Raw genomic sequence first — 115,343 nt, 5'->3', positions numbered from 1 at the left:
GAAGACTGAATTCACTGGCGTACCCCCGCGGCCGTTGGCGGTCGGCAGCAGCGAGCGGCTGTGCATGCAGCTCACACTCCGGACCGACACGCCGGCGCAGTACGCGGGCCTCAACCTCGGGTCTGCAGGCAGCGTCGTCTTCTTCTTCGATGCGACGGGATAGCCACGTGAACGACGACGCCCCCACTCAACCGATCACCGCCACGCCGACCAGGCCGGCCGGGCCTCGGCGCCTCGCCGATCGCGCGCTCACCGTGGGCGCGGTTCTCGGTGCACTCTGCCTCCTCGCCACGGTCGTGGCCCTGATCTTCGGTATCCGGCCGCTGATCTTCGAGACCGGATCGATGGCGCCGACCATTCCCGTGGGATCCCTCGGCATCTCGAAGACCATCGACGCGAACCGCCTCGAGCCCGGAGACGTCGCCACGGTCGTGCGCGACGACGGCACACGCGTCACCCATCGCGTAGTATCCGTCGACGCGAAGTCCTCGGCGTCCGCTGAACTGACGATGCAGGGCGATGCGAACTCTGCGCCCGACCCGAACCGGTACATCGTCGCCGACGCACGGCGCGTTCTCTTCACTGTGCCGATCCTCGGGTACGTCGCATCGTGGCTCGCCAACCCGCTCACCCTCACCCTCCAGGCCCTCGCGGTAGCCGCCCTGCTGGCTATCGCATTCGCACCCGCGCGGGGGTGGCGGAACACGAAGATCGCTCATCGGCTGCTCGCCGGCACCGCGGCGGTGACCGTCATCGCCGTCGCAGCCTCCGGCATACACGGTTCCGGGCCGGCTCGAGCCGCGCAGTCAGACCAGGCGACCGCAACCGGCGCGCTGGCCACCGGGTGGGAGGCCGACCCCATCTCTCTGGCCTGTACCGCCTCGAATCCTGGATTCGGACTCTCGAAATCGGTGCAATTCAGCTGGCCCAACGTGGCACAGCCGGACCCGAACCGGAAATTCGTCCTGTCGGTGACGAAAGGCTCGTCCACCGAGGCTGACACTTTCCTGACCAGTGCTTACCCCGCAAACTCGACCATCACCAAGGACATCACAGGGGGCAGCTTCTGGACTTGGCTCTGGGACCTGCTCTTCGGCGGCGGCGACACCGTTCTAACCATTTCCCTGCGGGCCTACGATTACCTTTTCCCGTCGCAGCGGACACTGACCGTCCAAGTCCAGTTCCACGCCGCGCGACTTCTCCCACCGGCACTGCCCTACTTCGAGTGTCTCTCGCCGTCATCCGTCTCGCGGGCCGCACCCAAGGCGAGCCCGAGCGGTTCCGCGACCGCTTCGACCTCCGCAGCCCCGTCGAGCTCCGCGGCCCCCTCCACGTCTGAGTCCCCGTCGACCGCTCCAGGGTCGTCGGAGTCGAAGCCGGCGCAGCCGTCCACCACCGACAGTCCGAGCGCCACCCCCGAACTTCCGCCGGGCGGAACGCTCACCTCGTCCGGACAGTTCGCGTTCTACGACGACGGCGGCGCGGTGACGATCCGGGACGCGACCTCGACCGAGGTCGTCTACCGGGGCAGCTTCCCGTCGTCGAGTTCGGTGCGCTGGTTGCCGCAGAGTGAGCGGCTGGAGATCACCGAACCCGACGGCACCGTCGTCGTGGTGAGCCGCTCGGGCGGGGTCTGGAGTGAGGCGCGCACGCCGCCGACCACCGCTGCGCCCGACGCTCCGTCCCCGGAGGCCCCGGCCGCCCAGCCGGAGACCTCCGTCGAACCGGTTCCGGTGGCTCCGGCCGGCTGACCTCCGGCGGCTGATCGGCAGCCGCGGTGAGCCGATCCTGGATCGGCCGAGGCGCTACTCTGCGCTGGTGTCCTCGCCCCGGGCGGCGGCCTTCTTGCGCTCGATGTCGGCCAAGGCGCGTTCGAGTTCGGCGCGCTGCTCGGCGCCGGCCTCCCACGCCTCCTTGCGGTTCTTCACCATGCGGGCGGGCGCGCCGACGGCTATCGCGTAGTCGTCGATCACTCCGCGCACCACCGCATGGGCACCGAGCACACAGCCACGCCCCACGGTGGTGTTGCGCAGCACCGTCACCTTGGCGGCGATCCAGGTGTCCGGGCCGATTCGCACCGGCCCTTTGACGATGCCCTGGTCTTTGATCGGCAGGTCGAGATTGTCGGTGACATGGTCGAAGTCGCAGATGTAGCACCAGTCCGCGATCAGCGTCGATCCGCCGATCTCGAGATCGAGATATGAGTTGACGACGTTGTTGCAACCGAAGACGGTCTTGTCCCCGATGCGCATGCTGCCCTCGTGGCAGCGGATGGAGTTGCCGTCGCCGATGTGCACCCAGCGCCCGATCTCCATCCGCGACAGTTCCGGCGTCGCGTGGATCTCCACGTTCTTGCCGAGGAAGACCATGCCGCGCAGCACGATGTGCGGGTTCGCCATCCGGAACCTGGCCAGACGGTAGTAGCGCACGAGATACCACGGTGTCCACGCGCGATTGCGCTTCACCCAGCGCAGCGAGTCCATCGTCAGGAAACGAACCTGCTGCGGGTCGCGGCGGCGTCCGGCACGCCAGCGTGAACGATAGGAGGCGTTCCACATCGTGGTCATGAAGACACACAGTAAACGACGGTCTCCGACAGACCTCCGCCAGCGGACGATTGGCCTGGTGACACGACACGATAGAGTCGTGCGCGGGCGCGACGGCAGTCGCGCATCTCGACCAGATCGGAGCACGATGACCCAGGCCGCACGCCGACGTATGCGCGCGATCCTCCGCACCGCCGTTCTCGGGGCGCTGACCGCGCTGATCGTCGCCTCCTGCTCCGACGGTCACCTGGACGTGCGGTCGGTGCCCGCGGCGGGCTGGTCGTCGTACGGCGGCAACAATGCGAACTCGAACTACAGCTTCGCACGACCGCCGGCCGACCTCGAACTGTCGTGGACCCGGCCCACCGGAGGCCCGGTGACCAGTCCGGTGACCCTCAACGGCGGCGGAGACGTCGTCGTCAGCGCACGGACGCCGGTCGGTTGCAACTTCCTGGTGCTCGACTCGCGAGCGGGACGGAAGAACTTCTGCAAGCGCATGGCCGACGGCTTCTGGGGCAACGCGGCCGTCGTGGATCAGTTCTCGCAGCCGTACATCGGAGAGCCGGGCCGGTTCCTGGCGCTCACCGGCGGCGGAGCGATCCGCTGGCGCAAGGACGTGGCCGGAGTACCGACGTCGGCCAAGTTCGTCGGCCCCGGCCACGTGCTGGTGACCACGTCGCTCGGCCAGGTGACGATCCTCAATTCACAGAACGGCGATCTCGCGATGCCGCAGGCCGAGCTCTGGTCGGCGCCCGCCGCCGACCCGTTGACCGGGCTGGGCGACTGCGTGAGCGGCGGGCCGGGATGCGCGATCTCCGCGCCCCCGGCCGTCGACTGGGCGCACCAGCGCCTCTTCCTCAACTTCTTCCCGCAGGGCGCGAAATCGTCGCAGGTGAAGGCGCTCTCGTACGCCCGCCAGGGCGACCACCAGGCGATCACCGACCAGTGGGCCACCGATCTTCCCGGCGGTGTGGTCGGCCCTCCCACCGTGTCGGCCGACGGCAAGACCGTCTACGCCTTCAGCAGGGACGGCCGGATCAACGCACTCGACGCGTCCAACGGCGCGGTGAAGTGGACCCACGACAACGGCGGATACGGGTTCGGCACCATGTCCGTCTCTCCCGACGGACTGATCATCCCGGCGGGCACCATCGGCGCCCCGCTGGTGATCTTGCGCGACGCCGGCGACAGGGCCGAAGAAGTCGTTCGCCGCGACGACCTCCAGACGACGGGACTGTCGAGCATGACCGCGGCGGGCACCGCGTGGACGGTGGTCCGCACCGGCGCCGACCAGAACCTCGAATTGATGGAGATCGACACACGCTCGGGCGCTACCGAACGCACACTGCCGATGCCGGACGCCAAGGGATTCGCGACGGGCGTCGCGGTCTCGCCGACCGGCCGCCTGGCGGTCGCCACCAATATCGGCGCCGTGTACTACTACAGCCCGAAGTCGACGTCTTAGCGCCGGACACCCGGCTCGCACAGGAACGCGGTCCCCGACCGACCGATGCGCGTCATGATCAGCGCAAGAGGTCGGGAGCCCTTGAGCTTCAGCCGCTTTCGCAGACGGTCGGGGTCCACGTCGAGCCCCCGGACCAGGATCTCCAGACTCCCGCAGTCGTGCGCCGCCAGTGCGCCCCGAAGGTTCTTCTCCGAGACCCCCAGCTGGTCGAGCACCCGGAAGCCGCGCTCCCCCGCGGGCACACGGCCACCGGTCAGGTACGCGATCTGCGGGTCCAACTGCCGCAGCCCGTGTCGGTGGGCGTAGTTCCGCACCAAACCGGCGCGAACCACCGCGCCGTCCGGATCGATGATCCACTCGTCGACTCCCGGCGGATCGATGTCGTCGGGATCGGCACTGGTGATCTCGTAGTCTCGGCCGGCTGAGCGCAGGACGGTCGCTCGGCGGCGCGGCTGCGTCACTTCGCTCCACAGACATGCCTCGCGGACGCCGCCGTCGAGCGAGACGATCTGGACCTGGCCCTCGAAACCGAACCGATCGCGCAGCAGTCGGTAGTCGAGCCCCGGGGCGCATTTGACGACCAGCTCGCGTCCGGCGTACACCGCGAGCAACTCCAACAGCGGCGGATCGAGTTCGTCGAGCTTGAAGGTTCGGCCACGCGCATTCCTGCGCGCCGGGTCGGCGATCACCACGTCAGCGTTCGACACCGGCGCGAGGGCGTCGGCGCGCGCCAGCAGCCACGGCGAGCGCCGCTCGTCGCCCAGGGACATGTTGTGGTCGGCCATCGCCAACCGGACCGGATCGACGTCACTGCCGATCACACCGGCGATGCCGCTCGTCACCGACAGCGCCATCATCTCCGATCCGATGGAACAGGTCACGTCGTGCACGATGGCTCCGAGATAGCGCGCCGCGATGTCGGCCGCCCGGTGCTCGGCCACGGCCGCCGCCGTGGCCTGCTGGACCGCGGTGTCGCTCGCCAGCAGCTGATCGGCGTGAGCCAACCGTCCGGCGGCCCTACGGCGATTGAGGACGGTCTCGACGAGCGCCGGCGCGAGGTCGCCGTACCGGGAGCGCAGATCGGGCATCTCACGCAGCAGCGAATCAGGAGTCAGGGCCATCGCGGACGCGTTCTGGAGGGCCTTGTCGCCGTACCGGGAACGCAGGTAGTCGACGTCGTCGATGCTGAACTCGTAACCCACAGCGCAACCCTAGTCGGTGCGATAACCGGTATAACCGGCACCATGACATGGAGCGAGGAGTTCGTGACACGGTCCCGTATCCGGGAGCAGAATCCGGACCCCGACTGGCGAGCCGGCAGCCGACTCCCGTCACCGGTGATCCGGAGTCTGCAACGGTTCCAGGTGGGCGAGAGCGGCGACGGCGCTGCGCTGATCCGGCTTGCGGAAGCAACCGGCGATCCCGACTACGCCGCGGCGGTTCGGATGTTCGTCGCCGAGGAACAGAACCACGCGCGCATGCTGGCCGAATTGCTTCGGGCAGCCGGGGCGCCGACGATCGCCGGGCACTGGTCCGACCGCGTGTTCGTCGCGACGCGGCGCGCCCTCGGACTGCGGAGCGAACTGCTGGTACTGGCGACCGCCGAGCTCATCGCACTGGAATACTACGGCGCGCTCGCCGCATCGTCCGACCCTCTGCTGCGCGAGGTCTCGTCGCGGATCCTGGACGACGAACGCCACCACGTCCGCTTCCAGGAACGCCGGTTGCGCGAGGCGTTCGCGCCCGCACCGCGATGGGCGCGCAGGCCGGCGGGCGGCGCGTGGCAGACCTTCGCGACCGTCGTGATCGCGGTGGTGGCATTGGACCACGGGCCGGCGCTGCGCGCGATAGGCACCACGAGGCGGGATTTCTACACGCGCTGCCGTCGGCTGATGACCGACTTCCAGGTGGCGGTGTTCGACGGCGCCGGGCCGCCATAGCGATCACCGCCCGGCTCCGGCCCCTCGCGGAGGAGGTCGCCGATGCCGAGCGGTGCGTCGATCGTTTGCGGAGGGTGCCCTACTTCTCCGGCTTCACTCCGGTGATCAGAACGTTGTAGAAGAACTTCGGCGGAACCAACTTGCGGAGGACGTTCTCATCGAGCCAGGTCATGCGCTTCCAGCCGCCGAACGCGAAGCCCGCCCAGCCCCAGCCGAGCTTCTCGGGCGGCACCGCGGCCTCGAAAGTCCGGACCGGCCAGCCGAGCATGGCAGCGGCGAGTTCCTCCGCGGCCGACTCGACCTGGACCGCACCCGCGCTGGTCGCCAGTCGCTCCAGATCCTCGGGCGAGAAGGTGTGGATGTCGACGACGGCCTCCAGTGCCGCCGCGCGCGAGCTCTCGTCGAGTTCCTCCTGCGGCCGGCGCCACGACTTGAGCGGCCCGAACTTCGTGATATTGGTGGTGGCCCACCAGGTGGCGCGGCTCATCCACCGGGCGTAGAAGTCACCGTACGTCGAGGGCTCGCCGGCGAAGACGAAGCGGCCGCCGGGCTTGAGCACGCGCAGCACCTCCCGCAACGACTTCTCGACGTCGGGGATGTGATGCAGCACCGCGTGGCCCACGACCAGATCGAAGGTGTCGTCCTCGTACGGGATGCTCTCGGCGTCGGCGACCCGGCCGTCGACGTCCAGGCCGAGGTTCTCCGCGTTGCGCAGCGCCACCTTCACCATGCCCGGCGACAGATCGGTGACCGAGCCCTTCTCCGCCACACCCGACTGCATCAGGTTCAGCAGGAAGAAGCCGGTGCCGCAACCGAGTTCCATGGCCCGGCCGTACGGCAGCGGCGCATCGGGAAGGATCTTGTCGAGACGACCGCGGGCGTAGTCGATGCAGCGCTCGTCGAAGGAGATCGACCACTTCTCGTCGTACGTCTCGGCTTCCCAGTCGTGGTAGAGGACCTGCGCGAGCTTGGTGTCCTTCAGCGCGGCCTCCACCTGCTCGGCGGTGGCATGCGGATTGGGTGCCGGGTCCACTTGATCGGCGGCGTCGACGCCCGTGGGGGACGGATCGGCGGGGTTCTGGTCGTCGATGGCGGTCATTGTCGGGTCTTTCCCTACTTTCCGGTGAATTCGGCTTTGCCCGGGCCGTTGGCTACGAACGACTCCATGCCGATGGTGCGGTCCTGCGTCGCGAACAGGGCCGCGAAAGCCTGTTCTTCGATCTTGAGTCCGGTGGCCAGGTCCACTTCGAGACCCGAGTCGACGGCGGTCTTCGCGGCGGCGAGGGCGGCCGAAGCCGCTCCGGAGAACTGGCCCGCCCACTTCAGCGCTTCGTCGTACACGTCGTCGGGTGCCACCACCTGGTCGACGAGACCGATCCGCAGAGCTTCCTCGGCACCGACGAACCGACCGGTGAAGATCATGTCCTTGGCCCGCGAGGGACCGATCAGCCGCGCGAGCCGCTGCGTGCCGCCGCCTCCGGGGATCACTCCGAGCAGCACCTCGGGCACGCCGAGCTTGGCGTTGTCGCCGACGATGCGCCGATCGGCGCCCAGCGCCACCTCGAGTCCGCCGCCCAGCGCGTAACCGGTGATCGCCGCGACCGTCGGCTTCGGGATCTCGGCGATCGCCCCCAGCGCCCGCTGCAGACGTCCGGCGACCTTCTGCATGTCCGAGAACGACATATCGTTCATCTCTTTGATGTCGGCGCCCGCCGCCAGCACCTTGGGCCCGCCGTAGATGACGACGGCCTTGACGTCGTCGCGCACGCTCGCCTCGTCGGCGGCCGCCGCGAGCTCATTCTGGACCTGACGGTTCAGCGCGTTCATCGGCGGACGGTTCAGCAGGATCGTCCCGACGCCCGGATGTTCCTCGGACGTCTCCAGCGTCACAAACTCAGCCATGAGGGCAGGCTACCGGTAAGTCAGGTCGTCGACCCAACCGGGCGGTAAGCATGTGACACCTGAACCCTCCCGAGAGGGATTAGTGTTGCCGCATGGGTGACGAAGCCGTCGTACTGCAGGTTCCCGGGCCCGACGGGTCGGTTCGCGACGTGCGGGTGAGCAGCCCCGACCGTGTCTATTTCGCCGATGCCGGACTCACGAAGCTCGACCTCGCGAGGTACTACCTGGCCGTCGCGGACGGCATCACCCGCGCTCTGTACGAACGGCCGTGCATGCTTCACCGCTTCCCTCGCGGGACGGCGGAGAAGAAGGTCCACCAGAAGAAGCTCCCAGCCGGTGCGCCCGACTGGGTGCAGACCGTCGACATCTTCTTCCCCCGGTACTCGCGCACCGTCCACGAACTGTGCGTGACCGAGCCCGCGGCGGTGCTCTGGGCCGTACAGATGGCGACTGTCGAGTTCCACCCCTGGAACTCGCGGCGCTCGCACGTCGAACAGCCCGACGAGTGGCGGATCGACCTCGATCCGATGCCCGGCGCGGACTTCGCCCGCGTCCGCCGGGTGGCGCACGTGGTCCACGAGATACTCGACGAACTCGGCATCCGCGGATTCCCGAAGACGTCCGGCGGGCACGGACTGCACGTCTACGTTCGCATCGAACCCGAGTGGGGATTCGGCGACGTGCGCCGCGCCGCACACGCCTTCGGTGCCGAAGTGGTGCGACGGCTGCCCGGCGACGCCACGGTGACGTGGTGGCGCAAGGACCGCGATCCCGACGCCGTCTTCATCGACTTCAACCAGAACGCCAGGGATCACACGATGGCCGCCGCGTACTCGATCCGCGCGAACGCCCGCGCCACGGTCTCGGCGCCGCTGCGCTGGGACGAGATCGACGACGCCGAGCCGGACGACTTCACCGTCGCGACGATGCCCGCCCGCTACGCCGAACTCGGCGACCTTCACCGCGCGATCGACGACCGCGCATTCCGGCTCGACCCCCTGCTGGAGTGGGCCGACCGAGACGGACTCGCCGGCGAGTAGCACCCGCGCCGGATGCCGCGCCCCTCTCCGGCTACGACGCGGTGTCCCCGAGCCGTTCCATCCGGCCGTCGGCGAGCGAGGCGAGGTACTCGTCGGAGTCGGCGAAGCGGAGCCCCTGGAGTCCTGCCGGGTCGGCGATGGCCGGTTCCACCGGCGCGATGACGTGCTCGGCGGCCATCAGTTCGGCGACCGTCGCGTACCGGGCGACCTCTCGGAGCTGCGACCACGTGGGCGGGAGCAGAAAGTGCCGCCCCGCCTCCCAGTCGGCCAGCGCTCGCTCCGCGGTCTGCCACTCGGTGGCGGCCGCCTCCGAGGTCTCGCCGTCGGCGTTCTGCCCGGCGGGGAGTTCCGCGAGGAAGAAGCGGGTGTCGTAGCGGCGAACCTCGTTCTTGGGGGTGATCCAGTGCGACAGCGGCGCGAGCAGATCGGTGCGCAGCACCAGTGCGTGCTCGTTCAAGAACTGCGCGAACGAGATCTCCTTGTTCACCAGGCGGGCGCGTTCACCCGCCAGGCTCGCCGGGTCCGGATGGACGGCGTCGGCCGACCCGGCGAGGAGCACCCCGCATTCCTCGAAGGTCTCGCGGACCGCGGCGCACACCAGCGCCCGCACGGTCTCGACGTCGGTGCCGAACTTCTCGCCCCACCAGTCCACGTCCGGGCCCGCCCACGCGATCTCCGCATCGCGGTCGCGATCGTCGACACCGCCGCCGGGGAACACCGTCATCCCGCCGGCGAACGCCATCTGCTTGACCCTGCGCTGGAGGAAGATCTCGATGCCGTCGGCGGAGTCTCGGACGAGGACGACCGTGGAGGCGTCCCGCAGCGGCACCTGGGCCGAACCTTCTTCAGCAAACATGCACGTTCCTTCGACTGAGCGATCGTCTGCGACCGAACTTACGCTCGGTCGGCCGGATTCAATACTCGCATACCCAAGAAACGCCGCATCGATATTCGGTGGGCCGGTCGGGTCATTCCCCGCGACGGTGACCGCCCGCTCGGCGTGCGCGACGAGCGAAGTAACGGCCGTCGTCCCGGGTGAGCGCGATGTTCTGGCGGAAGGTCGCCGTGAGGTTCTCGGCCGTGAGCGCCTCGTCGAGCGGACCCTGTGCGGTCACGGCGCCCTCGGACAGCATCATGATGTTCGTGAAGCCCGGCGGAATCTCTTCGACGTGATGCGTGATCAGCACCAGCGCCGGGGAATCCGGATCGGATGCGAGCACACTCAGCCGGTCGACGAGTTCCTCGCGCCCGCCGAGATCGAGTCCCGCGGCCGGCTCGTCCAGAAGCAGCAGTTCCGGGTCGGTCATCAGACCTCGGGCGATCAGCACTCGCTTGCGTTCGCCCTCCGACAACGTGCCGAACGTGCGATCGGCGAGGTGTTCGGCGCCCATCGACTCCAGGATGTCCGCCGCCTGCGCCCGGTCCATCTCGTCGTACTGTTCGCGCCAGCGGCCCAGCACCGAATAGCCTGCCGAGATCACCAGGTCGGAGACGAGTTCGTCGCCCGGCACACGGGCCGCCATCGCCGAACTCACCATGCCGATCCGGGTCGACAGCTCACGCACGTCGGTGCGGCCAAGCCGCTCGCCCACCACGAACGCCTCACCGCGGGTGGGGAAGTCCATGGCCGCGGCCATCCGGAGCAGCGACGTCTTCCCAGCGCCGTTGGGCCCGATGATCACCCATCGCTCGTCGAGCTCCACCTGCCAGTTCACCGGGCCGACGAGCGTCTTGCCGTCACGCACCAGGGAGACGTCGCGAAAATCGATGAGCAGGTCGGGGTCAGCAATCAGTTCGGTCACGTCTCCATGGTGCCGGATGCCTCACATCGCCGGTGCGGCGGAATACAAAGACGCCCCGCACCGCTGAACCATCAGTGACCGATTCCGTCGTTTCCGATCCCTCAGACTCGCCGGCCGATTCCCGCGCCGCGCGGTCCCGCGTCCCGTTCTCCCTCCTCGACCTCGCTCAGGTGGGCCCCGGCGAGACCGTCGCCCAGTCCCTCGCGCACTCGCTCCGGATGGCGCAGTTCGCGGACCGGACCGGTTACCGGCGGATCTGGTACGCCGAGCACCACAACATGCCGGCCATCGCGTCCGCAGCGCCCGCGGTCCTCGTCGCGCACATGGCGGCCCACACCTCCCGTATCCGTCTCGGCGCCGGCGGCGTGATGCTGCCCAACCACTCGCCGCTGGCGATCGCCGAGCAGTTCGGCACCCTCGCCGAGCTCCACCCCGGCCGCATCGATCTCGGCCTCGGGCGCGCGCCGGGCGGCGATCAGGCCACGTTCACCGCGCTCCGACGCACTCCCGCGGCCGCAGAGAACTTCCCGGGCGACGTCGTGGAGCTCCAGCGCTACTTCGCGGGTTCCTCGGTCCACGGTGTGGTCGCGACCCCGGGCGCGGGCACCGGTGTCCCGCTCTACATCCTCGGATCATCACTGTTCGGCGCTCAGCTCGCCGCGGCCCTCGGTCTCCCCTACGCCTTCGCCTCGCATTTCGCGCCGCAGGCCCTGGAACGGGCGGTGGAACTCTACGTGCGCGACTTCCGGCCCGCACCGCTGCCCGACGGCGGACAGACCGAGCCGTACGTGATGGCGGCCGCGACCGTCATCGCCGACGACGACGCCGACCGCGCCTACGAGCAGCTCCGATCGGCGAAACTGCAGCGGATCAAGTTCCTCTTCAACCGCGGACGTCACCTGAGTGACGCGGACGCCGCCGCTCTGCTCGACGGACCGCAGGGCGCTCAGGTCGACGAGATGCTTCGGCTCGCCGCGGTCGGCACACCCGACGACGTCCTGGGCCGACTCGATCGGTTCGCCGAGCGTATCGGCGCCGACGAATTGATCCTCGCCCCGCTGGCGGGCGATCGCGAGGTGTGGTTCGGCACCGTGGAGAAGTTGGCCCCGAGCGTCTGAGCTGTCCGGCTACGACCGCCGTGCGGCGGAGCCGAACAGCTCACGGCCGGGCGAGTTCAGCGATCACGGTCATCGACCCGGGCGCGATCTCGGTGAAACCGGCATCCTGCACGGGGACGGCGTCGCCGGCCGCGGCGGCGTCGACGAGACGGGCCCAGTGCTGCGGTCCCGGCAGGCGGACCTCCAGGGGACAGCCCTCCGCATACCAGTCCGCGGTCTGCGTCTCCGACATCAGGCGGACTCCCAGCATCGACGCGTGACCGACCTGTGCCGCCGTCTTCCCCACCGTCATCTCGAGGCCCGGATTGACCCAGAGGATCAGGACGGCGGAACCGTCCACCGGCGCATCGTCGCCCGGTAGCGGGCCGTCGACCTCGGTGCCGCCGATCTGCAATTTCGCGATCCGCTTGTCGACGTCGCCGATGCGGCTCGGCACATACGCCCGAGCCTGCACGCCGCTCACGGTCGCGGTGACTCCCGGTACGCCTTGAGCCGCCTCCCATTGGGCGCCCCGTGCGCGTCGGGCGATCTTGCGGATCCGGGCATCGCACCAGGCGTCCATCGGTGCGGCCCACTCCCCGCCCGCCGCGACACGAGGGTCCAGACAGAGCAGGACGACGGCTCGGGCCGCCGCCACCAGCAGCGAATGGCGCTCGGGTGGGTCCTTCTTCTCGATGTGCAGGACCATCTGCATGGCCTGTACGTTCTGCGGGTCCTCGGGATCGTCGTAGGCACCCTGGTACGACACCAGGCGCCGGTACTGATCGGTGACGGAGACGCTCATCCGATCAGTCGATCGGCACGCGTCGCACCACGCCGTCGCGACTGTCGGCCGCCTCCACCTCGTCGCGGGTGACGCCGAGCATGAACAGCACGGCGTCGAGGTACGGATGGTCGAGGGTGGTGTCGGCGACCTCGCGGAGCGCGGGTTTGGCGTTGAATGCGATGCCCAGGCCGGCGGCGGTCAGCATGTCGATGTCGTTGGCACCGTCGCCGACCGCGACGGTCTGCTCCATCGGGACGCCCATCTGTTCGGCGAAGGCGGCCAGCGCGCGAGCCTTGCCCTCTCGGTCGACCACCTCTCCGATCACCCGACCGGTCAGCTTGCCGTCGACGATCTCCAGAGTGTTCGCGCGCACGAAATCGAGTTCCAGCTCTCCGGCCAACGGCTCGATCACCTGGCGGAAGCCACCGGAGACCACACCGCAGTGGTACCCGAGGCGGTTCAGGGTGCGAATGGTGGTGCGCGCGCCGGGAGTCAGTTCCAGGGACGACGCGACCCGGTCGATGACCTCCGCGTCGAGGCCCTCGAGTGCCTTGACCCGCTCGTGCAGCGACTCGGCGAAGTCCAGTTCCCCGCGCATGGCGGCCTCGGTGACCGCCGCGACCTCGGCTTCGCGGCCGGCCTTGGCCGCGAGCATCTCGATGACCTCGCCCTGGATGAGCGTCGAGTCGACGTCGAAGACGATGACGCGCTTGGCACGCCGCGCCAGCCCGCCGCGTTCGACCGCGACGTCGATCGGGTACTTCGCCGACACCGCGCCGAGCCCCTCGCGGATGGCCGCGTCGGAGTCCTCGGTGTCGACGGCCTTGATCATCAGCTCCAGGCCGGTGAGCGGGTAGTCGGCCACTCCGCGGATGGAGTCGATGTTCGCGCCCTGACGATGCAGTTCGGCGGCCACGGCCTGGAAGGCCTCCGCGGAGATCGGGCGGCCGAGGACCACGACGGCGTGAGTGGAGGCGGCCTGTTCTCTGCCGTGCGGATCGAGGTCGATGTCGACGTGCATGCCGCGGTCGGCCATCTGCGCGGACACCGCGTCCTGCAGGTCCTCCACATCGCCGTCGGCGGTCACCAGTACACCGAGGGTCAGATGGTTGTGAATCACGACCTGCTCCACGTCGAGCAGATCGACGCCCACCGACGACAACGCCCCCATCAGGGAGGAGGTGACGCCGGGATGGTCGGGTCCGCTGACGGTGATCAGAATGGTGCGCTTCGCATCGCTCGTTTCCACACCGCAATTATGGCCGCCACCGACGACGCGCTCCCAGGCAGGTCCACCAACGACGATCAGGCCCGTCCGAGCGAACTCGGACGGGCCTGATCTGGTCGCTGTCGCGACGTCAGTGCTGGTTGCTGCTGCCCCAGCCGACATGGGCTTCGGCGCGCATGCGCTCGACCATGTGCGGGTAGTGCAGCTCGAACGCCGGGCGCTCCGAACGGATGCGCGGCAGCTCGGTGAAGTTGTGCCGCGGCGGCGGGCAGCTGGTGGCCCACTCGAGGCTGTTGCCGAAGCCCCACGGGTCGTCGACGGTCACGACCTCGCCGTAGCGGTAGCTCTTGAAGACGTTCCACACGAACGGCAGGGTCGACAGGCCGAGGATGAACGCGCCGACTGTCGAGACGATGTTCAGCGTGGTGAAACCGTCCGACGGCAGGTAGTCGGCGTAACGACGCGGCATGCCCTCGTTGCCCAGCCAGTGCTGGACCAGGAAGGTGACGTGGAAGCCGATGAAGGTCAGCCAGAAGTGCCACTTGCCCAGGGTCTCGTCGAGCATGCGACCGGTCATCTTCGGGAACCAGAAGTAGATGCCCGAGAAGGTCGCGAACACGATCGTGCCGAAGAGCACGTAGTGGAAGTGCGCCACCACGAAGTAGGTGTCGGAGATGTGGAAGTCCAGCGGCGGGCTGGCGAGCAGAACACCGGTCAGACCACCGAAGAGGAAGGTGACGATGAAGCCGATGGCGAACAGCATCGGTGTCTCGAAGGTGATTCGGCCCTTCCACATGGTGCCGATCCAGTTGAAGAACTTCACACCGGTCGGAACCGCGATCAGGAACGTCATGAACGAGAAGAACGGCAGCAGGACCGATCCGGTCACGTACATGTGGTGCGCCCAGACGGCGACGGACAGCGCCGCGATGGCCAGCGTCGCGTACACCAGGCCCGAGTAGCCGAACAGCGGCTTACGGGAGAACACCGGGAACACCTCGGACACGATGCCGAAGAACGGCAGGGCGATGACGTAGACCTCGGGGTGACCGAAGAACCAGAACAGGTGCTGCCACAGGATCACGCCACCGTTGGCCGGGTCGTACAGATGCGCACCGAACTGCCGGTCCACCTCCAGACCCATCAGCGCCGCGGTGAGCAGCGGGAAGATCAGCAGGATCAGAACGCTCGTCACCAGGATGTTCCAGGTGAAGATCGGCATGCGGAACATGGTCATGCCGGGTGCGCGCAGACACACGACGGTGGTGATCATGTTGACCGCACCCAGGATGGTGCCCAGACCGGCGACACCCAGGCCCATGATCCACAGGTCGGCACCGACGCCCGGAGCGTGAACGGCGTCAGTCAGCGGGGTGTAAGCGGTCCAGCCGAAGTCGGCGGCGCCGCCCGGAGTGAGGAAGCCGCCCAGCGCGACCAGGTTGCCGAACAGGAACAGCCAGTAGCCGAGCGCGTTCAGGCGGGGGAAGGCGACGTCCGGCGAGCCGATCTGCAGAGGCAGGACGAAGTTCGCGAAACCGATCACGATCGGGGTCGCGTACATCAGAAGCATCACCGTGCCATGCATGGTGAACAGCTGGTTGAACTGCTCGTTCGACAGGAACTGCAGCCCCGGATGCGCCAACTCGGCACGCATCAACAACGCCATGAGACCGCCGACCAGGAAGAACCCGATGCAGGTGGCGATGTACATCTGACCGATCAGCTTGTGGTCGGTCGTCGTGATGAGCTTGTAGAAGAACGAGCCCTTGGGCTGGACGCGGGCCGGATACGGCCGCTCCGCCTCCACCCGGGTCGTCGGTTGGTCTACCGCGGTCACAGATTCCTCCTCCTCGGCGCCGATTGCGGGCACCGGGCCTGACGGCCCAAAACTCTGCTGTCGTGCCAACTCTGGCGCTAGCGCTACGTACTGATCGTAAACCAGACCGGCGCACCGTTCCGACCGGGTCCTACGATCTGTCGTATTACCAAGATAGACCGCGTTCGTCGCCGCAGGTAGCCCCATTTCACGGCGAGCCGCCGATGCTAGCGTAGGCGGGTGTTCTCCATGCTTGCCCGCTCCCAGCGGCGCTGCGCCGGTGCCCTGGCGACGGCGGTCGCGCTGACCGTCGGCCTCGGCGCCTGTGCCGCCGACGACGACGTCCTGCGCACGCCCGACGGCTCGGTCATCTCCACGACGGTGACCCGGATCGCCGAGGTGAACATCGTGAATCCGGGCCGCGACTACGCCAAGACCTGTCTGGCTCCCACCGCACCCGACCCGGGCCGCGCAGACGTGGCCAGGATCGTCGTCACCGATCCCGCTCTCCTCGACGCACTGTGCGCGCTCGGCATGGGCGCTCAAGTCACGGGTGTGACCGCGCCGGCCGGGTCGGTCCCGGCCTATCTGGGCCCGCAGCTGGCGTCGGTTCCGGCGCTCGGCGACGCACCGGCGAGTGCGGCCGTGCGCACCGCCGCCCCCCAGGTGGTCCTGACCTCGCCGGAGACGCGGCAGCGCCTCGACGCGTTGCGCGGTACCGGCGCGCTCGGCACGGCCCGAATCGTCACCGTCGATCCCGCCTCCGACTGGCAGGCGGCCTTCCGCGCGGTCGCGGCGGGCGTCAACCGGACCGGGGCGGCGAATGCTCGTCTCGACGAATTCACCACCGAGGCGCACCGCGTGGGACGCGTGATGGACGCACCCCACAGCGAGGTCTCGCTGGTCCGTTTCACTCCCGACGCGGAGATGATCGAGGGCACCGGTTCCTTCGGTGCGCAGATCATGGCGACCATCGGGGTCGCCCGGCCCGCCGCCCAGCGCACGCCCGAGGCGGTGCCCGCCACCGACGCCGACTTCACCGACGCCGACGCCGACCTCATCTATGTGAGCTACGAGGGGCCCGAGGGTCTGGAGCGCGGCAAGCGCGTCCTCCTCAGCGATCGTTGGCTCGACATGGGCGCGCCCACCTGGAACCGAGTCCTCTCCGTCGACGACACCGTCTGGTACGGCACGTCCGGACTGGCAGCGGCGTGGCTGGTGCTCAACGACGTGAAGGTCTCCCTCAACAGCAGTTCCGCGGGCTGATTCCGCCGGTCCGGGCCTCGCGGCGCTCCCGACATCGCCGATGTCGTACCGCTGAGCTACAACTGGTGCCATGACAGCGATCGCCGTGGCCGAGCAGCACAGCCGGGCACCGCTGCGCATCCGCTGGGTTCCCGGGCTCGGGATGGCCGTGTGGCCCGATGCGCCGACCGAGCCGGGCACCGTCTTCGGCGACGCGGTCGAGGTCCCCGCGGCGCTCACCGATCTCGTGTCACGCAAGCGGCTGCGGCACACAGTGGAGATCGCCGGCCCCGACGGCACGCGCCGGTTCCTTCCGGCATGCGGACTCGGCATGGCGTCGGCTGTCGAGTTCCTCGATCGCTGCGCACATCTCCGCGTCGGCGGCGACATCGCGTACTACCGTCACCTCCTCGCCTGCGTACGCCGCTACATCGCGTCAGGCGCCGTCGCGCCGAGCACCTGTCTGGTCGGCGGGGTGTACGAGGTGCGCTGGATCCCGGTACCCGGGGCCGCGTGGCACAGCTGGCTGTCGATCGCACAGGACTCGGCGCCGCCCGCGCTGGCCACCCGGGGAGCTGTCACCGACTTCGTCGCCGAGGCCGTCGACCACGAGTGCCGCCGGCTCCTCGCGGCAGCGGAGGTGACGTCGCCGATACCGCTCATCGCCGGTCTGGCGCAACGAGCGCCCACCGATCTCGGTGCCGAGATCGGACCGCGCAGCGCACAGGCCTGGCACGACTGGGTCGGCACCGCCGGTCCGGGACGCCCCGCACTGGTGATGCGCCTTCACGTGCCTCCGGACGAGCCCGACGAGCCGCCGATGGCGCCGGAGCAGGTGCGCTGGCGCCTCGAGGTCTGCGTCCGCAGTCCGAGCGGTGAACTCGTCCCGGTGGTCCCGCACCGCCTCGATGCGCACGAACTCGATGCCGTCACCACCGAGCTCGCGACAGCGGTCGGCGCGTTCGGCGAGCTGAGCCGCGCCGAAGCCGATCCGCACAGCCTCGACTATCTGCTCACGACCGCGGTGGTCGACGAACTCCTCGCCCGCGGTGCCGCGGACCTCCAGGCGGCGGGCGTGAACGTCCTTCTGCCGTCGTCGATCGCGGCCGTCACCCCCTCGCTGTCGATCCGTTCACAACAGACTCCCGGCGGCGGAGCCCGGCCCGGATTCGTCGGCCTCGACGAGATCTCGGATTTCGAGTGGCGGCTCGCTCTCGGCGACGCCCCGGGCTCCCGAGAGCTGTCATCGTCCGACATCGAGGAACTCGCTCAGCAGAGCGGCGATCTCGTCCGGCTCCGCGGCACGTGGCTCCGCGCCGAAGGCGCCGCACTGGGCCGCGCCGCGGCCTTCGTCGCGGCCCAACGTGCGCTGGCGCCCGGCGACCAGGCGCCCACGATGGCCGATCTCCTCGCTCTGGTGACCGAGCGCGACGACACCCTTCCGGTTCCGGTCAGGACGGTCTCCGGCCTCGGTTGGCTCGACGACATCGCCGCGGGCGGGACCATCGTGCCGCCGTCGATGCCCCCGCCGTCGCGCCTACGCGCCGAGCTTCGTCCCTACCAGCAGCGCGGACTGGAGTGGCTGACCGCGTTGGGCGCCATCGGGGCAGGCGGCGTCCTCGCTGACGACATGGGTCTGGGCAAGACCGTGCAGGTGATCGCGCTGCTCACCGCCGGCCGCGAGCGCGACCCGGAATCGGATCCGGCTCTGGTGGTGTGCCCGATGTCGGTCATCGGCAATTGGCAACGGGAGTTGTCGTCGTTCGCGCCGCATCTGCGGGTGGTGGTCCATCACGGCACCGGCCGATCGACGGAGCGGATCGCCGAGAACCGCGCCGACGTGGTGCTCACCACGTTCGCGACTCTCGCGCGCGACCGTGATTCACTGGCGGCGTTGACATGGAAGGAACTCGTCGTCGACGAGGCTCAGCACGTCAAGAACGTGCACACCGCGGCAGCGAAGGCGCTGCGCGCCGTCTCGGCCGCCCAGCGAGTCGCGTTGACCGGGACCCCGGTCGAGAATCGGCTGGAGGACCTGCGGGCCGTGATCGATCTGGTGAATCCCGGCATGCTCGGCACCGCCTCGAAGTTCCGGGCCCGGTTCGCCGAACCCATCGAGCGCGACCGGGACGCGCGAGCCGTCGCCCGGCTGTCGGCCGTGACCAAGCCGTTCATTCTGCGCAGGGAGAAGACCGATCCGACCATCGCTCCCGATCTCCCGGAGAAGACCGAACTGATGGTCCGCACCAACCTGTCCAGTGAGCAGGCAGGCCTGTATCAAGCCGTTCTGAACGAATTGCATGAGGCACTCGCCGATACCCAGCAGAGCGGCCCGCGCCGTCGGACGGTCCTCGCTGCCCTGACCCGGCTCAAGCAGATCTGCAATCACCCGGCGCACTACCTCGACGACGGCTCGGCCATGCTGCGGCGGGGCCGCCATCGATCCGGCAAGGTCGAACTCCTCGTCGACGTCCTGACCACGCTGATCGCCGAGGGCGACCGCGCGCTGGTCTTCACCCAGTTCGCTGCGTTCGCCGACTTGCTCTCGACCTGGCTCGAACCGGTCCTCGGCGCCGCAGTGCCGGTCCTGCACGGTGGTGTCACCCGCAACGGGCGTGACGAGATGGTCGAGCGGTTCGCCGCCGAGGACGGTCCGCCGGTGCTTCTCGCCACACTGAAGGCCGGCGGAACGGGCCTGAACATGGTGGCGGCGAATCATGTCATCCACGCCGATCGATGGTGGAATCCGGCGGTGGAGGATCAAGCCACCGACCGTGCCTACCGGATCGGGCAGACGCGCAATGTGCAGGTCCGCAAGTTCGTGTGCGTCGGAACGCTGGAGGAACGGATCGATGAGATGGTCGCGGCGAAGCGGGAACTGTCGCGCCTGACGGTCAGCACCGGCGAGTCGTGGCTCACCGAGCTCGACGACGACACCCTGATGGATCTGCTGGCTCTGCGCGAGGAGGCTGTCGCCGAATGAGATCGGAGCGTCCATGAGTCCCGGCAGACGGCGGACGAAGGCCGCAGTCCGCGGCTACGGCATCACCGGCTGGTCGCGCGCCTTCGTCGGCGTGGTGGAGTCGGGTGCCGATCACCGCCGCATCACCGGCGCCCGTCGATACTTCCGAGAGCGGCACGTCGAAGGTCTTCGGATCGGGCACGGTGTGGTGACGGCTTCGGTGCGCGGCAGCCAACTCGACCCCTTCGACGTCCGGCTCGAGATGCGCACCGTCGACCCGGACACCGTCGTGGAACTGCTGCGCCGAACGGGCAGCACCGACGACCTGCTCGACCTCGCCCGCGGTGAGCAACCGACCGGACTCGGCGAATTGATCGCACCCACCGAGCCGGCCGACGTGACGTCCGACTGCAGTTGTCCCGACGACGCTCCCCGATGCACCCATGTCCTGGCGGTGTCGTTCGAGGTGGCGGCGGAGATCGACCGGCGTCCCACCACGCTGCTGACAGTGATGGGCACCGACCTGCCCGAACTGCTGGCGGTGGTGCAGGACGGCGACCGCGACCGACACGCGGCGGTGGGCGACGACGATCCGCTCGTCGCCGACGACCCCTACGGGGACCACCGTCTGCCGCCCGCTCCCCCGTCGTTTCCCGCCGTCGACCCGCTCTCCGACCTCGACCCGACGGCCCTGCGGCAGGCGCTGCGCGCCACCGGGGTGCCGCTGACCGAGGTCGGCGAGGCCCTCGACGACCTCACGACGTACTACGACGTGCTGACCGGCCGGCGCTGACGGGCGCCGGACCGGCCGCAAGAGGTCAGAAGTCCCAATCCTCGTCTTCGGTGTTGACAGCCTTGCCGATCACGTACGAGCTGCCCGATCCCGAGAAGAAGTCGTGGTTCTCGTCGGCGTTCGGCGACAGCGCCGACAGAATCGCCGGGTTCACGTCCGTCTCGTCCTTCGGGAACATCGCCTCGTAGCCGAGATTCATGAGGGCCTTGTTGGCGTTGTACCGAAGGAACTTCTTGACGTCCTCACTCAGCCCGACCTCGTCGTAGAGCGCCTCGGTGTAGTCGGTCTCGTTGTCGTAGAGCTCGAACAGCAGCTCGAAGGTGTAGTCCTTGAGCTCCTGACGACGCTCCGGCGTCTCCACTTCCAGCGAGCGCTGGTACTTGTAGCCGATGTAGTAGCCGTGGACGGCCTCGTCGCGGATGATCAGCCGGATCATGTCGGCGGTGTTCGTGAGCTTGGCGCGCGAAGACCAGTACATCGGCAGGTAGAAGCCGGAGTAGAACAGGAACGACTCGAGCAGAGTCGAAGCCACCTTGCGCTTGAGGGGATCGTCGCCACGGTAGTAATCCATGACGATCTGCGCCTTGCGCTGGAGATACTCGTTCTCCTCCGACCAGCGGAAGGCCTCGTCGATCTCCTTGGTGGAGCACAGCGTCGAGAAGATCGCGCTGTAGCTCTTGGCGTGCACCGACTCCATGAAGGCGATATTGGTCATCACCGCTTCCTCATGCGGGGTCAGCGCATCGGGGATGAGCGCGATGGCGCCGACGGTTCCCTGGATGGTGTCGAGCAGGGTGAGCCCGGTGAAGACGCGCATGGTGAGCGTCTTCTCGTAGTCGGTCAGCGTTCCCCACGACTGGATGTCGTTGGACACCGGCACCTTCTCCGGCAGCCAGAAGTTGCCGGTCAGTCGGTCCCAGACCTCGGCGTCCTTGTCGTCCTGGACTCGGTTCCAGTTGATGGCCGAGACCCGGTTCACCAGCTTGACCGGTGCGCCCTCGGCAGGACTAGTCGATGTCATCGTCATTCCTCATTCGGTGTAGTCGGCGACTGGATCTCGTTGTGCGACAACAGCTCACAACATGCAGCTGACGCAGCCATCCACTTCGGTCCCCTCGAGCGCCATCTGACGGAGCCTGATGTAGTACAGCGTCTTGATGCCCTTGCGCCACGCGTAGATCTGCGCCTTGTTGACGTCCCGCGTGGTCGCGGTGTCCTTGAAGAACAGCGTCAGGCTCAAACCCTGATCGACGTGCTGGGTCGCGGCTGCATACGTGTCGATGATCTTCTCGTAACCGATCTCGTACGCGTCCTGGTAGTACTCCAGATTGTCGTTCGTCAGGTACGGAGCCGGGTAGTAGACGCGGCCGATCTTGCCTTCCTTGCGGATCTCGATCTTCGACGCGACCGGGTGAATCGAGCTGGTCGAATGATTGATGTAGCTGATCGAACCGGTCGGCGGCACCGCCTGCAGATTCTGGTTGTAGATGCCGTACTGCTGCACCGACGCCTTGAGCTCACGCCAGTCGTCCTGGGTCGGAATGTGGATGCCCGACTCGAACAGCTGCGCGCTCTCGCCGTCACGGCCCGCGCGTGCGAACAGGTCGCGCACCTTCTGAGTCTTCGGTTCCCACACCTGGTCGATGTATTTGTCGAAGAACTCACCGGTCGCATACGTGCTCTTCTCGAAGCCGGCGAACGCCGTCCCGCGCTCCTTGGCGATCTTGTTCGACGCGCGGATGGCGTGGAACAGGACCGTGTAGAAGTACATGTTCGTGAAGTCGATGCCCTCTTCACTGCCGTAGAAGATCCGCTCACGAGCCAGGTAACCGTGCAGGTTCATCTGGCCGAGGCCGATGGCGTGACCCTCGTCGTTCGCCCGCTTGATCGACGGCACCGACTCGATCGACGTCTGATCGGCGACGGCGGTGAGTCCGCGGATCGCGGTCTCGATGCTCTGGCCGAAGTCCGGCGAGTCCATCGTCTTGGCGATGTTCATCGACCCGAGATTGCACGAGATGTCCTTGCCGACATGCGAGTACGTGAGGTCCTCGTTGAACTCCGACGGGGTCGAGACCTGCAGGATCTCCGAGCAGAGGTTGGAGTGCGTGACCTTGCCCTCGATCGGGTTCGACCTGTTCACCGTGTCCTCGAACATGATGTACGGGTAGCCGGACTCGAACTGCAGCTCAGCGAGCGTCTGGAAGAACTCCCGCGCCCTGATCTTCGACTTGCGGATCCGCCGGTCCTCGACCATGGCGTGGTACTCGTCGGTGACGTTCACGTCCGCGAACGGCTTGCCGTAGACGCGCTCCACGTCGTACGGGCTGAACAGGTACATGTCGTCGTTGTTCTTGGCGAGCTCGAAGGTGATGTCCGGGATCACCACGCCCAGCGACAGCGTCTTGATCCGGATCTTCTCATCGGCGTTCTCACGCTTGGTGTCCAAGAAGCGGTAGATGTCGGGGTGGTGCGCGTGCAGGTACACGGCACCGGCGCCCTGACGCGCGCCGAGCTGGTTGGCATAGCTGAACGAGTCCTCCAGCAGCTTCATGATCGGGATGACACCGGAGCTCTGGTTCTCGATGCGCTTGATCGGCGCGCCGTGCTCGCGGACGTTGCTGAGGAGCAGCGCCACGCCCCCGCCGCGCTTGCTCAACTGCAGCGCGGAGTTGATCGATCGGCCGATCGACTCCATGTTGTCCTCGATGCGCAGCAGGAAGCACGAGACCGGCTCGCCGCGCTGCTTCTTGCCCGAGTTCAGGAAGGTCGGCGTGGCCGGCTGGAACCGGCCGTCCATGATCTCGTCGACCAGATTGCGCGCGAGCGCGGTGTCGCCGTCGGCCAGCGTCAGCGCCACCATGCAGACGCGGTCCTCGAAACGCTCCAGGTAGCGCTTTCCGTCGAACGTCTTGAGCGTGTAGCTGGTGTAGTACTTGAACGCGCCCAGGAAGGTCGGGAACCGGAACTTCTTGGCGAAGGCGTGCCCGAACAGCAACTTCACGAACTCGCGGTCGTACTTCGCGAGGACCTCGGGCTCGTAGTAGTTCTCCTTGAGGAGATAGTCGAGCTTCTCGTCGAGATCGTGGAAGAACACCGTGTTCTGGTTGACGTGCTGCAAGAAGTACTGGCGGGCGGCCTCACGATCCTTGTCGAACTGGATCCGACCGTCCGCGTCGTACAGGTTGAGCATCGCGTTGAGCGCGTGGTAGTCGAGGTCGCCCGGCTCGTGGCCGGCCGGACCCGTGTGCACCCCCGACTTGCTCGCCGAGACGGTGGATTCGCTGACAGAAACTGCGGTGGGCGACACTGCTTCTCCCTGGTGAAACTGAAGTTTGCGTACTTGACGGAAACTGGTGGTCCGGAAACTGGTGAGCGCGGGCCGTCAGGCGGCCCGGCCGGTGAACGCGGAACTCGCGGCGAACTGAGCCAGGCCCGCGCGCACCCGTTCGACGTCGTCGGTGGTTCCCATCAACTCGAAGCGATAGAGGAACGGCACCTGGCACTTGTGCGAGACGATGTCGCCCGCCAGGGCGAACTCCTCGCCGAAGTTGGTGTTGCCCCCGGCGAGGACGCCGCGGATCAATGACCGATTCTGTTCGATGTTCAGGAACTTGATGACCTGCTTGGGCACGTAGCCTCCGCCCGCATGAGCGGTGACGCTGCCCGCATCGCTGATCTTCCCGCCCCCGTATGTGGGCGTGATCAAGATGTAGGGCTCGTCCACCCGGAACGACGACGTGCGGTCGATGAGGGGGATCCGGACCGCGCGGAGCCCCAGCTTCTGAACGAAGCGGTGGGTGTACTCCGACACCGACGAGAAGTAGACGATGAGCGGATTTCGGGTTTCAGTGTCGGCGGCCATGTGGCTCGCCTCCGTCAGGCCGCGTTGGTGGCGAGCGACTTGATGCGGTCGGGACGGAAACCCGACCAGTGCTCGTCGCCGACCACGACGACCGGCGCCTGAAGGTAGCCGAGCGCCATCACGTAATCGCGAGCCTCGTCGTCCTGGCTGATGTCCACGACGTCGTACTCCAGGCCCATCTTGTCGAGAGCCTTGTAGGTCGCGTTGCACTGGACGCAGGCGGGCTTGGTGTAGACGGTGATGGCCATCGATGAACTCCCTTGAGATGAATGATCTGCTGCGAGTGACTTGCTTGACTTCTCTGACCGGATCTCCTGCTTTCGCAGTGAACGACACCGCCGTAATTCGGTCGATTGCCGTCCGCCCCCCGGACACCCCAAACACTACACCTAGTGTCTGATGTTTTCCTAGACCACAAGAACTTGTGAATAACATTCTTGAAACTCCCAGGTCGCGTGACAGTTGTCCACAGGCGGACCGGCGTGTCTCGGCGCGTCCGGCGTGTCTCGAATCCGCGTGCCCGAGACGGGCCGGCGGACGCCGATTCGGCGCCTTCGGCCGGGACCGTGCGGCCCCTTGCACACACAGTTCACCACCGGGGTCTGACACCGTCGGCAGCCCGGCCGCAGACGGCTCGACACAGACGGCGGGGCCGGCCGCGGACATCCGCGGCCGGCCCCGCCGGAGGAGCGTCGATCAGGCGGCGACGGCGACCTCGTCGGCCAGTACCCGGACCACCTCGCCCAATTGCTCGGCGGTCTCAGCGGTCGCCACGCCCTCGTCGCCCAGCGCGCCGGTGCCGATGCCGATCTCGACGGCCTCGACCACATTCGCTCCCGCGACGCCGATCGACTTGCGCGTGTCCTGACGGGACCAGGTGCCCGCGTACCGGCCGAGTGCGGCGCCGATGACGCCGGCCGGACGCCCGGCGAGCGCGCCGGCGCTGTAGGGACGCGACAGCCAGTCGATGGCGTTCTTCAGGACGGCCGACATCGTGCCGTTGTACTCGGGGGTGACGAAGAGGAAGGCGTCGGCCGACGCCACCTGATCGCGCAGCGAGGCCGCGGCGGCCGGGATCGCATCCGGGGTGTCGATGTCCTCATTGTAGAACGGCACCTCGCCCAGACCTTCGACGATCTTCAACGAGATCCCCTCGGGAGCATTGGCCGCGGCCAGTTCGGCGAGCGCACGGTTGTGCGAGCCGGAGCGGAGGCTGCCGACGAGAACTGCGATGGTGATGTTGCCTTCAGACATGGAGCGACACTCTTCCTGACGTACGTACGGATACCTCCAATGAAACGGACCACGGTCCGCCGTGATTCCCGGTGCCGTCCGTGACACCGGACACAGCATGGAAGTGCTGGTCGCGCGCGGATCGGCCTCCGGTGTCCGCAATCGCGACAACGCCGACATGCTTTACAGTCGACTCATGCTCCCCGACGGCCCCGGCCCCCTTGAACTGCACGTGGCGAACGCGCCCGCTGCGTCGCCGGAGCGGGCCGACGCCGCACGGAATCGTCGGCTGCTGCTGGCGGCCGCCAAATCGCTGATCGACAGTCAGGGCGCGTCCGCGGTGACGATGGAAGCGGTGGCCCGTGCCGCCGGCGTCGGCAAGGGCACGGTATTCCGCCGTTTCGGCAACCGGACGGGACTGATGCTCGCCCTCCTCGACCACTCGGAGTCGGACCTCCAGCAGGCCTTCCTCTCCGGACCGGAACCTCTCGGGCCCGGCGCTCCCCCGCTCGACCGGCTGATCGCCTACGGCCGCGCGCGACTCAAGATGACCGTCGACCACCTCGATATCCTGCTGGAGGCGGGTGCCGACCAGCCCGACCATCTATCGCATCCGGTCTGGGCGATGTCGACGCTCCACGTGCGGATGCTCCTGGCCGAACTGGGCATCGACGGCAGGCTGGAGGTCACCGCCCACGCCGTCCAGGCACCGCTCATGGCCTTGACCGTGCGCCATCTTCTCGACGTCGTCGGCATGACATGCGAGGAGATCGCCGACGACTGGGAGGCGATGGTGCGCCGCTTCGTCAACGGGAGCTGACGCCGTCGGAGGTGACCGCCGCGGCCTCCCGGCTCAGCTCCGGCCCCGACGGCAGCAGCGCGATCATCGGCCACGGCGCCCGCACCGGTTCCGGCAACCCGAGGATCTCGCCGATCCCCGCGCCCGCCAACCGGTAACGCACGCCCGCATCGCTCACATAGAACGGCGTCGACGCGCGCGGCGACCGCGGGTCCACGCCGGTCAACACCACGTGCTCACCCGTCCCCGGCCGCAGATAGACCCGGTCGAGCGCCGGTCCCCGACCGTCCGACGAAGCCAGAACCACCGGTCTGGCGCCGTCGGGCACCGGCAGTCGGCGCGCTCCGAGAAGCGCCGCCGTCGCGGCCCCCTCGGTGTCGTGGCTCCAGCGATGGCACAGCACCGACGGAGGGTCGCCGAACCGAGGCACCGCGTGCGGAAAATGCGCGACGGGCACCACTTCGCGGACAGTGAGCGCCGCCACCGCGGCCGGCGCCACTCGCCGTACTCCGTCCGCGGCCGACGGGTCGGTCAGTCGCATCATCTCGGCCGCAGGCTCGGACAGCGGCTGCACTCCGTCGGCGAGAACCAGCTGATAGCGCAGGGTTCCGTCGACGCCGGCGGTCGCGACCACCGAACCGACCGGCAGACCGAGAACGCCCGGTGACCCGCGATCCGGGACCTCCGGCACGCGCAGATCGGGCCGCGCGGTGAAGGTGTTCAACAGTCCCGCCCCCACCGTCCTGGGCTCGCGCCCCTCCAGTCCCAGCGCACGGACCAACTCCACCCGCGACCGGTCGACGCGGGCCCGGACCGGAACGGAGGTCCCGCTGCCGGTCGGGTCCCGGTACAGCAGCCATTCGACTCCCGCGTGCTGCACGAGATCGGCGTCGATCGTCTCGGCGGCGGACGCGAGGTCGCCGACCACGACTGCGCTGCCCTCGGCGTCCTCGCAGACGGTCCACGTCGACCGTCCGGCCACCGCCGGTCGATCGAGCGCACCCGGTGCGTCCGGAATGCCGACGGCCGCACCGCGCGGGAAGCGACTCAACGACCGCTCGCTCACCCGCCGCACCGGCAGCGGCCTGCCGAGGATCAGACGGGCCGACGCGACGTTCGGCACCGGATGCATCACGCCGTCGATCAGCACGTACATCCCACCGCCGTCGACGGCCACGATCTGGGCATCGCGCACGTCGGGTTGCGGTCGGACGAATCCGTAGATCGCCGCGCCGGCGAGCACCAGGACCGCCAGCACCGTCCCGGCGACGAGCGCCCGCGACTGCGCGCGCATCGGATCGTGCGTCATCCGTACGTCGCGGCGCACGAGCGCGTGTTCGGCCCGAGCCACCCCGAAGCGGTACCCGCTGATCTGCGCACGCGTCGTGATGTGACGTGACATCAATCCCCCCGATCGATTCCCCCGCAAGGAGGTTAGACGCGGGTTAGCCTCGTCCCACGGCGATTTCGCGAAGTCCGTGTTCGGGGGGAGCACTCAGTGCAAGCGAGGATGCTGGTGCGTCGCACCGCGCCATGGGAGGTCCGGGCACCGTTCGACGTGCCCGCCGACGACGGTTTCATCGGACTGCGGCGCTGCGGCGACAGTCTGATCGGGGTGCTTGCGATCGCCCCCGACGAACCGGCGCCGGTGGTGGTCGGAACACCCCGGGCCACACCGCCGCGTCTGTTGCCCGCAGTGCTCTCGGCGATGTCGGCCCACGACGCCGCGCCCTGGGCGATCGACGTCGTCAGTCACACCATGCGCAGCTGGGACGACGGCATCGCGGCCGGCGCGTATCGGACGCTGCTCGGCGGACTGCGGATTCCCACCCACCGCAGCGTGCACCTGGTGGTCCGAATCCGGCCCGCTGACTGTCCGCAGGCGGTCCTGATGCGCGGTGACGGGCCCGCCGGGATGCTGCGTACGGCGCTGTGGTGCCTGCGCCGACTGCGCGCTCGCCTCGCCGACTCCGGCATCCCCACCCGTCCGCTGACGGCTGCCGAGATCACCGACCTGACGATGCGGCTCACCGAGGGGGCTCCCGTCGAGCGCGCGACGTCCGATGTGCTCGGCGCACACGTCGACGGATTCCGGTTCGCCGCCCACCGATGGGCCGGGACCTCTCCGGAATCGCTGTCCGCGCTGCTGGCCGCTCCGGGTTCGAGCGAGGCGGTGTCGACGACCGTCACGCTGAGCCTCACGGCCGACCGGTCCGGTCCGCGGCTGACCGCGACGGTGCGCGACAACGGCGCACACGCCTCCGATCGCGACGGCTGTCACGATCTGGTCCCGGTCGACGCCTCCGACCGCGGCGCGCTCGCCGCGGGTCTGCCGATCGCTGCGCCACCGGAGGATCGTCGAGACGACCGTTCTCGTGGCAGCGGTTCTCGTGGCAGCGGGGCCGCGTCGGTGCCGCCGGCCGCCACCGAACAGATCTGCCGCTCGGTGGCCGTTCCCTGCGCCGGTGACGGTCAGCTCGTCGGCGCCGCGGCATCCGGCGCGCCCGTGGCGCTTCGCCTGGCCGGTCCCGGCGTCGCCGCGAGCACGATCTGCGGCGACCACCGGCTCGCACGACAAGTGGCGGCGCGACTGGCTGCGATCGGGATGTCGGTGGCCGTCGTGTCCGACACTCCCCAGCGCTGGCGGCGATTGGCGGATGCAGTCGGCGAGCGGTGGATCACCGTCAACGATCGCGGACCCACCGCTCCGCACGTGCTGTTCGACGACACCCGCGCCGGCGGGCACGAGGTTCCGCCCGGCGCGACCCTGCTGCGCAGGCACGACTGCATGGACGACGGTCGCGGCGGACGCGAGCCCACCCTGCGTCACGATCCCGGCAGCGGACTCCTCCTCGCATCCGGACTCGGCTGCACCGTCCCGGTGCGCCCGGTCTCCACCGCCGCCGAACGAAGCCTCACCGAACTCGACTGACTCCGTTGCGGTCGAGCCGCGGACGGTCAGTGCTGCAGGGCCGGAACCATCGCACGGAAGAAGACGGCACCGGACGAGATCGCGCGCACCACCACGTCCGGATCGGCCGCCGACAGCCAGACCGCATCGCCCGGACCGGCTTTCAGCAGTTCGCCGCCGCTCCCCTCCACGGCCACCCGGCCGGAGATCACCGCCAGGATCTGCGGACCCGCCATCTCGAAGCTGATCGACTGCGCGGCGTGTAGCCCGGTGCCGTCCAATTCCACCCGCGACAGCCGGAACTCGGGCGCCGGGGTCAGATAGACGCGCTCGGTCCCGAGGCTCCGCACCTGAGGCATCAGGGCGTCGATCGACACCGGATGGAAGTCGAGGACGCGCAGCAGTTCCGGGACGTCGATGTGCTTGGGAGTGAGCCCGCCGCGCAGCACGTTGTCGGAGTTCGCCATCAGCTCCACCGCCATCCCGTGCAGGTAGGCGTGGAGATTGCCCGCGGACAGATAGATTCCCTCACCGGGCTGCAACCGGATCCGGTTCAACAGCAGCGACGCGAGCACGCCCGGATCGCCGGGGTACGCCTCTCCGAGCTCGAGCAGGGACCGCAGTTCGAGGGTGAAGCGGTCGTCGTCCCCGCCCAGGACGCGCACCGCGCCGTTGAGCACCTCGGGGACCAGCGCACCGATGACCGCCTCGGGCAGGGTCAGCCACGTGGTGAAGACCGCTCGCAGACCGGTCTCGTCCGGTTGCTCCACCAGCATGCCCAGATAGGGATCCAGGGCGGGTACGGCGAGAGCCTTGAGGATCTCCACCGTGACGTGCGGATCGCGGAACCCCGCGAGCGCGTCGAACTCCGTCAGCGCCACCACCAGTTCGGGTTTGTGCGACGGATCGCGGTAGTTGCGGTCGGGCGCGTCCAGCGCCAGGCCCGCGGCGTTCTCGCGTTCGAAGCCGGCGACTGCCTGCTCGAGACTCGGGTGCGCCTGCAGCGACAGCGGCTCCTGGGCCGCGAGGATCTTCAGCAGGTACGGCAGGCGGGAACCGAACTGGTCGGCGGTCTCGGCGCCGAGCTCGCGCACCGGATCGGCCTCGATCACGCCGAGCAGGTCCTGCGGACCCTCCACCTCGCCGCAGATCCGCGCGGGCGAAGCCGGATGCGCACCGAACCAGAGTTCGGCCTCGGGGTGCGGCGAAGGACTCGGCGTGCCGCGCAACTCGGCGAGTGCGGTACGCGATCCCCACGCATACGGCCGCACCACTCCAGCCAGCAGCTTCATCAGGCCGCTTCTCCCATCAATCGAACGAACACCGCCGCGAGTTCCACGCGCAGCGCCAGCACCAGGTACTCCCCCAGATCCGCGGGCGCGTCGGCGAACAGATCGCTCGTCGCGGCCACCGATCCCTGATCCGGTTCCCCGGCGCCCGAGTCGGACCCCGCAGGATGCTCCGCCAGCACGTCGATCTCGGCGCGCCCGGCATTGCGCTGCTGCGCGTACCAGCGCCGCGAAGCAGTGGTGAACAGTATCCCGCGGATCGCGGCCGACCGCGGCGGGTCGATCTCCGGGTCGTAGAAGATGTCGTCGACCGGTGCCGGACGGTTCGAGCCGTCGAGCAGCCCGGTTGCCAGAACGGTCTCCGACGCGGCGCTCGACACCGTGCCCGCGACGCTGAAGGCGACCGCCGACGCATGAGCGGCGACGGCGTTCGCCCCGGGCGTGTCACCGGCCCACACCACCGACCGGTCCGCGACACGCATGGCCAGGAGCTTGGCCTGATTGTGAAAGCTCTCCTGGCCCGGATGGTCAGCTGCGGCCTCCCCGTCCAACCGGTCGGCGAGATCGGCGAGATCGGGGGGAGCAGGCGCGAACCGGACGGCGGACAAGGCGACGCACACCGCGGTCAGCGCCGCGACGAAATGGCAGAAGCCGAAGCGCGGATCGACGACGAGCCGAGGCGACAGGTCGACGATCGGCTGGGCACCGATCGCCTCGCGGAGCGGCCCTTCCACCGGTACGACGGTGACGAGTTCGGCGCGTCGGCGCAGCGCACGCACCGCGGCGTCGGCGAGTGCGGGATCGCCCGCGTCGTGCCCGGCGATCACGACCACGTCGAGCGGACCGATCCAGCCGGGCAGAGTCGGCACGCTGACCAGGGGCACGTCGAAACGGGCCGCGACGGTCGCCACCACCAGATCGGTGGCGCGCCGAGCGGTGGCCGACGCTCCCGTGACCACGACGACAGCGCGCGGTCGCAGGTCGGCGAGCCGTGCCAGCGCGCCCTCCGACTGCGCCTGGGACACCGCTCGCACCTGCGCACCCGCCATGGCGGCGGCCCGCAGCAGACCATCGCGGTCGGCGGCGAGCAGACCGTCGACGTCGTCGAGGTCAGTAGTCAACGCAGACATGAATCACAGCCTAGTATTCGCCCGGCCGGAAAGCGGTCGCGAGCGTGATCGTGGTCGCGCGAAGCTCAGTCGACCGGGTCGGGCAGTACCCGCAGATGACCGCGACGGCCCGGCCGCGGCGTCGCCGCGGGGGTGGCTGCCGACCGCTGCTGTGCGCGGTGCCTGCCGCGGGGTGTGTCGTCGAACTCGGCATGGGCGAGAAAACCCACGCGGGGCGAGGTGGCGGTGGCCTCACGTACCGCCTCGGCCAGTGCCGTGAGCTCCTGGTCCTCGGCGGGCTGCGCGAACCCGCGCTCGCTCCGCATCATCTCCCACCCGACCGGCACGGTGATCCGATCGGCGTGCTGGGAGCACAGGTCCCACGAGTGGGGTTCGTCGGACGCCGACAGCGGGCCGATGACGGCGGTCGACTCGGCGTAGACGAACGTCAGGGTCGCCACGGCGATACGCGAACAGCCGGGCCTGCAGCACTGACGAGGGACACTCACGCCGCTCAGCCTATCGCCTCGACGCCGGACGCGGACAATCGACACGCACATCCGATGCGGACCCGGTCGACGTGCCCACGAGCGACGCGCCGGCCGTGCGGAGCCGGGACACTAAGGTGTGCGGTATGGGCTATCGACTCGTTCCGCTGCGGTCCGGTCGCGACCTGCTCGCGCCTCCTCCCCGCCGTTTGCGCGACCGCCGCGGCCGCGGTCTGCGCGGCCCGCTCATGCCGAGTTCGATGCCGGGACACCGCACGCGCGCCGACCTGTTCGACGCCGCGGCGGTGGAGGCCTTCGCCGAGATCGACAGCCGGTGGCATGCCCACCTGACCGGGCTGGACGTCGCTGTGGACGACATCCCGCGGATGCTCCCGCGCGGAGACGGCCCCGTGGAATGGCCGGACGAGGTGACCGCCGACGGCCAGGTGCCGCTGGCCCGGCTGATCCCGGCCGGCATCGACGTGGCCGGCCGTCCCACCCGGGCGCAGATCATCCTGTTCCGGCGCCCGCTCGAACTCCGTGCGCATGACGCCGAGGAACTGCCCGAGATCCTGCGCGAGGTGCTCATCGAGCAGGTCGCGACCTATCTGGGATTGGACGAGGAGACCGTCGAGGACGGCCCCGACGAGGACTGAACGGGGGCTGACGCCGGCGAGCACGCCGCCGGAGACGCCCCGACCCCTCGTCGCGATCGGCGGGAGGATCCGATACGAGAGGGGTCGGCCAGGGGCGTACGACGTCAGACGATCACGACGTCAGATGATTCCACGCTTCAGACGGCGTCGCTCGCGCTCGGAGAGACCGCCCCAGATTCCGAAACGCTCATCGTTGTGCAGCGCGTACTCCAGGCACTCCGCCTTGACCTCACAGCCCTGGCAGATGCGCTTGGCCTCGCGCGTCGAACCGCCCTTCTCCGGGAAGAACGCCTCAGGGTCGGTCTGTGCGCAGAGCGCACGGTCCTGCCACTGCTCCTCGACGGCGTCGAACAGTTCCTCGAATTCGTTCGCTACCACCGACAGATGGCGGTTCGCGTGGACTTCACTGATCTCAATCGCGCTGATCTCACTGATCGGGTCAGCACCATCGCCCGTATCCAAAGTCATCCGGCACCTCCCAGCTCGCAGACTTGATTCCACCCCGCGACCGGATCGGCGATCCGGTCGATGTGCCTGAAGAATGTCCCCCGACGATTCAAATGACACTGTTGTGATTAGACACGCTGAGTACCGCCGCGGTCAAGCGGAAGGCGAAGATTCATTTCTATCACCGAGGTCGGACAAAACCGCGCCTACCAGGTGAATGACATAGTCCTACGGCGTGTCGCGCCGTCAGGGTGTCGCCGCCGCGCGGAACCGCGCGTGCGGTCATTACAGTGGACGTCTGTGAAGGTGACGGTACTCGTAGGCGGCGTCGGCGGCGCCCGTTTTCTCCAGGGCGCACGCGAACTGTTCGGACGCACCCCGTTCCCCCGGCTCCCCGATGATCCGGCGACGCCGCACACGGTGACGGCCGTGGTGAACGTGGGCGACGACGCCTGGATGCACGGCGTCCGGATCTGCCCGGACCTCGACACGTGCATGTACACCCTCGGCGGGGGCATCGACCCCGAGCGCGGCTGGGGGCACAGGAACGAGACGTGGAACGCCAAAGAGGAACTGGCCGCCTACGGCGCCGACCCCGACTGGTTCGGCCTGGGCGACCGTGATCTGGCGACCCACCTGATCCGGACCCAGATGCTCGAAGCCGGATTCCCTCTCTCCGACGTCACCGCCGCCCTGTGCCGTCGGTGGCAGCCCGGCGTGGAACTGCTCCCCGCCACCGACCAACGCCACGAGACGCACGTCGTGATCGACAAGCCCGGCGGACAGGACGGCGAGCGGGTCGCGATCCACTTCCAGGAGTGGTGGGTGCGCCACCGCGCCCAGGTTCCCACCCACGGGTTCGCCCAGGTGGGTCTCGACGAGGTGAAGCCCGGGCCGGGTGTGCTGGAGGCGATCGCCGAGGCCGACGTCGTCCTGCTGGCGCCGAGCAACCCGGTGGTCAGCATCGGCGCCATCACCTCGGTCACCGGCATCCGCGGCGCATTGCGCACCACGTCGGCCCCGGTGGTCGGCATCAGCCCGGTGATCGACGACAAGCCGCTGCGCGGGATGGCCGACCGCTGTCTGTCGGTGATCGGCGTGGAGACCTCGGCCCAAGGCATCGCCGAGCACTTCGGCGCCCGCGCGGGCAACGGCATCCTGGACGGCTGGCTCATCGCCGAGGGCGACGAGGCGCACGTCGACGGCATCGCCGTCGGGTCGGCGCCGTTGCTGATGACCGATCCGGCGGCCACCGCCGAGATGATCCGCGCCGCGTGCGCCCTCGTCGGAGTGCAGACGCCGTGACCGGCGCGGAGCCTTCGCGCACGCCCGACCACCGCGCGGCCGCCGGGCTGCAGATCCTTCCCGTCACCGGTCTGGGCGAGTTCGGGCCCGGAAGCGATCTCGCAGCCGAGATCGTCGCCGCCGCACCATGGATCGTCGACGACGACGTGCTGGTCGTCACCAGCAAGGTGTTCTCCAAGACCGAGGGGCGGATGGTCGCCGCGCCCACCGACCCCGAGGAACGCGACGCCTTCCGCCGCAGGCTGATCGACGACGAGACGGTGCGCGTCGTGGCTCGACGCAACCGCACGCTCATCACCGCGAACCGCAACGGTCTCGTGCAGGCGGCCGCCGGCGTCGACGGGTCCAATGTCCGCACCGATCAGATCGCGCTGCTGCCCCTGGATCCGGACGCCAGTGCCGCCCGGCTGCGGGCGCGTCTGGCCGACGAATTCGGGCTCCGGGTCGCCGTCATCGTCACCGACACGATGGGCCGTGCCTGGCGGACCGGTCAGACCGACGTCGCGATCGGCGCCTCGGGCATCGCCGTCAGCCACGGCTACGACGGGGTCGTCGACCCCTACGGCAACACCCTCCAGGTGACCGACATCGCCGTCGCCGACGAACTCGCGGCGGCCGCCGACCTGGTCAAGGGCAAACTCGACGGAGTGCCGGTGGCGGTGGTGCGCGGCATGACGCCGGTCGACGACGGCACCGGCGCGCGCGACCTGGTCCGGGATCTCGACGACGACATGTTCCGGCTCGGTGTCGAAGAGGCAGTCGCCCTCGGACGTCGGCAGGCTCTGCTGACCCGCCGGTCGATCCGGCGGTTCGCCGAACGGGAAGTCGCCGAGGAGTCGATGCGGGCCGCGTTCGCCGAGGCGCTGACGGCGCCCGCCCCTCATCACACGCATCCGATCCGCTTCCTGTGGATCCGCGACGACGATCGCCGGCGTCGCCTGCTCGATGCGATGGCCGAAGCCTGGCGCGCCGATCTGACCGCGGACCGAAAGACGCCGGAATCGACGGCCAAGCGCATTCGGCGCGGCCAGATCCTGTACGACGCGCCCGAACTCGTGATTCCCGTGGTCACCGGCGACGGTATGCACGAGTACCCGGACGCACGGCGCAATGCGTGCGAGAAGACCATGTTCACCGTCGCCGGCGGGGCCGCCGTGGCGGGACTGCTGGTGGCCCTGTCGGTCCGCGACATCGGCAGCTGTTGGGTGGGGTCGACGATCTTCGCCGCAGAGGTGGTGCGACGCGAGCTCGACCTGCCGTCCCACTGGCAGCCCCTCGGGGCCGTCGCCATCGGCCACCCCGCCGAGGAGGCCGGTCTGCGCGAGCCCGCCGACGTCGACTCGATGGTCGTCGAGCTGTGAGCGCGCTGCACGCGTCCGCGGTCGAGTCGCTGACCGCGTGGACCGCGCCCGATCCCCATCAGGACTCCATCCGGCACGCGTACCTCGCGTTTCTGGCCGCCACCGACGATGCCTGCCGAAGAGCTTGCGCCGCAGGACATCTCACCGCTTCGGTGATCGTCTTCGACGCCGATCTGACGCACGTCCTGCTGACCCTGCACCCGCGGGTCGGCAAATGGATTCAGCTCGGCGGACACTGCGAGCCGCAGGACGCGACGCTCGCCGAGGCGGCTCTGCGCGAAGGGCTCGAGGAGTCGGGACTGTCCTCGCTGACGTTGTCCGACCGGCCGGTGCAGTTGCACGCCCATCCGATCACGTGCTCGCTGGGCGTACCCACCAGACATCTCGACGTCCGGTTCGCCGCCGTCGCGGACCGTGAGGCGGACGGTTCGCTCCCGCCGATCGTGCGCAGTGACGAGTCGGTCGACCTCGCGTGGTGGCCGGTGGGCGACCTGCCCTCCGAGGTGGACGCCGAGTCGGTGCCCGGGCTGGTGGAACTCGGCGCCGCAGCGCTGGCGACCACCGCCTGATCGGGCCGCCGCGGCCTAGTCGACGACGGTGTTCTTGCCGACTGTGACCACGCCGCCGGGCGAGACGACGAATCGTTCCCGGTCGTGGTCGAGGTCGACGCCGAGCTGACCGTCGTCGACGATCCTGACGTTCTTGTCGAGAATGGCGTTGCGCACCACGGCGTTCTTGCCGATACGGACTCCCGGCATCAGGACGCTGCCCTGGACCACCGCGCCCTCGCCGACGTAGACGTTGGTCGACAGAACCGAGCCGTGGACGGTCGCGCCGGCGATCACGGTCCCGGCGCCGACCACCGAATCGTTGGCGGTGCCGCCGCGGACGAACTTGGCGGGCGGCAGGTGGCTCGTCTCACCCCGGATCGGCCACCTCTTGTTGTAGAGGTTGAACACCGGGTTCTCCGAGACCAGGTCCATGTGCGCGTCGTAGAACGAGTCGAGGGTGCCGACGTCGCGCCAATAACCGCGGTCGCGCTCGGTCTGGCCGGGCACGACGTTGTCGTCGAAGTCGTAGACGTACGCCTCGCCCCGCGCCACGAAGGCGGGGATGATGTCGCCGCCCATGTCGTGATCGGAATCTCCGTCGGCGGCATCGGTTTTCAGCATCTCCACCAGCGCTTCGGCGGTGAATACGTAGTTGCCCATCGAGGCGAAGGTGACGTCCGGGTCGTCCGCCGTGCCCGGCGGATCGGCGGGCTTCTCCACGAACGCGGTGATCTTGCCGTCACCGTCGGCGTCGATGCAGCCGAGGGCGTGGGCCTCACTGCGCGGAACGCGGATGCCCGCGACCGTCACCGAGGCGCCGGTCTCGATGTGCGACTGGACCATCTGCGCCGGATCCATGCGGTAGACGTGGTCGGCACCGAAGACGACGATGTAGTCGGGTTCCTCGTCGTAGATGAGGTTCATCGACTGGTAGATCGCGTCCGCGCTGCCGGTGTACCAGCGGGGTCCGAGCCGCTGCTGAGCCGGAACCGGTGTGATGAACTCTCCGTGGAATCCCGACGACCACCAGGTCTGCGAGATGTGCCGGTCGAGGGAATGCGACTTGTACTGCGTCAGCACGCAGATCCGTTCGTACCCGCCGTTGACCAGATTCGACAGCACGAAGTCGATCAGCCGGTAGGAGCCGCCGAACGGGACGGCGGGTTTGGCCCGGTCCACGGTCAGCGGATAGAGCCGCTTTCCCTCACCGCCGGCGAGGACGATTCCGAGAACATGCGGTTGTGATCTCACCGATCAAACATATCCGGCCGCCGCTCACCCGACCACCCGGCCTCGCAGATCGGCTGTTCGGCACAGACGCGCACGGGCCGGATCACCGGCGACGGGCCACGGTGACGGTCACGTCCAGGGTGGCGGTCACCGGACCGCCCGAGGCCAGTTCCGCGGCCGCGGCCGCGAGTTGTTCGGGTGTCCGGTGGAACGCCGCCGGGCCCATCGCCGCGATGTCGGTGAGGGCCGATTCGCTCAGGCGCACCTGCGACTGGACCCGCTGCTCGACGACCTCACCGAAGCGGTCGCCGAATTCCTCGGCCAGCCGGCGAGTCTTGTCCTGACCCACCGAGAGCATCTGCATGGGCCGCACGATCTCGGCCAGGTGGCCCGTGCCGGGTGTCACGACCACCCAACGACCACCGCTTCCGAGGACACGGGCGGTCTCGGATGCGTTGCGCGGCGCGAACACCGAGAGCACCGTGTCGGCGACGCCGTCCCGCAGCGGCAGCCCGGCCCACAGGTCGGCCACCACCGAGAGTGCGGCGGGATGACGCCGCGCGGCGCTTCGCGCGCAGAACTTCGAGAGATCGACGCCGATGCCGACGGCGTGGTCGCCGGCGGCGGTCAGCCCCGCTTCGAGGTACTGTCCCGGTCCGCCGCCGGCGTCGACGATCACTCGCGAGTGCGCGCAGCGCTCGGCCACGGCCGCGACGATCGGCGCGTACAGTCCCGCCTCGAAGACCCGGCTGCGCGCCGCGACCATGTCGGCGGTGTCGGAGCGGTGGGCACTGCCCTTGCCGGTCAGAAGAGACACATAGCCCTGCCGGGCGATGTCGAAGGAATGCCCGGCGGCGCATCGCAACGATGCGCCCGCCGGGAACAGGCCGTCCGAACAGATCGGACAGGCCAGGAGTTCGGCCGCGGTCTCCCACCGCGGACCTCGGGCCTCGATCAGGCGGTGACCTCGCGCAGCGCCTCGCCCAGCGCCGAAGCCTCTTCGTCGTTCAGTTCGACGACGAGACGGCCGCCTCCGTCGATCGGGATCCGGACGACGATCCCACGCCCTTCCTTGACCGCCTCAAGCGGACCGTCCCCCATACGTGGCTTCATCGCCGCCATGTGTCGTGCTCCCTTCACGTGGATTTCACGATGTCACGCTCATGATACTTGGCGCACACCTGTGCACTCCGGGCAGTCCGGCGAGGCAGTGCGGTCACCGTCCGCGGGCCGGACCGTCCGGCGGATCGGCGACCGGTATCGGCCCGGTGTCGGTCGCCGCCGAATCCACCGCATCGCGGGCCTGGAGGTCGTGGACGACGGCTCGCAGCTCGTCGATCTCGCGGGCCAGCTTCTCCAGCGCCCAGTCGACCTCGGAGACCTTGTAACCGCGGAAGGTCTGCTGGAACAGCACGGCACGCACGTCGTCGCCGGTGATGCCCGCTCGGGGCAGGCGGGTGAGCGTCGTCCCCTTCTCCACCGGCGGCAGATCCTCGCCTCGGCCGAAGACGAACCACACCACGGCGAAGATCAGCGCGACCAGTACGGCCACACCCATCACATAGAGCCCGATAGTCACCACGATGTTCAGGGTAGCGAGAGATCGAGGTCTCGGATCGGTGGCCGCTCCCCGCGTTGAAGCTGCGTCGTGTGCGGGGTGAACCCGCCGTCCGGCTCCGGGACGAACTGGGTGAGACCGACTCCGGAGTCGGCGACGCCGCAGCGGTCGAGGAGCGTGGCCACGATCTGTCGACTCATCACCGACAACTCGTGGAGCGGCCGGTTGCGGTGACTGCGGACCCCGAGATTCACCTGGCCGATGCCCGCCAGCCCGTACCGGTCGTATGTGTCGATCAGCAACCCGATCTCCACGCCGTAGCCCGGGGCGAACGGAACCGAGGCCAGAAGCTCCCGGGTGCCGGCGTACTCGCCGCCGAGCGGCTGGCACACCTCCCCGAGCTCGGGTTTGAGCGCGGTCAGCAGCGGTCGGGCCAGCAGTTCGGTGACCCGGCCGCCGCCCCCCGGTTCCTGGGTGTCACCGGTGCGCAGCGGACGCCGGTAATAGCCCTTGACGAGGTGGATCTCCGGGTCGGCCAGAAGCGGCCCGATCATCTTGGGCACGAACATCGGGTCCGGATCGATGAGATCTGAGTCGACGAAGGCGATGATGTCGCCGGTGGCGACGGCGATCGAGCGCCAGAGCGCCTCGCCCTTGCCGGCTACCGGGGGCACGCCCGGGATCGCCTCCTCGCGGCTCACCACTCGCGCGCCCGCCGCACCGGCGAGTTCGGCCGTCCGATCGGTGCTGCCGGAGTCGAGCACTATCAGTTCATCCACCAGCGAGTCCAGCAGGGGCGCGATGGAGGCGATGACTCCGCCGACCGTCTCCTCCTCGTTCAGCGCCGGCAGCACCACCGAGACCGTCCGGCCGTTCTTCGCGGCCACCAACTCGTCGACGTCCCACTCCGGATGGTCCCAGGTGTGCGTGTGCGACCAGCGCGCCTCGCCCTCGCCGCGGTCGACCCACGGCGCACTCTCGTGTCCCGGGTTCACGCCAGTCCTCGCACCGTCCGGGCCGGTGGCCGAGTGCCGGCGATCGAGGCCACCATGTCGACCACGCGGCGAGTGTCGGCCACTTCGTGGACTCGGAACATCCGCGCGCCCTGGGCCGCCGCGAGTGCGGTGGCGGCGAGGGTTCCCGCCACTCGATCGCCGAGTTCGGCGTCGAGCGTCTCGCCGATGAAGTCCTTGTTGCTCAACGCCATCAGCACCGGCCATCCGGTGTCGATGAGTCGGTCCAGGTTCCGCAGCAGCGCGAGACCGTGGTGAGTGTTCTTGCCGAAATCGTGCGTGGGGTCGATCACGATGCCGTCTTCTCGCACCCCGGCCCGCCGGGCGCGCTCGGCCGCCGAGGTGACCTCGGCGACGACGTCGGCCACCACGTCCCGGTAGGCCACTCGGTGCGGTCGGGTGCGCACGCGCGCACCGCCGGTGTGCGAACACACCAGTCCCGCACCGGCCCGGGCGGCCACCGCGGCCAGCGCCGGATCGACGCCCGCCCACGTGTCGTTGATCAGGTCGGCACCGGCCTCACAGGCCCGTTCGGCCACCTCGGCACGCCAGGTGTCGACGCTGATGAGGATGTCGGGATGGGTGCGGCGGATCCACGCGATCATCGGCACCACGCGCTCGGCCTCGGTGGCCGCGTCGACCTCTTCGCCGGGACCGGCCTTCACTCCCCCGACGTCGATCACGTCCGCGCCCTGCGCGACGACCTCGTCGATCCGCGCTTTGGCGGCATCGTCGGCGAAGGTCGCGCCCCTGTCGTAGAACGAGTCGGGAGTGCGGTTGACGATCGCCATCACGAGCGCACGGTCGGTGGCGACGGGCCGGCCGCAGAGGGTCGCGGCCGGACGGGCAGTGCTCACGATGTCAGCCTACGGTGCGTCTCACGCGCCTCGCGCGCCGGACCCGACGCTCGCGCCTCAGCGCGGGACCTTCGCAGCCGCGACGTCGGCGGCGTAACCGTCGTAGTACGGAACGTAGCCGTCGGCCTTGCCGCAGAGCACCCACACCTCGTCGTCACCGGTGTCGGTGTACGCCTCTTTCCGCAACTCCACCTTGCGGTTCTTGAAGGTGGAGGTGGTCTCGATCTCGGGGACGAAGCGGACGAACAACGGCACCGCGTACCCCGGCAGCGCCTCGTAGAGTTCGTCGGCGAAGGCTTTCGGATCCAATTCGGCTCCGTCGCGCAATTGGACCGCCACCATCCCGGCGCGGCCGTCGCATCCGGGCACCTCCACGCCGTAGGCGACCGACTGCGCCACCGCGTCGACTCCGTCGGCGGCACCCTCCACCTCGGTGGTCGCGACGTTCTCGCCCTTCCACCGGAAGGTGTCGCCCAGGCGGTCGACGAACGCGATGTGCGCGAACCCCAGTTCACGCACCAGATCGCCGGAATTGAAGTAGGCATCGCCCTTCTTGAAGGCGTCGCGGATGATCTTCTTCTCGGTGTCGCCGGAATCGGTGTAGCCGTCGACGGGCACTCGGTCGCTGATCTCGGCGATCAACAGTCCCGGCTCCCCCTTCGGGACCTTGCGCAGGCGCCCGTCCGCGTCACGCTTGGCGGTGCCGTCGTCGTTGTATTCGACGACCCGGAACGGCAGCGGGCAGAATCCGGCGGTCCGCTTGACGTCGAAGGCGTTCACGAACGCGAGGTTGAGCTCGCTGGCTCCGTAGAACTCGACGACGCGGTCGATTCCGAAGCGCTCGGTGAACTCATCCCAGATCTCCGGCCGCAGGCCGTTGCCGACAATCACCCGCACCGAGTGCCGGCGGTCGGTGGGTTTGCTCGGCTGCGCGAGCAGGTAGCGGCACAGTTCGCCGATGTAGCAGAACGCCGTCGCCCGGTTCGTGACCACGTCGTCCCAGAACCGCGACGCCGAGAACTGCTTGCTGATCGCGATGCACGCGCCGGCGGCGAGCACCGCGCCGAGCGACACCGACAGCGCATTGTTGTGATAGAGCGGCAGCGAGACGTACATGGTGTCCGACGGGCGCAGGCGAACGGCCAGACCGCCGATGCCGTCGTAGTTCGCCAGCCAGCGGTTGTGACTCATCACGCTGGCCTTGGGCAACCCCGTGGTACCCGAGGTGAAGATGTAGAAGGCGGTGGTGGACGCCGGCAGGTCTCGGGTGACGGCCGGGTCGGTGTCCGGCTTGTCGGCGGCCGCCGCGTCGAGCGCCGCGAAGTCCAGAACGTGCTCGGGCAGCCGCTCGGGGCTGATCGAGGCGAAGGCGTCAGCGCACTCGGGGTCGTAGATCAGAGCGGCGGAGTCGAGCAGCTTCATGCTGTGATCGATCACCTCGCCGTGCTGGTTGTAGTTGAGCATTCCGGCGACGGCGCCGAGTTTGAGCGCCGCGAGGATCACCATCAGGTCGGTCGGGCTGTTCTTCGCTAGGATCCCGACCACGTCGCCGGTTCGGACACCTCGCTCGCTCAGCACGGCGGCGTACCGATTGACCTGGCGGTTCACTTCGCCGTAGGTCATCGACTCGCCCTGCCAGCGGATGAACGGCCGATCGGGGTGAGCCGCGGCGCGCTTGGCGAAGATCTGTCCGATGGTCCGCTTGGCGGTGGGCGGCCGGACCACCATGCCCGGCACGTGGGTGGCCATCGACGGCAGGTCGGGCACCATTCTCGCGACTCCCCGCACGATATCGGTGATACCGACCTTGTTCGGAACGCTCGTGCTCATCGACTGCCTCACTCCTCGCCCTTCAGGTGAACGCCGCAACCCTACCGGGTGGTCAGATACGCGATACTGTCACCCACGGTTGCACATACTTTCAGTTTGCCGAGTGCCTGGTCGGCGACGAAACCGCGAGCCGCCAGATCGTCGAGCCAGCCGATGAGCGGGTCGTAGAAGCCCTCGTGGTTCAGCAGCACGATCGGTTTGTCGTGCACGCCCAGATAGGCTCCCGTCCATGTCTCGAAGAGTTCCTCGAACGTGCCGATTCCGCCCGGCAGGGTGATGAATCCGTCCGAGAGCTCATCCATCAGGCGTTTGCGCTCGCGCATGGTGTCGGTGACGATCAACTCGTCGGCGTCGAGGTCGGCCACCTCCTTGGCCATCAGATGCTCCGGAATGATGCCGATGGTGCGACCGCCGGCCTCGCGCGCGCCGCGTGCCAGCGCACCCATCATCGAGACGTTGCCGCCGCCGGAGACGAGGGTGTGCCCGGCGGCGGCGATGGCCTCACCGGTACGGGCGGCGAGAGCCAGATACGCGGAATCGACCGGACCGGAGGCGCAGTACACGCAGATCGCGCTCATGACCGCGCCGCCCGCACGACGATCTCGACCGCCTCGGCCGCGGTATCGACCACATGCAGCAGATCCACGTCACCCGGCGAGATCTTGCCGCCCGCCTCGAGCGTTCCGCGGAGCCAGTCCACCAGTGGGCCCCAGAACTCCCGGCCTATAAGGACGATCGGGAACCGCAGCACCTTCTTGGTCTGGACCAGCGTGAGGGCTTCGAAGAGCTCGTCGAGCGTGCCGAATCCGCCGGGCAGACAGACGAAGGCCTGGGCGTACTTGACGAACATCGTCTTGCGGACGAAGAAGTAGCGGAAGTTCATCGTCAACGTCAGCCACGGATTCGTGTGCTGCTCGAAGGGCAGTTCGATGTTGAGACCGATCGACTGCGCACCCGCCTCGTACGCCCCGCGGTTGGTGGCCTCCATCGCGCCGGGACCGCCTCCGGTGATCACCGCGAAGCCCTCGTGCCCCAGCCGGCGGCCGAGCTCGCGCGCCAGCTCGTATTCGGGTGTCCGCTCCTTGACGCGTGCCGAACCGAAGACGGTGACCGCCTCGGCCACGTTCTCGAGCGCGTCGAAGCCTGCGACGAACTCCGATTGGATGCGCTGCACCCGCCAGGAGTCGCGGATCATCCGCTGTTCGGCACGGCGGGGGTCGCGCGGATCGATCCATTCCAGCAGCAATCGGTCGGAGGGGACCACCTCGACGCCCTCTTCGACGCGCACCTGCGCGGCGCCGACGTTTCGGAGACTCCCGTCGGCCGGGTCCGGAGTGTCGGACCTCCACGTCGGAACGGGCGCGTCGGCGCCCTGCGCATCGGGTGCGGGTCGGTCGGTCATGTCGCGACACTAGCAACCGGCCGCGCTGCTGTTCGGGTGAGGCGCAGTTCGGATGGACCACTGTTCGGCGGTCCGGCGGCTCCGCCCAGTAGGCGGTGAGATCAGTCGGCGGTGAGATAGGTGCGCAGGATCTCAGCGACCTCGGTGATCTGCACTACCGGAACGCGCTCGTCCACGCGGTGCGCCAGGCTCGGGTCACCCGGACCCAGGTTCACCGCGGGGATGCCCAGGGCCGCGAACCGCGACACGTCCGTCCACCCGTACTTCGCCCGGAAGCGTCCGCCCGCGGCCTCCACCAGCTTGGCGGCGGCCGGATGAGACAGCCCCGGGAGCGCCCCCGCGGCCGAGTCGGTCACCGTCGCCGTCAGCGTCCCGTCGGCGAGGTCCGCGGCGAAGACCTCCCGGACGTGGTCGAAGGCCTGCTCCGGTGAACGGTCGGGGGCGAAGCGGAAATTCACATCGACGTAGGCCTCGTCGGGAATCACATTTCCCGCGACGCCCCCGTGAATCCCGACTGCCGACAGTCCTTCCCGGTATTCGCAGCCGTCGATGTCGACGCGCCGCGGTTCATACGCCCCGAGGGTCGTCAGCATCCGGCCGAGTTTGTGAATCGCATTGTCGCCCATCCAGACTCGCGCAGAATGTGCGCGCGTTCCGCTTGCGGTGAATCGGACGCGGAGCGTCCCCTGGCATCCCGCCTCGATCTGGCCCGCTGTCGGTTCGCCGAGAATCGCCGCGTCGCCCTCGAGCCAGTCAGGCAGTTCGCGCTCGATGGTCCCCAGTCCGTTGAACTCCGCGGCGATCTCTTCGCAGTCGTAGAAGATCAGCGTCAGATCGTGCGCGGGGTCCTCGAGGGTCGCGGCCAGGTGGAGGAACACCGCGTCTCCCGATTTCATGTCCACCGTCCCGCAGCCGTGCAGCACCTCGCCCTCCTCGTCGGTGACGGTCCGCCGCGAGGGGACGTTGTCGACGATCGGCACGGTGTCGAGATGACCGGCGAGGATCACCCGCGTCGGCTTGCCTCGATGCGACCGCGCGAGGACGCAGTTGCCGTGGCGGACCACCTCGAAGCCGTCGGTCTGCGCGCGGAGAGCGGCCTCCACCGCGTCGGCGATCTCCGATTCGTCGCGGCTCACACTGGGGACGTCGACCAACGCGGCGGTCAGTTCGATGGGATCGGCGGTCAGGTCCAGCCTCGAAGTGCTCACGGTGGTCCATCGTAGGCCGGGCGCCGCCCGAGCACCGCAGACGCGACCTTCGGCGACAGAACCCCGGTCCGGGACGGGGGTTGCGTCGCCGGGCGTCGCGTCTACTGCGCGTGCATGGCGGCGACGCCGCGCTCGATAGACTCGTCGCCGTGACTACTCAAGGTGCTGCTGCCATCGGAATCGCCACCGTGTGGGACAACGACGGATCGGCCGTCGTCCTCGACACGTGGTACCCCTCCCCCGAACTGACCCAGGATCCCGGAACCACCGGATCCACCGAGTTGACCGGCGACGAGATCCCCGCCGACCTGCGTCCGCTGGTCGGAACGGACGAGGCGCGCGGCGTCCGGACGATCGCGGTCCGCACAGTCATCGCCGACCTGGCGGTCGCGCCCGCGGACGCCCACGACGTATACCTGCGACTGCATCTGCTCTCGCACTGCCTGATCAAGCCGCACGGCGCCAACCTCGACGGGCAGTTCGGCCTGCTGAGCAACGTGGTCTGGACCAACTTCGGCCCGTGCGCGGTCGAGGGATTCGAGACCACCCGCGCCCGGCTGCGTGCCCGCGGCCAGGTGACCGTGTACTCGATCGACAAGTTCCCCCGCATGGTCGATTACGTGACCCCGAAGGGCGTCCGCATCGGTGACGCCGACCGCGTGCGCCTGGGCGCGCACCTGTCGCCGGGCACCACCGTGATGCACGAGGGCTTCGTGAACTTCAACGCCGGAACTCTCGGCACCTCGATGGTCGAGGGCCGCATCTCGGCCGGCGTCGTCATCGGCGACGGCTCGGACATCGGCGGCGGCGCGTCCACCATGGGCACCCTCTCCGGCGGCGGCAAGGAGATCATCACCATCGGGCAGCGCTGTCTCCTCGGCGCCAATGCCGGCTGCGGGATCCCGCTCGGCGACGACTGCGTGGTCGAGGCCGGCCTCTACCTCACCGCAGGCACCAAGGTGACCGGCCCGGACGGATCGGTCGTCAAGGCCCGCGAGCTCGCCGGACAGTCGAACCTGCTGTTCCGCCGCAACAGCACCACCGGCGCGGTCGAGGTGACCGCCAAGGAAGGCGACGGCATCGCCCTCAACGAGGCGCTGCACGCGCACAACTGACGCGCGAGACTCCAGCCCCGGCCGCCTTCCTCGTATTCGAATCCCCGAATCACGCCGATTTCCCGATTCGGGTCGAGTTCGACCCGTATCGGGGATTCGAATACGGGGAAGTACCCGCGTGTAGCACGATGCCCCAATGGACTCGGGGGTGTTCAAACGGGGGAAGCTGCTGGAGACGATGTCTCGCGCAGAGCTTGACAAACTGATCGCAGAGGGCGGGTTGCGCCAGCTGCGGCACGGGTGGCTCGCCGAGCCGACCGCTCATCCGGAGGTGGTTCGCGCCGTGTCGGCGGGCGGAGTGCTGACCTGCGCGACGGCGCTGCGACATTACGGCGTGTGGGTGCCGCCGACGACGAAGCTTCACGTCCGAGGATCGACGTCGTCGGTCCGGAACCATCCGGCCTGGTGCCGGCATCACGGACGACCACCGAGAGTCACGAGCGCCGTCGACGAACTTCCCACGGCGCTCCGGCACGCCGCGCGCTGCCTGTCCACCGAAGATTTCGTGGTGGTCTGCGATTCGATACTCAATCGTCGACTGCTGACTCCGTCCGCGCTCGAGGCCGAGCTGAGTGGGACGCCGAAGCAGGTGCAGCGCGCACTGACCTTGGTGGACGGGCGTGCCGAATCTGGGACGGAGACGCTGGTCCGACTGCGACTGCGAGCGCCGAACCTGCGGATTCGAACGCAGGTGGCCGTCCCCGAGGTCGGACGTGTCGACCTCGTCGTCGGCACGTCGATGATCATCGAGGTCGACGGCTACGAATACCATGCCGATCCCCGCCAGTTCGAGAAGGACCGGCTCCGCGACCTGCAGTCGCGCGCACTCGGCTACGACCCGATCCGGCTCACGTACCAACAGGTCGTCTATCAGTGGGATCGGGTGGGCCCGCTCATCGCCGAGTTGCTCAAGCGTGGCGTCCACCGGAAGCAACTCAAAGCGGCGTCGACGTAAACAAATCCCCGATTCGCCGACCTTCGTCGATTATCGCCAAGAAGTCGGCGTATCGGGGATTCACTTCCGGGAGAGTCGGGCGACGGCGGCGTCGATGCGCTCGTCGGTGCCGGTCAGCGCCATGCGGACGTGCTGGGCTCCGGCGGGACCGTAGAAGTCGCCGGGTGCCACGAGGATGCCGCGCTCGGCGAGCCAGCGCTGGGAGGTGCGGGAGTCCTCGCCGCGCGTCGCCCACAGATACAGGCCCGCCTCGGAGTGGTCGATGGAGAAGCCCGCGCCGAGCAGAGCGGTTCGCAGCTTGTCGCGACGGACACGGTAGCGCTCGCGCTGAGCGTCGACGTGCACGTCGTCGTTCAGCGCGGCCACCGTCGCTCCCTGGATCGGGAACGGGACGATCATGCCTGCGTGCTTGCGCACCGAGAGGAGTTCGGCGATCAACTCGCGATCGCCCGCCAGGAAACCGGCCCGATACGACGCCAGGTTCGACACCTTCGACAGCGAGTGCACGGCGATCAGGCCGCGATGGTCGCCGCCGCAGACCTCGGGGTGGAGAACGGAGTGGGCCGACCCCTCCCAGGTGAGACCGAGGTAGCACTCGTCCGACACGACGACGGCGCCGCGCTCGCGCGCCCAGTCGATGATGACCTTGAGCTCCGCCGCACTCTGCACGCGACCGGTGGGATTCGACGGACTGTTCAGGTAGATCAGCGCGGGCTCGCGGTCGCCGATCGCGTCGACGGTGTCCGCGCGCAGCACCTGCGCACCGGCCAGGAGCGCACCCACCTCGTACGTCGGGTACGCGACCTCCGGAATCACCACGAGGTCGCCCGCGGGCACGCCGATCTGGGCCGGGAACCCCGCGATCACCTCTTTGGTGCCGATCACCGGCAGGATCGACGACTCGTCGAGGCCGGTGATGCCGAAGCGGCGGCTGAGTGCGCCGACCGCCGCGTCGCGGAGCTCACGTGTGCCGACCGTCGCGGGATACCCCGGAAACTCGGACGACGCGGCGAGCGCGTCCCGGATCACCGGATCCACCGGGTCGACGGGGGTGCCGACGGACAGATCGACGATCCCGTCCGGGTGCGCCGCGGCCGCGGCCTTCGCATCCGCGATGGTGTCCCACGGGAAGTCGGGCAGACCGGAACTCACCGGCCGCAGACGACTGGTCGGCAGGCTGCTGGAACCGGGCGCGGCACTCACCGGTCGATCAGCCCTCTTCGCCCATCGGCGGCAGTGCCTTGACGAATGCCGGGTCGAACGCGGTCTTGCCGACCTTGCTGGCACCGCCGGGCGATCCGAGTTCTTCGAAGAAGTCGACGTTGGCGCTCACGTACGGCTCCCATTCGTCGGGCACGTCGTCTTCGTAGAAGATGGCCTCCACCGGGCAGACGGGCTCACACGCACCGCAGTCGACGCACTCGTCGGGCTGGATGTAGAGCATGCGCCCGCCCTCGTAGATGCAATCCACCGGGCACTCTTCAACACAGGCCCGGTCGAGGACATCGACGCAGGGCTCAGCGATGATGTACGTCACTACGCTTCTCCTTCACTGCACGTTTCCCACCCCGCACTCAGGGCTGATGAGCGCAGAGGAATCGTGTCGACTCTAAGAGTATCCACTGTCGCACTTCACCTCCGATCGTCGACCCCGGCACTCGGCACCCGCATCCGCGTCACCTGCACAGAATTTTGCGCACGCTGATGAAAACCGGCGACCTGCAGCGCGACCCCACCGCCCTTGCGCCGCAGGACCGCCCCATCGTGACCGTCGCCACCGCCGATTACATACCCCCTGGGGTATGATCGTCCGCATACCCCAGGGGGTACCAGGACACGAAGGAGTGCACGGTGAGAATTCTGATCGTCGGCGGCGTCGCCGGAGGGATGAGCGCAGCGGCACGGGCCCGGCGCCGCGACGAGGACGCCGAGATCGTCGTCTTCGAGCGCGGCGATCATCCGTCGTTCGCCAACTGCGGCCTCCCGTACTACGTCAGCGGGGAGATCGAGGACGAGGACTCCCTCCTGGTCCAGACGCCCGAATCTCTGAAGAGTGCCCTGGACATCGACGTGCGCGTCCGGCACGAAGTGATCGGCCTCGACCCTCGGGAACGGACGGTGCAGGTTCGCCACAACGGCACGACCACCGTCTGGAACTACGACGCGCTGATCCTCTCCCCCGGCGCGAAAGCCCTGCGGCCTCCGCTGCCGGGTCTCGACTCGTCCCGTGTTCAAACGCTGCGTACCGTCGGCGACGCCGCGCGGATGCGCGACGAGGTGGAGTCCGGGGCCACCCGCGCCGTGGTCCTCGGCGCCGGGTTCATCGGACTCGAAGCCGCCGAAGGCCTGCGGATGCGCGGGCTGCGCGTGGACGTCGTGGAACTGGCATCACACGTTCTTCCTCCGCTCGAGAGCGAACTGGCCGCTGGGGTGCACGACGAACTCCGCGCGATGGGCGTCACCGTGCACGCGGGGATCGGCGCCACCGCGATCGAACACGGCGACGAGGCCGACACCGTGGTCCTCGCGGACGGATCCCGGCTCGACGCCGACATCGTGGTGCTGTCCGTCGGCGTCCGCCCCGACACCGAGGTCTTCGAGACCGCGGGAGTGGCCTGCGACCGCGGCGCGATCATCGTCGACGAGCACGGCCGGACCAATCTGGACCGCATCTGGGCCGTGGGCGACGCGACGGTGAGCACCGACGCCGTCACCGGACTGCGCCGGCCGGTCGCCCTCGCCGGCCCCGCCAACCGTGCGGGTCGCCTGGTCGCCGACCACATCCTCGACCCCGATCGAGCACGTGCGATTCCCCAGCCGGTGGGCACCGCGATCGTCCGCGTCGGCCGGCTCACCGCCGCGATGACAGGGGCCAATCGCGCGGCACTCGACCGGTCGGGCATCGACTACCGCACGGTCCACCTCCATCCGGGAAGCCACGCCGGCTACTTCCCCGGCGCCGAACAGATTCACCTGCTGATGCACATCCGGTCCGACGACGGCCTCATCCTGGGCGCTCAGGCGGTGGGTGCCGACGGCGTCGACAAGCGCATCGACGTGCTCGCGACCGCCATCCGCACCCGGCTCACCGGTCCCGACCTGATCGACCTCGACCTCGCGTACGCGCCGCCCTTCGGCTCGGCGAAGGATCCGGTGAACCTCGCGGGAATGATCGCCGAGAACGTCGTGAACGGCTCCCTGGAGCTGTGGTACGCCGACCAGATCGACGAACCGGGCCACCTGCTGCTCGATGTCCGCGGAGCCGACGAGCAGTCCGAGGATCCCGTTCCGGGCGCACTGTGCATCCCGCACACGCAGGTCCGAGAGCGTCTCGACGAGATCCGTGCGACCGCTGCCGGACGGCCGATCAGGGTGCTCTGTGCCAGCGGCATGCGGTCGTATCTCGCGTACCGCGTGCTGCGCGCCGCGGGCCTGCCGTCCGCGAACCTGTCGGGCGGCCTGCTCACCCTGCGGGCGAGCCAGAGCGCCTGACCGGCCTCACGAGACACCCACCACATCCGAACCGAACCCAGGAGTATCACCATGTGCCAGCGCGCGACCTGCAAGACCTGCGGAAAGACGACGTGGAAGGGCTGCGGCCGCCATGTCGACCGCGTCATGCGCGGTGTGCCCGCATCTCAGCGCTGTCCGGGCCACCCGGACGAGCCGGGACTGCTGGCACGACTGTTCGGGCGTCGCTGACGATCCGGGGACGGCTCAGGCCAGTCCGACTCCCAGCAGCGGCGCGGACACCTGTCCGTACTCCGTCGTCCGCTGCCGCGGGCGGCGACCGATCGCGGTGACGATCTCGTGGAGTTCGGCGACCGTCTTCGCCGAACCGTGCTGGCTGCCCGCCATACGCGAGATGGTCTCCTCCATCAACGTGCCGCCGAGATCGTCGGCACCGCCGCGGAGCATCACGCGGGTCCCCTCGATACCGAGTTTGACCCAACTGGTCTGCACGTGGTCGATCCGGCCGTGCAGCATCAGCCGCGCGAGGGCATGGACCGCACGGTTCTCCCGCCGCGTCGGCCCCGGACGCGACGCGCCCGCGAGATACAGCGGCGACGACTGGTGCACGAACGGCAGCGGGACGAACTCGGTGAATCCGCCGGTGCGGTCCTGGATACCGCGCAAGGTGTTGAGGTGGCCGACCCAGTGGCGCGGAGAGTCGACGTGGCCGTACATCATCGTCGAACTCGACGGGATGCCGAGTTCGTGCGCGGTGGTGATCACTTCGATCCAGGATGCGGTCGGGAGCTTGCCCTTGGTCAGCACCCAGCGGACCTCGTCGTCGAGGATCTCGGCCGCGGTGCCGGGGATCGAGCCGAGACCGGCCTCTTTGAGCGCCGAGAGCCAGTCGCGGATCGACTCGCCGCCGCGCGAGGCGCCGTTGACGATCTCCATGGGACTGAACGCGTGTACGTGCATCCCGGGCACGCGGTCCTTGATCGCGCGCACCAGGTCGGCATACCCGCTGACCGGCAGCTCCGGATCGATGCCACCCTGCATGCAGATCTCGGTGGCCCCCTCCACGTGCGCCTCCCAGGCGCGGTCGGCCACCTCTGCGGTCGAGAGGGTGAAGGCGTCCGCGTCGCCCTTACGCTGGGCGAAGGCGCAGAACCGGCAGCCGGTGTAGCAGATGTTGGTGAAGTTGATGTTCCGGTTCACGACGTAGGTGACGTCGTCTCCGACCACGTCCGCGCGGATGGCGTCGGCCAGGGCGGCCAGCGCGTCGAGTCCCGGACCGTCGGCTTCGGCGAGCGCGAGGTAGTCGTCGTCCGACAGTCCGGCAGGATCGTTCTCGGCCCGGCGCAGCGCCGCCGCCACGTCGGACGCCAAGTGCTCGGGCGCCCCGGTCCCTCCGCCCAGCGCCAGCACCTGCTCGCGAATGGTGTCCCAGTCGCCGAACGCGTTGTCGATGTCGCTGCGGGTGTCGGTGTTGCGGCCGTCGACGTCGATCGCCGAGTTGAGGTCGATGCGACCCGACGAGTCCCAGTCGTCGTCCGGCTCCTGCCACGGCAGCCCGACCGGTTTCACATCGGCCGCGAGACCGGTGACCGGATCCGCGAGGGCGGCGACATGCCGTCCGATCCGGGGATCGATCCAGGGGTTCGAGGCCTTGACGTACTTCGGTTGCGCGGCGATCCGCTCCACCAACCGGTATCCGGTGGACGCCGTGATCTCGGCGAGGGTGTCCAAGTTCGGCCACGGTCGCTCCGGATTCACGTGATCGGGGGTGAGCGGCGAGACGCCGCCCCAATCGTCCACACCGGCGGCCACGAGTGCCCGGCACTCGTCGGCCGACACCAGGTTGGGCGGCGCCTGAATCCGCATTCCCGGCCCGAGAACGAGACGGGCGACGGCCACGGCGGCCAGGAACTCCGACATCTCCGCGTCCGGTACCCCGCGCATCGCCGTATCGGCCTTGGCGCGGAAGTTCTGGACGATCACTTCCTGGATGTGTCCGAATGCCTTGTGCGATTTCCGGATCGCGAAGATCGACTCGGCGCGCTCGGTGAGGTTCTCACCGATCCCGACCAGGATGCCGGTGGTGAACGGGACCGAGAGGCGGCCCGCGTCGGTCAGGACCCGCAGCCGGACCTCGGGATCCTTGTCCGGGCTGCCGTAGTGGCATTCGCCCTTGTCGGTGAACAGTCGGCGCGCAGTGGTCTCGAGCATCATGCCCATCGACGGCGCCACCGGCTTGAGCCGGTTGATCTCCTCCCAGCTCATCACGCCGGGATTCAGATGAGGCAGCAGCCCGGTCTCCTCGAGCACCCGGATCGCCGCCGCGCGGACGTAGTCGAGAGTGGAGTCGTAACCGCGTTCGTCCAGCCAGGCGGCGGCCTCCGGCCATCGATCCTCCGGCCGGTCGCCGAGGGTGAACAGCGCCTCTTTGCAGCCGAGCTCGGCGCCGCGGCGCGCCACCTCGACGATCTCGTCGATCTCCATGTAGGCGCCGCGGCCCTCGCGGGCCAGCTTTCCCGGCACGGTGACGAAGGTGCAGTAATGGCAGCGATCGCGGCACAGGTGCGTCACCGGGATGAAGACCTTGCGCGAGTAGCTGATCAGGCCGCTGCGGCCGTCGGCGTCCAGACCCGCGTCCCGCACGCGGCCGGCCGCCTCGCAGAGTGCGTCGAGGTCGGCGCCCCTGGCCGCCAGCAGGACCGCGGCCTCATCGACGTTGAGCACCGAGCCGTCACGTGCGCGGCGCAGGGCACGACGCATGGCCGACGCCGGGGGCGTCTGTCCGGCGCCCGTGGATCCGCTGGAAGATGTGGTCACTTCTCCGATGTTAACCACGTCGCATTCGACGACCCCGGCGGCCGCCGTCCAACGGGGCACCGGCTCGGCTCCGGAGCGGATCAGGACTGGGCCGGATCAGCACTGGGATAGATTCCGGACCCGCGACGTCGAGGCGTAGAAGGCAGGCACCGCCAGCCCGCACGCCAGGAGCAGCAGCAGGCGCCAGTCGCCGATCAACGAGCCGTTGCCGAACACCGGGAGCATCGCCATCGCGGTGACGAAGGTCCACGCGATCAGCGGTGCGTACTGCCACGCCGACTTGGTGTACGACTCGGCGAGGCGAAGGATCAGCACATTCGCGACGCCGGCGATCAGCGCGGTGACCGGGAAGGGCCAGGCGCCGATCCGGATCAGCAGAAAGGCCGCGGTGAGGATGCCGAGCAGGAAGCCGCTGACCGTGAGCACGGCCAGTTCCAGGCGATCTCCGATGGTCACAGCGCCACTCCCTCGAAGAGGTCGGTCTCGATCCGTCCAGCCACTCGGCCCGCGTCGACGCGGATGAAGTGCTCCGTCGGCAGCACCGGCGACACGATGTTGTTGCTGAGCGCGTACTCGGTGCGCGAGCGCGCCACACTCACCTGCGTCGCATGAGCCGCGAGGGCACGCACCTTGCGCGGGAGCACCTCGCGGACGTCGACGGCGGCGGTCACCTGATCGTCCGGGTAGCTCGGCAATTCGCCGGGCTCGGGCATCCGCCAGCCGGCCGGGACCTCGCTGACGGCGGCCAGACCGCGTTCCAGCTCCGACCGCTGCGTCACTGACTCGTAGACCTTGAACGGCCGTCCCAGCCTCGACTCCGCGACGGGGATCGCGGCCGCGGCCACCTCGTGCACCCGCTTGTGGTCGGGGTGCCCGTACGTCCCCGCGGCGTCGTACGTGACGATCACCTGCGGTGCGAACGCGACTAGTTCGTCGGCCAGCTGGCCGGCGAGTTCGTCGAGGGAGGCCTGGAACAGCGCCCGCGGATGCTCCGCGGAGGGCGTCCCGGCCATGCCGGAGTCGCGCCAGCGCCCCGCGCCGCCGAGGAACCGCGGTGCGGGCGCCACGACGCCGGGCGGGGTGAGTTCGGCCAGTGCTGCTCGCAACTCGCCGATCCGGTAGCCGCCGAGCTGATCGGCGCCGCCGTCAGCGACCAGTTGGGCCCACTGCGAACCGATCACCTCGCCCTCCTCGCCGAGGGTGAAGGTGAGCACCCGGACGTCGACGCCGCGCGCCAGATACGTCGCGATCACTCCCCCGGTCATGATGGTCTCGTCGTCCGGATGTGCGTGCAGCAGCAGCAGACGAGCCCGTTCGGTCACTGAATCACCCATCCGTCGGCTCCGCCGAAGACACCGAGTTGCATCGGGCCGTCCAGCGAGACGCCCGAGATGCGGTCGGTGACGGCGGAGAACATCGTGTCCTGGAAGATCGGCAGGTACACCGCCTGATCGGCGAGCAGCCCCTCGGCCTCCTGAAGCTGAGGTGCCGGGTCCTCGGAGCTCATCGCGGCGTCGGCCAGCGCGATCAACGTCGGATCGCACAGCCCGGAGATGTTCCCGGTGTAGCTCTCGTCGGCGGAGACGTTGGCCTCCGGCTTCGCAGTACTGCTCGGCGCACCGGAGGGCACCGTCGGCAGCACCGTCTCGTCGGCCGCTTGATCGTGCTCGGGCTCCACCGTGTGCGCACCGGCCTCGGTGCCCTTGGGCGGAGCCTGGCAGGCCACCTGCGAGGCGAGCTCGGTGGCCGGACTGCCGCCGACACCGGTCCATCCGACGACGAGATCGACGCGGCCGGACGTGAGCGCCTGCCCGTACAGCTCGGTGTTCGACATCCCGATCACGCTGGCCCGCACTCCCCGGGACCGAAGCTGATCGGCCATCGTCTCCGCCGCCGACATCGTGCGCTGGTCGGTGTTGGTGGCGCCGATCCGCACCACGAGGTCGGTTCCGTTCGATTGAATCGGCGAGACACCGTAGGGCAGTCCCGGGACGTCGGCGGGTGCGGGAGCAGCCGGGGTGGTCGGCGACGCGGTGCTCGACGCCGACGGATCGGCGGGTGCCGGACGCGGCGTGGGCACGCCCGGTCGGTAGCCGGCCGATGCGAGCAGGGCGAGGACCTCATCCTGCGTCGGCCGTGGCCTCTCCGCCGGGGTGTACCCGGGATCGGACGGCGCGTACACGGTGTTCGCGAACGGTGTCACCACCGTCTCCCCCGCCGCCGCGGCGGTGATCAGCCGTCCGTCGAGCATCCCGAGGACCGCCTTGCGCACCTGCTGCGAGCGCATGGTCTCCGACCGCGAATTCGCATTCACCGCGAGCGCCCTCGTGGTCGGCAGCCGGCTGCTGACCACCCCGGGGATGGCGCCCAGCTCGGCCGCCGACGCCGCTCCGCTCGGCAGCGCCGCGAGAGTGGAGTCGCCGTTGCGGATGGTCTGCGCCATCTGCTGCGGCGTGCCCGCCTTGCGGAGGACCACCTGGTCCACCTCCGGCGGCTTGCGCCAGTAGCGGTCGTTGCGGATCAGCCGGACCTCGTCGCGGGCCCGGTCGATCGAATAGATCTGGAACGGGCCCGCCGTGACCGGCTTTCCCTTGTCCATGCCGACCTGGAAGCCGGTCGGGTCCGACCGCAGCGTGTGGCTCGGCAGCAGGTTGTCGAAGAGCTCGCGCCACGCGGGGTAGGCGTTGTTGAAGGTCACGGTGACGACTTTGCCGCCGCCGGAGGTCTGCACATCCGAGATAGCGCGGTAGCCCGCCGGGCCGATCACGTTGGGCTGCCGGGACATCTGCTCCCACAGATAGTGGAAGTCGTCGCCCGTCACCGGCAGCCCGTCGGACCACTGGGCGTCGTTGACGATCTTGTACTCGACGGTGAACGGGTCGTACGAGGTGACCTCGGCGGAGGTCAGCAGTGCGTCGTTCATCCGCCACTGGACGCCGTCCTGGGTGTTCACCGGAACGAACGGACTCGGGAGGGTCATCGCGGCGATCGCCGTGGTGACCGTTCCCTGGTCGGCTCCGAGATGCGGATTGAAACCCGAACCGATGCTGTCGGTCGCGACCGTGACGGTGCGTTCGTCGGGGTACTCGTTCGGAGTGTGCGTCGGCAGCGTCTCCCGCACCGGCGGCGGCGGATCCGCCATGCACGCGGTCGCTGAGAGGCCGATCAGCCCCGTCACTGCGATCGCGGTGATGCGCGTCCGCACGGTCCTCATCCGCACTCCCTCTCGCTCCTCCAGTCGACGGTCCGGCGTCAGGCCCCTCAGGCGTTCGCGTCGCGCGCCTTGGCACGCGAACGCTCACGCGCGCGGGTCGACGCATCGAGGTTGACCTTACGCACCCGGCACACCTCGGGCGTCACCTCGACGCACTCGTCGGCCGCACAGAACTCCATGGCGCCTTCGAGGTCGAGCTGCATCGGCTTGGCCAGGGTCTCCATGACATCGGCCGACGACTGCCGCATGTTGGTGAGCTTCTTCTCACGGGTGACGTTGATGTCGAGATCCTCCAGTCGCGGGTTGATTCCCACGACGTGGCCCTCGTAGGTGTCGTCGCCGGGATCGACGAAGAAGGTGCCGCGGTCGGCGAGCTGAATCATCGCGAACGGGGTCACGGTGCCCGCACGGTCGGAGACCAGCGAACCCGTGTGGCGGGCGCGGATCTCGCCGGCCCACGGCGCGTACTCGTGGAAGACGGCATTGGCGATGCCGGTGCCGCGGGTCTCGGTCAGGAAGTCGGTGCGGAACCCGATCAGACCGCGAGACGGGACCACGAACTCCATGCGGACCCAGCCGCTGCCGTGGTTGTTCATCTGGTCCATCCGGCCCTTGCGTGCGGCGAGCAGCTGCGTAACCGCGCCGAGGTACTCCTCGGGGACGTCGATCGTGAGGTGCTCGAAGGGCTCGTATGTCTTGCCGTCGACCTTGCGGGTGACCACCTGCGGCTTGCCGACGGTCAGCTCGAAGCCCTCACGGCGCATCTGCTCGACGAGGATCGCGAGCGCCAGCTCACCACGGCCCTGGACCTCCCAGGCGTCGGGGCGGCCGATGTCCTGCACGCGCAGCGAGACGTTGCCGATCAGCTCCGAGTCGAGGCGGTCCTTGACCATGCGGGCGGTCAGCTTGTGCCCCTTGACGCGGCCGGCGAGCGGCGAGGTGTTGGTGCCGACGATCGCCGAGATGGCGGGCTCGTCGACGGTGATGCGCGGCAGTGCGACCGGGTTCTCGGGGTCGGCGAGAGTGTCGCCGATCATGATCTCCGACATGCCCGCGACGGCGACGATGTCGCCGGCCACGGCTTCCTCGGCCGGTGCGCGGTCGACGCCGAGAGTCACCAGCAGCTCGGTGATCTTGGCGCGCTCGACGACCTGCTCGCCGTCGACCTCACGCATCCAGGCCACCTGCTGACCCTTGCGGAGGGTGCCGTTGTGGATGCGGACCAGGCCGAGACGACCGAGGAACGGCGATGCGTCGAGGTTGGTGACATGCGCCTGCAGCGGAGCGTCCTGGTCGCCCTTCGGCGCCGGGACGTTGTTGATCAGGACGTCGAACAGCGGGTCGAGGTTGTCTCCCGCCGGAACGGTGCCGTTCTCCGGCATGTCGGTGCTCGCCACACCCGCGCGGCCCGATGCGAACAGCACCGGCAGGTCCAGCGCCAGCTCCGCGGCCTCAGCGGCCTCGTCGTCGAGGTCGGAGGCGAGGTCGAGGAGCAGGTCCTGCGATTCGCTGACGATCTCACCGATCCGGGCGTCGGGTCGGTCGGTCTTGTTGACCACCAGGATCACCGGCAGCGACGCCGCGAGCGCCTTGCGCAGGACGAAACGCGTCTGCGGCAGCGGCCCCTCGGAGGCGTCCACCAGCAGCACCACGCCGTCGACCATCGAGAGCGCGCGTTCCACCTCGCCGCCGAAGTCGGCGTGACCGGGGGTGTCGATGACGTTGATGACGTACTCGCTGCCGTCGGGCTGACGACGGTGCACGGCGGTGTTCTTGGCGAGAATGGTGATGCCCTTCTCGCGCTCCAGGTCGCCGGAGTCCATGACGCGGTCCACCAGTTCGGCACGTTCGCCGAACACTCCGGACTGACGCAGCATCGCGTCGACCAGTGTGGTCTTGCCGTGGTCGACGTGCGCCACGATCGCGACGTTGCGGAAGTTGGTGACTGCGCTCACTAAGGTCTCTTTCGTATCTGTTCAGGTGCGGTATCCGGCGGCCGATGGCGGAGCCGGTCACTCGATCTGCGGAGCGACTCCTGTTCGGCCGCGCCAGATCAACCCGTTAAGGGTACGGCAACCTCAGCCGAGGTCGCGACGAGAGCTTGCGTGAATATGGTTAGGCTGCGCTAAAGTCTTGCTATGGGAAAGACCTCGCCGGCGAAGGTGGCGCAGCTCAAGCCGAAGAAGAAGTGCTGCAAGAAATCGACGCGCTGCCTCCGTTGCCCGGTCGTCATCCATCGGATGAAGAAGATCGACTGCGATCACCTGTCGAAGAAGCAGGCCAACAAGGCACTCAAGAAGGCTAGAGCGGCCTGACCTGCAGTTCTGCGGTGAGTTCCCGGATCCAGCCGATGTCATTGGGCACGATCTGACTATTGCGGTCCAGCTCCGCCAGCCGCTGCGCGTCGACCCACGCGATGGCGCGATGCTCCACCGCGCGCGGTGTCCCGGAGACGATCCGGGCACGGTGCGCGACCAACTTCAGCCCCTCGCGCGGTGTCACGACGTCGGCCAGCGGCGCCCCGACAGAAACCCGAACGTCGAGTTCCTCACACAGTTCACGAATGAGCGCCTGCGTGGGCGTCTCGCCCGATTCCACCTTGCCGCCCGGCAGCTCCCAGAGACCGGCCACCTCGGCCGGATAGTCACGCTGCGCCAGGAGCACCCGCGATCGGTGGAGGACCGCGCCCGCGACCACCAGGACATCGCCGGTCATCGTCCGATCACCGCCACCGCGCCGGGCTCCAGGGTCGGCCGTACCCGCGCTCCCGGGCGCACCGGCCGATCGCCGACGCACTCGAAGACCTCGTCGCCCATCCGGATGCGGACGCGCCATCCGGCGACCAGCGCGGCCGCATGCTCCACCACCGCATCGCCCTCCGGATCCGGTCGGACGCTGACGGCCTCCGGACGCAGAGCCACCGTGCAGGGGCCGTCTCGCAGTTCGCCGAAGTCCGCGCTGCCGGTCAGCCTCGCGTCGCCGAGCGCGGTCGTCAGAACACCGTCCCGGACGGTGCCCGGGACGCTGGCCCGGGCGCCGAGGAACCGCGCGGTCTCTTCGTCCACCGGCCGGCGCCACAGCCGCGACGCCGTGTCGGTCTGGACGATGTCGCCGTCGCGCATCACCGACACGGTGTCGGCCACCAGCGCCGCCTCGCGGTGGTCGTGTGTCACGAGGACCGTCGGTGTGCCCGCGCGGCGCACGATGTCGCCGATCGCTTCGGCGAGGGATTCGCGGAGTTGCGAGTCGAGCGCGGCCAGCGGCTCGTCGAGCAGCAGCAGCCGCGGTCGCGGGGCCAGCGCCCGCGCCAGCGCCACCCGCTGCGCCTGACCGCCGGAGAGCGCCGACACCGGCCGATCGCCGAATCCGTCGAGTTGCACCAGCCTCAGCATCTCCGCGACCCGATCGGCCGCGGCGCGGCCGCGGACATGGCGCCGAGCGAGACCGTAGGCGATGTTCTGCGCCACCGTACGGCCGGGGAACAGTTGACCGTCCTGAAAGACGACGCCGAAGTCGCGGCGATGCGGTGCCGTCGTCGCCAGATCGACACCGTCCCAGCAGATCGATCCGGCTGCCAGCGGTTCGAGGCCGGCCACCGCGCGCAGCAACGTCGACTTGCCGCAGCCCGAGGGACCGAGGAGAGCGGTCACCGTGGACTCTCCGGTGCCCACGGACCACTGCACACCGGCCAGCGCCTCGAATCGCCCGTACCGGACGGTCGCTCCCTCCACGGTCAGCATCTATCCCTCTCCGTCCGTGCGTGAGCGCGTCCCGACGATGGCCTCTATCGCCGCGATCACCGCGGCACTGACCGCCACCAGCAGCACCGATGCGGCCATCGCCGTGGCGAGGTTCGCGGTTCCGGGGCGGCTCATGAGCGATCCGATGAGCACCGGCAGGGTGGTGGTGTCGGCGCGGGCGAGGAAGGTGGTGGCACCGAACTCGCCGATCGCCATCACGAAGGCGAAACCGGCCGCGGCGCACAGCGACCGCGCCGTGAGACGCAGATCCACCGACAGGAGCACCCGCCACGGCCGTGCTCCGAGCGTGCGCGCGGCGTCGCGGAGCCGTTCAGGCACCTGGGAGAGCGCGGGAATCATGATCCCCGCCACCACCGGCACCGCCAGCAGCGCCTGCACGGCGGGGATCACCAGCGGCGACTGCACCACCTGAACGGGCAGGGTGCCGATCACCAGCAGATAGCCGAATCCGAGGGTCACCGCGCTCACACCGAGCGGCAGTACGGCCAGCAGCGCCGTGAAGCGGGCGGGCAGGCCCCCTCCGCGGGTCACCGGGACCGCGATCAGCAGCCCGCCCACCACCGCCAACAGGGTCGCTCCCCCGGCGCTCGTGACGGAGTAGCGCATCGCCGACAACGCCGAGTCGCCGTAGGACCCATCGGTTAGGCCGCGGTAGCCGTCGAGGGTCCAGGCACCCGCGGGGCGCAGCGACGAGAGCACCAGCGCCGCCAGGGGCAGCAGAAGCCACAGGGCGGTCCACGCGAGTGCGAGGAGGGCCGCCGGCAGGCGGATCCCGCGGGGCCGTCGCCGGTGGCCTGCGGCCGGAGCCGTACCGGCGCCGACGGTGGACGATCCGCCGACCGCTCGGGTCAGCAGCAGCGCGCAGGCGACCACCACGATCTGCAGGAGGGAGAGCGCCACCGCCTCCGGGATGCGGAAGTACCCGATCGCCTGCTGGTAGATCTCCGTCTCCAGTGTCCGGGCGGTGCCGCCGCCGAGGACCACCACGACGCCGAAGCTGGTGGAGCAGAACAGGAAGACCAGCGCCGCGGCCGAGGCCAGCGCGGGCGCGATCCGCGGAACCACCACGTCCCAGAAGGCCCGCGGCGCGGTCGCGCCCAGGGTTCGCGCGGCCTCGACGGTCCTCGGGTCGATCTGCTGCCAGGCGGCGCTGACGACACGGACGACGACCGCCACGTTGAGGAAGATGTGGGCGGGCAGGATCGCCGCCCACCCGTCGGTGACGCCGAGGAAGCCGAGCGGCCCGGTCAGCAGCGCCCGGAAGGCCACCCCCACCACCACCGTCGGCAGGACGAACGGGACCGTCACGATCACCCGGAGGATCGCCGTGCCCGGCAGGTCCACGGTGGCCACGAGCCACACGATCGGCGCCGCGATCAGCACTGTCAGGACCGCCGACGCCGCCGCCTGGGCGAGGGTGACCGCCAGCAGATGCCAGCCAGCCGTACGGTCGATCAACTGCCAGAAGCCCGCACCGTCGTCATCGGCCACCGCCCGCCGGGCCAGGGTGACCAGCGGCCATACGAACATGACCACGATGAACGCCGCGGGCACGACCGTCGCGACCCGAGCGGCCGTCGACGTGCGGCGAATCGGCGCCGGGGTCCGGCGCGCCGGCGCGGACACGGTCAGCGCTTGACCGTGGCGCGCCACTCGTTCAGCCACTGTTCACGGTGTGCGTCGATGTACTCCGGCGACATCGTGACGGTCCACGCGGGCATCGGCGCACGCTGCCGCCAGTCGGCGGGCAGCGGGATGTCTTTCTGCACCGGATAGACGTACATGGCCGTGGGCAGCGCGGCCTGCACCTCCGGGGTCAGCATGAAGTCCACGAGCTTGCGCGCACCCGCGGTGTTCGCCGCACCGCGCAGGACGCCGATGTACTCCACCTGCGCGAAGCACGCGTTCAGCAGTGCGCTGGTACCCGGCGTGGCGGCCGGACTCGACGCGTACGACACCACGATCGGCTTGTCGCCGTGCCCGGCGCCGGCGCTGAACAACTGGTTGTAGGCCACTTCCCACCCGGAGACGATCTGGGCGCCGTTGTCGACCAAGCCGCGCCAGTAGTCGTCCACTCCGCCCTTGAACCGCCCGATCGTGGTGAGCAGGAAGCCCATCCCTGGCGACGACGTCGACGGGTCGAGGAGAGCCGCCATGTCCCGGTACCGGGGCTGCGTGAGCTGCTCGAGAGACGTGGGCGCCTCGATGCCGTGCTTGTCGAACCAGGCATCGTCGACGTTCAGGCACACGTCTCCCCGGTCGACGGCGGTGAGTTGCCCGGGCGCGCCCTGAATGTCGTACTTCGCCGAGCCGTCGACCGCGGCGGGCGAGGTGTAGGGGTCGAGCGCCTTGGCTTCGATCGGCCGGGCCGCGAAGGTGTTGTCGATACCGAACACGGCGTCGCCCTTGGGCGATCCCGGGGTCAGCGACACCACTGAGGAGAGCTGCCCGGCATCGCCCGAACGCACGATCTTGAGTTCGGTACCGGTCTGCTTCTCGAACCGGTCGATCAGGTTCTGCGGCAGTTCGAACGAGTCGTGCGTCAACAACGTCACCTCGTCGGCACCACCCGATCCGGAGGTACACGCCGACGTCGCCACCAGCACGGCTGCCAGTGCCGCCGCCACGACGGCGCGGTTGCGCCGCGCGCTGCCGAAGCGCGCGTTGCCGAAGAAGGCCATCTGCTAACCCACGTCCCCTCGATAGAGAAGCCCACAGATTTCGCCTGCGGGCCAGTTGTTGGTCACCTGAGGCGAATCTAACCAGTTGACGGTGCGTATCCGCATTCGGAGGGCATCCGCAGCCAAAACCCCTCCAACCTCTTGTGTAACAATTTTCACACACGTCTCAGTAGTTTCATGGGATTGTGGCTACACTCGCCTCACTAGACAACTGTTCGTCGACCGAAGAGGATTCAGCCGTGCGACTCGCGCGCTCCCGCCGCACCGCCGCAGCCGTCGCTGCGGCAGCAGTCATCGCCCCCGCTCTGCTCGTCCCGTCGACCGCATCGGCCGAGCCCGCGAAGGACGCTCCGGCCGCGCAGCAGGAGCTTCCGATCCCGGACGCCGCTCACGCGCCCACCGTGGAGCCCAAGGTCCTCGAATCCCTCGGGGCACTGACTCCGGCCCTGATCGGCTCCGCCGCCACCCGCGACTCCGACGGCAAGGTCAACACCGAGCTCCTGGCCCAGGTCCGCAAGCTGGCCGACAACCCGGCCGTACCCGCCGAGGCGCAGGACGTCTGGCGCTCGCTGATTGATTTCCTGGGCGAGCCCGGGGCCAAGGAGGCCGCGAAGACCCTGTCGCTCGAGGCGACCCCCGCGGCCGAGAAGAAGAAGAGCGACGCGCCCGACATCCCCACCGGCCCCGGCAAGCCGCGGATCCAGCAGTTCCTGTATCCGACCCTGGGCTTCGGCTGCATGCCCGGCGGCGGCAATTCGGTCGGCATGGCCCTGGTGACGGCCGGACCGCAGGCCGCACCGGCACCCGGCCCGAAGCGCGGCCAGGCCGGCTACGTCTACACCAGCCTCGGCACCGGGCCCGCGGTGAAGTCGGCACAGAAGCTCTTCGTCACCTGGCTCAACATCGACAACGGCCGCACCGGACAGCAGGCGCTGCTGCCCAATCCGAAGATCAACGCCACCAATGGCCCCGGCACGTTCACCGGCATCGCCAACACCGGCCGCGGCCGGATCGTGTCGACGATCTACGGAACCGTGACGACGAAGATCAAGGGCAAGAACGTCTCATGCATGATCGCTCCGACGATCGGCACCGCGATCATCTGAGCCCCTCGACCCGAGTTCGATCAGAGCCCTGGACCATCGGAGGTCCGGGGCTCTGATCGGTTTCGGGGGCGCCGCCGCACCTTGTGACGGACATCGCTATGGCAACGAAAAGCTTTGTGGCGCAACAGCTCCGACATCTCCAAAGGGTCGCATCCAGGTAACGACTCGGACTCGCTCCTTGAGAAATCCAGCGGTTGATTCTCATTATTAACTTAAGAAACTTTAGTCACATCAGCCACAGCGGTCACGGCCGCCGTGGCCGTTGCGCAGTTGTGGAGGTAAGCCAGTGAGTCCACGCACGTACCGATCGATGCGGTTCGGCATCGCCGGGCTCGCAGTCGCCGCCGCAGCACTCGCTGTGCCGGCCGCCGCCGGGGCCGATCCGGCGGCACCGTCGCCCGAGGCGAGCACTCCGGGCACCGCCGTCCCCGAGACGAGCGCCCCGCAGAGCACAGTCCCCGACTCCACGGCACCGTCGGCACCCGACTCCACCGCACCGCAGACGGCCGCACCGCAGGCCGATCAGGTGCGCACCCTGCCGACGATTCCGGGCGACGCCGCGCTCGCCGATCTCTTGCGCAAGCTCAAGGCCACCGGCGGCGACGAGAAGGCCGTCGAGGCGATCACCGCCATCCTCTCCTCCGACGGCCGGCTGGATCTGTCGAAGTACCTGGACAGCGCGAGTGTTCTCAACGGCATCGGTCTCGACGGCGCCGGCCTCGAGAAGCTCGGTCTGGGCAGGCTCGGACAGAGCGACCCGCAGACGCCCGCCCCGGTCGCAGCCACCGTCCCCGCGGCGCCCGCACCGGCTCCCGCCGCCGACGTGCTGACCGTGCTGCAGAAGGTCACCGGAACGTCCCTGCTGTCCCCCGCCGTGGCTCCGCTGTGCGCCGAGCCCACCCCCGACAACCCGCTCGGACTCACCACCGCCCCGGTTCTGGCGGCACCCGGCCCGTGGCCCACCGTCGCCGCCGACCGCACCGGGGTGCTCACTGCGCTCACCTCGCTGTTGCCCGCCGACAGCAAGGAACTGCTGACGGCGATCGGTGAGGATCAGACGGCCTTCGCACTGGTGCCGCCCGGCAAGCCCGACTCGGACCAGTTCCGCGTCGCGTGGTTCAACACCACCACCATGAAGGGCGGCCTGGCCGATCTGAAGCCGCTGTCGGAGGCCGCTTCCGCCGGACCGCTCAAGCAGTTGCTCACCGACACCGAGAACTTCCACGGCGTCCGTCTCGCCCGCGTCGACACCGGTAAGGGCCACATCCTCTCGGCGGTCTTCGGCACCACGACCACCGCCGGCCGCACCTGCTTCTTCCTGCCCGCGCTCGGCACAGTCCAGAACTGACTAGTTCAGGACTGACGCCGATCCCTACTGTGCCGGCCGCACCGGCACTCTCTCACTCCGCCGCAGCCCGGCGGCCCGTCGTAAAGGACCGAATAATGATCACCGCCCGGAAGCGGCTCGCCCGCACCCTCGTCGTGACCGCCGCGGCAGCCGCGCTGACGGTCGGCGGCGTCACCGGCGCACTCGCCGTCGCCGATCCGGAGGACGCCCCAGCCCCCACCGGCGGCCAGACCGCGGGATCGGTGTTCGCCAACCGGACCATCGACGACCGGGCGCTGGTGCCGGGTGCCGCCGCCGGCCAGCAGTACAGCTACTGGTCCGTCGGCGCCGACGAGCGTCTGCATCTGTCCACGGCTGTGCTGCTCGAGCCCCGGGGCAAGGCGCCGGCGGCCGGCTGGCCGGTCGTCGTCTGGGCCCACGGCTCCGACGGCTGGAACGATTCATGTGCCCCGTCGGCCAAGCGCGATGCCGACGACCGCTCGACGCTCAGCCATCTGCTCGGTCGCGGCTACGCCGTCATCGCCCCCGACTACGCGGCCGTCGGCGCGCCGGGTTCACCGCAGTACTCCGACGTCGACGCGACCGCGCACAACATCGTCGACGCGGTCCGTGCCGGAGCCGACGTGGGCTCGTCCTCGCTGTCGCCGAAGTGGGCGGTGGTCGGCTCCACGCAGGGCGCCGCAGCCGCCACGTCGCTGGCCCGCAACGCGACCGCGTGGCAGACCGGTGAGCTCGACTTCCGCGGCGCCGCCGCGACCAGCATTCCGGCCGGCTACGACGACGTGGTCGCCGGCCTGAGTCCGTCGTCCTCGGCGGTACCGACGGCCGTGGTGGCCGACGTCCTCTACACCCTGGCGTCTCAGAGCACCGAGGACCTGGGCACGATCCTCACCCCGCGCGGCGAAGCCCTGGTCCAGAAGGCTCAGAAGCTGTGCACTTCGGCGCTGATCAAAGAGATCGGCGGCACGCAGCTGGCCGACCTGGTCTCGAAGCCGCTCGCGTCGAACGCCGCACTCGCATCATCGCTGCGCAAGTCGCTCGCGATCCCGGCACGCGGCTTCAACCGCCCGATCCTCATGAGCCAGCGCCTGGTGGACGAGAGCGTCGTGGTGCCCGCATCGCTGCGGTACGTCACCCAGGCGCAGCTCTCAAGCAACAAGGTCAAGATGAGCACGTATCTCACCGGCGACGAGTCGGCGGGCAAGCGTCAGGAGCAGGCCGCCGTCGACAATTTCCTCGGCGGACTGTTCTGAGTCAGCCCATCTCCTCCAATTCCATGCCCTTCGTCTCCGGCACCTTCGCGCGCACGTAGAAGAACGAGATCCCGGCGCACAGCGCGAAGAAGCCGTAGACGAAGGCCGGGCCCACCCAGCCCATCGCGGCCGGGAACAGCAGCGAGATGGTGAAGTTGGAAAGCCAGTTCACCGCGGTGCACAGACCGAGAGCCACAGCTCGGTAGCGGTTGGGGAACATCTCACCGAGCATCACCCACATCACCGGTCCCCAGCTGGCGGCGAAGGCGATGACGAACAGATTCGCGCCGATCAGTGCCAGCACGCCCCAACTCGTCGGGAGCCGCGAGACCGTATCGCCCGAATCGTCGACGGCGTCGTAGACCTGCGTGAAGGCCACCGATGCCAGCACCAGCCCCACGAACATGCCCACGGAGCCGAAGAGCAGCAGCAGTCGGCGTCCCACCCGGTCCACGAAGCCGATCGCCACAAAGGTCATCACCACGTTGATGACCGCCGTGATCACCGAGGTGACGAACGACGCCGACTCGGAGAAGCCGACCGACTGCCACAGGGTGGTCGAGTAGTAGAAGATGGCGTTGATGCCCACGAACTGCTGGAACACGGCGAGCCAGATACCGACCCACACCAGCGGGTGGAGACCGAACGCCGGCCCGGCGAGGTCGCGCATCGACGCCGCGGACTCGAGCTTCACAGTGCGGCGGATCTCCGCGACCCGGCCGTCCGGATCGGGTTCCCCGGTCACGTGAGCGAGAATCCGCGAGGCCTCGCCGTCACGTCCGCGGACCACCAGATAGCGCGGCGACTCCGGGATCGTCAGCGACAGCACGCCGTAGACGACGGCCGGCACCACACCGACCAGGAACATCCACCGCCACGCCTCGATGTCCAGCCAGAGGGTGTTGGCGGCGGCGCCGGCACTGTCGGCGAGCACCGCGTCCGACAGCAGCGCCGCGAAGATGCCCAGCGTGATCGCGAGCTGCTGCATCGAACCGAGCGCGCCGCGGAACCGGGCGGGCGCGATCTCGGCGATGTACGCGGGAGCGATCACCGACGCGATGCCGATGCCCAGACCCCCGATGAGCCGCCAGAGCATCAGATCCCACACCGTCTGAGTGAGACCGGCGCCGATCGACGAGGCGATGAACAAGGCGGAACCGAGCAGCATCACCTTCTTGCGGCCCCACCGGTCGGCGAGTCCGCCCGCGAACCACGCCCCGAGCGCGCAACCGACCAGGGCGATGGCGACCGCGACGCCGGTGACCAGGTCCGACAGCCCGAACTCGCCCTGGATCGCGTCCACCGCACCGTTGACGACCGAGCTGTCGAAACCGAACAGGAAGCCGCCGACCGCTGCGGCGGTCGAGACTCCGAGGACTCGCATCAGCGGGACGTCTGTGCGCCCGGTCTCCGACGCGGTCATGCGACTGCCGTTCCGGTGCACGACGAGTACTGCGGATTCACCATCGGGTTGAAGGCCATCGCCCCGATCTTCTGATGCACGGTGAACCGCACGGCGCCGCGACCCGGGTGGAGCACGACGTCCCAGTCGGCGGTGTGCGCGCGGGTGGGCACCCGCACGGTGCCGGTCCGTCCGGTCGACAGGTTGCGCCAGGTCACAGTCGTGAGCATCGTCAGCTCGAGCACCGGACCCACCCCGCCTGGATTGTTCGACGAGAGCGTGATGGCCGGCCCCGGCAGTCCGTCCGTCGGGAACGGGCCGCCCGTGTACACATCGACCACGATCCGCAGCCGCGCACCGGGCCACGGATTGGCGCTGTCGCACCGGATGGACCGCACGTACTCGGCGCCGTAGGGCGACGCGTGCGCCTGCGGGACGGCGACGCACCCGGCGGCCAGCACCGCCGCGCTCGCGCCCGCCGCCGCGACCGCCCTCCCCCGGCGCCGTACTCCCCGAACCGATCTCCTGGCTGAGCAGTCTGCAGTACGCATGCTTGGGAGTGTGCCAGCCGGGAGCCGCGAGCGCCGGGACTTCGACCGGGGCGCCGCCGGAGAGGGTCTCGGAGTTCGCCGACGACCGGCGTGCCGATGACCGCGGGCGACTAGCATGAGCGGCATGGCTGACCTCCAGATCGCCCAGGACCCGGTCGCGGACGCACTCCTCTCCACGGACGCCTTCGCACTCGTGACGGGCATGCTGCTCGACCAGCAGTTTCCGATGGAACGGGCGTTCGCCGGACCGGCGAAGATCCTGGAGCGGTTCGGCACCCTCGATCCGGTGGCGATCGCCCACGCCGACCCGGAGGCCTTCGCCGAGTTGTGCGCCACTCCGCCCGCGATCCACCGCTACGGGCGGTCGATGGCCGGCCGGATCCAGGAGCTCGCCCGAACGGTGGTGGACGAGTACGACGGCGACACCGCCGCCCTCTGGACCACTGCCCGTACCGGCGAAGAACTGTTCGGGCGTGTCCGCGCGCTGCCCGGTTTCGGCGAGCAGAAAGCCAAGATCTTCGTGGCCCTGCTCGCCAAGCAACTGGACGTGAAACCGCGCGGGTGGACCAAGGTGACCGGTGATTACGGCCGCAAGGGATACCGTTCCGTGGCCGATGTCACCGATCCGGAGTCGCTCCAGCGGGTTCGGGACTTCAAGAAGGCCGCGAAGGCGGCTGCCAGGAAATGACGACCGCTACAATCGTCGACCATGAATAGCAGCGCGAACGAAGTCCGGATGGCCGTCAAGCTGCCACTGCGTCTCGGCTTCGCCACGGCCGGTATCGCACTCTCCGCGGTCGAGTCGGTCGTCAACGTCGCGCGGCTCACCGCCGAGAGCATCGAGTCCGAGGTGAACTCGATGCTCGGAATCGACGAGAACAGCGAGATCGCCACTGTCCGGGCTCCGCTCGCGATCCTCAGCCAGGTGGCCGATCTGCTGAGCCCCGACCGCCCCTTCGGCCGGATTCTGGCCAACGGCGGCCCCCTCGACCGCTTGATCCAGCCGGGCGGCGTGATCGACCGTCTCACCGCTCCGGACGGTCTGCTCGAGAAGCTGACCGAGCGCGGTGGCCTGCTCGACCAGATGACGGACGAGAAGGGGATCCTGATGCGGCTGGCCGCGAAGGACGGACCGCTCGACCGGCTCACCCGGGAAGGCGGCGTGGTCGACCAGTTCACCGAGAACGAGGGCATCCTCGAGCGGCTGACATCCGAGGGCGGCATCGTCGACAAGCTGACCGCTCCGGACGGTGTGCTGGAGAAGCTGTCCCAGCCCGGCGGCGTGCTCGACCGCGCCGCTGGCGACGAGGGCCTGCTCGATCAACTGCTCGGCGCCGACGGTGCTCTCGAGAAGCTGATCGCTCCGGGCGGACCGCTCGACAAGTTCACCGAGCTGTCCGAGACGCTCGCCTCGCTGCCGCCGAATCTCGCTGCGATGCAGGAGACCGTCGACCACCTCAACGAGGTCGTGGAACTGCTCAATGCGTCCGTGGCACCGATCGGCGGGCTGGCCGACCGGCTCCCCAAGCGCCTCACCCGCGCCGGAACCGCGGCGACCCCGCAGACACCGACGCGGCCGCAGCTTCCCGGGGACCCGACCGACGACGCCGTCAGCCGGTACCCCGGTCGCTCCTGAGCTACTTCGCGGTCCGGCGCAACCGCACGTTGGCGAACTCGCCGAGACCCCACTGTCCGAGTTCACGGCCGTACCCCGACTGCTTGACGCCGCCGAAGGGCAGGCCGGGCAGCGAGGTCCCGTGCTCGTTCACCATCGCCATGCCGACATCGAGCCGGTCGGCCACGGCCTGCGCGGCCTCGACGTCCGAGCTCCACACCGAACCGGAGAGTCCGTACTCGACGTCGTTGGCCAGATCGACGGCCTCGTCGACCGACGAGAACTTGTAGACCACCGCCACCGGGCCGAAGATCTCCTCGCGGTACGCGTCCATCTCCGGCGTCACATCGGTGAGGACCGCGGGAGCCATGAACGCGCCCGGCCCGTCAAGGGCCTCTCCGCCGGTGTGCAGCGTCGCGCCCTGCTCCACCGCCTGCGAGACCTGCTTGACCACGTTGTCACGCGCGGTGACCGACGACAGCGGCCCCACCTTGGTCCCGTCCTCGGCCGGATCGCCCACCGCGAGCCCGGAGATCGCCGCCGTCAGGTTCGTGACGAAGTCGTCGTAGATCGACTCATCGACGATGAACCGCTTGGGCGAATTGCACGCCTGGCCCGCGTTCATCGTCCGCATGGCTGCGGCGCCGGCGGCCAGCGCCGCGACATCCGGGGTGTCGAGCACGATGAACGGGTCCGATCCGCCGAGTTCGAGCACCGACTTCTTGAGATTGCGCGCCGCGACTTCCGCGACCGCCGCCCCGGCGCGGCTCGATCCGGTGAGTGAGACGCCCTGCAACCGGCGATCGGCGATCATCGTCGCGATCTGCTCGTTGGTCGCGAAGACGTTGATATAGGCGTCGGCGGGAACCCCGGCGGCGTGCGCGATCTGTTCCATCAGCTCCGACGACGCAGCGCAGATCGGGGCGTGCTTGAGGATGATCGTGTTGCCCAGCAACAGATTCGGAGCCACGAACCGGGCCACCTGGTAGTAGGGGAAGTTCCACGGCATGATGCCGAGGATCGGGCCGATCGGCGTGCGGGTGACGATCGACTCCGCGGCTCCCTGCGGATCGAGTTGCTCGGTCTCCAGCAGAGCCGGGCCGTTGTCCGCGTACCAGTCGTAGATCATCGCCGTCAGTGCGAGTTCACCCAGACCCTGCTTGGTCGGCTTCCCCATCTCCTTCGTGATGACCGCGGCCAGTTCGGACGCCCGGTCGCGGTACGCCGCGGCGGTGTCGCGAAGCATCTGTACGCGCTGCTCGATCGGGGTCTGCCGCCACTGGCGATATGCCTTCTCGGCGCGTTCCAGGATCGGATCGATCTGGTCGTCGGTGATCGTCGGAAACTCGCGCTCCACGACGCCGGTGGCGGGGTTCTGGGTCACATAAGCAGTCATATGCGAATGCTACGCGTGCGAAGGTGGCGTCGCCGGGCTTCCTCCGAAGGCCGCGCGCACCGCTGCGGCGTACTCGTCGACGGTCCGCGCGGCGGTTCCGCGAGCGGCGATCGACACGGTCACCGTCGCACCGATTCCGTGCACGCCGTGGGTGAGTCCGTGGACCGCGGACAAGGCCGGGAACCCCGCGGTGAACAGCACTCGACCGCCCGCCAGCCGGAGGTCGCCGTCGCCGCGGTTCACCGACGAGACCACGGTCGCACCCGCCACCCGCTCCGGGACCGGCGCCGCGGACGAGAGCCGGACGGCCAGCGATCCCAGTACCGACGGAGCGCGGTCGGCCGCCCAGCGGTCGACGCGGGCCACCGCAGAACGGTCTCGCCGCCGCGCCGCGTCGAGCTGGCTCGCGATCGCCCCGGATCGAGCACGCCGATCGAGGTCGGGGCGCAGATCGACGCCGACGGAGAAGAAGTCGTTCCGGCGCCGAGCCGCCGGTTCTCGGGTCGCCGGTTCACGGGAGACGGCGACCTCTGCGACCACCCGGCCGTCAGGACTCGTCCCGCCGAAGCGCCCGAGCACCTCGGCCAGCCCCACCAGTGCCCCGACGGTGACCGAGGATCCCAGCCGCCGGACCGACGATCGCGGCAGCGTCACCGTCCGCAGCTCCACCGCGCCGGGATCCGGACGATTGAGCACGGTCGGCTCGATCACGTCGGCGCCCGGTGTTTCCGCTGTGCCGCAACGGGATCGGAGCATCCACGCGGCCGCACCGGCGACGGTTCCGGTCGCCAGTCGCGGCACGATGGCCGCGGCGCCCGCGGCGGCGGCCACTGCGGAGGCCACGGCGGAGGGAAGCGGCGCGCCGCTGCGCACCCGGTCGGGCCGACCCTGCGTCAGCAACCGTCGTGCGATCGCCGAGACCCGCCGCCCGCCACCGAGCGCATGCGAGATCTGGAGCACCACGATGTTGGCCGGGCCGTCGGCGTCGGGCACATCCGTGAGCGATTCGAACAGATGCAACCGCCACAGCGGCCCGGCGGTGCGGTCGCCGCTCGCCATGAGGTGCCCCAGGGCGGCCAGGCATTCGGTCCACGTGGTGGCCGGGTGTCGGCAGAACTGCTCGGGACGGGGACGCGACGCGCGCCAGCGCGGATACCCGAGATCCCACGGCACGCGGGCGACGCCGAGACGCAGGTCTGCGATCTCGGACGCGCGGGGCGCGAGTTCGGCGAACGGATCGGCCGACGGGTCGTCCGGCGCGTCGAACGCATACAACAGGAACTGATCGTTCGCCGTGGTCAACGATCGCCAGTACATCGCCGCGTCGGGCGGCGTCAACGCGCTCACGAGACCTCCTCGCCATCGCTCGATGGCAACGTGGGCATAATGCGGTGCAGTGTCAGGCGTCGCGGCCGCGGCGCCGGAAAGGCTCCACCCGTGTCCAGTGCCCCCACACCCGCACAGCCCACTCCCGGCGCATCCGCGTCCCGGCCGGAGTGCGTGTACCGCCTCGATGACATTCCACCCACCACACCGGTCATCGTAGGGGTCGGCCAGGCAGCCGAACGCATCGACGACGCCGACTACGCGGGCCTCTCCGAGGCCGACCTCGCGGCCCGCGCGGTGAGCGCGGCGCTCGCCGACACCGGGGCCGACGACGTGGCACGCCTCGTCGACACCGTGGTGGCGGTCCGATCGTTCGAGCGGTCGAGCCCGGCGTCGTCGTCGCCCTTCGGCCGGCCGGACAACATGCCGCGCGCGGTGGCACGCCGCACCGGCATGGATCCGCGCAGGGCCGTCGAAGAGGTGACCGGCGGGCAGAGCCCGCAGCATCTGGTGAACGAGTTCGGCGCCGAGATCGCCGCCGGGCGTGCCGACGCGGTGGTGTTGTTCGGGGCCGAGGTGATGTCGACGGTCCGCCACGCCCAGCGCTCGGGCACCGCACCGGACTTCAGCGAGACCGTCGGCGGGCAACTGGAGGACCGTGGCTACTCGATCGGCGGCCTCACCTCGATCGACGAGGTGAAGCACGGGGTCGTCATCCCCATCTCCCAGTACTCGATCGTCGAGAACGCGCGGCGCCACCGTCTCGGACTCGGCGCCGCCGAGTACGCGCGGTCGATGGGCGAGCTGTTCGCACCGATGACGCGTGTGGCGGCGCGGAACCCCTTCGCCGCCGCCCGAGAGGAGTTCACCGCCGAGGAGTTGGCGACCGTCACCGACCGCAACCGCCGCGTCTCGGTCCCCTACCCGCGCCGAATGGTGGCTCGCGACCACGTCAACCAGGCCGCATCCGCGGTACTGATGTCCGTCGCGGCCGCCCGGTCGGCGGGGATCCCCGCCGACCGCTGGGTCTTCGTCCACGGCCACGCCGACCTGCGGGAGAAGCCGCTCCTGACCCGGCCGGACCTCTCCCGCGGACCCGCGTCGGTCGCCGCTGTCCGGGAGGCACTGCGCCTGGCGGGCACCGATGTCGACGACGTCGCGCACTTCGATCTGTACAGCTGCTTCCCGGTCGCGGTCTCGCACGTCATCGACGAGCTCGGACTCTCGCCCGACGACCCCCGTGGACTGACCGTCACCGGCGGGCTCCCCTACTTCGGCGGGCCCGGCAACAACTATTCGATGCACGGCATCGCGGAGATCGTGTCGCGGGCGCGGCGCGAGCCCGGCTCGTTCGGCCTGGTCGCAGCCAACGGCGGCGTCTTGAGCAAGTACTCGGTGGGCGTGTACTCGTCCGTCCCCGCTCCCTGGCGTCCGAGCACCTCCGCCGACCTGCAACGCGAATTGGACGCCGCACCGTCGGTGCGGGTGGCGCACTATCCGAACGGCCCGGCGACGATCGAGTCGTTCGTCGTCATCGATCCCGACGGCGAGGCCCCCGGAGCCACCGTGGTCGGCCGGCTCGGCGACGGCGCCCGGTTCGTCGCGGCCGTGGACGACCCCGGCCTGCTCGATCTGCTGCGCGCCGACGACGACCCCATCGGAACGCCGATCTTCGTCCGCGCGTCGACGAACCAGAACCACGCGGCACGCACACGCGACGTCCTCGATGCGCGCCATCCGCGCGCGGCGGTCGGATTCGCCGAGCGGTACGAGCATCTGCTCGTCCGGCGCGAGGGACGGGTGCTCGAGGTGACGATCAACCGGCCCGAGGTCCGCAACGCGCTGAATCCGGCGGCGAACGCGGAACTGGACTCCGTCTTCGACGCGTACTTCGCCGATCCCGATCTGTGGGTTGCGATCCTGACCGGCGCCGGCTCGGCCGCGTTCTCGGCGGGCAACGATCTGAGCGCCGGCGCCCAAGGAGGCCTCGCGATGCCCGCCAACGGCTTCGCCGGGCTCACCGCGCGGCGCGACCGGATCAAGCCGGTGATCGCCGCGGTGAACGGTTTCGCCCTCGGCGGCGGGCTCGAGATCGCCCTGGCCTGCCATGTGATCGTCGCGGACGAGGAGGCCTCCTTCGGTCTGCCCGAAGTGAAGGTCGGTCTGGTCGCCGCGGCCGGCGGGCTGGTCCGCCTCTCCCGCGTCGTCCCGCCCGCCCTCGCCCGCGACATGATCCTCACCGGACGCCGCATCGACGCCGCGGAGGCGCTGGCGTACGGCCTGGTGTCGAGGGTGGCACCGCACGGTGAAGTGATGTCCGCCGCCCGCGCCGTGGCCGAGGAGATCCTGGCCGCGTCACCGGTCGCCGTTCGCGCCTCACTGGCGGCGATGGCCGGATCCGAATCGCAGCCGGACACGGTCCGGGCCGTGGACGAGAGCCTCGCGGTCCTCGACACCGTCCTCGTCTCGGAGGATCTCCGCGAGGGTGTCACGGCCTTCGCGCAGAAGCGCGAACCGCAGTGGAGAGGATGCTGACTCCCCACTGAAACCGTCGCCGACCTGCAGATGTCCGGCTCCCTCTTGAATTACTTGGATGTCCAAGTATATCGTGGTTCACGTCACGAACGGATGCCTCTGGAAGGACGGCGCATGACTGCACTGCGGACCATCGATCACTACCTGAACGGCGCACACGTCGCCGCGACTGGCGCGACCGCCGACGTCTACGACCCCAGCACGGGTCAGGTTCAGGCCACGGTGCCGCTGGCCACCGCCGCCGAAGTCGACGCCGCCGTCGCCACCGCCAAAGAGGCCCAGAAGACGTGGGCCGCCATGAACCCGCAGCGCCGCGCCCGCGTGATGATGAAGTTCATCGAGCTGGTGAACCAGAACATGGACGAGCTCGCCGAGCTGCTCTCGAGCGAGCACGGCAAGACCGTCGCCGACGCCCGCGGCGACGTGCAGCGCGGACTCGAGGTGATCGAGTTCTCGGTCGGCATCCCCCACCTCCTCAAGGGCGAGTACACCGAGGGCGCGGGCACCGGCATCGACGTCTACTCGATGCGGCAGCCGCTCGGCGTGGTCGCCGGCATCACCCCGTTCAACTTCCCCGCCATGATCCCGCTCTGGAAGGCCGGCCCCGCCCTGGCCTGCGGCAACGCCTTCATCCTGAAGCCCTCGGAGCGCGACCCGTCCGTTCCGGTCCGCCTCGCCGAGCTGTTCACCGAAGCCGGCCTGCCCGACGGTGTGTTCCAGGTGGTGCACGGCGACAAGACCGCCGTGGACGCACTGCTCGTGAACCCCGACGTCAAGGCCGTCGGCTTCGTCGGGTCGTCGGACATCGCGCAGTACATCTACGAGACGGCCGCCGCCAACGGCAAGCGCAGCCAGTGCTTCGGCGGCGCCAAGAACCACATGATCATCGCCCCGGACGCCGACCTCGACCAGGTCGTCGACGCCCTCATCGGCGCCGGCTACGGCTCGGCCGGCGAGCGCTGCATGGCGATCTCGGTGGCCGTCCCGATCGGAGACGCGACCGCGGACGCTCTGCGCGCCAAGCTCGTCGAGCGGGTCGAAGCGCTGCGCGTCGGTCACAGCCACGACCCCAAGGCCGACTACGGTCCGCTGATCACCGCCGCCGCACGTGATCGCGTGGTGGACTACATCGAACAGGGCGTCGCCGCGGGTGCCGAACTCGTCGTCGACGGTCGCGGCAAGGGCGCCACCGAGGCCTCGTTCAACGGCACCGATCTCGGAGGCGGTTACTACCTCGGCCCCACCCTCTTCGACCACGTCACCAAGGACATGTCGATCTACACCGACGAGATCTTCGGCCCGGTGCTCACCATCGTCCGCGCGCACGATTACGAGGAGGCGCTGGCGCTGCCCACCGAGCACGAGTACGGCAACGGCGTGGCCATCTTCACCCGCGACGGCGACACCGCGCGCGACTTCACCTCGCGCGTCGAGGTCGGCATGGTCGGCATCAACGTGCCGATCCCGGTGCCGGTCGCGTACCACACCTTCGGCGGCTGGAAGCGCTCCGGCTTCGGCGATCTCAACCAGCACGGCCCCGCGTCGATCATGTTCTACACCAAGACCAAGACCGTCACCTCACGTTGGCCGTCGGGCATCAAGGAGGGCGCCGAGTTCTCCATCCCGACCATGCACTGAGGCCCGTCGCGGAACGAGAGAACAGGCGTATCAGGTAACGACATGCCCTATCCGAAATTGCCCGACGACGATCGGATCGTCGTCGAAGCGGCCCGCGACTTCGCCCGCAAGCGGCTCGCCCCGCACTCTCTCGAATGGGATGCCACCGAGCACTTCCCGGTCGATGAGATGCGCGAGGCGGGTTCGCTCGGGATGGCCGCGATCTACACCAAGGAGGACGTCGGCGGCTCCGGTCTGCGGAGGATCGACGGTGTGCGGATCTTCGAGGAACTGGCGAAGGCCGATCCGGTGACCGCGGCGTTCCTGTCGATCCACAACATGTGCACGTGGATGGTCGACACCTACGGCACCACGGAGCAGCGCAAGCGCTGGGTTCCGAAGATGGCGTCGATGGAGCACATCGCGAGCTACTGCCTCACCGAGCCCGGCGCGGGGTCGGATGCCGCGGCGCTGTCGACGTCGGCCCGCCGCGAGGGCGACGAATACGTGCTTCGCGGCAGCAAGCAGTTCATCTCCGGCGGCGGTGTCTCGGACGTCTACGTGGTGATGGCGCGCACCGGTGACGCCGGCCCCCGCGGAATCTCCACGTTCGTCGTCGAGAAGGGCACGCCGGGGCTGTCCTTCGGTCCGCCCGAGGCCAAGATGGGCTGGCACAACCAGCCCACGGCCCAGGTGATCTTCGACGACGTCCGGGTCTCCGCCGATGCGATGCTCGGCGGCCCGGACGGCGAGGGCACGGGATTCTCGATCGCGATGAACGGCCTGAACGGCGGGCGGCTGAACATCGCCGCGTGCTCGATGGGCGGTGCGCAAGCCGCGTACGACAAGGCGCTCGTCTACGCCACCGAGCGTGAGGCCTTCGGCAAGCCGCTGATCGCCGAACCCACCATCTCGGCGACGCTCGCCGAGATGGCGACCTCCCTGGAGGCCTCCCGACTGCTCCTGTGGCGGGCGGCCGAGGCACTCGACGCCGACGATCCCGACAAGGTCGAGTTGTGCGCGATGGCGAAACGATTCGTCACCGAGAGCTGCTTCACCGTCGCCGATCAGGCGCTGCAGTTGCACGGCGGCTACGGATACCTGCACGAGACGGGTATCGAGAAGATCGTCCGCGACCTGCGGGTGAATCGCATTCTTGAAGGAACCAACGAAATCATGCGGATGGTGATCGGTCGCGCCGAGGCGCAGCGGGTCACCGCCGGAAAGGGCAACCGATGAGCACGATCGCTTTCCTCGGACTCGGTCACATGGGCGGACCGATGGCCGCCAACCTGGTCAAGGGCGGACACGAGGTGGTCGGCTTCGACCTCGTCCCCGAACTGCTGGAAGCGGCCGTCGCCGACGGTGTCCGCGCAGCGAAGTCGGCGGAGGAGGCCGTCGCCGGAACCGACGTCGTCATCACCATGCTTCCCAGCGGCGCAGCGGTGCGGGCGGTGTATGACACCGTGCTGCCGCACGCGACGCCGGGTCAGCTGTTCATCGACAGTTCCACCATCTCGGTCGAGGACGCGCGTGCCGTACACGATCTCGCCGTCGCCGCGGGCATGATGCAGCTCGACGCCCCCGTCTCCGGCGGGGTCAAGGGAGCGGCGGCCGGAACCCTGGCCTTCATGGTCGGTGGCGACGACGCGGCACTGGCCGCGGCACAGCCGATCCTGGCGCCGATGGCGGGCAAGGTGGTGCCGTGCGGCGGACCGGGCAACGGCCAGGCCGCCAAGCTGTGCAACAACATGATCCTGGCCGTGCAGCAGATCGTGGTCGGTGAGGCGTTCACTCTGGCGGAGAAGCTCGGGCTCTCGGATCAGGCGCTCTACGACGTGGTGACCGGTGCCACCGGCAACTGCTGGGCACTCTCGGCCAACTGCCCGGTGCCCGGGCCGGTCGAGACGGCACCGTCAGCCAACGACTTCCGGCCGGGGTTCGCCACTGCGCTGATGAACAAGGATCTGCACCTGGCGATGGACGCCGTGTCGACCACCGGCGCCACCGCACCGCTCGGCTCACACGCGGCCGAACTGTACGACGCCTTCGCCGCCGAGCACAGCGATCTCGACTTCAGTGCGATAATCGAAACCCTGCGCTGATCTCGAGCTCGGCGCAGCCGTAGACGATGGGAGTGGTGTGGCCGGGGTGGATCATGAGTCGAACGAGCGCGACCCGATCGCCCTGGCCCGCCGCAACTGGGAAGACGCAGGCTGGGGCGGCGACATCGCCGACGGCATGGAGGCCGTCACGTCGGTGATGCGCGCGCACCAGATCATGCTCGCGCGCGTCGAGCAGGAGCTCAAACCGTTCGGCCTCACCTTCTCCCGTTTCGAGCTGTTGCGGCTGCTGGCCTTCACCCGGCACGGCGAACTGCCGATCTCCAAGGCGAGCGACCGGCTTCAGGTGCACGTCTCCTCGGCCACCCACGCGATCGCACGCCTCGCCGACGCCGGGCTGGTGAAGCGGATACCGCACCCGAGCGACGGCCGCACCACACTCGTGTCGATCACCGATGACGGCCGGGAGTTGGTCGAAAAGGCGACGGCAGTGCTGAACAACGGCGTCTTCTCCCATGTCGGAATGACCAGCGCCCAGGCGCGTCAGTTGGTGGAGTCGATCCGGTCGCTTCGGCGTGACAACGGAGATTTCTAGACACTCGCGTTTTCGGACGGGACGCCGTTCGGTGTGGTCGTGGTCTCCATCCGTCATCGGCGTCTGGCCGTCGTGCGACCGGGTGGGTAGCCTTCGTGGCGACGCCCCGTGGCGGGGCGCCCGGACGAGCCCGCCGTACCCGGTCTGCGACAAGACGGTGGACGAGGAGCACTCATGCACTGGCTCGTTCTGATCCTCTCCGGCGTCTTCGAAGCGGTGTGGGCCACCGCCCTGGGACGGTCGGAAGGTCTTCTCCGCCTCATCCCCACCATCGTCTTCTTCGTCGCACTCGTCATCAGCATGGGCGGCCTCGCCTACGCGATGCGCGAACTGCCGACCGGAACGTCGTATGCGATATGGGTCGGGATCGGCGCCACCGGAGCCGTCGTCTTCGGCATGATCACCGGCACCGAAACCGCGAGCATCGCGAAGATCGTGTGCATCATCGCCATCGTCGGAGGCGTCATCGGGCTGAAGCTCGTCAGCTGACGGCCACCGCACTTCCGTGCTCCCGGCCGGGTGTGTCCGGTCAGGCGGCCAGGAGTGTGTCGAGGTAGTTCTCGATGCGAGATTCGCTGGGTTCGGGCGGCGGCTGCGGTTCGTGGCCCGGTAACAGTTCGGCGTGGTGGATCTGGTTGATCCGCCACCCGGGCGGTCTTGTCCCGCCGCGGCTGGTGTTGCCGCTGGGTCGCCAGGCGACGCGGCCGGCGTGGGGACCGTCGATCAGGATCATCGTCTGCCATTGCCCGCGGCGGGGGCCGACGGAGCGATTGTGACGCCCGCACGCCGCCCCGAGGTGGTCGATGTCGGTGGGCCCGCCGTCGGCCCAGTCCGGGAAATGATGGGCCTGCGTCCGGGAGAACGGGGCGTCGCAGCCGGGGGCGGTGCAGCCGCGGTCGCGGGCGAAGAGCATCAACCGCTGCGCCCGCGACGCCAGCCGCCGTCCCCGACCGAGGTAGAGGGCTTGTCCGGTATGACCGGAGAAGACGGCCAGATGCGGGGTCGCGGCGGCGGCGACCTCGATCAACTCCGCCACCGGCACCCGGGTCCCGGTCGCGGTCAACGCCACCCCCGCCCGCTCGGCCAACTCCCGGTCGGTGACGGTGACGACCAGATCACCCGACCGCCGACCACCCCCAACACCAGTGCGGGAGGCGCGCAGCAGCGCCTGCAGACCATCGTGGGTGCGCTGCCCCGGCGTGCGAGTATCACGCTCCACCGCGGCCGCCAGAGCGGCCGGGTCGGCCGACTCCACGGTCCCCGACGGGGAGTCCGGGTCGTCGGGGTTGTTCATCCCCGGTGCCGCCCACGACGGCAGTGCCGCCTCCATTTCCGCCCGCAACGCCGGGGTCAAATACCCGCGGACTTTGCTCATCAGCCGCAGATCCTGTGGCAGGATCGTGAAGCCGCGCAGGCGTTTGCGGTCGCGTTCGTCGGTGACGGTCCCGTCCGGATCCAGGTGCGCCAGCAGTCGGATGCCGGCGGTGCGGACACCGGCCGGACTCAACTCGCGGGCGACCCACGCCAGCTGCGCCTCGGCGCGTGCTCGGGTGCCGGCGTCGATGGCGGTGGGGATCTTGTCCATGACGGCGTCGATCTCGCGGACGTGGTCGGCACCGATCGCACCCTCGCCCACCGCGACAGCAGTCGCCGGCAGTACCGGTTCGCGGGTCTGGCCTTGCAGGTCGGTGAACCGTCCGATCCCGGCGGCACTGACACGTCGGCGGCGGGCGGCACCGTCACCGAGCCGCAACCCCTGCGCCAAATACTGATGCACCGACAAATACCCCGCCTTGCGATACACGGCCCGGTCGGAGACCTCCACCAACACCGCGGCGTCCACACCGTCGAGACGACGATGAGTACGTTCCAATGTCTCGACGGTTTCCAGCAGGGTGTCTTCTGGGACCGCGGACAGTGGCAGGGACGCGAACTTGGTCGCCGCAGCTTCCAACAGGCGGGCGAGGTCGGCCGGATCGTCCGGCAGCACTTCTGACGCGACCATCGAACCCACCCCCCTCCACCTGCACAGTGCCCGAGAACACTCCTGCTGTGCTTCTATGTTCGAATCATACCGCCGCCCTCTGACAAAGCCGCCGCCTCACAACTCGATGCCCGATCGTGCCGCCAGCACAGCGGCCTGCACCCGCGACTGCACGCCCAGCTTCATCAGCACCCGCGAGACGTGGGTCTTCACCGTCGCCTCCCCGATCATCAGGCGGCGGGCGATCTGCGCATTCGACAGTCCGGCGCCGAGACCGCCGAGGACTTCGATCTCCCGCTCGGTGAGGTCACTCAGATCCGGAGCGGGCTCGGCGGGACGTGATCGCATCGCGTCCACCACCACCCGGGTCACCGCGGGATCGAGCACCGCGTCGCCCTGCGCGACACGTCGGACACCGTCGACGAGTTCCGCGCCGGACGCCGACTTCAGCAGAAACCCGCTCGCTCCGGCCGCCAGTGAGCCGAGCACGTATTCGTCGATGTCGAAGGTCGTCAGGACGAGGACGGCCGCGTCGGTACGCGCCATGACTTCGGCGGTGGCGGCGATTCCGTCCGTCCCCGGCATGCGGACGTCCATCACCACCACGTCCGGCCGCAGCCTCTCGGCCGCGTCGACGGCATCGGCACCGTTCGACGCCTCGCCCACCACGCTGATCTCTCCCGACGACTCCAACACCAGCCGCAGGCCTTCTCGGACCGCGGCGTGATCGTCGGCCAGGACCACTCGCGTCCGGCTCACGCCCGCACCACCGGCACCCGCACGCGAACCACCCATCGTCGGCCCTCCACACCGGCGGTCGCGGACCCGCCGATGCTCTCGGCGCGAATCATCATGTTGCGCAATCCATTTCCTCCCGATCCGTCGCCTTCGCCGCGCGCCATCGCACGTCCGTCCGTGAGACCGTTGCTGACCGTCATCTCGACGATCTCTCCGGCTGAGACCAGTTGCACCGCGACGGGCTGTCCCGGCTCGTGGCGCGTCGCGTTCGCCAGCGCCTCACCCGCGATCCGGGTCAACACCGTCTCGATCGCGAGCGGAAGACCTTCGGTGTCGCCGTGCACCTCGACGGCCGAGCCGACCGCCTCCGCCGCCGTCACGAACGGAGCGAGTGACGACCAGCGGACAGTCGGAGTGTCATCGCCGTCGGCGGCGAGCACGTCGATCATCTCCCGCAGCTCCGACAGCGCCGCCAGGCTGTTGGAGCGCATCGAGGCGATCACCGGCTTCGGGTCCGGTGCCTCACGTGCGGCCTCGGCCAGGATCGCGATCGCCGACACGTGGCCCGCCACCGTGTCGTGCAGTTCCCGCGACACCCGGCGACGTTCCTCCGCCAGCGCCGCGGCGTGCTCGGCTGCGGCGGCCGACTGTTCGGCCCGCGCCGCCCGGATGGTGGCGTGCACCGACTGCGCGTAGCCCAGCGGCGAGACGAGGAAGGCCACTCCGAGCAGGCCCACCAGCACACCGGCCCGCGGATCCGCCGCGAGCGCCACAGCCACCGCACCCGCGACCGTCACCGCGAAGCAGGCGACACCGACGAACCTGCGCAACCGCGCGGATCCGACCGTCATGACCGCGAAGATGACGTCGGTGAAGGAGATCCAGAGCGGAAGGGACGCACCTGACGGAAGGTCGAGCGCGATGAGAACCACCATGATCGCGAGCGCCGCCGACGGTCGGCGAGGCGCCGCGAGCTGAACGACGAACGCCGCCACCAGGATCGCGATCTTGACCGGAGCCGAATGCCCGCCCCAGCCCTGGATCAGCGTGAACGCCCCACTGACCCACAGCAGCAGACCGACGACCAGTGTGCCGAGAGCCGACACCGTCGTCGACGAGAATCTGGGAATCGACATCATCAGACATCACTACAGCACACGTCGCGGGGCTTCGGGTCCGCCGAAGGGATGACGCCGACGAGCCGAATGAGGGATGTGCCTTCGGGCGATCCGCCCGATGCTGAACGCATGAACGATCTGACCGACCCGGTACTGCTGACCATCGCCGGCTGTGAAGTCGGCTTCTGGGTACTCGTCGCCGGCGGACTGGCGTTGCGCTACCTGGTCCGCGCGCAGCGCCTCTCGACACTGGTACTGGCGGCCGTCCCGGGGCTCGACGTCGCGCTCCTCGCGGCCGTGGCACTCGACCTCCACTCCGGCGGCGACGTCGGGTTGGCCCACCGGCTGGCGCCGATCTACTTGGGCGTGACCGTCGTCTTCGGACCGCGGCTGATCCGGTGGGCCGATGTCAGGTTCGCGCACCGGTACGCCGACGGCCCGGCACCCGTCCCGGTGCCCAAGCGGGGACCGGTACGGCTCCGGCACGAGTGGGCCGAGTTCGGCCGCTGGCTCGCCGCCGCCGCGATCGCCGGAGCGGTGGTGCTCGTCCTCGGTTTCACGGTCGCCGACGCCGGCCAGCGCGACGAATTGTTCAGTCTGTTCAAGACTCTCGGCGTCATCACCGCGATCTGGCTGCTCACCGGGCCGGTGTGGTACGCGGGGTCCGCGCGAGGAGCGTCGTCCGGCTGAACGGTGGCGCCGTCTACGATCGCCACACCGGATCCCTCTTGCCCAGGAACGCAGAGATACCCTCCTGGGCATCACAGGTGACGGCGTTGGTCGCCATCACCTCGGTCATCGCGGCGTACGCCTCCGGCTCGGTGCGATCGATCTGGTCGTAGAAGGCCCGCTTACCGATGGCGAGGGTGTCGCCGCTGAACCGGCCGATCCGCCCGGCCAGCTCCGCGACGGTGCTCTCCAGATCGGCGGCGGGCACGGCGGTGTTGACCAGGCCCCATTCGACGGCGGTCGCGGCATCGGCCATGTCGCCGGTCAGCAACATATGCATGGCGCGCTTGCGCCCGACGGCACGGCTGAGCGCGACCATCGGAGTGGAACAGAAGAGCCCGATGCGGACGCCAGGCGTGGAGAACCGTGCACTGTCGGCGGCCACCGCGAGATCGCAGGTGGCGACCAACTGGCAGCCCGCTGCGAGCGCCATTCCCTGGACCTGGGCGATCACCGGCTGGCGAACGTCGTGGACCGCCGTCATCAGGTCGGTGCAGGCCGCGAAGATCTCCCGCTCGTCGTCGACCGTGCGCTCGACCATCTCCGACAGGTCGTGGCCGGCGGAGAACGCCGGACCGTGCGCCTTGATCACGATCACCCGCACCTCCGGGTTCTCGCCGAAAGTGCGCAAGACTTCGGTGGCAGCCCGCATGGTGGCCAGTGACAAGGGGTTTCGGCGGTCGGGGTCGTCGAGGGTGAGGACGCCGACGCCGTCGGAGACGGACGAGGACACAGCGGAATCAGTCATCTCACCATTGTCGTCCATCCCCGCCGACCGTACGATCGGTTGACATGAACGTGCCGACCGATCTGCTCCGGGATCCCCTCGTGTATCGGCTCGCCGCCGCGGGCCAGTCCGCCGATGCGATCATCTGCCTCGGCCCGATCCCCTACGTCGCGCGATGTCTGGACGACGTGGGCTATCCCGCGGACCAACGGTGGGTGTTTCCGGTGGTCAAGGCCGCGTCGGCGGCGGGACTCGCCGCGGCCCCGAGGTTCCCGATGCTGGCCCGCTTCACGGCGGTCATGCTGACGGTGTACTTCTGCCTCGCGGTCGGAGCACACGTCCGGGCCCGCGACCTCCGGCTGAACTTCGCCGCCGCGTCGTCGTTGCTTCTCTTCTACGCGGCGCTCGCCGCCACAGGTCCCCGCCCGGCCGAACGCCCGGGTCCCCGAGCCGAGCGCCGGTAACCGCCCTGATCGGCTACCGCGCCAGGGCCTCGAGCACGCGGTCGGCGTGCACGTTCATGTTGATCTCCGACGCGATCACATCGGCGATGACTCCGTCGGAGCCGATTGCGAACGTGACCCGCTTGGTCGGCATGCCGACCTTCACCAGCAACGATCCACGCCGGACACCATATGCGGAGGCGACGGCGCCGTCGACGTCCGCCAGCAACGGGTAGTCGAGGGTGTGCTCGTCGGTCCAGCTCTTCTGCTTCGCGACGTCATCCCGGCTGATCCCGATCCGCTGCACTCCCGCGGCAGCGAACTCCGCTGCGAGGTCCCGGAAATGGCACGCCTCCTTGGTGCAGCCCGGGGTGAACGCCGCCGGATAGAAGAACAGCGCGACCGGCCCGCCGGCCAGCAGTTCGGAGAGACGTCGCCGTCGACCGTTCTGGTCGGGCAGCTCGAAATCCGATGCGGTGTCCCCGATGTTCATGGTCCCCGACCCTACTCCGCCGGCTCAGGTGAGTCCGGCGTCGTGGATCCGGATCGCGACCTGCACCCGGTTGGCGGCGTCGAGTTTGGTGAAGATCCGGGAGATGTGGGCCTTGACCGTCGCCACCGACATGTACAGCTCCGAGGCGATCTCGGCGTTCGACGCGCCCCGAGCCAGACAGACGGCCACCTCTCGCTCACGACCGGTCAGCGCGTCCACCGCCTCCCGGGCCGTGGACTCCCGGTTTCCGTCCCGGCCGTCGACGACCTGCTTGATGAGCGCCGCAGTGACCGACGGGCTCAGCGCCGGCTCCCCAGCCAGCACCCGTCCGATCGCCGTGATGATCTCCGCCGGCGGAGTGTCCTTCAACAGGAACCCGTCGGCGCCGACAGCCAGCGCTCGGACCACGTACTCGTCGGCGTCGAAAGTGGTGAGCACGATGACGGCGGGCGGATTCGGTGCCGCCTTGAACGCGGCGGTCGCGTCGATACCGTCCATCACCGGCATTCGCAGATCCATCAACAGCAGATCGACCGGATCGGCCGCGTACCGGGCCAGTGCCTCTCGGCCGTCTCCTGCCTCGGCGATCACCTCCAGACCGGGGTCGCCGCCGACCAGCAGCCGGAGTCCGGACCGGACCAGCGGATCGTCGTCGACGATCATCAATCGAGACGTCAAGTCTGCCACGGTAGCCACACCCGCAGGACGAACCGGCCGTCGGCCGTCAGATGCGCCGACTGCCGCCCGCCGCGAAGCTCCACCCGCTCGGCGAGACCGACGAGTCCGAAGCCGGACTCCGGCACTCTCGACTTGTGGTCGCCGATGGGCAGCGGGTTGCTCACCACCAGGTCGACACCGCGGTCGGGTGCACCGTCGAGGCCGATCGCGACCGCTGTCGCCGGAGCGTGCTTGCGCGCATTGGTGACACCCTCCTGCACACAGCGGTAGAGCGTGCGCCCCACCCCGTCGGGGATCGCCGCCAGGTCGGCGTCGCAGTCGAAGGCGAGATTCATTCCGTGCCCGCGGTTCTCGTCGATGAGGTCGGGGATGTCGGCCGCTCCGGGCTGAGGCTGCTCGGGCGACGCGTCACCGGGATCGTCGCGGAGCACACCGAGCACCTCGCGCAACTCGGTCAGCGCCGTCGCCGACATCTGCTCGATGGTCCGCGCCGCATCGCGGACCTGATCGGCCGGCAGGTCGTCGCGAAATGCCAGCGCTCCGGCGTACATGTGCACGGTGGAGATCCGGTGAGCGAGCACGTCGTGCATCTCGCGCGCGATCCGGCCGCGCTCAGTGGCCCTCGCATGCCGGACCCTGGCCTCCTGTTCCGCCTCGGCCAGTTTGGCCCGAGACCGCCACGAGGCGAGAAGTTCACGCCGCGATCCGAGGTACAGGCCCCACGCGATCGTGAGCAGTAGGATCACCGCGACGACGAAGTAGTCGATGACGGTCGGCTCGGGTTCGTCGGGTGGATGCCACAGCTGCGAGAACAGCGAACACACCATCGCGACCGCCGCGACCGGAACGATCTCCCGCCACCGTCGCCGGGTCGACAGCGAGACCAGCGCCAGCATCGACGGTCCGGCCGCCGACGCGGACACCGTCGAAGCCACGTTGGTCGCCATCGCCACCGCGACCGGATACCTCCGACGCCAGTGCACCGCGATCAACGACAGCACGCCGAGGAGCAGATCAGCCGCGAACCACCACCTCGCGTACTGCCACTGGTAGCCGGCCCGCGTGCCCCAGACCAGTCCGGAGACGGCGAGCACCACCGCGAGCCGCCACGCATGGCTGCGCCACGTGAGCTGTGGCTGATAGTCGTCGGGGTGCACGTGTGTCACCGTATCCCGCCGCCCGCGGTGCTCCCTCGTGCGCCGGGTCAGGGTCATACCCTACTTTCGGCTGACCCGGAATCAGTCGGCGGACTGATGTGCCCGGCGCCGGTTCAGAGCAGAATCGTCAGTCATGATCACCGTCGAGCACCTCACGAAGAGATATGGCGACTACGTCGCCGTCGACGACGTCTCGTTCGCCTGCAAGCCCGGCCGTGTCACCGGCTTCCTCGGGCCCAACGGCGCGGGCAAGTCGACCACCATGCGGATCATCGCCGGACTCACTCCGGCCACGGCCGGATCTGCGACCATCGCCGGCGTCGAGTACCGCGACATCCACAATCCGGCGACTCAGGTCGGAGTCCTGCTCGACGCATCCGCCCAGCACGCAGGCCGGACCGGTGCCGAGATCCTGCGACTGTCCGCGATGACCATGGGCCTCGACCGCAGCCGCATCGACGAGGTCCTGAACCTGGTGAGCCTCACGCCGCAGGAGGCGGGGCGCCGGGTCCGCAACTACTCGCTCGGCATGCGCCAGCGGCTCGGCATCGCCAACGCCCTGCTGGGCGATCCGCGGATACTCATCCTCGACGAGCCGGTCAACGGCCTCGATCCCGCGGGAATCCACTGGATGCGCACCCTGCTGCGCAACTACGCCGACCGCGGTGGCACCGTCCTGCTGTCGAGCCACCTGCTCCACGAGATCGAGATCATCGCCGACGATCTCATCGTCATCGGGCAGGGCCGCATCGTGGCGCAGGGCACCAAGGAGCAGTTGCTCGCGGGCACCGGCACCCGAGTCAAGGCCGTCGACGACGCCGGGCTCGGACGCGCGTTGGCCGCGGCCCAGGTGGTCGCGCACCCCGCTGCCGACGGCGGCTTCCACGTGGAAGCCGAACCGACCGTCGTCGGCCGGGTGGCGCTCGACGCCCAGATCCACCTCGTGGAGCTGCGGCCGGGCGACAACACCGGCTTGGAGGCGATGTTCTTGCAGCTCACGCAGCAGACCCAGCGTGAGCAGCCCGTCAACCAGGGAGTCTTCCGATGACCACCACGTATGCGGCCGTCGATCAGACGGCCAAGCCGATCCCGCTCAGCCGCCTGATCCGCGTCGAACTGCGCAAGCTCGTCGACACCCGCGCCGGCTTCTGGCTGATCGCGTCGATGGGTCTCATCTCGGTCGTGATCATGGTGGTCATGCTGATCACCACCGGCAACTCCACCGACAACGGTGACGGCGCCGGCTTCGCCGACTTCTTCGGCATCATGAACACGCCGACCGGCTTCCTGCTGCCGGTGATGGCGATTCTGCTGGTGACCTCCGAGTGGAGCCAGCGCGGCGCCCTGATCACCTTCACCATGGAACCGCGACGTGAACGGATCGTGGTCGCCAAGCTGGTAGCCTCGCTCGTCGCCGCACTGGCCGCAGTCGCCTTCGCCCTGATCGTCGGCGCCATCGGCAATGTGATCGTCGGCGCCGCATATGGCGACCCGAACGGTTCGTGGTCGTTCCCGGCCGCCGGGCTGACCGGCGCGGTGATCCTCCAGATCACTGGTCTCCTCCTCGGCTTCGGTTTCGCCGCGCTGTTCCTGAACACACCGGCCGCGATCGTCGCCTACTTCGTCCTGCCCAACGCCATCGGCCTGGTTCTGGAACTGGTTCCGGCGCTGCGCGACCACCATGTGGGCGACTGGATCAGCACGAGCACATCGTCCGGCCCGCTGATGTCCGACTCCTGGCCGACGGGAGCCGAATGGGCACACTTCCTGGTGGCTCACGCCATCTGGATCGGCATCCCCATCACCCTGGGCATCTACCGAATCTTGCGTTCGGAGGTCAAGTGATCTCAAGCGGTCACCTGACCTGGAAGAGCTGAACGCAATGCCGACTGGCGCACCCGAAACCTCTCCCCGGGTGCGCCAGTCATCTTTCTGCTGTCACCCCGTCTCCGCCGCCTGTCGGCCGGACGGGCGCACGACTTCGCGGTGCCCGGCGTCGATCCGCCGCGTCCAGCCGCGCGCATCGAGGTTCTCGAGCAGCGGGATCGCGACACGGCGCGAGGTGCGCAGTGCCTGCCGCGCCTGCGAGGTGGTGAAAGGCTGCGGCAGCCGGACCAGTTCGCGCATCGCCCGCGCCGGCGCGGTGGGCAGCAATACCAGCCCGTCGCCGAGCCGGAGAAGCCTCCCGGCGCGGTCGGCGGCGGCGAGTTCGCGCACGCCCAGCCCCAGAGCCGCCAGGTCGTCGGCCTCCGGAGCCGCGAACGGATCGGCCGCGAGACGCTTCTCGAGTGCGCAGACGCCCGCTTCGGCGGGGCCGAGATCGGACCTGCGCTCCGGAAGCGACAGCAGACCGCCGCGGGCCGCCACGCCGGCCCCGTCGACCACAGCGCCGAGCAGCGCCGGGTCGGGTAACGAGAGCAGATCCCGCGCCGCGCCGTACGACAGTCCCGCCGCCAGCGGGTCGCGGTCATGCAGTTCCGTGACCGCGCTACGCAGTCGCATCTGCCAGTGATGCATCAGCCGCGTCGTCACCCACCACTCGCCCACCGCCTCGACCCCGTCGGGCACCACCCCGGTCTCCAGGCCGAGGTCGTCGAGTCGGGTACGCCGGACCGCGCCCCGCCGCTGCACCTCGGCGAGGGCGGCGGCGTCCTGTGCCAGACCGGCGAGCGCTCCCGCCCGCCGTCGCGCGTCGCCGCGCCGGACGAGTTCGGGCGGATCGACGTCCAGTACCCGCACGCCGCCGAGGATCCGTCCCGCGCCGGGATCGCGCAGCGCCAGGCGGTCGTCCCGCTGGAGCGGGAGTCCCCTCGCCAGGGTGAGGCGCAGGTGGTCGCCGTTGAGCGGGCGCACGCGCACCGGCACCGCCACCGTGCCGATGTGCGCTGTGAGCCACTCCGGAAGTTCCCGCGGGCCCATCCCCGGCCCCACACGGCAGACGTCGACGAGAGTCGTCACCGGCCAGGCGCCCGGAGTGAGCAGTGCGTCGCCGCGGTGAATCGCATCGTGGGCGACGCCGCGCAGGTTCACCGCGGTACGGCTCACCGGCCGCGCGGCGTCGAGCGGCCTGCCGTGCGACTGGAGTCCGCGGACGGTCACTTCACGACGACCGTCTCTGCCGAACAGGTCTAGACGCTCGCCCGAAGCGAGTGCCCCGGCCTCGAGTGTCCCGGTGACCACGGTGCCCGAGCCGGTGACGGTGAATGCACGATCGACCCACAGCCGTACTCGTCCGGACCGCGGCTGCGGCAGTGCCGAGAGCATCCGGTCCAGCGCGCCGCGCAGATCGTCGAGCCCGGTGCCGTCACGGGCCGAGACGGCGACCGCCTCGGCGTCGGCGAGTCCGGTGTTCGCCAATTCGTGCCGCGCCTGCGCGGTGACCTCGGCGATCCGGTCCGCCGACGCCCGATCGGTCCGGGTCACCACGATCAGTCCGCGGTCGACGCCGAGCGCGGCGAGCGCATCACGGTGATCTGAGGACTGTTCGCGCCACCCCTCGTCTGCGGCGACCACGAAGCACACGGCGGGGGCCGGTCCCAGCCCGGCGAGCATGTTCGTCAGGAACCGCTCGTGGCCCGGCACGTCGACGAAGCCCACCTCCCGACCCGAGGGCAGCACAGTCCAGACGAAACCCAGGTCGATCGTGAGACCGCGCCGCCGCTCCAGTTCCCAGCGGTCCGGCTCCATCCCGGTCAGCGCTTTCACGAGAGTCGACTTGCCGTGGTCGACGTGTCCCGCGGTTGCGACGACGAACACTGCGGTCAGTCCGCCCGCATGGCGGCGCGGACGGCCTCGGCGAGCCGCGAGTCGTCCGCCTCCGGAACGCAGCGCAGGTCGATCAGTGTGAACCCGTCGTGCACGCGCGGCAGCACCGACGGCGTCCCGGTCCGCAGCCGCGCGGCTATCGACTCCGGCAGCCGGACCGCATAGCCGGGCAGCGGAACTCCCGGAGCACCGCCGCCGCCCACGCGGCCGTCGTGCTCGACGACGGTCCCGTCCACGGCCGCCGCCAGCGCCTGCGCTCGCGCCCGCAGACGCTCCGGGTCGGCGTGCAGGTATTCGACCACCGGCGCGGTGGGTCCGGCGACCGTCGCTTCGAGCGCGGCCAACGCCAGCTTGTCGATCCGCACCGCACGCGCCAGCGGGTGCCGCGACAGCCGCTGCACCAGATCTGCCCGCCCCAGGACCAGTCCGGCCTGCGGCCCGCCGAGCAGTTTGTCGCCGCTCGCGGTCACCAGATCCGCACCGTCGTTCAGCATCGTCGCCGCATCCGGTTCGTCGGGCAATGTCCGATCCGGCGCCAGCAGTCCGGAGCCGACGTCCACGACGAGCGGCACGCCCCGGTCCCGCGCCACCTGCGCCAGCTCGCTCACCGGCGCGGCCGAGGTGAATCCGGACACCGTGAAGTTGCTGGGGTGAACCTTGAGCAGACACCCGGTATCCGGACCGATCGCGTCGGCGTAGTCGGAGAGATGCGTGCGATTGGTGGTGCCGACTTCGCGGAGCCGGGCCCCGGTCGACGCGATCAGGTCGGGCAGCCGGAACCCGGCTCCGATCTCGATCAGTTCACCGCGGGAGACGACGACTTCACGGCCGGCGGCCAGCGCCGTGGTCGCGAGCACCAGTGCCGCCGCGCCGTTGTTCACCGCCAGTGCGTCACCGGCCGCCGGGCACGCGGCGAGCAACGCGGAGCGGGTCCGAGCGCCCCGCTTGCCGCGGACCCCCGATTCCAGGTCCAGTTCCACATCGACGTAGCCGGCGGCATCGACCATCGCCGACACCGCGGCCCGGCTGAGCGGGGCGCGCCCGAGATTGGTGTGGACCACGACGCCGGTGGCGTTGAGTACCGGCGTCTGCGCCGAAGCCCGCGCTCGGGTGAGGTCGGCGATCACCGCGGCAGCCACCTCCTGCGGCGGCAACTCACCTCGGCGTGCCCTCTCCTGTATCGCGCGGACACGCTCGACGACTGTGTCCGCCGACAGGCGCCGACGAGCCGCCGCTACCTCCGGCAACGCCAGCAGAGCATCCGTGCGCGGAATCAATCTGCGCGGGTCGTGCTGCGGCGCAACCTGATTCACTCAGTCTCCTGGTCACTCGACGAGAGAGTTTGGCGGAGACGGACGGGAATCGAACCCGCCAGACCGAGATACTCGACCTCACCGGTTTTGAAGACCGGGGGGCCCACCAGGAACCCAGACGCCTCCGCAGACCAACATAGCCGTCTACGCTCGGCCGTGTGACTCAGGTTAAGCGACTGACCGACTACGCCCACGGCGGAGGGTGCGCCTGCAAGATCCCGGCGGGCGAGTTGGAGGACGCGGTGCGGGGCCTCGTCGGACAGCGATCCCCCGATGTGCTGGTGGGTCTCGACGACGGCGACGACGCCGCCGCGGTCCGCGTCGCCGACGGTCTGGCGGTGCTGTCCACCGCCGACTTCTTCACTCCCGTCGTCGACTCCGCCTACGACTGGGGCGCGATCGCCGCGGCCAACGCCCTGTCGGACGTCTACGCGATGGGCGGGCGGCCGGTGGTGGCCATCAACCTGGTCGGCTGGCCTCGCGAGGTGCTGCCGATGGAACTGCTGACGGAGGTGCTGCGCGGCGGGCTCGACGTCGGCGCCCAGGCCGGATGCCCGGTGATCGGCGGTCACACCATCGACGACCCCGAGCCCAAGTACGGCATGGCGGTCACCGGCGTCGCCGACCCCGACCGTCTCCTGCGCAACGACGCCGCCGAGCCGGGGCTCCCCCTCACGCTGACCAAACCCCTCGGCGTCGGCTTGCTGAACAATCGGCACAAGCGGACCGGCGAGGTGTTTCCCAACGCGATCGCGTCGATGACCGCACTCAACCGCGATGCGGCCGACGCCGCCGTGGCGAACGGCGTCCAGGCCGCCACCGACGTCACGGGCTTCGGTCTGCTGGGCCACCTCTACAAGATGTGCCGCGCGTCCGGCGTGAGCGCCGTGGTGGAGGCCTCGGCGGTGCCGGTACTCGACGGCGCTCTCGAAGCCCTCCGCGACGGCTACGTCTCCGGCGGGACGCGACGCAACCTGGACTGGGTGCGCCCGCACCTCGGCGCGGGCGCCGGGGTGAGCGAAGACGATCTGCTGCTGTTGGCCGACGCCCAGACCTCCGGCGGTCTGCTGGTGGTCGGTGAAGTGCCCGGCCATCCGGTGATCGGGCACACCGTGGCCGGCGGAGTGCCGGGCATCACAGTCCGGTGATCGAGTCTCCCGTCACCCCCGCCGCACGGCGGGCCGCGAGCCTGCGCTTCTGCGGTTCGATCGTGTAGCGCGGATCGCGCGCCGACTCCAGGCCCGCATGAAAGACGCCGAACCGCGTGCACGTGGACGCCGCGACCAGCGCTCCACCGGCCGCCGCTGCCAGCGCCCGCCGGCCCCGGCCCTGCCGACCGCCCGCGATCAGCGCGCCCACGCCGCCGGCCACCGCGAGCCGCTCGGCCCAGCGCATCAGCTTCCCCGGCCCGCCGTGGTGGAGGGGTTCGGCGGCCACCGGGTCCATCCGCTGCTCCATCAGCCGCGTCGCCGCGACGTCGCCGATCACACCGAGAACAGCCAGATTGCGGGCCGGTCCCGCTTCCGCTGCGGGCGTGGTGATCAGTGCGAGACCGCCCGCGGCCAAGCTCGCGGAACTGACGAACACGAAGGGAAGATCCCGGTGCATCGCATTCCACGTCGGCATCGCGGTGTCGCCGAGCAGGACCGCGGTGTACGCGGCCAGCGGGGCACCCATCGCGGCCGCCCCCAGTCCCGCCGGGCCCTCGAGTGCCCGGAGCAGCGGTCGGAGCCGGCCGAGCGGCAGCCGATCACCCGTCAGAGCGTCGACCTCCGACGCGGCGGCCACCCCGATCATCCCGCTGTACCCCATCAGAATCCATGAGCCGACGCTCATCGGCGAGGTGACCTTGAAGGTCCTCATCATGTGCAGGAACCGCTCCGGCCGACCTAGATCGGCGACGAGCGCCAGAGCTCCGGCCCCCGCGGCGCCGAGCCCCGCCAGTCGCGCATTGCGGCGCAACACCTTCCGTCCGGTGAGCTGAGCACCCGCGGCGAGCAGTCCGGAGCCGCCGGCGATCCCGCCGAGCACCAGATACGCACCGACGGGCGTCTCCCAGGGCGGCGCCTTGACGACGGGGTGCCCGTAGTAGCCGTTCTCATCGAGATGCTCCACCTGCGCCTGCGGCACCATCAACTCGTCGCCGCGGCGACCGCCGCCCCCGCGACGCCTCCCCCGCTGCGGACGCTGCGGACGCGGCGGACGGAACTGGCCGTATTCGGAACTCGTCACGGTCGCCGGTCCCTTCGCGAGCCGAGGAACGACAGCACGGCGGCGCCCACCATCCCGGCCACCGCCGCACCGGCACGCCGGTACATCCGGGGTAGATCGGCGGTGCACACGCGGGGGTCGGGCGGCAGTCCGTACACCTCCGGCTCGTCGAGCAGCAGGAACACCGACCCGGTGCCGCCGACGCCGTCGTCCTCGTTGGCGCCGTACAGCCGCGCCTCGATCATCCCCTCGGCGTGCAGTTGCGCCACTCGCTCGTGCGCTCGCTCCACCATGTCCGTGCGCCGGCCGAAGGAGATCGACGTGGTGGGGCACGTCTGTGCGCAGGCGGGCGTCTGGTCGTCTCGCAGGCGGTCGTAGCACAGCGTGCACTTCTGGGCGACGCCCCGATTCGGGATCTCGGGCTGCTCACCCTTGCGGTCGCCCTCGCGGACGGTCGGCGCCACCGTGCCGTCGCTGCGGCGCTCCACCACCCCGAAGGGGCAGCCGGCCACGCAGGTGCCGCAGCCGTTGCAGATGTCGGCCTGCACCACCACGGTGCCGAACTCCGTCCGCATCATCGCGCCGGTGGGGCACACGTCGAGGCAACCGGCGTGCGTGCAGTGCTTGCAGACGTCTGAGGACATCAGCCATCGGAATTCCGGCGTGTCCGGCGGCGTCGTGTCCGGTGACGGCGAACTCGGCGCCGGCGGGTCGAGGGGGTCGGCACCGCGGACCTGCGGCATACCCAGGTCCGCCAGCCCTGCGCCCGAGGCTCGTGCCGTGGCGATGCGGTCCGCGTCCTGCTCGACGAAGGCGACATGCCGCCACGTGCTGGCACCGAGAGACACGGAGTTGTCGTACGACATTCCGGTGAACTCGAGGTCACCGTCTCTGGGGTTGCCGTTCCACTCCTTGCACGCCACCTCGCAGGCTTTGCAGCCGATGCAGATCGAGGTGTCGGTGAAGAAGCCGCGCCGGTCCTCGTGAGGATGCCAGTGCGCATCAGCGCTCGGATCGGTCGGTCCGGTCAGCTGGCCCATCACTGCTCCTCTCGCGGTGTGAGACGGCTGTTGTCCGTCTCGACGGTGGCCCCGGACCGTCGCTGGTAGTCGCGCACCAGCGCATCGGCGGCGGCACCGCGCGGACGACGCCCCGCGATGACCGCACACGAACCCACCTTCGACTCCTGAATGAAGACGTTCGGATCCATCGTGACACCGACGAGGTCGTTGGCGGCGTCACCGCTGACCACCGCGTCGTTGCCCACACCCCAGTGATACGGCAGACCCACCTGGTGCACCACGCGGCCGTTGATCTCCAGCGGCCGCATCCGGTCGGTGACCAGCACCCGGGCCTCGATCACACCGCGCGGCGAGACGATCGTCGCCCATCCCTGCGCGGTCAGCCCGCATTCGGCGGCCAGTTCCGGAGAGACCTCGCAGAACATCTCCGGCTGGAGTTCGGAGAGGTACGGCGACCATCGGCTCATGCCGCCCGCCGTGTGGTGCTCGGTGAGCCGGTACGTCGTGAAGACGTACGGGTAGACGCCGGCGCCCGGGTCGCCGGCACTCGGCGCGTCGAGATTGTCCTCGCGGGGGAGCATCACCCTGGCGGGCGACTGCTGCTGCGGATACAGGGCGTTGCGGACCGGCGACTCCTGCGACTCGTAGTGCGTCGGCATCGGACCGTCGACCAGACCGTTCGGCGCGAACAACCAGCCCTTCCCGTCCGCCTGCATGATGAACGCGTCGTCGCCGCCGATGGCGTCGGCACCGATCGCCCCCTCCGGCGGCACCGTCCCAGGCGCGCGGTCGATCGGGAAGTCCGGAACGTCCGATCCGGTCCACCGTCCGGCGTCGGCGTCCCACCAGACGTACTTCTTGCGTTCGCTCCACGGCCGGCCCTGCGGGTCGGCCGACGCCCGGTTGTAGAGGATGCGGCGGTCGGACGGCCACACCCAGCCCCAGTCGGACTGCGTCACACCGCCACCGCCGCCGGGGGTGCGCCGCGCGGCCCTGTTGACCCCGCCGGCGTAGACGCCCGCGTAGATCCAGCACCCGGAGATCGTGGAGCCGTCGGAACGCAACTCGGTGTAGGAGTCGATCGGTTCGCCGGCGTTCGGCCCCGTCAGATGACGGCCGTTGATCTCGGCGAGCACCGCCTCCGGGTCCACGTCACCGTGTTCGTTGCGGCGGTAGTCCCAGGTCAGATCCTGGAGGGGACGGTCGCGCGGGTCGGTCGAGTCGGCCACGCGTTCCCGGATGCGCCTGCCGAGTTCGTAGTAGAAGTCGAGTTCGCTCTGCGCGTCGCCGGGTGGGGCCACCGCCTGGTGGCGCCACTGCACCATGCGCTGCGTCTGAGTGAACGAGCCGGCCTTCTCGACGTGGGTGGCGGCCGGCAGGAAGAAGACCTCGGTGGCGATGTCCTCGGTCTTCAGTTCGCCCGAGTCGATCTCGGGCCCCTCCTTCCACCAGGTGGCGCTCTCGATCATGTTCAGATCACGCACCACCAGCCACTTGAGCTTGGACATCGCCATCCGCTGTTGACGGCTGTTGGCCGATCCGACGGCGGGGTTCTGACCGACGATGAAGTAACCGTCGACATTGCCCTCCAGCATCTCCACCACGGTCTGGTATGTGCCCGCCGGTCCGGTGAGCCGCGGCAGATAGTCGAAGCACCAGTCGTTCTCGGCGGTCGCCGCCTCACCCCACCACGCCTTGAGCAGACTCACCGCGTAGTCCTCGGCATACGCCCAGAATCCCTTGCCGGACGCCGGCCGCACCGTCGCGAGGTAGTCGTCGAACGTGTTGTGCTTGCCCGCGGACGGCATCGGCAGGTAGCCGGGAAGCAGATCGAACAGCGTCGGAATGTCCGTGGAGCCCTGGATGCTCGCGTGACCGCGCAACGCCATGATTCCGCCACCGGGACGTCCGACGTTGCCGAGAAGCAACTGCAGAATGGCAGCCGTGCGGATCACCTGGGCGCCCATCGTGTGCTGAGTCCACCCGGTCGCGTAGCCGAAGCATCCGGTGCGTTCGGGGCCCGAGTTGTCGGCCAGCGACCGTGCGAGGTACTCGAACTCCGCTTCGGCGATGCCGCACATCTGCGTCACCATCTCCGGGGTGTAGCGGGAGTAGTGCCGCTTCAGGATCTGGAACACGGTGCGCGGATCCTGCAGCGTCTCGTCCCGCCCGCCGGTGTACTGCCAGGTGGCGCGATCGTAGGTCCCGGACTCCTCGTCGAAGCCGGAGAAGAGACCGTCCAGGTCGTCGGTGTCCCGGTAGTCCTCGCTCACCAGAGTCGCCGCGTTGGTGTACGCGACGACGTACTCGTGGAAGTAGCGCTCGCGGGTGATCATGTAGTTGATCAGCGCACCCAGCAGCACGATGTCCGATCCCGCCCGGATCGAGATGTGCTTGTCGACCACCGCCGACGTGCGGGTGAAACGCGGATCGACGTGGATCACGCGGGCACCGCGCGCCTTCGCCTCAGTGACCCATTGGAATCCGACGGGATGCGCTTCCGCCATGTTGCCGCCCATGAGCACGATGCAGTCGGCATTGGCCATGTCCTGCAAGAACTGGGTGGCACCACCGCGGCCGAACGAGGCTCCCAGACCGGGAACCGTGGCGGAGTGTCATATCCGCGCCTGATTCTCGATCTGAATCGCGCCCGCGGCGGTGAAGAGCTTCTTGATCAGGTAATTCTCTTCGTTGTCTAGCGTCGCCCCGCCGAGTGAGGCCACACCCATGGTGCGGCGCAAGGGGTTTCCGTGCTCGTCGACGTCCTGCCAGTGCCTGCGACGGGCTTCGAGGAAGCGGTCGGCGATCATGTCGATCGCGGTGTCCCGATCCAGGTCCTGCCACTGCGTGGCGTACGGGGCGCGGTAGCGGACCGTGGTCTGCCGGAGCGGGTTGTTCACCAATTGCTCGCTCGACGCCCCCTTCGGACAGAGTCGCCCGCGCGAGATCGGGGAATCCGGATCGCCCTCGATGGCGATGACCCGCTCATCCTTGACGTACACCCGCTGACCGCACCCGACCGCACAGAACGGGCAGACGCTCTGCGCCATCCGGTCCGCCGTGGCGGTGCGTGACTGCATCGCCTTGGTGCGCGGCGACTCCACCGCGGGGCCTCGGCCCAGCACGTCACCCGACCGCAGTTGCCGGAACACCGGCCACTCGAGGGGACTGAACCTGGACACGTCCCCAACCCTATCGCGTCGGCGCGCTCGGGCCGGCCGGATCGATCCGGAAATCGGCCGTCATCGTCGCTCGACGCGGCTCTCGGTCTCGACGGGCTCTTCCCGCAGCGGCATCCGCGACCAGAACACGTAGCCGATCACCACGCAGGCGAACCAGACGGCGCCGACGATCAGGGCGATCCGTCCGTCCTCGGTGAAGAACAGCAGAACGAAGACCAACGCCAGGAACGCCAGTGCCGCCCAGGTCGTGTAGGGCGCTCCGGGCACCCGGTAATCGGATTCGGGCAGTTCTCCGCTCTTGACCTTCGCCCGGAACCGCATCTGGCAGATCAGGATGGTGGACCACACGACGATGATCCCGACGGTCGAGACCGAGGTGATGTACGAGAACGCGTGATCGGGGTCGATCGCGTTCACGACCACGCCGAGGACCATCACCAGGGCACTGAGCACGATTCCGGCCACCGGCACCTTCCGGCTCGACAAGCGGTCGAGACCGTGCGGCGCGTCGCCGCGCTGTGCCAGCGAACGGAGCATCCGGCCGGTGGAGTAGATGCCGGAGTTGCAGGACGAGAGCGCCGCGGTCAACAGGATGAAGTTGACCAGACCGGCCGCGCCGGGCAGGCCGATGTACTGGAACACCGCGACGAACGGGCTCTCTCCGGCGTGGAAGTTCCGCCATCCGCGGACCGACAGGATCACCAGGATCGCACCGACGTAGAAGATGCCGATGCGGAAGGGCACCGAGTTGATGGCCTTGCGCAGAGTGACCCTCGGGTTCTCCGCCTCACCCGCGGTGACGCCGACCAGTTCCACACCGACGTAGGCGAACATGACGATCTGCAGGCTCAGCAGAGCATTGGTGAAACCGGTGGCGAAGAACCCGCCGTCGTTCCAGAGGTTGGTCACCGAGGGCCCCTCGGCCGGACCGAAGCCGGCGATCGGCAACAGGACTCCGATGCCGACGATGATCATGCCGAGGATCGCCGTCACCTTGATCGCCGAGAACCAGAACTCGGCACGGCCGAACAGGCCGACCGAGATCAGGTTCGCGCCGAACAGGATGACGAGAACCGTCAGCGCGGTCACCCAGCCGGGGATCGCCGGCCACCAGTAGTTGACGTACTTACCCGCCACGGTGATCTCGGCCATGCAGGTGGTGGTCCACACCGCCCAGTACGTCCAGCCCTGGCTGAAGCCGGCGAACCGCCCGAGGAATTCGTCGGCGTACTCGCTGATGCCGCCGGACACCGGCCGGTAGATCAGCAGTTCGCCGAGTGCGCGCATCACGATGAAGATCGCGAGGCCCGCGAGCGCGTAGGCGAGCAGCAGCGCCGGCCCGGCCTTCTCGATCGCTCCGCCCGAGCCGTAGAACAGGCCCGTGCCGATGGCACCGCCGATGGCGATCATCTGGACCGTACTCGCGGTCAGTCCGCGCTGATATCCCTCGTCGGGAGCGCGTTCTTCGCTCGCCACCGTCATTCGGTCACCCCTTCCAGCGTCACACCGTTCAGGGGGACAATTTACGACGTCCTTTGACCCTCGTCACAATCGGACAGCCGCAGGGTCCTCGGTAGGCTCGACCCATGAGCTTCACCGGATTCCCCGAGGCTGCGCTCGACTTCTACGACGATCTCGAGATCGACAACAGCAAAGTGTTCTGGGAAGCACACCGCGACGTCTACCAGTCCAGCGTCGCCGCGCCGATGGTCGCGCTGACCGACGAACTCGCCGACGAGTTCGGTCCGGCGAAGGTGTTCCGCCCGTATCGGGACGTCCGGTTCTCGAAGGACAAGACCCCGTACAAGACCCATCAGGGCGCGTTCGTGGCGGTCGGACCCGCGACCGGCTACTACGTCCAGATCTCGGCCCCGGGAGTGCGCGTGGCCGCCGGCTTCTATCACGCCGACGCCGACACTCTGGCCGCCATTCGCCGCGCCATCGACGACGACCTCCACGGAGCCGAGCTCGAGAAGATCGTCGGCACCCTGGAACGCAAGGGGTGGGAGGTGGGCGGCGACCGTGTCAAGACCTCGCCGCGCGGCTGGAGCGCCGACCACCCGCGGATCGACCTGTTGCGGTACCGGTCGTTGACCGTGAGCCGTGACTACGGTTTCGACGAGGTGATCCACTCCCCCGCACTGGTCGACCGGGTTCGGAAGGACTGGCGTCAGACGAGGCCGCTGGTCGACTGGCTGGTCCGGCGCGTCGGTTGACCGACGGCCGGCCGGGGTTCAGAGATCGAGCATCGCGGCAGCGACCTCGCCGCTCGCCTGCTCGGGCAGTCCGGTACCCATGTGTCGTCCAGGATGAGCAGCCGTGCGCCGGGTATCTCCGCGGCCAGGGCTCGACCGTTGCCCACCGGGAAGAACGGATCGAGCCGGCCGTGGACGACGAGCGTCGGCATCCGGATCTCGCCGAGGTGCTCACGCCAGCGCGGTGCACAGTCGAGCCGGGCGAAGACGGTGCCGCGCTGGTTCGCCATGTGCACGGCAGGAGCCTTCGACGGCGTTCGATCCCAGATCCGACCGGCGAGACGGCCTGCCTGATCCGGGTCGTTGTGAAGGAGCGGCGCGCTCTCGGCTGCATGCGCTACGACGGCCGTGCGATCGGCCCAGTCCGGGCTCGGTCGCGAGAACAGCGCCGCCATCACGTTCGCGTCGTGATCGGGCAGATCGTCGTCGACCGGACCCGGCGCGACCGCCCTGGTGCCGACGAGGGTGAGCGCGGTGAACACATCCGGGAAGTCGAGTGCCGCGACCTGGGCGACCATGCCACCGACACCCAGCCCACCCATGTGCGCGTTGTCCGCTCCGAGCGCCCGCACGAGCGCTGCTGCGTCGCCCGCGAGATCGCGAAGGTCGTAGTCGGGGGCCTCGGGGTCGCTGTCGGCACGTCAGCCCCGCTCGCGCATCACACCGAAGTGCCGGACCGAGCCGGACAAGCCGGGGAGCTCTCTGACGGGCGACCACGTGCGCATTCCGTCGGTGCTGTCGGAGTAGACGTACTTCCCCGCCTTGTACGCGTCGAGATAGATGCGCCAGGCGCCGTTCGGCAACTGCGTCACCGCGGGTCCCTCCACGAATGAACCCCAATCGCCGGGTGCCACGAACCGGTACGGCCCGGCGAGCTTCGACGACACCGCGTGCTGCACGTACTTGTGCGTCTCGTTCTTGGTGAAGGCGTGGTAGGTGGCCCCGACCTTCACGATGGTGGTGTCGATGTGGTCGGCGCCGATGCCGGCGATCGGCACCGGCATGCTCCACAGACGCAGAGACGGCTCCAAAGCGGTCATGACGTAGGGCACGAAGCCGCCGCCGGTGGACATCGACAGGACGACGTGGACCCGCCCGCCTTCGACGAACCATTCGGGCGCCCACGCCTTCGTCGTGAAGGGCGACAGTGACGGAGCGCTCTTCAACGCGGCCGAACCCGACGATCCCGGAATGTTCATCGACCCGGTGCCGTCGCCGGTCCCGGGAAGCAGTGCGCAGCAGAACGGGACCGGATAGTTGCCGATCGGCGTCCAGTTCACCCGATCACGGCTGCGGGCGAAGCCGATGTTCGCGCCGTCTGCGGTGGTGTACGTGACGTAGTACATGCCGTCGGTGTTCCGGAACACGCTCGGGTCGCGGACCCGGCCGGTCGGCGGACGGTAGGCCGCCTTCCGCACCGGCGTGAACTGTGTGCCGTCGCTGGACCCGTACACGTCCATGGCTCGGTCGGTGCCGTTGCTGAACCCGACCATCGTGTACTTCCAGCCGGTCGGCGCCGCATCGCTGCGGCCCGGGCCTGCCAGCAACTGCCCGACCGCTGCGAGCACGACGACCGACACGGCGAGGAGACGAGTGCGCTTCACTGACATCACTGAAGCAGTATGTCCTCCGGTCGCCGGCGGCGGGTGCTCGTTGGCTCAACATCGCGGACGGATCTCGGTACAGTGAGTGCGTGCCCGTGAGGATGGATAACGTCGGCATCGTCGTCGAAGATCTCAGCGCGGCCATCGAGTTCTTCAGCGCCCTCGGACTGTCGCTCGACGGCCAGACCGTCGTGGAGGGTCCCTGGGCGGGCCGGGTGACCGGTCTCGGCGAGCAGCGGGTGGAGATCGCGATGATGGCGACCCCCGACGGGCACAGTCGGCTCGAACTGTCGCGGTTCATCGAACCGGACGTCGTCGCCGATCACCGGAGGGCTCCGGTGAATGCACTCGGCTACCTGCGCGTGATGTTCGCGGTCGACGATCTCGACGAGACGCTGGAGCGCCTGCGTCCGCACGGCGCCGAGATCATCAGCACCGAGATCGTCCGGTTCGAGGACAGTTACCGGCTCTGTTACATACGCGGGCCCGAGGGCATCCTCGTCGGCCTGGCGCAGGCCCTCACCTGACCGGCCCCGACGGCTCAGAGCTCTCGTTTGAGACCGACGTGCTCGGCCCGGTAACCGGCCCGGGCGTAGAAGGCACGCGCACGGATGCGCGCCTCATCGGGGGCGAGTTGGGCCAGGTGTGCCCCGTGCGCGCGACCGTGGGCGTGCGCCCAATCGAGCATCGCAGTCCCGAGTCCGCGGGAGCGCTCTGCTTCGGCGACGCGGAGACCCTCGATCTGCAGCCGCGTGGTGCCGCCGCGCGAGAGGCCGCCGATCACCGTCAGTTGCATCGTCGCGACGGTCCGATCCCGCTCGTCCCGGACCACAGCGAGGTAGTGGGCACGGTCTCGGACCAGGACGTCGAACGCCGCTTCGTACCGTTCCAGTTCGGCGCCTTCGCGATCGCGCCCGATCTCGTCGTCGGAGAGCAGGTCGACGATCGCCGGGACGTCCGACCGTCGCGCCCGCTGAATGCGGAATGTCCGACCGCTCACGCGCAGCACGTCGCCCGCGGACGATCGTGACCTCTCCTGCAGGCGCGCGACGAGCAGATCCAGCCACCCGCCGACGTTGGTCCTGGCCTCCGCGGTGTCCGGATAGCGGCACCGCAGATGCAGGCCGGCCTCGTCGAGGATGAACCACAGCATCACACCGTCGGTTCGGATCACGGCGCCCACGTACTGGGCGTCGATCCGCGCCGAATCGATCCGAACCGGCAGCCGGCGCAGGTCGAGCCACGACACCGCGAACATTCCGGGTGCCTCGGGCATGTCACCGCCCCACGGTTCCAGAATCTCTCGCAGCGGCCAGGATCCGAGGCGGACCGCCTCGCGGACGGCTTCGGCGCAGGCCGACGGGGCGGGGTCGCACGATTCGATGACGGAGTTGGTGATGAACCAGCCGACCGACTCGTGCCAGGCCGCGTCGTAGCGGCTGTGTACGGGGAACACGGCGCGCAGTGGCGTTCCCGCCAGTTCCCGCGTCACCGACGTCATCACCGACACCGCGCCCGAGAGCGTGGACACGCCGTCGGCCCGAGCCTGCGCCGAGAACGCGGCGCTGTCGTCGACGTCGAACACGTCGCGGACCTCCACGCGTTCGGCGCTCGGTTCCGCCGTGCCGAGCGGCAACGGGAAGCGCGGCATCACGTCGCCGCCGGCGGCGAGGATCTGCGCCCATCGCGTCCGGACGTCCGACGGAGCCGCGGGCCGGTTCGCCATCGCCCGAGTGTGCTCGACGAACGCGGGCACCTCGCCGTCGAGCGAGCCGGCCAGTGCGGCGAGCAGGTCGCGCGCCACCACCAGCATCGACCACATGTCGACATGCGCGTGGTCGGCGGCCACGACCACGGTGGGACCCGCGGCCTTCTCCAGCACGCACAGGCGGTGGGACGGTTGCGAGTAGGGCCTGCAGTGCGCGTCGAGCACCGACCGGAGCGCGTCGTTGACGGCTTGGCCGGGAGCCACCGGATGCTCGATCCACGCTCCCGCGCCGATGCGGACCTCACGCAGGCGCGGTCCCTCGCCCCCGTCGACGACGACCGTCCGGAGCGTCCCGTGCCTGTCGACGACCCGCAGCCAGGCGTCGGCGAGGCGGTCGCGCGGAATCGTCTCGGCGAGTTCGAACGAGAGCGCCATCCACGATCCCGGACGGTCGCCGGCACCGACGTGCCTGCGCTGGTCGAAGGAGAGCGGCAGGTCGTCTCCCGGAGCGGACACGGCGACGTCGTAGCCGTACAGTCGCCCGAACGGGAGACGGAGGTGGCCGACGTTGGTGAGCCGCATGAGCGGCTACGCTACCCCTCATCGCGGCGGCCGCAATCCCAGAGGAGAGCCATGACGACGTTCACCGTTCCGGGAGCCGACCTCGACGTCGAGTTCAGTGATGAGCACGGGTGGCCGGTGGTCCAGCTGCACGGCCTCACATCGAGTCGCTCACGCGACCGGACGCTGGGGCTCGACCTGGGCCGCGGCCTCAGCGGCACTCGCCTCCTGCGCTACGACGCGCGGGCGCACGGTCGGTCGACCGGGCGGCCGGAGCCCCGCGACCATCGATGGCCGGTGCTGGCCGACGACCTGCTGCGGCTGCTCGACTCCTGGTTCCCCGGCGAGCGGGTGCACGGTGTCGGGCCGTCGATGGGCACCGGCACTCTGTTGCACGCCGCCGTCCTCGATCCCGGTCGTTTCTCCGGGCTCACGCTGGTGATCCCACCGACCGCGTGGGACAGCCGGCCCGCGATGGCCGAGATGTATCGGGCAGCCGCCGACACCGTCGAGACGGAGGGGATCGACGCGTTCATCGACGCGGGACGCACTGCACCCCGGCCCCCGGCGCTCGCGGGCACCCGCGAGACGGTGCCGGCCGTCGCCACAGACCTGCTGCCGTCCGTTCTGCGCGGCGCCGCCCTCAGCGACCTCCCCTCGCCCGCTCACGTCGCGGCGATCGACGTCCCGACCTCGATTCTGGCGTGGACCGACGACGCCGGACATCCGCTGTCGACTGCGGAGGCGCTCGTCGACCTGCTGCCGCACGCGACTCTGACCGTGGCACGCACACCGGCAGAGATGGCACTGTGGCCGAGCCTGCTGCACCGACAGGTCGCGGAGCGACGGTGACGCGGCACGCTGAGCGCGGACCGTCAGCCACCGAGTCGGGCAGCACCGGATCGGGTAGCCTGACTCGGTGAACGACGTGCTGGACGAGGGACCGTTCTTTCACGGGACGAAGGCCGACCTCGACATCGGAGACCACCTCACCGCCGGGTTCCGGTCCAACTACCGTCCCGAAGTGGTGATGAACCACATCTACTTCACCGCGCTGCAAGACGGCGCCGGCCTCGCCGCCGAACTCGCGGCCGGCGACGGCGAACCACGGGTCTACCTCGTGCAACCGACCGGCGACTTCGAGAACGATCCGAATGTAACCGACAAGAAATTCCCCGGCAATCCCACCCGGTCGTATCGCAGCGTCCACCCGCTTCGCGTGGTCGGCGAGGTCACCGATTGGAAGCGTCTCACGTCGGACGAGCTCCGAACCTGGCGCGAGCGGCTGGCCGCGACTCTCGAACACGGCGGCGGCGAGATCATCAACTGAGGTCGCGCGGCGCGAGGGACCGTCACCGGACCGCGTGGACGAGGCGTACCAGCCGCATCGGCGACAAGTACTGCTGCCGGTCGAAGAAGCCGTCGTCGGTCGCGTCCGCTTCGTCGATATCGGCCTCCACCCGCCACCCGTGCTCGGTGAGCCATTGCGCGACCGAGTCCGGGGACGCCGCGCATTGCCACGGCTCACCGCTCGCGCCCGCCATCGCCGCGACCGCACGTGCGTAGTCGCGGCCGGCGTCGTCACGCAGTTCCCGGCTCAGGTGGTAGTCGAAGACGAGCGCGGATCCGTCGGCCAGCGCGCTGACGTCGCCGAGGAACCTGCGGCACTCATCGGGTGCGAGGTACATGCTGACACCGAGCCAGAGCACGGTGACAGGGCGGGTGAGGTCGACTCCTGCATTGTCGAGATCGCCTACTCGCAGACCGTCGGCGAGATCAGCGGCGACGCTTGTCGCGGTGTCCGCGAGGTCGGCCTGTGCGAACAGCCGCGTCCGCCACTGCAGCACTCCCGGACGGTCCACCACCCACACCCGGTGTCTGCCGGTCGGGAGCCGCAGCGCAGTGGCGTCCAGACCGGCGCCGACCACGACGACTTGGTCGTTTCCCGTCTCGGCGAGCACCGTCTCCGCGTAGCGAGATCGCGCGCACGCGGTCAGGCGCGCGGCGGCGAGGATGGGCGCCTCGGGTTGCGCCAACTGGAAATCGAGAGGCGACGGACTCGTCAGCCGACACAGTTCTTGAGCGGCGTCGTCCACGAGCAAGTGCGGTGGGCTGTCGACGAGCGCGTGCGCTGCGCGCGCTGCGGCGGAGAAGAGTGCGGTCCGGCTGAATGACGATTCTTGTTCTGTCATCGCAACTAACTACCAGGAAGAAGGCCGATATGCCAGCAGCCACGCCGATCGACGGCCCTGGACGGCGCGAGGACGGTCGAGGGGCTGGTCCGCCTCAGCTGCCCTGGATCGTGTAGACGCGCTCGATTCCGGCGGTCATCCGGCCCCACTCGCTCGACGCGACCCGCCTCTGGTGCGCTCGGAACGCCGCCGCGTCGACGAACGTCTCGTCGACCGCCCACACGCCCGGCTCCGACGTCGGCAGCACCGAGAACGCGACGCATCCGGGTTCGGCCCGGGTGAGTTCGACATGTCGCGGCAGAAGTCGCTCGACGATCGCGGTCTGCGCGTCATCGCCGCAGATCAGCCTGCCGCTGACGACGACCTCAGTCATGCCGGACGACTTCCGTTGCGGGTCGAGTGCTGCTCACGTGACGAGGTCATCGGGCGGCACCACATCTAGCCGAAGACCAGGACGGCCTTGCCGACCGCCTTCCCTGAACGAAGCCGTTCTGCGACCTGCTGGAAGTCGGCGACGTCCACGACGGAGTCGATGACGGGCTGGATCTCGCCGCGGGCGACTGCGGGCAGCACGTCAGCGCTCAGACTCTCGAGGATCGGCACGGTCTCCCAGTCGCGGGAGAACCCGAACGAGACGCCGTGGACGGTCAGATGCCGGTAGGACAACGCGTCGAGGTCGATCGTGGACGCGCGACCTGCGAGGCGACCGATGTTGACGACGTGACCGTCCTCGGCGGTCGCGGGAAGGCATTGCGCGAAGGTCTCGCCAGCGACATGGTCGAGGACGACGTCGGCGCCCTTGCCGCCGGTCGCGGCGAGTGTTGCCTGCGTCAGGTCTTCGTCGCCGGTGACGATCACCGTATCCGCGCCGAGACCGGCGAGAAGTTCACGCTTGCCGGAGGTACGTGTGGTCGCGACGACCGGAGAAGCGCCGAGCACCTTCGCCATCTGCACGCCGACCAGGCCGATGCCGGTGGTCGCGCCCGTGATGAGAACACTTCGCCCCGGCACGAACCCGGCGACAGTGAGAGCACCGAACTCGGTGAGGAGCGCTGTCGGCAACGCGCAGGCGATGTCCGCGGCCAACCCCTCGGGACGGGGCAGCACGAAGCGGTGGTCCGCGATCAGGTAGTCCGCGAACGCGGACGGAAAGGTGCCCATCACCGGGTCCCCGACCTGCCAGTCGCCGGCGTCCTCTCCGAGAGCTGCGATCTCCCCCGCGTACTCGAATCCGGCGATGAACTCACGACCGTGTCCGCCTCTGGTGGGGTCGGCCTCGGCCAGCATCGGGAGATCGGCGTTGTTGGTCGCCGCGGCGCGGTTGCGAATGAGCACCTGGCCCGGACCGGGCTCGGGAAGCGCCGCATCGGCGAGAAGCCACTCGGGTCCGCGTCCGGACACAAGGGCACGCATCGTCTCGGTCATCTGCTCTCCGTTCATCACTCGGATCGTCACTCGGCGTAGACGTCCTCAACCATGTTCATAGTGGTCGAGGGCCCGGGCAAGCCGCACAGAAGGTGCAGCGCCCCGGGCTTGATGCCGCGTCCTCTTGAGTTGGAAGGACGGTGTCGGGAACGAGTGCCTGCGTGGGTGGGTCGCCCCAGCCGAGATCGACGCTGGTGACCCGAGGGTGTCACCAGCGAACCGGACTGCCCGTCATTATCGCTAGACGTTAAACCGGAACTCCACTACGTCGCCGTCGGCCATCACGTAGTCCTTGCCCTCCATGCGGACCTTGCCCGCGGCCTTGGCCGCGTTCATCGAGCCGGCGGCGTCGAGGTCGGTGAACGACACGATCTCGGCCTTGATGAAGCCCTTCTCGAAGTCGGTGTGGATGACGCCCGCGGCCTTGGGCGCGGTGTCGCCCTGGCGGATGGTCCAGGCGCGAGCCTCCTTGGGACCGGCGGTGAGGTAGGTCTGCAGACCGAGCGTGTGGAAACCGGCGCGGGCGAGCTGACGCAGACCGGGCTCGTCCTGCCCGATCGAGTCGAGGAGTTCCTGAGCGTCCTCCTCCTCGAGTTCGAGGAGTTCGCTCTCGACCTTGGCGTCCAGAAAGACGCAGTCGGCCGGTGCGACGGCGTCGCGGAGTTCCTGCTTGCGTGCCTCGTCGGTGAGAACGGCCTCGTCGGCGTTGAAGACGTAGAGGAACGGCTTGGCGGTCAGCAGATGCAGTTCGCGCACCGACGACAGGTCGAACGAGTCCTTCACCGAGAACAACGTCTTGCCGCTGTCGAGAACCGCCTGCGCCTTCTTGGCCGCGTCGAGCGACTCCGCCTGGTCCTTGTTCTTCTTCGCCTCCTTCTCGAGACGCGGAATCGCCTTCTCGAGAGTCTGCATGTCCGCCAGGATCAGTTCGGTCTCGATGACCTCGATGTCGGCGCGCGGATCGACGCGGCCGTCGACGTGCACCACGTCGTCGTCGGAGAACACGCGAACCACCTGGCAGATGGCGTCGGCCTCGCGGATGTTCGCGAGGAACTGGTTACCCATGCCCTCGCCCTCCGATGCGCCCTTGACGATTCCCGCGATGTCGACGAACGACACGACGGCGGGGAGGATCCGTTCGCTGCCGAAGATCTCGGCGAGCCGGTCGAGCCGCGCGTCGGGCAGTTCCACGACGCCGACGTTCGGCTCGATGGTGGCGAACGGGTAGTTCGCGGCGAGCACGTCGTTACGGGTCAGGGCGTTGAAGAGCGTCGACTTTCCGACATTGGGCAGGCCGACGATTCCGAGGGTAAGACTCACGGGAGGTCAGTCTATCTGCGTCTGCGCGCCCGACCTACCCGGCCCGCGCCTGCGCTTGCGGGACTCCTGCTGCGCCGCCCGGGCCGCCTCGTCCTCAGCGGCTATCTCATCGCCCGCGGCTCTGCCGATCTGTTCGAGGATGTACCTCAGGGCGACGGCGAGACACGACGCCGCGGGCACCGCGAGGAACGCTCCGGTGATGCCGAAGAGACTGCCGCCCAACGTCACCGACAGCAGCACGATGACCGCGTGCAGGTTCATCGACTTGGCCTGCAGCCACGGCGAGAGGACATTGCCCTCCAACTGCTGCACCGCCAGGATGATTCCGAGCACGATCAGGGCAGAGGTGAGCCCGTTCGACACGAGCGCGATCAGCACCGCGAGCGCACCGGCGACGAAGGCACCCACGATCGGGATGAATCCGCCCATGAACGTGATGACGATCAGCACTCCCGCGAGCGGCACGTCGAGCACCACCAGACCGATGCCGATCAGGGCCGCATCCACGAAGCTGACGATGGCCTGGGTTCGGATGAAGCCGCCCAGCGTCTCCCACATCCGCCGCAGGATCTCGCTGATGTGAACGGCCCCCTCGGCCCCCATCGTGCGGTTGAGCCACGGCAGGAATTTGGGCCCGTCCTTGAGGAAGAAGAACACCAGGACCACGGTCGTGAACAGCGTCACCAGCACCGAGGTCGCGACGCCGACTCCGCTGAACACACCCGAGGCGATCGTGGTCGCGCTCTTCTGCAGCTTGCTGGTGATCTCGTTGACGAGAGCATTGATCTGATCGTCGCCGACGTTGAGCGGCGGACCCTGGATCCACTCCTGAACCCGATGCACACCGTCGACGGCGCGATCGGCCAGCTGCGGCGCCTGGTCGATGACTGACGGCACGATGCCGCCGATGACGCCGCCGATGACCGCGATCGCCGCCAGCAGCACCACGAGGGTCGCCGCCGCGGGCGGCACCCGCTTCGAGAGCAGCCATCGGACAGGCGGCCACAGCACCGTCGCGACGACGATACCGAGGATCACCGGCAGCAGGATCACCCAGAGCTTGGACATCACCCACAGCAGCGCGAACAGGAACACCATCACCAGCAGCATCTGCAAGGACACGATGGACGAGGACCGCAGGCCCGTCAGGAACACCCTGCCGCGCGTCGGATAGGGCTTGCCGGTGACCGGGTTCAGCAATCGCTCCGGGGTCGGCTCCGCGGCGGCTGCGTCGGCGCGGTCGCTCGTCCCGGTGTCGGGTTCCGGCGAAGATTCGTCGTTTCGGTCGCTCACGCGCCAATCTTCACATACGCCTCCGACATCCGCGGTTCGCCGCGCGAGGGGTCGTCCGACTGTCGTACGCGCCGGGAGACGGGAATGGAACCGAACCACGGTGCGGTGCGTCCAATTCAGTAGACGTCAGTCTGATCCCGGCGAGTCCATCACCTCGCCGGCCGACACCGGGAGGTCCGATGACCATGCCAACCGCCCCAGCCCTCGGCTGGACCACCGTCGCCACCGCCGACGGCCCGTTCACCGTCCTGTACGACGACGCGGACACCGTGCACGCCGCCGGCTGGACCGAGTCGGCCGAGTATCTCGCCGGGCTCATCGCTCCCGCATTGCGCGGTGGTCAGCTCAGCCGGCGCCCGGCGGGCCCGGTCGCCGACGCCGTGACCGCTTACTACGACGGCGACTTCGCCGCTCCGTCCGGTGTCGCGGTGCGTCAGATCGCGGGCCCGTTCATCGCCGCGGCGTGGTCGGCATTGCGGCTGGTGCCGGCGGGATACCCGGTCACCTACGGTCAGCTCGCCGAACGCGCGGGGCGTCCGGCAGCGGTCCGCGGCGCCGCTCAATGCTGTGTGCGCAACGCTGCCGCCCTGTTCGTTCCCTGCCACCGCGTCACCAGGGCGAGCGGCGGTCTCGGCGGGTTTCGCTACGGGCTCGATCTCAAGCGGAACCTTCTCGCTCGTGAGGAGCCGCCGCCCGACCTCGAAGACTGAGCCGGCCACCGACGCCGCGGTTCGGACGACCAGTAGCCCGTGCGCCTCGAGCCGGCGGGGAGCTGCCAGGCCAGGATTGATGCCCGGGATCGATGTCAGAGGCTCGCGCCAAGATGGCGGCATGACACCAGCAGCGATCATCGGCCCGCTCTGTCTCATCGTCGGCGCACTCCTCGGGTGGTTCGCCCGCGGTACGGCGACGGGCGGACATCACTCCGGCGGCGAACGTCCCGGGCCGTCGCTGGGCGCGGAGGTCGACCTCGTGGTGGGTCCGCTGCGCGAGACACTCGGACGGCTGTCGGAGGAACTGCGGCGGAGCGAGGCCGGACGTGCCCACGCCTACGCCGGCCTCGCCGAACAGATGCGCGGAGTGCACGCGACCTCGCAGCGACTGCACCAGCAGACCAGCCAGTTGGCCAGTGCACTCCACGCACCGCACGTTCGCGGCCGCTGGGGCGAGATCCAACTCGAAAGAATCGTCGAACTGTCCGGGATGTCGCGGCACTGCGATTTCGCGACGCAGGTACAGGGGCAGTCGGACGCCGACCGGGCCGTGCGACCCGACCTGGTGGTTCAACTCGCCGGTGGACGACGGATCGTGGTGGACGCCAAAGTGCCGCTGCACGCGTACCTGGAATCGACCTCCGGCGCAGTCCCCGACAACCGCGAGGTCATCGCCCGGCACGCGCAGGCCGTGCGGGCTCACGTGAACGTACTGTCCGCGAAGTCGTACTGGTCCGCACAACCCGTGTCGCCGGAATTCGTCGTTCTGTTCCTGCCCGGCGACGGGGTTCTCGAATCCGCGCTGCGCGGCGACCCGGGTCTCCTCGACTACGCGTTCTCCCGTGACGTGGTGCTCGCTACGCCCAGCACCCTGATCGCCCTGCTGCGAACCGTCGCCCTGGGCTGGCGTCAGTATGCGCTCGCCGAGGACGCCGAGACCATTCATGCTCTCGGTCGCCAGCTGTACCAGCGGATAGACCAAGTGCTCGGCCACCTGGAGAAGACCGGTGCGTCCCTGCGCCGGGCCGTGGAGTCGTACAACTCGACGGTCGGAGCCATCGACAGTCGCCTCGGAGTCACCGCCCGCAAGCTCGCAGATCTGGAAGCCCTCTCGGGTACCGCCAACCCGTCGGTGCGGGTCAGCGACGGGATCAGCCCCGTCGATTCGGTGGTGAGATCAATATCACCGAGCCGATAGATTCAGGAAACTCACGGCTTCGGATCACGGCGATCGGCGGAGTTAACGGTACCGTTTAGTTGTGTTTTCGCGCTTGCTAGCCGGCTCTGCCGTGCCCGCCGACGAGCGGTCCGTCCTGCCCACCATCCGGGGTGTGCCCTGGTGGGGCGCCGTTCTGATCGCCGTCGGAGCCACGACTCTCGGCGCCGTCATCAGCGCCGATACGTCATCGTCACTGGGCCGGGCGTTCAAGGTGTGCTACCTGCTCGGGTGCGTTCTGGCCGCACTGTGCGTGCGGCAACGAGCACTGTTCACCGCGGCGGCACAACCGCCGCTGGTCGCGTTCGTGGTCGGCATCGTCACCCTCTACACCCTGAGTTCCGACAGCGCGCAGGGCATGCGGGACATCGTCCTGAAGGTGATCCTGCCGATCGCGACGAGCTTTCCATGGATCCTACTGGCCTTCGTCCTGACCCTGGCCGTTGTGGTGGCGCGATTGCTCCTGGCTCGCCCCCAGGGCCTGGCCGTGTTCGGCAAGTTCACCGGGAAGTCGCGTCCGACCACCGCCGAGTCCGGTCGGCGGGCCGCCCCCGCGAAGAAGACCGCACCCCGCTCCGGGTCCTCGGGCAAGACCGGCTCCCCCAAGCGCGCCGCCACTCCGGCGGCGGCCGGCGCTCAGGCCAAGGCATCCGCAACGCGGCGAACCGGTGCGGCAGGCACCTCTGCGACGAAACGCACGGCCACGAGAGACGCGGCGGCCGGCACACAGCCCAAGGACGCAGCGACGCGCGAGACCAGGAGCAGAACTGCCGCGACCAAGCGGGTGCCCGCCGCGGCGGCGGCCCCGAAGGGCTCCGCGAACGCGAAGGACGCGGCCACCAAGCGTGCAGCCACTTCCCCCGCAGCCCCCCGAACCGCTGCTGCGTCGAAGGCCGCACCGGCCAAGCCCGCGCCCCAGCGCGCTGCCGGCGCCCGGCCC

The 115,343-nt window shown here is 69.1% G+C and carries 108 protein-coding genes, 1 tRNA gene and 1 riboswitch (1 of these 110 running past the window's edge); of the genes, 43 read left to right on the top strand and 66 right to left on the bottom strand.

The genetic code is table 11. From position 1 onward, the window contains the following. Together GSI01S_RS07420 and GSI01S_RS19480 are read left to right on the top strand one after the other, a co-directional pair. Nucleotides 1–163, top strand: the 3' portion of a protein-coding gene (locus GSI01S_RS07420) for a hypothetical protein (RefSeq protein WP_006895889.1). It extends 449 nt beyond the left edge of the window; the window shows 163 of its 612 coding nt (coding positions 450–612); its start codon lies off the left edge, out of view; its stop codon occupies nt 161–163. A 4-nt stretch (nt 164–167) separates the two neighbouring features. Continuing rightward, nucleotides 168–1,751, top strand: coding sequence for a S24/S26 family peptidase (locus tag GSI01S_RS19480; protein WP_006895888.1), 1,584 nt, complete (start codon nt 168–170; stop codon nt 1,749–1,751). A 54-nt stretch (nt 1,752–1,805) separates the two neighbouring features. Here GSI01S_RS19480 and GSI01S_RS07410 read toward each other — a convergent pair whose 3' ends face one another. Further along, nucleotides 1,806–2,567 carry an acyltransferase gene (locus GSI01S_RS07410; RefSeq protein WP_039867167.1) on the bottom strand — a complete coding sequence of 254 codons (762 nt, stop codon included), beginning with the start codon at nt 2,565–2,567 and terminating at the stop codon, nt 1,806–1,808. 127 nt (nt 2,568–2,694) lie between these two features. Between GSI01S_RS07410 and GSI01S_RS07405 the strand changes: the two genes are divergently transcribed. After that, nucleotides 2,695–4,011, top strand: coding sequence for an outer membrane protein assembly factor BamB family protein (locus tag GSI01S_RS07405; RefSeq protein ID WP_006895886.1), 1,317 nt, complete (start codon nt 2,695–2,697; stop codon nt 4,009–4,011). Here GSI01S_RS07405 and GSI01S_RS07400 read toward each other — a convergent pair. Beyond that, nucleotides 4,008–5,213, bottom strand: a complete 1,206-nt coding sequence (locus tag GSI01S_RS07400) for a THUMP-like domain-containing protein (RefSeq protein ID WP_006895885.1) — start codon at nt 5,211–5,213, stop codon at nt 4,008–4,010. The two genes, GSI01S_RS07405 and GSI01S_RS07400, sit on opposite strands and share 4 nt — an antisense overlap. Before the next feature lie 63 nt (nt 5,214–5,276). On the opposite strand from GSI01S_RS07400, the gene GSI01S_RS07395 reads away from it, so the two are divergent. Further along, nucleotides 5,277–5,951 carry a ferritin-like domain-containing protein gene (locus GSI01S_RS07395; RefSeq protein WP_006895884.1) on the top strand — a complete coding sequence of 225 codons (675 nt, stop codon included), beginning with the start codon at nt 5,277–5,279 and terminating at the stop codon, nt 5,949–5,951. A 79-nt stretch (nt 5,952–6,030) separates the two neighbouring features. Here GSI01S_RS07395 and GSI01S_RS07390 read toward each other — a convergent pair whose 3' ends face one another. Both GSI01S_RS07390 and GSI01S_RS07385 read right to left on the bottom strand, forming a co-directional pair. After that, nucleotides 6,031–7,050, bottom strand: coding sequence for a class I SAM-dependent methyltransferase (locus tag GSI01S_RS07390; protein ID WP_006895883.1), 1,020 nt, complete (start codon nt 7,048–7,050; stop codon nt 6,031–6,033). A 14-nt stretch (nt 7,051–7,064) separates the two neighbouring features. Continuing rightward, nucleotides 7,065–7,853: an enoyl-CoA hydratase/isomerase family protein gene (locus GSI01S_RS07385; protein WP_006895882.1), complete on the bottom strand. Its 789-nt coding sequence runs from the start codon at nt 7,851–7,853 to the stop codon at nt 7,065–7,067. Between the two features lie 92 nt (nt 7,854–7,945). On the opposite strand from GSI01S_RS07385, the gene ligD reads away from it, so the two are divergent. After that, nucleotides 7,946–8,893 carry a non-homologous end-joining DNA ligase gene (ligD, locus tag GSI01S_RS07380; protein ID WP_006895881.1) on the top strand — a complete coding sequence of 316 codons (948 nt, stop codon included), beginning with the start codon at nt 7,946–7,948 and terminating at the stop codon, nt 8,891–8,893. 31 nt (nt 8,894–8,924) lie between these two features. Here ligD and GSI01S_RS07375 read toward each other — a convergent pair whose 3' ends face one another. After that, nucleotides 8,925–9,749 (bottom strand): NUDIX hydrolase, encoded by an 825-nt coding sequence (locus GSI01S_RS07375; protein ID WP_006895880.1) that lies wholly within the window; start codon nt 9,747–9,749, stop codon nt 8,925–8,927. Nucleotides 9,750–9,861: 112 nt separating this feature from the next. Further along, a complete protein-coding gene (locus tag GSI01S_RS07370; protein WP_006895879.1) occupies nt 9,862–10,695 on the bottom strand; it encodes an ABC transporter ATP-binding protein in 834 nt (277 codons plus the stop codon). A 74-nt stretch (nt 10,696–10,769) separates the two neighbouring features. Here GSI01S_RS07370 and GSI01S_RS07365 point away from each other — a divergent pair, with 74 nt between their 5' ends. Further along, nucleotides 10,770–11,813, top strand: a complete 1,044-nt coding sequence (locus GSI01S_RS07365) for an LLM class flavin-dependent oxidoreductase (RefSeq protein ID WP_006895878.1) — start codon at nt 10,770–10,772, stop codon at nt 11,811–11,813. A gap of 40 nt (nt 11,814–11,853) precedes the next feature. Here GSI01S_RS07365 and GSI01S_RS07360 read toward each other — a convergent pair whose 3' ends face one another. The 3 genes from GSI01S_RS07360 to ctaD form a co-directional block, all read right to left on the bottom strand. Next, complete coding sequence (locus GSI01S_RS07360) at nt 11,854–12,597, bottom strand: peptidyl-tRNA hydrolase (protein ID WP_006895877.1); 744 nt, start codon at nt 12,595–12,597, stop codon at nt 11,854–11,856. 4 nt (nt 12,598–12,601) lie between these two features. Further along, a complete protein-coding gene (gene serB / locus GSI01S_RS07355) occupies nt 12,602–13,828 on the bottom strand; it encodes a phosphoserine phosphatase SerB (RefSeq protein ID WP_006895876.1) in 1,227 nt (408 codons plus the stop codon). Between the two features lie 109 nt (nt 13,829–13,937). Further along, nucleotides 13,938–15,644, bottom strand: coding sequence for an aa3-type cytochrome oxidase subunit I (gene ctaD / locus GSI01S_RS07350; protein WP_006895875.1), 1,707 nt, complete (start codon nt 15,642–15,644; stop codon nt 13,938–13,940). Between the two features lie 228 nt (nt 15,645–15,872). On the opposite strand from ctaD, the gene GSI01S_RS07345 reads away from it, so the two are divergent. From GSI01S_RS07345 to GSI01S_RS07335, 3 genes are all read left to right on the top strand, one after another. Beyond that, entirely contained in the window at nt 15,873–16,889 is a 1,017-nt protein-coding gene (locus GSI01S_RS07345; protein WP_006895874.1) for an ABC transporter substrate-binding protein, read from the top strand. Between the two features lie 70 nt (nt 16,890–16,959). Next, nucleotides 16,960–19,851, top strand: a complete 2,892-nt coding sequence (locus GSI01S_RS07340; protein ID WP_006895873.1) for a DEAD/DEAH box helicase — start codon at nt 16,960–16,962, stop codon at nt 19,849–19,851. A 13-nt stretch (nt 19,852–19,864) separates the two neighbouring features. Further along, on the top strand, nt 19,865–20,623 hold the full coding sequence (locus GSI01S_RS07335) for an SWIM zinc finger family protein (RefSeq protein ID WP_006895872.1): 759 nt from the start codon (nt 19,865–19,867) through the stop codon (nt 20,621–20,623). A gap of 25 nt (nt 20,624–20,648) precedes the next feature. Here GSI01S_RS07335 and nrdF read toward each other — a convergent pair whose 3' ends face one another. The 5 genes from nrdF to GSI01S_RS07310 form a co-directional block, all read right to left on the bottom strand. Next, nucleotides 20,649–21,644 carry a class 1b ribonucleoside-diphosphate reductase subunit beta gene (gene nrdF, locus GSI01S_RS07330; RefSeq protein WP_039867217.1) on the bottom strand — a complete coding sequence of 332 codons (996 nt, stop codon included), beginning with the start codon at nt 21,642–21,644 and terminating at the stop codon, nt 20,649–20,651. Nucleotides 21,645–21,698: 54 nt separating this feature from the next. Next, a complete protein-coding gene (gene nrdE, locus GSI01S_RS07325; protein ID WP_006895870.1) occupies nt 21,699–23,933 on the bottom strand; it encodes a class 1b ribonucleoside-diphosphate reductase subunit alpha in 2,235 nt (744 codons plus the stop codon). A gap of 75 nt (nt 23,934–24,008) precedes the next feature. After that, nucleotides 24,009–24,488, bottom strand: a complete 480-nt coding sequence (gene nrdI, locus GSI01S_RS07320) for a class Ib ribonucleoside-diphosphate reductase assembly flavoprotein NrdI (protein WP_006895869.1) — start codon at nt 24,486–24,488, stop codon at nt 24,009–24,011. Between the two features lie 14 nt (nt 24,489–24,502). Beyond that, nucleotides 24,503–24,736, bottom strand: a complete 234-nt coding sequence (gene nrdH, locus GSI01S_RS07315) for a glutaredoxin-like protein NrdH (protein WP_006895868.1) — start codon at nt 24,734–24,736, stop codon at nt 24,503–24,505. A gap of 448 nt (nt 24,737–25,184) precedes the next feature. Further along, nucleotides 25,185–25,742 (bottom strand): NAD(P)H-dependent oxidoreductase, encoded by a 558-nt coding sequence (locus GSI01S_RS07310; RefSeq protein WP_006895867.1) that lies wholly within the window; start codon nt 25,740–25,742, stop codon nt 25,185–25,187. Between the two features lie 175 nt (nt 25,743–25,917). On the opposite strand from GSI01S_RS07310, the gene GSI01S_RS07305 reads away from it, so the two are divergent. Next, nucleotides 25,918–26,541: a TetR/AcrR family transcriptional regulator gene (locus GSI01S_RS07305; RefSeq protein ID WP_051999628.1), complete on the top strand. Its 624-nt coding sequence runs from the start codon at nt 25,918–25,920 to the stop codon at nt 26,539–26,541. Here GSI01S_RS07305 and eccB read toward each other — a convergent pair. After that, complete coding sequence (gene eccB / locus GSI01S_RS07300) at nt 26,528–27,922, bottom strand: type VII secretion protein EccB (protein WP_006895865.1); 1,395 nt, start codon at nt 27,920–27,922, stop codon at nt 26,528–26,530. The genes GSI01S_RS07305 and eccB overlap by 14 nt on opposite strands. Nucleotides 27,923–28,036: 114 nt before the next feature. Between eccB and GSI01S_RS07295 the strand changes: the two genes are divergently transcribed. Beyond that, the gene (locus GSI01S_RS07295) at nt 28,037–29,452 is read left to right on the top strand and encodes a type VII secretion protein EccE (RefSeq protein ID WP_157225314.1); all 1,416 of its coding nucleotides are present in this window, start codon (nt 28,037–28,039) and stop codon (nt 29,450–29,452) included. 26 nt (nt 29,453–29,478) lie between these two features. Here the strand turns inward: GSI01S_RS07295 and manA are convergent, their stop codons facing one another. From manA to GSI01S_RS07280, 3 genes are all read right to left on the bottom strand, one after another. Then, nucleotides 29,479–30,723 carry a mannose-6-phosphate isomerase, class I gene (gene manA, locus GSI01S_RS07290; protein ID WP_006895863.1) on the bottom strand — a complete coding sequence of 415 codons (1,245 nt, stop codon included), beginning with the start codon at nt 30,721–30,723 and terminating at the stop codon, nt 29,479–29,481. Continuing rightward, nucleotides 30,723–31,850, bottom strand: coding sequence for a hypothetical protein (locus GSI01S_RS07285; protein WP_006895862.1), 1,128 nt, complete (start codon nt 31,848–31,850; stop codon nt 30,723–30,725). Before GSI01S_RS07285 ends, manA begins: the two co-directional genes overlap by 1 nt. 65 nt (nt 31,851–31,915) lie before the next feature. Next, nucleotides 31,916–32,338 carry a DUF3499 domain-containing protein gene (locus GSI01S_RS07280; protein ID WP_085950745.1) on the bottom strand — a complete coding sequence of 141 codons (423 nt, stop codon included), beginning with the start codon at nt 32,336–32,338 and terminating at the stop codon, nt 31,916–31,918. Between the two features lie 125 nt (nt 32,339–32,463). Here GSI01S_RS07280 and GSI01S_RS07275 point away from each other — a divergent pair, with 125 nt between their 5' ends. After that, a complete protein-coding gene (locus GSI01S_RS07275) occupies nt 32,464–32,973 on the top strand; it encodes a metallopeptidase family protein (RefSeq protein ID WP_006895860.1) in 510 nt (169 codons plus the stop codon). Between the two features lie 120 nt (nt 32,974–33,093). Here the strand turns inward: GSI01S_RS07275 and GSI01S_RS07270 are convergent, their stop codons facing one another. Next, nucleotides 33,094–33,357, bottom strand: a complete 264-nt coding sequence (locus tag GSI01S_RS07270; RefSeq protein ID WP_045538235.1) for a WhiB family transcriptional regulator — start codon at nt 33,355–33,357, stop codon at nt 33,094–33,096. A 363-nt stretch (nt 33,358–33,720) separates the two neighbouring features. Between GSI01S_RS07270 and cofD the strand changes: the two genes are divergently transcribed. From cofD to GSI01S_RS07255, 3 genes are read left to right on the top strand one after another with little or no spacing between them, the layout of a single operon-like run. Beyond that, nucleotides 33,721–34,725 (top strand): 2-phospho-L-lactate transferase, encoded by a 1,005-nt coding sequence (gene cofD, locus GSI01S_RS07265; protein WP_039867162.1) that lies wholly within the window; start codon nt 33,721–33,723, stop codon nt 34,723–34,725. Beyond that, nucleotides 34,722–36,086, top strand: a complete 1,365-nt coding sequence (locus tag GSI01S_RS07260) for a coenzyme F420-0:L-glutamate ligase (protein WP_006895857.1) — start codon at nt 34,722–34,724, stop codon at nt 36,084–36,086. The genes cofD and GSI01S_RS07260 overlap by 4 nt, the downstream gene beginning before the upstream one ends. Further along, a complete protein-coding gene (locus GSI01S_RS07255) occupies nt 36,083–36,655 on the top strand; it encodes an NUDIX hydrolase (RefSeq protein WP_006895856.1) in 573 nt (190 codons plus the stop codon). Before GSI01S_RS07260 ends, GSI01S_RS07255 begins: the two co-directional genes overlap by 4 nt. A gap of 15 nt (nt 36,656–36,670) precedes the next feature. Here GSI01S_RS07255 and glgC read toward each other — a convergent pair whose 3' ends face one another. From glgC to dapE, 10 genes are all read right to left on the bottom strand, one after another. After that, nucleotides 36,671–37,888 carry a glucose-1-phosphate adenylyltransferase gene (gene glgC / locus GSI01S_RS07250; protein WP_006895855.1) on the bottom strand — a complete coding sequence of 406 codons (1,218 nt, stop codon included), beginning with the start codon at nt 37,886–37,888 and terminating at the stop codon, nt 36,671–36,673. 82 nt (nt 37,889–37,970) lie between these two features. Then, entirely contained in the window at nt 37,971–38,768 is a 798-nt protein-coding gene (locus GSI01S_RS07245) for a putative RNA methyltransferase (protein WP_369403325.1), read from the bottom strand. 53 nt (nt 38,769–38,821) lie between these two features. Further along, nucleotides 38,822–38,989: a DUF3117 domain-containing protein gene (locus tag GSI01S_RS19770; protein ID WP_006895853.1), complete on the bottom strand. Its 168-nt coding sequence runs from the start codon at nt 38,987–38,989 to the stop codon at nt 38,822–38,824. 94 nt (nt 38,990–39,083) lie between these two features. Further along, entirely contained in the window at nt 39,084–39,446 is a 363-nt protein-coding gene (locus GSI01S_RS07240; RefSeq protein WP_244874919.1) for a DivIVA domain-containing protein, read from the bottom strand. Between the two features lie 8 nt (nt 39,447–39,454). Next, nucleotides 39,455–40,420, bottom strand: coding sequence for a glucosyl-3-phosphoglycerate synthase (locus tag GSI01S_RS07235; protein ID WP_006895851.1), 966 nt, complete (start codon nt 40,418–40,420; stop codon nt 39,455–39,457). Further along, a complete protein-coding gene (gene folP, locus GSI01S_RS07230) occupies nt 40,417–41,229 on the bottom strand; it encodes a dihydropteroate synthase (protein ID WP_231650164.1) in 813 nt (270 codons plus the stop codon). The genes GSI01S_RS07235 and folP overlap by 4 nt, the downstream gene beginning before the upstream one ends. Nucleotides 41,230–41,352: 123 nt before the next feature. Then, nucleotides 41,353–43,125, bottom strand: a complete 1,773-nt coding sequence (locus tag GSI01S_RS07225; RefSeq protein ID WP_006895849.1) for a long-chain-acyl-CoA synthetase — start codon at nt 43,123–43,125, stop codon at nt 41,353–41,355. 41 nt (nt 43,126–43,166) lie between these two features. Further along, nucleotides 43,167–43,703 (bottom strand): LOG family protein, encoded by a 537-nt coding sequence (locus GSI01S_RS07220; protein ID WP_006895848.1) that lies wholly within the window; start codon nt 43,701–43,703, stop codon nt 43,167–43,169. Further along, nucleotides 43,700–44,527, bottom strand: coding sequence for an LOG family protein (locus tag GSI01S_RS07215; RefSeq protein ID WP_006895847.1), 828 nt, complete (start codon nt 44,525–44,527; stop codon nt 43,700–43,702). Before GSI01S_RS07215 ends, GSI01S_RS07220 begins: the two co-directional genes overlap by 4 nt. Nucleotides 44,528–44,628: 101 nt before the next feature. Further along, the gene (dapE, locus tag GSI01S_RS07210) at nt 44,629–45,735 is read right to left on the bottom strand and encodes a succinyl-diaminopimelate desuccinylase (protein ID WP_006895846.1); all 1,107 of its coding nucleotides are present in this window, start codon (nt 45,733–45,735) and stop codon (nt 44,629–44,631) included. A gap of 149 nt (nt 45,736–45,884) precedes the next feature. Between dapE and dapD the strand changes: the two genes are divergently transcribed. Together dapD and GSI01S_RS07200 are read left to right on the top strand one after the other, a co-directional pair. Beyond that, nucleotides 45,885–46,850 carry a 2,3,4,5-tetrahydropyridine-2,6-dicarboxylate N-succinyltransferase gene (dapD, locus tag GSI01S_RS07205; RefSeq protein WP_045538229.1) on the top strand — a complete coding sequence of 322 codons (966 nt, stop codon included), beginning with the start codon at nt 45,885–45,887 and terminating at the stop codon, nt 46,848–46,850. A 136-nt stretch (nt 46,851–46,986) separates the two neighbouring features. Then, nucleotides 46,987–47,805 carry an endonuclease domain-containing protein gene (locus GSI01S_RS07200; RefSeq protein ID WP_039867159.1) on the top strand — a complete coding sequence of 273 codons (819 nt, stop codon included), beginning with the start codon at nt 46,987–46,989 and terminating at the stop codon, nt 47,803–47,805. A gap of 60 nt (nt 47,806–47,865) precedes the next feature. Here the strand turns inward: GSI01S_RS07200 and dapC are convergent, their stop codons facing one another. Both dapC and fdxA read right to left on the bottom strand, forming a co-directional pair. Continuing rightward, on the bottom strand, nt 47,866–49,008 hold the full coding sequence (gene dapC, locus GSI01S_RS07195) for a succinyldiaminopimelate transaminase (RefSeq protein ID WP_006895843.1): 1,143 nt from the start codon (nt 49,006–49,008) through the stop codon (nt 47,866–47,868). Nucleotides 49,009–49,015: 7 nt separating this feature from the next. After that, nucleotides 49,016–49,342, bottom strand: coding sequence for a ferredoxin (gene fdxA, locus GSI01S_RS07190; RefSeq protein ID WP_006895842.1), 327 nt, complete (start codon nt 49,340–49,342; stop codon nt 49,016–49,018). A gap of 314 nt (nt 49,343–49,656) precedes the next feature. Between fdxA and GSI01S_RS07185 the strand changes: the two genes are divergently transcribed. Next, nucleotides 49,657–51,297 (top strand): FAD-dependent oxidoreductase, encoded by a 1,641-nt coding sequence (locus tag GSI01S_RS07185; RefSeq protein ID WP_006895841.1) that lies wholly within the window; start codon nt 49,657–49,659, stop codon nt 51,295–51,297. Nucleotides 51,298–51,348: 51 nt separating this feature from the next. Beyond that, entirely contained in the window at nt 51,349–51,507 is a 159-nt protein-coding gene (locus GSI01S_RS20300) for a DUF8730 family Cys-rich protein (protein ID WP_085950744.1), read from the top strand. Between the two features lie 15 nt (nt 51,508–51,522). On the opposite strand, the gene GSI01S_RS07180 is transcribed toward GSI01S_RS20300, so the two are convergent. From GSI01S_RS07180 to typA, 5 genes are all read right to left on the bottom strand, one after another. Next, nucleotides 51,523–54,093: a bifunctional FO biosynthesis protein CofGH gene (locus GSI01S_RS07180; protein ID WP_006895840.1), complete on the bottom strand. Its 2,571-nt coding sequence runs from the start codon at nt 54,091–54,093 to the stop codon at nt 51,523–51,525. A gap of 96 nt (nt 54,094–54,189) precedes the next feature. Then, a complete protein-coding gene (locus GSI01S_RS07175) occupies nt 54,190–54,549 on the bottom strand; it encodes a hypothetical protein (protein ID WP_006895839.1) in 360 nt (119 codons plus the stop codon). Continuing rightward, a complete protein-coding gene (mshB, locus tag GSI01S_RS07170; protein ID WP_039867155.1) occupies nt 54,546–55,427 on the bottom strand; it encodes an N-acetyl-1-D-myo-inositol-2-amino-2-deoxy-alpha-D-glucopyranoside deacetylase in 882 nt (293 codons plus the stop codon). Before mshB ends, GSI01S_RS07175 begins: the two co-directional genes overlap by 4 nt. Beyond that, nucleotides 55,412–57,307, bottom strand: coding sequence for an ABC transporter family substrate-binding protein (locus tag GSI01S_RS07165; RefSeq protein ID WP_006895837.1), 1,896 nt, complete (start codon nt 57,305–57,307; stop codon nt 55,412–55,414). The genes mshB and GSI01S_RS07165 overlap by 16 nt, the downstream gene beginning before the upstream one ends. A 47-nt stretch (nt 57,308–57,354) precedes the next feature. Then, nucleotides 57,355–59,262: a translational GTPase TypA gene (gene typA / locus GSI01S_RS07160; protein WP_006895835.1), complete on the bottom strand. Its 1,908-nt coding sequence runs from the start codon at nt 59,260–59,262 to the stop codon at nt 57,355–57,357. Nucleotides 59,263–59,445: 183 nt separating this feature from the next. Between typA and GSI01S_RS20295 the strand changes: the two genes are divergently transcribed. Continuing rightward, nucleotides 59,446–59,622 carry a hypothetical protein gene (locus GSI01S_RS20295; RefSeq protein ID WP_006895834.1) on the top strand — a complete coding sequence of 59 codons (177 nt, stop codon included), beginning with the start codon at nt 59,446–59,448 and terminating at the stop codon, nt 59,620–59,622. On the opposite strand, the gene GSI01S_RS07155 is transcribed toward GSI01S_RS20295, so the two are convergent. The 4 genes from GSI01S_RS07155 to GSI01S_RS07140 are packed head-to-tail and all read right to left on the bottom strand — an operon-like array spanning nt 59,609 to nt 63,749. Continuing rightward, entirely contained in the window at nt 59,609–60,022 is a 414-nt protein-coding gene (locus GSI01S_RS07155; RefSeq protein WP_006895833.1) for a (deoxy)nucleoside triphosphate pyrophosphohydrolase, read from the bottom strand. The two genes, GSI01S_RS20295 and GSI01S_RS07155, sit on opposite strands and share 14 nt — an antisense overlap. Next, on the bottom strand, nt 60,019–61,047 hold the full coding sequence (locus GSI01S_RS07150; RefSeq protein ID WP_006895831.1) for an ABC transporter ATP-binding protein: 1,029 nt from the start codon (nt 61,045–61,047) through the stop codon (nt 60,019–60,021). The genes GSI01S_RS07155 and GSI01S_RS07150 overlap by 4 nt, the downstream gene beginning before the upstream one ends. Beyond that, entirely contained in the window at nt 61,048–62,694 is a 1,647-nt protein-coding gene (locus GSI01S_RS07145; RefSeq protein WP_006895829.1) for an ABC transporter permease, read from the bottom strand. Between the two features lie 2 nt (nt 62,695–62,696). Then, entirely contained in the window at nt 62,697–63,749 is a 1,053-nt protein-coding gene (locus GSI01S_RS07140; RefSeq protein WP_006895828.1) for a thiamine ABC transporter substrate-binding protein, read from the bottom strand. Between the two features lie 239 nt (nt 63,750–63,988). Here GSI01S_RS07140 and GSI01S_RS07135 point away from each other — a divergent pair, with 239 nt between their 5' ends. The 3 genes from GSI01S_RS07135 (at nt 63,989) to GSI01S_RS07125 (ending at nt 67,456) form a co-directional block, all read left to right on the top strand. Beyond that, complete coding sequence (locus GSI01S_RS07135; protein WP_006895827.1) at nt 63,989–64,855, top strand: Rv1157c family protein; 867 nt, start codon at nt 63,989–63,991, stop codon at nt 64,853–64,855. Between the two features lie 286 nt (nt 64,856–65,141). Continuing rightward, a complete protein-coding gene (locus GSI01S_RS07130) occupies nt 65,142–66,203 on the top strand; it encodes a hypothetical protein (RefSeq protein ID WP_101841542.1) in 1,062 nt (353 codons plus the stop codon). Between the two features lie 95 nt (nt 66,204–66,298). Then, complete coding sequence (locus tag GSI01S_RS07125) at nt 66,299–67,456, top strand: alpha/beta hydrolase family protein (protein ID WP_006895825.1); 1,158 nt, start codon at nt 66,299–66,301, stop codon at nt 67,454–67,456. Between the two features lies 1 nt (nt 67,457). On the opposite strand, the gene GSI01S_RS07120 is transcribed toward GSI01S_RS07125, so the two are convergent. Together GSI01S_RS07120 and GSI01S_RS07115 are read right to left on the bottom strand one after the other, a co-directional pair. Next, the gene (locus GSI01S_RS07120; RefSeq protein ID WP_006895824.1) at nt 67,458–68,879 is read right to left on the bottom strand and encodes a sugar porter family MFS transporter; all 1,422 of its coding nucleotides are present in this window, start codon (nt 68,877–68,879) and stop codon (nt 67,458–67,460) included. Next, on the bottom strand, nt 68,876–69,409 hold the full coding sequence (locus GSI01S_RS07115) for a hypothetical protein (protein ID WP_231875700.1): 534 nt from the start codon (nt 69,407–69,409) through the stop codon (nt 68,876–68,878). Before GSI01S_RS07115 ends, GSI01S_RS07120 begins: the two co-directional genes overlap by 4 nt. Nucleotides 69,410–69,533: 124 nt before the next feature. Between GSI01S_RS07115 and GSI01S_RS07110 the strand changes: the two genes are divergently transcribed. Together GSI01S_RS07110 and GSI01S_RS07105 are read left to right on the top strand one after the other, a co-directional pair. Next, nucleotides 69,534–70,097 (top strand): HhH-GPD-type base excision DNA repair protein, encoded by a 564-nt coding sequence (locus GSI01S_RS07110; protein WP_039867210.1) that lies wholly within the window; start codon nt 69,534–69,536, stop codon nt 70,095–70,097. 21 nt (nt 70,098–70,118) lie between these two features. After that, on the top strand, nt 70,119–71,045 hold the full coding sequence (locus GSI01S_RS07105; protein WP_039867153.1) for a hypothetical protein: 927 nt from the start codon (nt 70,119–70,121) through the stop codon (nt 71,043–71,045). Between the two features lies 1 nt (nt 71,046). Here GSI01S_RS07105 and GSI01S_RS07100 read toward each other — a convergent pair whose 3' ends face one another. Both GSI01S_RS07100 and GSI01S_RS07095 read right to left on the bottom strand, forming a co-directional pair. Further along, a complete protein-coding gene (locus tag GSI01S_RS07100; RefSeq protein WP_039867151.1) occupies nt 71,047–72,420 on the bottom strand; it encodes an NAD-dependent succinate-semialdehyde dehydrogenase in 1,374 nt (457 codons plus the stop codon). A 9-nt stretch (nt 72,421–72,429) separates the two neighbouring features. Beyond that, nucleotides 72,430–73,767, bottom strand: coding sequence for a hypothetical protein (locus GSI01S_RS07095; RefSeq protein WP_006895819.1), 1,338 nt, complete (start codon nt 73,765–73,767; stop codon nt 72,430–72,432). Nucleotides 73,768–73,920: 153 nt separating this feature from the next. On the opposite strand from GSI01S_RS07095, the gene GSI01S_RS07090 reads away from it, so the two are divergent. From GSI01S_RS07090 to GSI01S_RS07065, 6 genes are all read left to right on the top strand, one after another. Further along, on the top strand, nt 73,921–76,281 hold the full coding sequence (locus GSI01S_RS07090) for an acetyl-CoA acetyltransferase (protein WP_039867149.1): 2,361 nt from the start codon (nt 73,921–73,923) through the stop codon (nt 76,279–76,281). Nucleotides 76,282–76,395: 114 nt separating this feature from the next. Next, the gene (locus GSI01S_RS07085) at nt 76,396–77,919 is read left to right on the top strand and encodes a CoA-acylating methylmalonate-semialdehyde dehydrogenase (RefSeq protein WP_006895817.1); all 1,524 of its coding nucleotides are present in this window, start codon (nt 76,396–76,398) and stop codon (nt 77,917–77,919) included. 42 nt (nt 77,920–77,961) lie between these two features. Then, nucleotides 77,962–79,137, top strand: a complete 1,176-nt coding sequence (locus tag GSI01S_RS07080) for an acyl-CoA dehydrogenase family protein (RefSeq protein WP_006895816.1) — start codon at nt 77,962–77,964, stop codon at nt 79,135–79,137. Beyond that, nucleotides 79,134–80,003: a 3-hydroxyisobutyrate dehydrogenase gene (gene mmsB, locus GSI01S_RS07075; protein ID WP_006895815.1), complete on the top strand. Its 870-nt coding sequence runs from the start codon at nt 79,134–79,136 to the stop codon at nt 80,001–80,003. Before GSI01S_RS07080 ends, mmsB begins: the two co-directional genes overlap by 4 nt. A gap of 37 nt (nt 80,004–80,040) precedes the next feature. Next, nucleotides 80,041–80,556, top strand: a complete 516-nt coding sequence (locus GSI01S_RS07070) for a MarR family transcriptional regulator (RefSeq protein WP_006895814.1) — start codon at nt 80,041–80,043, stop codon at nt 80,554–80,556. A 98-nt stretch (nt 80,557–80,654) separates the two neighbouring features. Further along, nucleotides 80,655–80,720, top strand: a riboswitch (guanidine-III (ykkC-III) riboswitch). A gap of 10 nt (nt 80,721–80,730) precedes the next feature. Continuing rightward, nucleotides 80,731–81,045, top strand: a complete 315-nt coding sequence (locus GSI01S_RS07065; RefSeq protein WP_006895813.1) for a DMT family transporter — start codon at nt 80,731–80,733, stop codon at nt 81,043–81,045. Between the two features lie 40 nt (nt 81,046–81,085). Here GSI01S_RS07065 and GSI01S_RS07060 read toward each other — a convergent pair whose 3' ends face one another. The 3 genes from GSI01S_RS07060 to GSI01S_RS07050 form a co-directional block, all read right to left on the bottom strand. Then, entirely contained in the window at nt 81,086–82,561 is a 1,476-nt protein-coding gene (locus GSI01S_RS07060; protein WP_006895812.1) for an HNH endonuclease signature motif containing protein, read from the bottom strand. A gap of 96 nt (nt 82,562–82,657) precedes the next feature. Next, nucleotides 82,658–83,335 carry a response regulator gene (locus GSI01S_RS07055; RefSeq protein ID WP_051999620.1) on the bottom strand — a complete coding sequence of 226 codons (678 nt, stop codon included), beginning with the start codon at nt 83,333–83,335 and terminating at the stop codon, nt 82,658–82,660. Beyond that, nucleotides 83,296–84,417: a sensor histidine kinase gene (locus GSI01S_RS07050; RefSeq protein ID WP_006895810.1), complete on the bottom strand. Its 1,122-nt coding sequence runs from the start codon at nt 84,415–84,417 to the stop codon at nt 83,296–83,298. The genes GSI01S_RS07055 and GSI01S_RS07050 overlap by 40 nt, the downstream gene beginning before the upstream one ends. Before the next feature lie 108 nt (nt 84,418–84,525). On the opposite strand from GSI01S_RS07050, the gene GSI01S_RS07045 reads away from it, so the two are divergent. Then, entirely contained in the window at nt 84,526–85,086 is a 561-nt protein-coding gene (locus tag GSI01S_RS07045) for a hypothetical protein (protein ID WP_039867147.1), read from the top strand. A gap of 13 nt (nt 85,087–85,099) precedes the next feature. Here the strand turns inward: GSI01S_RS07045 and GSI01S_RS07040 are convergent, their stop codons facing one another. Beyond that, on the bottom strand, nt 85,100–85,873 hold the full coding sequence (locus GSI01S_RS07040; protein WP_039867205.1) for an enoyl-CoA hydratase: 774 nt from the start codon (nt 85,871–85,873) through the stop codon (nt 85,100–85,102). A 50-nt stretch (nt 85,874–85,923) separates the two neighbouring features. On the opposite strand from GSI01S_RS07040, the gene GSI01S_RS07035 reads away from it, so the two are divergent. Next, the gene (locus tag GSI01S_RS07035; protein WP_372452519.1) at nt 85,924–86,316 is read left to right on the top strand and encodes a DoxX family protein; all 393 of its coding nucleotides are present in this window, start codon (nt 85,924–85,926) and stop codon (nt 86,314–86,316) included. A 13-nt stretch (nt 86,317–86,329) separates the two neighbouring features. On the opposite strand, the gene GSI01S_RS07030 is transcribed toward GSI01S_RS07035, so the two are convergent. Genes GSI01S_RS07030 through GSI01S_RS07020 form a run of 3 tightly spaced genes read right to left on the bottom strand, consistent with a single transcriptional unit; the run spans nt 86,330 to nt 88,623 of the window. After that, nucleotides 86,330–86,788, bottom strand: a complete 459-nt coding sequence (locus tag GSI01S_RS07030; RefSeq protein ID WP_006895806.1) for a peroxiredoxin — start codon at nt 86,786–86,788, stop codon at nt 86,330–86,332. A gap of 24 nt (nt 86,789–86,812) precedes the next feature. Next, nucleotides 86,813–87,466 carry a response regulator gene (locus tag GSI01S_RS07025; RefSeq protein ID WP_039867204.1) on the bottom strand — a complete coding sequence of 218 codons (654 nt, stop codon included), beginning with the start codon at nt 87,464–87,466 and terminating at the stop codon, nt 86,813–86,815. Beyond that, nucleotides 87,463–88,623, bottom strand: a complete 1,161-nt coding sequence (locus GSI01S_RS07020; RefSeq protein WP_039867203.1) for a sensor histidine kinase — start codon at nt 88,621–88,623, stop codon at nt 87,463–87,465. The genes GSI01S_RS07025 and GSI01S_RS07020 overlap by 4 nt, the downstream gene beginning before the upstream one ends. A 133-nt stretch (nt 88,624–88,756) precedes the next feature. Here GSI01S_RS07020 and GSI01S_RS07015 point away from each other — a divergent pair, with 133 nt between their 5' ends. Together GSI01S_RS07015 and GSI01S_RS07010 are read left to right on the top strand one after the other, a co-directional pair. Beyond that, complete coding sequence (locus GSI01S_RS07015) at nt 88,757–89,671, top strand: ABC transporter ATP-binding protein (protein WP_006895803.1); 915 nt, start codon at nt 88,757–88,759, stop codon at nt 89,669–89,671. Then, entirely contained in the window at nt 89,668–90,468 is an 801-nt protein-coding gene (locus GSI01S_RS07010) for an ABC transporter permease subunit (RefSeq protein ID WP_006895802.1), read from the top strand. The genes GSI01S_RS07015 and GSI01S_RS07010 overlap by 4 nt, the downstream gene beginning before the upstream one ends. A gap of 93 nt (nt 90,469–90,561) precedes the next feature. On the opposite strand, the gene selB is transcribed toward GSI01S_RS07010, so the two are convergent. The 3 genes from selB to GSI01S_RS06995 form a co-directional block, all read right to left on the bottom strand. Further along, a complete protein-coding gene (selB, locus tag GSI01S_RS07005) occupies nt 90,562–92,379 on the bottom strand; it encodes a selenocysteine-specific translation elongation factor (RefSeq protein ID WP_006895801.1) in 1,818 nt (605 codons plus the stop codon). Between the two features lie 5 nt (nt 92,380–92,384). Further along, complete coding sequence (gene selA / locus GSI01S_RS07000) at nt 92,385–93,701, bottom strand: L-seryl-tRNA(Sec) selenium transferase (RefSeq protein ID WP_006895800.1); 1,317 nt, start codon at nt 93,699–93,701, stop codon at nt 92,385–92,387. A 30-nt stretch (nt 93,702–93,731) separates the two neighbouring features. After that, nucleotides 93,732–93,827 (bottom strand) — tRNA-Sec (locus GSI01S_RS06995). Nucleotides 93,828–93,859: 32 nt separating this feature from the next. On the opposite strand from GSI01S_RS06995, the gene selD reads away from it, so the two are divergent. Beyond that, a complete protein-coding gene (gene selD / locus GSI01S_RS06990; protein WP_006895799.1) occupies nt 93,860–94,849 on the top strand; it encodes a selenide, water dikinase SelD in 990 nt (329 codons plus the stop codon). On the opposite strand, the gene nrfD is transcribed toward selD, so the two are convergent. The 4 genes from nrfD to GSI01S_RS06965 are packed head-to-tail and all read right to left on the bottom strand — an operon-like array spanning nt 94,836 to nt 101,598. Then, a complete protein-coding gene (gene nrfD, locus GSI01S_RS06985) occupies nt 94,836–95,933 on the bottom strand; it encodes an NrfD/PsrC family molybdoenzyme membrane anchor subunit (RefSeq protein WP_006895798.1) in 1,098 nt (365 codons plus the stop codon). The two genes, selD and nrfD, sit on opposite strands and share 14 nt — an antisense overlap. Further along, the gene (locus GSI01S_RS06980; protein WP_006895797.1) at nt 95,930–96,952 is read right to left on the bottom strand and encodes a 4Fe-4S dicluster domain-containing protein; all 1,023 of its coding nucleotides are present in this window, start codon (nt 96,950–96,952) and stop codon (nt 95,930–95,932) included. Before GSI01S_RS06980 ends, nrfD begins: the two co-directional genes overlap by 4 nt. After that, nucleotides 96,952–100,116, bottom strand: coding sequence for a formate dehydrogenase-N subunit alpha (fdnG, locus tag GSI01S_RS06975; RefSeq protein WP_233500169.1), 3,165 nt, complete (start codon nt 100,114–100,116; stop codon nt 96,952–96,954). Before fdnG ends, GSI01S_RS06980 begins: the two co-directional genes overlap by 1 nt. Nucleotides 100,117–100,176: 60 nt before the next feature. Further along, complete coding sequence (locus GSI01S_RS06965; RefSeq protein WP_006895794.1) at nt 100,177–101,598, bottom strand: amino acid permease; 1,422 nt, start codon at nt 101,596–101,598, stop codon at nt 100,177–100,179. 104 nt (nt 101,599–101,702) lie between these two features. Between GSI01S_RS06965 and GSI01S_RS06960 the strand changes: the two genes are divergently transcribed. Beyond that, complete coding sequence (locus GSI01S_RS06960; protein ID WP_006895793.1) at nt 101,703–102,332, top strand: DUF2461 domain-containing protein; 630 nt, start codon at nt 101,703–101,705, stop codon at nt 102,330–102,332. Here the strand turns inward: GSI01S_RS06960 and GSI01S_RS06955 are convergent. Further along, entirely contained in the window at nt 102,287–102,943 is a 657-nt protein-coding gene (locus GSI01S_RS06955; protein ID WP_006895792.1) for an alpha/beta hydrolase, read from the bottom strand. The two genes, GSI01S_RS06960 and GSI01S_RS06955, sit on opposite strands and share 46 nt — an antisense overlap. Nucleotides 102,944–103,012: 69 nt before the next feature. Continuing rightward, entirely contained in the window at nt 103,013–103,981 is a 969-nt protein-coding gene (locus tag GSI01S_RS06950; RefSeq protein ID WP_039867145.1) for a glycoside hydrolase family protein, read from the bottom strand. A gap of 95 nt (nt 103,982–104,076) precedes the next feature. Between GSI01S_RS06950 and GSI01S_RS06945 the strand changes: the two genes are divergently transcribed. Then, entirely contained in the window at nt 104,077–104,502 is a 426-nt protein-coding gene (locus tag GSI01S_RS06945) for a VOC family protein (RefSeq protein WP_006895789.1), read from the top strand. A 14-nt stretch (nt 104,503–104,516) separates the two neighbouring features. Here the strand turns inward: GSI01S_RS06945 and GSI01S_RS06940 are convergent, their stop codons facing one another. Beyond that, on the bottom strand, nt 104,517–106,265 hold the full coding sequence (locus GSI01S_RS06940; RefSeq protein WP_006895787.1) for a GNAT family N-acetyltransferase: 1,749 nt from the start codon (nt 106,263–106,265) through the stop codon (nt 104,517–104,519). A gap of 51 nt (nt 106,266–106,316) precedes the next feature. On the opposite strand from GSI01S_RS06940, the gene GSI01S_RS06935 reads away from it, so the two are divergent. Both GSI01S_RS06935 and arr read left to right on the top strand, forming a co-directional pair. Then, complete coding sequence (locus tag GSI01S_RS06935; RefSeq protein ID WP_006895786.1) at nt 106,317–107,096, top strand: alpha/beta fold hydrolase; 780 nt, start codon at nt 106,317–106,319, stop codon at nt 107,094–107,096. A gap of 67 nt (nt 107,097–107,163) precedes the next feature. After that, a complete protein-coding gene (gene arr / locus GSI01S_RS06930; RefSeq protein ID WP_006895785.1) occupies nt 107,164–107,574 on the top strand; it encodes an NAD(+)--rifampin ADP-ribosyltransferase in 411 nt (136 codons plus the stop codon). A 22-nt stretch (nt 107,575–107,596) separates the two neighbouring features. Here the strand turns inward: arr and GSI01S_RS06925 are convergent, their stop codons facing one another. The 5 genes from GSI01S_RS06925 to GSI01S_RS06905 all read right to left on the bottom strand — a co-directional run bounded on the left by GSI01S_RS06925 (nt 107,597) and on the right by GSI01S_RS06905 (nt 112,474). Beyond that, nucleotides 107,597–108,436, bottom strand: a complete 840-nt coding sequence (locus GSI01S_RS06925; protein WP_006895784.1) for a class I SAM-dependent methyltransferase — start codon at nt 108,434–108,436, stop codon at nt 107,597–107,599. Nucleotides 108,437–108,530: 94 nt separating this feature from the next. After that, nucleotides 108,531–108,809, bottom strand: coding sequence for a putative quinol monooxygenase (locus tag GSI01S_RS06920; protein WP_006895782.1), 279 nt, complete (start codon nt 108,807–108,809; stop codon nt 108,531–108,533). 65 nt (nt 108,810–108,874) lie between these two features. Beyond that, nucleotides 108,875–109,876 carry a quinone oxidoreductase family protein gene (locus GSI01S_RS06915; protein WP_233500168.1) on the bottom strand — a complete coding sequence of 334 codons (1,002 nt, stop codon included), beginning with the start codon at nt 109,874–109,876 and terminating at the stop codon, nt 108,875–108,877. 225 nt (nt 109,877–110,101) lie between these two features. Then, nucleotides 110,102–111,181: a redox-regulated ATPase YchF gene (gene ychF / locus GSI01S_RS06910; protein ID WP_006895779.1), complete on the bottom strand. Its 1,080-nt coding sequence runs from the start codon at nt 111,179–111,181 to the stop codon at nt 110,102–110,104. Between the two features lie 6 nt (nt 111,182–111,187). Beyond that, nucleotides 111,188–112,474, bottom strand: a complete 1,287-nt coding sequence (locus GSI01S_RS06905; protein WP_006895777.1) for an AI-2E family transporter — start codon at nt 112,472–112,474, stop codon at nt 111,188–111,190. Between the two features lie 179 nt (nt 112,475–112,653). Here GSI01S_RS06905 and GSI01S_RS06900 point away from each other — a divergent pair, with 179 nt between their 5' ends. From GSI01S_RS06900 to GSI01S_RS06890, 3 genes are all read left to right on the top strand, one after another. Beyond that, nucleotides 112,654–113,184, top strand: coding sequence for a methylated-DNA--[protein]-cysteine S-methyltransferase (locus GSI01S_RS06900; RefSeq protein ID WP_006895775.1), 531 nt, complete (start codon nt 112,654–112,656; stop codon nt 113,182–113,184). Nucleotides 113,185–113,305: 121 nt separating this feature from the next. Beyond that, nucleotides 113,306–114,385, top strand: a complete 1,080-nt coding sequence (locus tag GSI01S_RS06895) for a DNA recombination protein RmuC (protein ID WP_006895774.1) — start codon at nt 113,306–113,308, stop codon at nt 114,383–114,385. A gap of 91 nt (nt 114,386–114,476) precedes the next feature. Next, nucleotides 114,477–115,343 (top strand): DUF6542 domain-containing protein (locus GSI01S_RS06890; protein WP_039867201.1); only part of this gene is annotated, 867 nt, incomplete at its 3' end.

Origin of the sequence: Gordonia sihwensis NBRC 108236, assembly GCF_000333035.1 — a bacterium.
Classification (GTDB): Bacteria; Actinomycetota; Actinomycetes; order Mycobacteriales; family Mycobacteriaceae; genus Gordonia; species Gordonia sihwensis.
The sequence above is the reverse complement of the archived record's forward strand: the minus strand, read 5'-3'. Positions and strand labels throughout refer to the sequence as shown.

Bases quoted from the DNA above. Each gene is read 5' to 3' on its own strand.
- GSI01S_RS06935 (WP_006895786.1), top strand. From the start codon at position 106,317: ATGACGACGTTCACCGTTCCGGGAGCCGACCTCGACGTCGAGTTCAGT.
- GSI01S_RS07410 (WP_039867167.1), bottom strand. From the start codon at position 2,567: ATGACCACGATGTGGAACGCCTCCTATCGTTCACGCTGGCGTGCCGGA.
- GSI01S_RS06900 (WP_006895775.1), top strand. From the start codon at position 112,654: ATGACCATGCCAACCGCCCCAGCCCTCGGCTGGACCACCGTCGCCACC.
- folP (WP_231650164.1), bottom strand. From the start codon at position 41,229: ATGGCGATCGTCAACCGCACTCCCGACTCGTTCTACGACAGGGGCGCG.
- GSI01S_RS07040 (WP_039867205.1), bottom strand. From the start codon at position 85,873: ATGACTGATTCCGCTGTGTCCTCGTCCGTCTCCGACGGCGTCGGCGTC.
- GSI01S_RS07045 (WP_039867147.1), top strand. From the start codon at position 84,526: ATGAACGATCTGACCGACCCGGTACTGCTGACCATCGCCGGCTGTGAA.
- GSI01S_RS07065 (WP_006895813.1), top strand. From the start codon at position 80,731: ATGCACTGGCTCGTTCTGATCCTCTCCGGCGTCTTCGAAGCGGTGTGG.
- GSI01S_RS07030 (WP_006895806.1), bottom strand. From the start codon at position 86,788: ATGAACATCGGGGACACCGCATCGGATTTCGAGCTGCCCGACCAGAAC.
- GSI01S_RS06960 (WP_006895793.1), top strand. From the start codon at position 101,703: ATGAGCTTCACCGGATTCCCCGAGGCTGCGCTCGACTTCTACGACGAT.
- GSI01S_RS07200 (WP_039867159.1), top strand. From the start codon at position 46,987: ATGGACTCGGGGGTGTTCAAACGGGGGAAGCTGCTGGAGACGATGTCT.
- GSI01S_RS06945 (WP_006895789.1), top strand. From the start codon at position 104,077: ATGGATAACGTCGGCATCGTCGTCGAAGATCTCAGCGCGGCCATCGAG.
- GSI01S_RS07055 (WP_051999620.1), bottom strand. From the start codon at position 83,335: ATGGGTGGTTCGCGTGCGGGTGCCGGTGGTGCGGGCGTGAGCCGGACG.
- GSI01S_RS07060 (WP_006895812.1), bottom strand. From the start codon at position 82,561: ATGGTCGCGTCAGAAGTGCTGCCGGACGATCCGGCCGACCTCGCCCGC.
- mmsB (WP_006895815.1), top strand. From the start codon at position 79,134: ATGAGCACGATCGCTTTCCTCGGACTCGGTCACATGGGCGGACCGATG.
- GSI01S_RS07100 (WP_039867151.1), bottom strand. From the start codon at position 72,420: ATGACTGCTTATGTGACCCAGAACCCCGCCACCGGCGTCGTGGAGCGC.
- GSI01S_RS07105 (WP_039867153.1), top strand. From the start codon at position 70,119: ATGAATAGCAGCGCGAACGAAGTCCGGATGGCCGTCAAGCTGCCACTG.
- GSI01S_RS07335 (WP_006895872.1), top strand. From the start codon at position 19,865: ATGAGTCCCGGCAGACGGCGGACGAAGGCCGCAGTCCGCGGCTACGGC.
- GSI01S_RS19770 (WP_006895853.1), bottom strand. From the start codon at position 38,989: ATGGCGGCGATGAAGCCACGTATGGGGGACGGTCCGCTTGAGGCGGTC.
- GSI01S_RS07405 (WP_006895886.1), top strand. From the start codon at position 2,695: ATGACCCAGGCCGCACGCCGACGTATGCGCGCGATCCTCCGCACCGCC.
- GSI01S_RS07080 (WP_006895816.1), top strand. From the start codon at position 77,962: ATGCCCTATCCGAAATTGCCCGACGACGATCGGATCGTCGTCGAAGCG.
- GSI01S_RS06895 (WP_006895774.1), top strand. From the start codon at position 113,306: ATGACACCAGCAGCGATCATCGGCCCGCTCTGTCTCATCGTCGGCGCA.
- GSI01S_RS20295 (WP_006895834.1), top strand. From the start codon at position 59,446: ATGGGAAAGACCTCGCCGGCGAAGGTGGCGCAGCTCAAGCCGAAGAAG.
- GSI01S_RS07225 (WP_006895849.1), bottom strand. From the start codon at position 43,125: ATGAGCACGAGCGTTCCGAACAAGGTCGGTATCACCGATATCGTGCGG.
- GSI01S_RS07375 (WP_006895880.1), bottom strand. From the start codon at position 9,749: ATGTTTGCTGAAGAAGGTTCGGCCCAGGTGCCGCTGCGGGACGCCTCC.
- GSI01S_RS07310 (WP_006895867.1), bottom strand. From the start codon at position 25,742: ATGTCTGAAGGCAACATCACCATCGCAGTTCTCGTCGGCAGCCTCCGC.
- GSI01S_RS07015 (WP_006895803.1), top strand. From the start codon at position 88,757: ATGATCACCGTCGAGCACCTCACGAAGAGATATGGCGACTACGTCGCC.
- GSI01S_RS06915 (WP_233500168.1), bottom strand. From the start codon at position 109,876: ATGAACGGAGAGCAGATGACCGAGACGATGCGTGCCCTTGTGTCCGGA.
- GSI01S_RS07125 (WP_006895825.1), top strand. From the start codon at position 66,299: ATGATCACCGCCCGGAAGCGGCTCGCCCGCACCCTCGTCGTGACCGCC.
- nrdF (WP_039867217.1), bottom strand. From the start codon at position 21,644: ATGACATCGACTAGTCCTGCCGAGGGCGCACCGGTCAAGCTGGTGAAC.
- GSI01S_RS06925 (WP_006895784.1), bottom strand. From the start codon at position 108,436: ATGACAGAACAAGAATCGTCATTCAGCCGGACCGCACTCTTCTCCGCC.
- GSI01S_RS07110 (WP_039867210.1), top strand. From the start codon at position 69,534: ATGGCTGACCTCCAGATCGCCCAGGACCCGGTCGCGGACGCACTCCTC.
- GSI01S_RS07120 (WP_006895824.1), bottom strand. From the start codon at position 68,879: ATGACCGCGTCGGAGACCGGGCGCACAGACGTCCCGCTGATGCGAGTC.
- GSI01S_RS07390 (WP_006895883.1), bottom strand. From the start codon at position 7,050: ATGACCGCCATCGACGACCAGAACCCCGCCGATCCGTCCCCCACGGGC.
- GSI01S_RS07360 (WP_006895877.1), bottom strand. From the start codon at position 12,597: ATGAGCGTCTCCGTCACCGATCAGTACCGGCGCCTGGTGTCGTACCAG.
- GSI01S_RS06965 (WP_006895794.1), bottom strand. From the start codon at position 101,598: ATGACGGTGGCGAGCGAAGAACGCGCTCCCGACGAGGGATATCAGCGC.
- nrdH (WP_006895868.1), bottom strand. From the start codon at position 24,736: ATGGCCATCACCGTCTACACCAAGCCCGCCTGCGTCCAGTGCAACGCG.
- GSI01S_RS07285 (WP_006895862.1), bottom strand. From the start codon at position 31,850: ATGTCTGCGTTGACTACTGACCTCGACGACGTCGACGGTCTGCTCGCC.
- GSI01S_RS06920 (WP_006895782.1), bottom strand. From the start codon at position 108,809: ATGACTGAGGTCGTCGTCAGCGGCAGGCTGATCTGCGGCGATGACGCG.
- GSI01S_RS07010 (WP_006895802.1), top strand. From the start codon at position 89,668: ATGACCACCACGTATGCGGCCGTCGATCAGACGGCCAAGCCGATCCCG.
- GSI01S_RS07215 (WP_006895847.1), bottom strand. From the start codon at position 44,527: ATGACCGACCGACCCGCACCCGATGCGCAGGGCGCCGACGCGCCCGTT.
- nrdI (WP_006895869.1), bottom strand. From the start codon at position 24,488: ATGGCCGCCGACACTGAAACCCGAAATCCGCTCATCGTCTACTTCTCG.
- GSI01S_RS07150 (WP_006895831.1), bottom strand. From the start codon at position 61,047: ATGCTGACCGTGGAGGGAGCGACCGTCCGGTACGGGCGATTCGAGGCG.
- GSI01S_RS07085 (WP_006895817.1), top strand. From the start codon at position 76,396: ATGACTGCACTGCGGACCATCGATCACTACCTGAACGGCGCACACGTC.
- manA (WP_006895863.1), bottom strand. From the start codon at position 30,723: ATGAAGCTGCTGGCTGGAGTGGTGCGGCCGTATGCGTGGGGATCGCGT.
- GSI01S_RS07345 (WP_006895874.1), top strand. From the start codon at position 15,873: ATGCTTGCCCGCTCCCAGCGGCGCTGCGCCGGTGCCCTGGCGACGGCG.
- mshB (WP_039867155.1), bottom strand. From the start codon at position 55,427: ATGGGTGATTCAGTGACCGAACGGGCTCGTCTGCTGCTGCTGCACGCA.
- GSI01S_RS07155 (WP_006895833.1), bottom strand. From the start codon at position 60,022: ATGACCGGCGATGTCCTGGTGGTCGCGGGCGCGGTCCTCCACCGATCG.
- ligD (WP_006895881.1), top strand. From the start codon at position 7,946: ATGGGTGACGAAGCCGTCGTACTGCAGGTTCCCGGGCCCGACGGGTCG.
- GSI01S_RS07385 (WP_006895882.1), bottom strand. From the start codon at position 7,853: ATGGCTGAGTTTGTGACGCTGGAGACGTCCGAGGAACATCCGGGCGTC.
- GSI01S_RS20300 (WP_085950744.1), top strand. From the start codon at position 51,349: ATGTGCCAGCGCGCGACCTGCAAGACCTGCGGAAAGACGACGTGGAAG.
- GSI01S_RS07165 (WP_006895837.1), bottom strand. From the start codon at position 57,307: ATGAGGACCGTGCGGACGCGCATCACCGCGATCGCAGTGACGGGGCTG.
- GSI01S_RS07140 (WP_006895828.1), bottom strand. From the start codon at position 63,749: ATGGCCTTCTTCGGCAACGCGCGCTTCGGCAGCGCGCGGCGCAACCGC.
- GSI01S_RS07305 (WP_051999628.1), top strand. From the start codon at position 25,918: ATGCTCCCCGACGGCCCCGGCCCCCTTGAACTGCACGTGGCGAACGCG.
- GSI01S_RS06980 (WP_006895797.1), bottom strand. From the start codon at position 96,952: ATGGGCCAGCTGACCGGACCGACCGATCCGAGCGCTGATGCGCACTGG.
- GSI01S_RS07275 (WP_006895860.1), top strand. From the start codon at position 32,464: ATGGGCTATCGACTCGTTCCGCTGCGGTCCGGTCGCGACCTGCTCGCG.
- GSI01S_RS07115 (WP_231875700.1), bottom strand. From the start codon at position 69,409: ATGCGTACTGCAGACTGCTCAGCCAGGAGATCGGTTCGGGGAGTACGG.
- GSI01S_RS07050 (WP_006895810.1), bottom strand. From the start codon at position 84,417: ATGATGTCGATTCCCAGATTCTCGTCGACGACGGTGTCGGCTCTCGGC.
- eccB (WP_006895865.1), bottom strand. From the start codon at position 27,922: ATGTCACGTCACATCACGACGCGTGCGCAGATCAGCGGGTACCGCTTC.
- GSI01S_RS06950 (WP_039867145.1), bottom strand. From the start codon at position 103,981: ATGTCAGTGAAGCGCACTCGTCTCCTCGCCGTGTCGGTCGTCGTGCTC.
- GSI01S_RS07340 (WP_006895873.1), top strand. From the start codon at position 16,960: ATGACAGCGATCGCCGTGGCCGAGCAGCACAGCCGGGCACCGCTGCGC.
- GSI01S_RS07220 (WP_006895848.1), bottom strand. From the start codon at position 43,703: ATGAGCGCGATCTGCGTGTACTGCGCCTCCGGTCCGGTCGATTCCGCG.
- GSI01S_RS06940 (WP_006895787.1), bottom strand. From the start codon at position 106,265: ATGCGGCTCACCAACGTCGGCCACCTCCGTCTCCCGTTCGGGCGACTG.